Origin of the sequence: Cyanobium sp. ATX 6F1 (genome assembly GCF_024346315.1) — a bacterium.
In the GTDB taxonomy this organism is placed as follows: domain Bacteria; phylum Cyanobacteriota; class Cyanobacteriia; order PCC-6307; family Cyanobiaceae; genus ATX-6F1.
Genome location: NZ_JAGQCS010000002.1, coordinates 110,982 through 218,285 on the forward strand (window position 1 = coordinate 110,982; position 107,304 = coordinate 218,285).

Annotated in this window: 121 protein-coding genes, 1 tRNA gene and 1 pseudogene (2 of these 123 running past the window's edge); 68 read left to right on the plus strand and 55 right to left on the minus strand. The window is 66.6% G+C overall.

Features of this window, described 5'->3' with window-relative positions; translation table 11 throughout:
- The 4 genes in view from KBZ13_RS03280 to KBZ13_RS03295 are tightly spaced (at most 11 nt apart) and all read right to left on the minus strand, a layout consistent with a single transcriptional unit that may run on beyond the window.
- A protein-coding gene (locus KBZ13_RS03280; protein WP_255006203.1) for a fasciclin domain-containing protein crosses the window boundary here: on the minus strand, positions 1–290 show its 5' portion. The gene continues 112 nt to the left of window position 1, outside the view; the window shows 290 of its 402 coding nt (coding positions 1–290); the start codon lies at positions 288–290; its stop codon lies off the left edge, out of view.
- 11 nt (positions 291–301) lie between these two features.
- Positions 302–1,612 carry a CO2 hydration protein gene (locus tag KBZ13_RS03285; RefSeq protein ID WP_255006204.1) on the minus strand — a complete coding sequence of 437 codons (1,311 nt, stop codon included), beginning with the start codon at positions 1,610–1,612 and terminating at the stop codon, positions 302–304.
- Entirely contained in the window at positions 1,609–3,135 is a 1,527-nt protein-coding gene (locus KBZ13_RS03290; RefSeq protein ID WP_255006205.1) for an NADH-quinone oxidoreductase subunit M, read from the minus strand. Before KBZ13_RS03290 ends, KBZ13_RS03285 begins: the two co-directional genes overlap by 4 nt.
- Complete coding sequence (locus KBZ13_RS03295; RefSeq protein WP_255006206.1) at positions 3,135–5,036, minus strand: NAD(P)H-quinone oxidoreductase subunit F; 1,902 nt, start codon at positions 5,034–5,036, stop codon at positions 3,135–3,137. The genes KBZ13_RS03290 and KBZ13_RS03295 overlap by 1 nt, the downstream gene beginning before the upstream one ends.
- 166 nt (positions 5,037–5,202) lie before the next feature.
- Between KBZ13_RS03295 and KBZ13_RS03300 the strand changes: the two genes are divergently transcribed.
- Positions 5,203–6,402 carry a cation:proton antiporter gene (locus KBZ13_RS03300; RefSeq protein ID WP_255006207.1) on the plus strand — a complete coding sequence of 400 codons (1,200 nt, stop codon included), beginning with the start codon at positions 5,203–5,205 and terminating at the stop codon, positions 6,400–6,402.
- Here KBZ13_RS03300 and KBZ13_RS03305 read toward each other — a convergent pair.
- Both KBZ13_RS03305 and KBZ13_RS03310 read right to left on the minus strand, forming a co-directional pair.
- Positions 6,372–6,815 (minus strand): hypothetical protein, encoded by a 444-nt coding sequence (locus tag KBZ13_RS03305; protein WP_409995602.1) that lies wholly within the window; start codon positions 6,813–6,815, stop codon positions 6,372–6,374. The two genes, KBZ13_RS03300 and KBZ13_RS03305, sit on opposite strands and share 31 nt — an antisense overlap.
- 90 nt (positions 6,816–6,905) lie before the next feature.
- Positions 6,906–7,073: a hypothetical protein gene (locus tag KBZ13_RS03310; protein ID WP_255006209.1), complete on the minus strand. Its 168-nt coding sequence runs from the start codon at positions 7,071–7,073 to the stop codon at positions 6,906–6,908.
- A gap of 167 nt (positions 7,074–7,240) precedes the next feature.
- On the opposite strand from KBZ13_RS03310, the gene KBZ13_RS03315 reads away from it, so the two are divergent.
- Complete coding sequence (locus tag KBZ13_RS03315; RefSeq protein WP_255006211.1) at positions 7,241–8,029, plus strand: BMC domain-containing protein; 789 nt, start codon at positions 7,241–7,243, stop codon at positions 8,027–8,029.
- Here the strand turns inward: KBZ13_RS03315 and rdgB are convergent.
- Positions 8,019–8,651 (minus strand): RdgB/HAM1 family non-canonical purine NTP pyrophosphatase, encoded by a 633-nt coding sequence (gene rdgB, locus KBZ13_RS03320; protein ID WP_255006217.1) that lies wholly within the window; start codon positions 8,649–8,651, stop codon positions 8,019–8,021. The genes KBZ13_RS03315 and rdgB overlap by 11 nt on opposite strands.
- A gap of 262 nt (positions 8,652–8,913) precedes the next feature.
- On the opposite strand from rdgB, the gene KBZ13_RS03325 reads away from it, so the two are divergent.
- The 16 genes from KBZ13_RS03325 to cbbX all read left to right on the plus strand — a co-directional run bounded on the left by KBZ13_RS03325 (position 8,914) and on the right by cbbX (position 24,298).
- The gene (locus KBZ13_RS03325; protein ID WP_255006220.1) at positions 8,914–9,906 is read left to right on the plus strand and encodes a sodium-dependent bicarbonate transport family permease; all 993 of its coding nucleotides are present in this window, start codon (positions 8,914–8,916) and stop codon (positions 9,904–9,906) included.
- A 5-nt stretch (positions 9,907–9,911) separates the two neighbouring features.
- The gene (locus KBZ13_RS03330) at positions 9,912–10,193 is read left to right on the plus strand and encodes a P-II family nitrogen regulator (protein ID WP_255006223.1); all 282 of its coding nucleotides are present in this window, start codon (positions 9,912–9,914) and stop codon (positions 10,191–10,193) included.
- 218 nt (positions 10,194–10,411) lie between these two features.
- Positions 10,412–10,726: a BMC domain-containing protein gene (locus KBZ13_RS03335; RefSeq protein WP_255006227.1), complete on the plus strand. Its 315-nt coding sequence runs from the start codon at positions 10,412–10,414 to the stop codon at positions 10,724–10,726.
- A 72-nt stretch (positions 10,727–10,798) separates the two neighbouring features.
- On the plus strand, positions 10,799–12,214 hold the full coding sequence (locus KBZ13_RS03340) for a form I ribulose bisphosphate carboxylase large subunit (protein ID WP_255006229.1): 1,416 nt from the start codon (positions 10,799–10,801) through the stop codon (positions 12,212–12,214).
- Between the two features lie 98 nt (positions 12,215–12,312).
- The gene (locus KBZ13_RS03345; RefSeq protein WP_255006231.1) at positions 12,313–12,654 is read left to right on the plus strand and encodes a ribulose bisphosphate carboxylase small subunit; all 342 of its coding nucleotides are present in this window, start codon (positions 12,313–12,315) and stop codon (positions 12,652–12,654) included.
- Positions 12,655–12,799: 145 nt separating this feature from the next.
- Positions 12,800–15,172, plus strand: coding sequence for a CsoS2 family carboxysome shell protein (locus KBZ13_RS03350; protein WP_255006233.1), 2,373 nt, complete (start codon positions 12,800–12,802; stop codon positions 15,170–15,172).
- A 32-nt stretch (positions 15,173–15,204) separates the two neighbouring features.
- Positions 15,205–16,725, plus strand: coding sequence for a carboxysome shell carbonic anhydrase (locus tag KBZ13_RS03355; protein ID WP_255006243.1), 1,521 nt, complete (start codon positions 15,205–15,207; stop codon positions 16,723–16,725).
- Between the two features lies 1 nt (position 16,726).
- Positions 16,727–17,050, plus strand: coding sequence for a carboxysome peptide A (locus KBZ13_RS03360; protein ID WP_255006245.1), 324 nt, complete (start codon positions 16,727–16,729; stop codon positions 17,048–17,050).
- On the plus strand, positions 17,050–17,301 hold the full coding sequence (locus KBZ13_RS03365; RefSeq protein ID WP_255006247.1) for a carboxysome peptide B: 252 nt from the start codon (positions 17,050–17,052) through the stop codon (positions 17,299–17,301). The genes KBZ13_RS03360 and KBZ13_RS03365 overlap by 1 nt, the downstream gene beginning before the upstream one ends.
- 39 nt (positions 17,302–17,340) lie before the next feature.
- Positions 17,341–17,982, plus strand: coding sequence for a BMC domain-containing protein (locus KBZ13_RS15705; protein ID WP_315859594.1), 642 nt, complete (start codon positions 17,341–17,343; stop codon positions 17,980–17,982).
- Positions 17,983–17,987: 5 nt separating this feature from the next.
- A complete protein-coding gene (locus KBZ13_RS03375; RefSeq protein ID WP_255006249.1) occupies positions 17,988–18,455 on the plus strand; it encodes a ferritin-like domain-containing protein in 468 nt (155 codons plus the stop codon).
- Between the two features lie 28 nt (positions 18,456–18,483).
- Complete coding sequence (locus KBZ13_RS03380; protein WP_255006251.1) at positions 18,484–20,340, plus strand: NAD(P)H-quinone oxidoreductase subunit F; 1,857 nt, start codon at positions 18,484–18,486, stop codon at positions 20,338–20,340.
- 10 nt (positions 20,341–20,350) lie between these two features.
- Positions 20,351–21,892: an NADH-quinone oxidoreductase subunit M gene (locus KBZ13_RS03385; RefSeq protein ID WP_255006253.1), complete on the plus strand. Its 1,542-nt coding sequence runs from the start codon at positions 20,351–20,353 to the stop codon at positions 21,890–21,892.
- A complete protein-coding gene (locus KBZ13_RS03390; RefSeq protein WP_255006255.1) occupies positions 21,892–23,031 on the plus strand; it encodes a CO2 hydration protein in 1,140 nt (379 codons plus the stop codon). Before KBZ13_RS03385 ends, KBZ13_RS03390 begins: the two co-directional genes overlap by 1 nt.
- Before the next feature lie 51 nt (positions 23,032–23,082).
- Positions 23,083–23,340: a 4a-hydroxytetrahydrobiopterin dehydratase gene (locus KBZ13_RS03395; RefSeq protein ID WP_255006267.1), complete on the plus strand. Its 258-nt coding sequence runs from the start codon at positions 23,083–23,085 to the stop codon at positions 23,338–23,340.
- Complete coding sequence (gene cbbX / locus KBZ13_RS03400; RefSeq protein WP_255006269.1) at positions 23,324–24,298, plus strand: CbbX protein; 975 nt, start codon at positions 23,324–23,326, stop codon at positions 24,296–24,298. The genes KBZ13_RS03395 and cbbX overlap by 17 nt, the downstream gene beginning before the upstream one ends.
- A gap of 33 nt (positions 24,299–24,331) precedes the next feature.
- Here the strand turns inward: cbbX and dnaA are convergent, their stop codons facing one another.
- Positions 24,332–25,762, minus strand: a complete 1,431-nt coding sequence (dnaA, locus tag KBZ13_RS03405; RefSeq protein WP_255006279.1) for a chromosomal replication initiator protein DnaA — start codon at positions 25,760–25,762, stop codon at positions 24,332–24,334.
- Between the two features lie 95 nt (positions 25,763–25,857).
- On the opposite strand from dnaA, the gene KBZ13_RS03410 reads away from it, so the two are divergent.
- The 3 genes from KBZ13_RS03410 to KBZ13_RS03420 are packed head-to-tail and all read left to right on the plus strand — an operon-like array spanning position 25,858 to position 28,449.
- Positions 25,858–27,039 (plus strand): trypsin-like peptidase domain-containing protein, encoded by a 1,182-nt coding sequence (locus KBZ13_RS03410; protein ID WP_255006280.1) that lies wholly within the window; start codon positions 25,858–25,860, stop codon positions 27,037–27,039.
- Between the two features lies 1 nt (position 27,040).
- A complete protein-coding gene (locus KBZ13_RS03415; RefSeq protein WP_255006282.1) occupies positions 27,041–27,688 on the plus strand; it encodes a TIGR04282 family arsenosugar biosynthesis glycosyltransferase in 648 nt (215 codons plus the stop codon).
- Positions 27,676–28,449, plus strand: a complete 774-nt coding sequence (locus tag KBZ13_RS03420; protein ID WP_255006284.1) for a TIGR04283 family arsenosugar biosynthesis glycosyltransferase — start codon at positions 27,676–27,678, stop codon at positions 28,447–28,449. The genes KBZ13_RS03415 and KBZ13_RS03420 overlap by 13 nt, the downstream gene beginning before the upstream one ends.
- Before the next feature lie 10 nt (positions 28,450–28,459).
- Here the strand turns inward: KBZ13_RS03420 and KBZ13_RS03425 are convergent, their stop codons facing one another.
- Complete coding sequence (locus KBZ13_RS03425; protein ID WP_255006287.1) at positions 28,460–28,948, minus strand: GNAT family N-acetyltransferase; 489 nt, start codon at positions 28,946–28,948, stop codon at positions 28,460–28,462.
- A gap of 68 nt (positions 28,949–29,016) precedes the next feature.
- Here KBZ13_RS03425 and KBZ13_RS03430 point away from each other — a divergent pair, with 68 nt between their 5' ends.
- On the plus strand, positions 29,017–29,841 hold the full coding sequence (locus KBZ13_RS03430; RefSeq protein ID WP_255006289.1) for an alpha/beta fold hydrolase: 825 nt from the start codon (positions 29,017–29,019) through the stop codon (positions 29,839–29,841).
- On the opposite strand, the gene KBZ13_RS03435 is transcribed toward KBZ13_RS03430, so the two are convergent.
- A complete protein-coding gene (locus KBZ13_RS03435) occupies positions 29,793–31,592 on the minus strand; it encodes an ABC transporter ATP-binding protein (protein WP_255006291.1) in 1,800 nt (599 codons plus the stop codon). The genes KBZ13_RS03430 and KBZ13_RS03435 overlap by 49 nt on opposite strands.
- Positions 31,593–31,597: 5 nt before the next feature.
- On the minus strand, positions 31,598–32,248 hold the full coding sequence (gene hisG, locus KBZ13_RS03440) for an ATP phosphoribosyltransferase (RefSeq protein WP_255006296.1): 651 nt from the start codon (positions 32,246–32,248) through the stop codon (positions 31,598–31,600).
- Positions 32,249–32,325: 77 nt separating this feature from the next.
- Between hisG and gloB the strand changes: the two genes are divergently transcribed.
- The 4 genes from gloB to KBZ13_RS03460 all read left to right on the plus strand — a co-directional run bounded on the left by gloB (position 32,326) and on the right by KBZ13_RS03460 (position 35,420).
- Positions 32,326–33,084, plus strand: coding sequence for a hydroxyacylglutathione hydrolase (gene gloB, locus KBZ13_RS03445; RefSeq protein ID WP_255006305.1), 759 nt, complete (start codon positions 32,326–32,328; stop codon positions 33,082–33,084).
- 175 nt (positions 33,085–33,259) lie between these two features.
- Positions 33,260–34,219 carry an orange carotenoid-binding protein gene (locus tag KBZ13_RS03450; RefSeq protein ID WP_255006307.1) on the plus strand — a complete coding sequence of 320 codons (960 nt, stop codon included), beginning with the start codon at positions 33,260–33,262 and terminating at the stop codon, positions 34,217–34,219.
- Positions 34,220–34,227: 8 nt separating this feature from the next.
- Positions 34,228–35,079 (plus strand): fatty acid desaturase, encoded by an 852-nt coding sequence (locus tag KBZ13_RS03455; RefSeq protein ID WP_255006309.1) that lies wholly within the window; start codon positions 34,228–34,230, stop codon positions 35,077–35,079.
- A gap of 23 nt (positions 35,080–35,102) precedes the next feature.
- The gene (locus KBZ13_RS03460) at positions 35,103–35,420 is read left to right on the plus strand and encodes a hypothetical protein (protein ID WP_255006310.1); all 318 of its coding nucleotides are present in this window, start codon (positions 35,103–35,105) and stop codon (positions 35,418–35,420) included.
- Between the two features lie 41 nt (positions 35,421–35,461).
- On the opposite strand, the gene KBZ13_RS03465 is transcribed toward KBZ13_RS03460, so the two are convergent.
- The gene (locus tag KBZ13_RS03465; protein WP_255007115.1) at positions 35,462–36,547 is read right to left on the minus strand and encodes an ABC transporter ATP-binding protein; all 1,086 of its coding nucleotides are present in this window, start codon (positions 36,545–36,547) and stop codon (positions 35,462–35,464) included.
- A 98-nt stretch (positions 36,548–36,645) separates the two neighbouring features.
- On the opposite strand from KBZ13_RS03465, the gene KBZ13_RS03470 reads away from it, so the two are divergent.
- The gene (locus KBZ13_RS03470; RefSeq protein WP_255006317.1) at positions 36,646–37,047 is read left to right on the plus strand and encodes a Rid family detoxifying hydrolase; all 402 of its coding nucleotides are present in this window, start codon (positions 36,646–36,648) and stop codon (positions 37,045–37,047) included.
- A gap of 37 nt (positions 37,048–37,084) precedes the next feature.
- Here KBZ13_RS03470 and KBZ13_RS03475 read toward each other — a convergent pair whose 3' ends face one another.
- From KBZ13_RS03475 to KBZ13_RS03490, 4 genes are all read right to left on the minus strand, one after another.
- Positions 37,085–38,017, minus strand: coding sequence for a M48 family metallopeptidase (locus KBZ13_RS03475; protein WP_255006318.1), 933 nt, complete (start codon positions 38,015–38,017; stop codon positions 37,085–37,087).
- Positions 38,018–38,093: 76 nt separating this feature from the next.
- Positions 38,094–38,537: a methyltransferase family protein gene (locus tag KBZ13_RS03480; RefSeq protein WP_255006319.1), complete on the minus strand. Its 444-nt coding sequence runs from the start codon at positions 38,535–38,537 to the stop codon at positions 38,094–38,096.
- Between the two features lie 223 nt (positions 38,538–38,760).
- A complete protein-coding gene (locus KBZ13_RS03485; RefSeq protein WP_255006320.1) occupies positions 38,761–39,339 on the minus strand; it encodes a hypothetical protein in 579 nt (192 codons plus the stop codon).
- A 70-nt stretch (positions 39,340–39,409) separates the two neighbouring features.
- Positions 39,410–39,658 (minus strand): hypothetical protein, encoded by a 249-nt coding sequence (locus KBZ13_RS03490; RefSeq protein WP_255006321.1) that lies wholly within the window; start codon positions 39,656–39,658, stop codon positions 39,410–39,412.
- Between the two features lie 592 nt (positions 39,659–40,250).
- Here KBZ13_RS03490 and KBZ13_RS03495 point away from each other — a divergent pair.
- Positions 40,251–40,324 (plus strand) — tRNA-Pro (locus KBZ13_RS03495).
- Between the two features lie 107 nt (positions 40,325–40,431).
- Here KBZ13_RS03495 and KBZ13_RS03500 read toward each other — a convergent pair.
- From KBZ13_RS03500 to KBZ13_RS03525, 6 genes are all read right to left on the minus strand, one after another.
- Positions 40,432–40,608 carry a hypothetical protein gene (locus tag KBZ13_RS03500; protein ID WP_255006322.1) on the minus strand — a complete coding sequence of 59 codons (177 nt, stop codon included), beginning with the start codon at positions 40,606–40,608 and terminating at the stop codon, positions 40,432–40,434.
- Between the two features lie 16 nt (positions 40,609–40,624).
- Positions 40,625–41,821 carry a hypothetical protein gene (locus KBZ13_RS03505; protein WP_255006323.1) on the minus strand — a complete coding sequence of 399 codons (1,197 nt, stop codon included), beginning with the start codon at positions 41,819–41,821 and terminating at the stop codon, positions 40,625–40,627.
- 33 nt (positions 41,822–41,854) lie between these two features.
- Positions 41,855–42,730 (minus strand): hypothetical protein, encoded by an 876-nt coding sequence (locus tag KBZ13_RS03510; protein WP_255006324.1) that lies wholly within the window; start codon positions 42,728–42,730, stop codon positions 41,855–41,857.
- Positions 42,730–43,143, minus strand: coding sequence for a hypothetical protein (locus KBZ13_RS03515; protein ID WP_255006325.1), 414 nt, complete (start codon positions 43,141–43,143; stop codon positions 42,730–42,732). Before KBZ13_RS03515 ends, KBZ13_RS03510 begins: the two co-directional genes overlap by 1 nt.
- A gap of 8 nt (positions 43,144–43,151) precedes the next feature.
- Positions 43,152–44,411: a collagen-like protein gene (locus KBZ13_RS03520; protein WP_255006327.1), complete on the minus strand. Its 1,260-nt coding sequence runs from the start codon at positions 44,409–44,411 to the stop codon at positions 43,152–43,154.
- Positions 44,412–44,593: 182 nt separating this feature from the next.
- Positions 44,594–44,869 carry a prevent-host-death protein gene (locus tag KBZ13_RS03525; protein ID WP_255006329.1) on the minus strand — a complete coding sequence of 92 codons (276 nt, stop codon included), beginning with the start codon at positions 44,867–44,869 and terminating at the stop codon, positions 44,594–44,596.
- A gap of 241 nt (positions 44,870–45,110) precedes the next feature.
- Between KBZ13_RS03525 and KBZ13_RS03530 the strand changes: the two genes are divergently transcribed.
- The 4 genes from KBZ13_RS03530 to vapB all read left to right on the plus strand — a co-directional run bounded on the left by KBZ13_RS03530 (position 45,111) and on the right by vapB (position 47,205).
- Positions 45,111–45,497 carry an MbcA/ParS/Xre antitoxin family protein gene (locus KBZ13_RS03530; protein WP_255006331.1) on the plus strand — a complete coding sequence of 129 codons (387 nt, stop codon included), beginning with the start codon at positions 45,111–45,113 and terminating at the stop codon, positions 45,495–45,497.
- A gap of 5 nt (positions 45,498–45,502) precedes the next feature.
- On the plus strand, positions 45,503–46,252 hold the full coding sequence (locus tag KBZ13_RS03535; protein ID WP_255006333.1) for an RES family NAD+ phosphorylase: 750 nt from the start codon (positions 45,503–45,505) through the stop codon (positions 46,250–46,252).
- Positions 46,253–46,443: 191 nt separating this feature from the next.
- Positions 46,444–46,788 carry a hypothetical protein gene (locus KBZ13_RS03540; protein WP_255006334.1) on the plus strand — a complete coding sequence of 115 codons (345 nt, stop codon included), beginning with the start codon at positions 46,444–46,446 and terminating at the stop codon, positions 46,786–46,788.
- 180 nt (positions 46,789–46,968) lie between these two features.
- Complete coding sequence (vapB, locus tag KBZ13_RS03545) at positions 46,969–47,205, plus strand: type II toxin-antitoxin system VapB family antitoxin (RefSeq protein WP_255006336.1); 237 nt, start codon at positions 46,969–46,971, stop codon at positions 47,203–47,205.
- Positions 47,206–47,234: 29 nt separating this feature from the next.
- On the opposite strand, the gene KBZ13_RS03550 is transcribed toward vapB, so the two are convergent.
- Both KBZ13_RS03550 and KBZ13_RS03555 read right to left on the minus strand, forming a co-directional pair.
- Positions 47,235–47,579 (minus strand): type II toxin-antitoxin system PemK/MazF family toxin, encoded by a 345-nt coding sequence (locus KBZ13_RS03550; protein ID WP_255006338.1) that lies wholly within the window; start codon positions 47,577–47,579, stop codon positions 47,235–47,237.
- Positions 47,576–47,803, minus strand: coding sequence for a ribbon-helix-helix domain-containing protein (locus tag KBZ13_RS03555; protein ID WP_255006339.1), 228 nt, complete (start codon positions 47,801–47,803; stop codon positions 47,576–47,578). Before KBZ13_RS03555 ends, KBZ13_RS03550 begins: the two co-directional genes overlap by 4 nt.
- 220 nt (positions 47,804–48,023) lie before the next feature.
- On the opposite strand from KBZ13_RS03555, the gene KBZ13_RS03560 reads away from it, so the two are divergent.
- Positions 48,024–48,293 carry a type II toxin-antitoxin system ParD family antitoxin gene (locus KBZ13_RS03560; protein WP_255006341.1) on the plus strand — a complete coding sequence of 90 codons (270 nt, stop codon included), beginning with the start codon at positions 48,024–48,026 and terminating at the stop codon, positions 48,291–48,293.
- 9 nt (positions 48,294–48,302) lie between these two features.
- The gene (locus KBZ13_RS03565) at positions 48,303–48,602 is read left to right on the plus strand and encodes a type II toxin-antitoxin system RelE/ParE family toxin (protein WP_255006343.1); all 300 of its coding nucleotides are present in this window, start codon (positions 48,303–48,305) and stop codon (positions 48,600–48,602) included.
- Between the two features lie 45 nt (positions 48,603–48,647).
- Here KBZ13_RS03565 and KBZ13_RS03570 read toward each other — a convergent pair whose 3' ends face one another.
- The gene (locus KBZ13_RS03570; RefSeq protein WP_255006345.1) at positions 48,648–48,890 is read right to left on the minus strand and encodes a type II toxin-antitoxin system Phd/YefM family antitoxin; all 243 of its coding nucleotides are present in this window, start codon (positions 48,888–48,890) and stop codon (positions 48,648–48,650) included.
- An 83-nt stretch (positions 48,891–48,973) separates the two neighbouring features.
- On the opposite strand from KBZ13_RS03570, the gene KBZ13_RS03575 reads away from it, so the two are divergent.
- Entirely contained in the window at positions 48,974–49,534 is a 561-nt protein-coding gene (locus KBZ13_RS03575; protein WP_255006347.1) for a L,D-transpeptidase, read from the plus strand.
- Positions 49,535–49,867: 333 nt separating this feature from the next.
- Here KBZ13_RS03575 and KBZ13_RS03580 read toward each other — a convergent pair whose 3' ends face one another.
- Entirely contained in the window at positions 49,868–50,851 is a 984-nt protein-coding gene (locus KBZ13_RS03580) for a GGDEF domain-containing protein (protein WP_255006348.1), read from the minus strand.
- Between the two features lie 1,170 nt (positions 50,852–52,021).
- On the opposite strand from KBZ13_RS03580, the gene KBZ13_RS03585 reads away from it, so the two are divergent.
- Positions 52,022–52,180, plus strand: coding sequence for a hypothetical protein (locus KBZ13_RS03585; RefSeq protein WP_255006350.1), 159 nt, complete (start codon positions 52,022–52,024; stop codon positions 52,178–52,180).
- A gap of 151 nt (positions 52,181–52,331) precedes the next feature.
- A complete protein-coding gene (locus KBZ13_RS03590) occupies positions 52,332–52,730 on the plus strand; it encodes a hypothetical protein (RefSeq protein ID WP_255006352.1) in 399 nt (132 codons plus the stop codon).
- Between the two features lie 230 nt (positions 52,731–52,960).
- Here KBZ13_RS03590 and KBZ13_RS03595 read toward each other — a convergent pair whose 3' ends face one another.
- From KBZ13_RS03595 to KBZ13_RS03615, 5 genes are all read right to left on the minus strand, one after another.
- Positions 52,961–53,761, minus strand: a complete 801-nt coding sequence (locus KBZ13_RS03595; RefSeq protein WP_255006355.1) for a glycosyltransferase family 2 protein — start codon at positions 53,759–53,761, stop codon at positions 52,961–52,963.
- Positions 53,762–54,127: 366 nt separating this feature from the next.
- Positions 54,128–54,343, minus strand: coding sequence for a Nif11-like leader peptide family natural product precursor (locus KBZ13_RS03600; protein WP_255006357.1), 216 nt, complete (start codon positions 54,341–54,343; stop codon positions 54,128–54,130).
- An 81-nt stretch (positions 54,344–54,424) separates the two neighbouring features.
- Entirely contained in the window at positions 54,425–54,871 is a 447-nt protein-coding gene (locus tag KBZ13_RS03605; protein ID WP_255006369.1) for a TspO/MBR family protein, read from the minus strand.
- Between the two features lie 56 nt (positions 54,872–54,927).
- Entirely contained in the window at positions 54,928–55,470 is a 543-nt protein-coding gene (locus tag KBZ13_RS03610) for a thermonuclease family protein (protein ID WP_255006371.1), read from the minus strand.
- 6 nt (positions 55,471–55,476) lie between these two features.
- Positions 55,477–55,713 carry a hypothetical protein gene (locus KBZ13_RS03615; RefSeq protein ID WP_255006373.1) on the minus strand — a complete coding sequence of 79 codons (237 nt, stop codon included), beginning with the start codon at positions 55,711–55,713 and terminating at the stop codon, positions 55,477–55,479.
- A 112-nt stretch (positions 55,714–55,825) separates the two neighbouring features.
- Between KBZ13_RS03615 and KBZ13_RS03620 the strand changes: the two genes are divergently transcribed.
- On the plus strand, positions 55,826–56,263 hold the full coding sequence (locus tag KBZ13_RS03620; protein WP_255006375.1) for a VOC family protein: 438 nt from the start codon (positions 55,826–55,828) through the stop codon (positions 56,261–56,263).
- Between the two features lie 30 nt (positions 56,264–56,293).
- Here KBZ13_RS03620 and KBZ13_RS03625 read toward each other — a convergent pair whose 3' ends face one another.
- A complete protein-coding gene (locus KBZ13_RS03625; RefSeq protein ID WP_255006376.1) occupies positions 56,294–57,283 on the minus strand; it encodes a substrate-binding domain-containing protein in 990 nt (329 codons plus the stop codon).
- 107 nt (positions 57,284–57,390) lie between these two features.
- Between KBZ13_RS03625 and KBZ13_RS03630 the strand changes: the two genes are divergently transcribed.
- The 3 genes from KBZ13_RS03630 (at position 57,391) to KBZ13_RS03640 (ending at position 60,782) form a co-directional block, all read left to right on the plus strand.
- Entirely contained in the window at positions 57,391–59,109 is a 1,719-nt protein-coding gene (locus tag KBZ13_RS03630; RefSeq protein ID WP_255006378.1) for a VWA domain-containing protein, read from the plus strand.
- Complete coding sequence (locus tag KBZ13_RS03635) at positions 59,109–59,867, plus strand: hypothetical protein (RefSeq protein ID WP_255006380.1); 759 nt, start codon at positions 59,109–59,111, stop codon at positions 59,865–59,867. The genes KBZ13_RS03630 and KBZ13_RS03635 overlap by 1 nt, the downstream gene beginning before the upstream one ends.
- 195 nt (positions 59,868–60,062) lie before the next feature.
- Complete coding sequence (locus KBZ13_RS03640; RefSeq protein WP_255006382.1) at positions 60,063–60,782, plus strand: DUF305 domain-containing protein; 720 nt, start codon at positions 60,063–60,065, stop codon at positions 60,780–60,782.
- A 13-nt stretch (positions 60,783–60,795) separates the two neighbouring features.
- Here the strand turns inward: KBZ13_RS03640 and KBZ13_RS03645 are convergent, their stop codons facing one another.
- The 5 genes from KBZ13_RS03645 to KBZ13_RS03665 form a co-directional block, all read right to left on the minus strand.
- Positions 60,796–61,275, minus strand: coding sequence for a cupredoxin domain-containing protein (locus KBZ13_RS03645; protein WP_255006384.1), 480 nt, complete (start codon positions 61,273–61,275; stop codon positions 60,796–60,798).
- A complete protein-coding gene (locus KBZ13_RS03650; RefSeq protein WP_255006386.1) occupies positions 61,275–63,377 on the minus strand; it encodes a copper-translocating P-type ATPase in 2,103 nt (700 codons plus the stop codon). The genes KBZ13_RS03645 and KBZ13_RS03650 overlap by 1 nt, the downstream gene beginning before the upstream one ends.
- Positions 63,378–63,465: 88 nt before the next feature.
- Positions 63,466–63,780 (minus strand): hypothetical protein, encoded by a 315-nt coding sequence (locus KBZ13_RS03655; protein ID WP_255006388.1) that lies wholly within the window; start codon positions 63,778–63,780, stop codon positions 63,466–63,468.
- Complete coding sequence (locus tag KBZ13_RS03660; protein WP_255006390.1) at positions 63,780–64,025, minus strand: DUF3721 domain-containing protein; 246 nt, start codon at positions 64,023–64,025, stop codon at positions 63,780–63,782. The genes KBZ13_RS03655 and KBZ13_RS03660 overlap by 1 nt, the downstream gene beginning before the upstream one ends.
- Positions 64,026–64,041: 16 nt before the next feature.
- The gene (locus KBZ13_RS03665) at positions 64,042–64,278 is read right to left on the minus strand and encodes a DUF3721 domain-containing protein (protein ID WP_255006392.1); all 237 of its coding nucleotides are present in this window, start codon (positions 64,276–64,278) and stop codon (positions 64,042–64,044) included.
- A 55-nt stretch (positions 64,279–64,333) separates the two neighbouring features.
- Here KBZ13_RS03665 and KBZ13_RS03670 point away from each other — a divergent pair, with 55 nt between their 5' ends.
- Positions 64,334–64,750 carry a heavy metal-responsive transcriptional regulator gene (locus KBZ13_RS03670; protein WP_255006393.1) on the plus strand — a complete coding sequence of 139 codons (417 nt, stop codon included), beginning with the start codon at positions 64,334–64,336 and terminating at the stop codon, positions 64,748–64,750.
- Positions 64,751–64,854: 104 nt separating this feature from the next.
- Positions 64,855–65,547 (plus strand): DUF305 domain-containing protein, encoded by a 693-nt coding sequence (locus KBZ13_RS03675; RefSeq protein ID WP_255006395.1) that lies wholly within the window; start codon positions 64,855–64,857, stop codon positions 65,545–65,547.
- A 3-nt stretch (positions 65,548–65,550) separates the two neighbouring features.
- On the opposite strand, the gene KBZ13_RS03680 is transcribed toward KBZ13_RS03675, so the two are convergent.
- Both KBZ13_RS03680 and KBZ13_RS03685 read right to left on the minus strand, forming a co-directional pair.
- Positions 65,551–65,760: a hypothetical protein gene (locus KBZ13_RS03680; protein WP_255006397.1), complete on the minus strand. Its 210-nt coding sequence runs from the start codon at positions 65,758–65,760 to the stop codon at positions 65,551–65,553.
- A 358-nt stretch (positions 65,761–66,118) separates the two neighbouring features.
- A complete protein-coding gene (locus KBZ13_RS03685; protein WP_255006400.1) occupies positions 66,119–67,018 on the minus strand; it encodes a phycobilisome rod-core linker polypeptide in 900 nt (299 codons plus the stop codon).
- A gap of 538 nt (positions 67,019–67,556) precedes the next feature.
- Between KBZ13_RS03685 and KBZ13_RS03690 the strand changes: the two genes are divergently transcribed.
- Positions 67,557–67,898, plus strand: coding sequence for an RNA recognition motif domain-containing protein (locus KBZ13_RS03690; RefSeq protein WP_255006402.1), 342 nt, complete (start codon positions 67,557–67,559; stop codon positions 67,896–67,898).
- A 93-nt stretch (positions 67,899–67,991) separates the two neighbouring features.
- On the opposite strand, the gene KBZ13_RS03695 is transcribed toward KBZ13_RS03690, so the two are convergent.
- Positions 67,992–70,115, minus strand: coding sequence for a glycogen debranching N-terminal domain-containing protein (locus tag KBZ13_RS03695; protein ID WP_255006403.1), 2,124 nt, complete (start codon positions 70,113–70,115; stop codon positions 67,992–67,994).
- Entirely contained in the window at positions 70,105–71,205 is a 1,101-nt protein-coding gene (locus KBZ13_RS03700; RefSeq protein WP_255006405.1) for a glycosyltransferase family 4 protein, read from the minus strand. The genes KBZ13_RS03695 and KBZ13_RS03700 overlap by 11 nt, the downstream gene beginning before the upstream one ends.
- Positions 71,206–71,687: 482 nt before the next feature.
- Here KBZ13_RS03700 and KBZ13_RS03705 point away from each other — a divergent pair, with 482 nt between their 5' ends.
- The 3 genes from KBZ13_RS03705 to KBZ13_RS03715 all read left to right on the plus strand — a co-directional run bounded on the left by KBZ13_RS03705 (position 71,688) and on the right by KBZ13_RS03715 (position 74,021).
- Positions 71,688–72,203: an HNH endonuclease gene (locus tag KBZ13_RS03705; RefSeq protein ID WP_255006415.1), complete on the plus strand. Its 516-nt coding sequence runs from the start codon at positions 71,688–71,690 to the stop codon at positions 72,201–72,203.
- A gap of 78 nt (positions 72,204–72,281) precedes the next feature.
- A complete protein-coding gene (locus tag KBZ13_RS03710) occupies positions 72,282–73,382 on the plus strand; it encodes a magnesium and cobalt transport protein CorA (RefSeq protein ID WP_255006417.1) in 1,101 nt (366 codons plus the stop codon).
- A 363-nt stretch (positions 73,383–73,745) separates the two neighbouring features.
- Positions 73,746–74,021, plus strand: coding sequence for a hypothetical protein (locus tag KBZ13_RS03715; RefSeq protein WP_255006419.1), 276 nt, complete (start codon positions 73,746–73,748; stop codon positions 74,019–74,021).
- Between the two features lie 53 nt (positions 74,022–74,074).
- Here the strand turns inward: KBZ13_RS03715 and KBZ13_RS03720 are convergent, their stop codons facing one another.
- On the minus strand, positions 74,075–74,233 hold the full coding sequence (locus KBZ13_RS03720) for a hypothetical protein (RefSeq protein ID WP_255006421.1): 159 nt from the start codon (positions 74,231–74,233) through the stop codon (positions 74,075–74,077).
- A gap of 67 nt (positions 74,234–74,300) precedes the next feature.
- Here KBZ13_RS03720 and KBZ13_RS03725 point away from each other — a divergent pair, with 67 nt between their 5' ends.
- Together KBZ13_RS03725 and KBZ13_RS03730 are read left to right on the plus strand one after the other, a co-directional pair.
- Complete coding sequence (locus tag KBZ13_RS03725; protein ID WP_255006430.1) at positions 74,301–74,534, plus strand: hypothetical protein; 234 nt, start codon at positions 74,301–74,303, stop codon at positions 74,532–74,534.
- Positions 74,535–74,565: 31 nt separating this feature from the next.
- Entirely contained in the window at positions 74,566–75,036 is a 471-nt protein-coding gene (locus KBZ13_RS03730) for a universal stress protein (RefSeq protein ID WP_255006431.1), read from the plus strand.
- Here the strand turns inward: KBZ13_RS03730 and KBZ13_RS03735 are convergent.
- Positions 75,012–75,278, minus strand: a complete 267-nt coding sequence (locus KBZ13_RS03735; protein WP_255006433.1) for a hypothetical protein — start codon at positions 75,276–75,278, stop codon at positions 75,012–75,014. The genes KBZ13_RS03730 and KBZ13_RS03735 overlap by 25 nt on opposite strands.
- A gap of 47 nt (positions 75,279–75,325) precedes the next feature.
- Between KBZ13_RS03735 and KBZ13_RS03740 the strand changes: the two genes are divergently transcribed.
- The 4 genes from KBZ13_RS03740 to KBZ13_RS03755 all read left to right on the plus strand — a co-directional run bounded on the left by KBZ13_RS03740 (position 75,326) and on the right by KBZ13_RS03755 (position 81,024).
- Positions 75,326–76,210: a PfkB family carbohydrate kinase gene (locus KBZ13_RS03740; protein WP_255006435.1), complete on the plus strand. Its 885-nt coding sequence runs from the start codon at positions 75,326–75,328 to the stop codon at positions 76,208–76,210.
- Between the two features lie 86 nt (positions 76,211–76,296).
- Entirely contained in the window at positions 76,297–77,583 is a 1,287-nt protein-coding gene (locus KBZ13_RS03745) for an efflux RND transporter periplasmic adaptor subunit (RefSeq protein ID WP_255006436.1), read from the plus strand.
- Entirely contained in the window at positions 77,580–80,756 is a 3,177-nt protein-coding gene (locus KBZ13_RS03750) for an efflux RND transporter permease subunit (RefSeq protein ID WP_255006445.1), read from the plus strand. Before KBZ13_RS03745 ends, KBZ13_RS03750 begins: the two co-directional genes overlap by 4 nt.
- Positions 80,757–80,760: 4 nt before the next feature.
- Positions 80,761–81,024, plus strand: coding sequence for a cell division protein SepF (locus KBZ13_RS03755; RefSeq protein ID WP_409995603.1), 264 nt, complete (start codon positions 80,761–80,763; stop codon positions 81,022–81,024).
- Positions 81,025–81,064: 40 nt separating this feature from the next.
- Here the strand turns inward: KBZ13_RS03755 and KBZ13_RS03760 are convergent, their stop codons facing one another.
- Both KBZ13_RS03760 and KBZ13_RS03765 read right to left on the minus strand, forming a co-directional pair.
- Complete coding sequence (locus KBZ13_RS03760; protein WP_255006447.1) at positions 81,065–81,829, minus strand: SIMPL domain-containing protein; 765 nt, start codon at positions 81,827–81,829, stop codon at positions 81,065–81,067.
- Positions 81,830–81,859: 30 nt separating this feature from the next.
- A complete protein-coding gene (locus tag KBZ13_RS03765) occupies positions 81,860–82,414 on the minus strand; it encodes a rhomboid family intramembrane serine protease (protein ID WP_255006449.1) in 555 nt (184 codons plus the stop codon).
- Positions 82,415–82,492: 78 nt separating this feature from the next.
- Between KBZ13_RS03765 and KBZ13_RS03770 the strand changes: the two genes are divergently transcribed.
- The 4 genes from KBZ13_RS03770 to KBZ13_RS03785 are packed head-to-tail and all read left to right on the plus strand — an operon-like array spanning position 82,493 to position 86,874.
- Positions 82,493–83,035, plus strand: coding sequence for a hypothetical protein (locus KBZ13_RS03770; RefSeq protein ID WP_255006451.1), 543 nt, complete (start codon positions 82,493–82,495; stop codon positions 83,033–83,035).
- Entirely contained in the window at positions 83,016–84,290 is a 1,275-nt protein-coding gene (locus tag KBZ13_RS03775) for an HlyD family secretion protein (RefSeq protein WP_255006453.1), read from the plus strand. Before KBZ13_RS03770 ends, KBZ13_RS03775 begins: the two co-directional genes overlap by 20 nt.
- The gene (locus KBZ13_RS03780) at positions 84,287–86,491 is read left to right on the plus strand and encodes a glycosyltransferase (RefSeq protein ID WP_255006454.1); all 2,205 of its coding nucleotides are present in this window, start codon (positions 84,287–84,289) and stop codon (positions 86,489–86,491) included. The genes KBZ13_RS03775 and KBZ13_RS03780 overlap by 4 nt, the downstream gene beginning before the upstream one ends.
- 8 nt (positions 86,492–86,499) lie before the next feature.
- Positions 86,500–86,874, plus strand: a complete 375-nt coding sequence (locus KBZ13_RS03785) for a hypothetical protein (protein ID WP_255006456.1) — start codon at positions 86,500–86,502, stop codon at positions 86,872–86,874.
- A 17-nt stretch (positions 86,875–86,891) separates the two neighbouring features.
- Here the strand turns inward: KBZ13_RS03785 and KBZ13_RS03790 are convergent, their stop codons facing one another.
- Positions 86,892–88,904, minus strand: coding sequence for a putative bifunctional diguanylate cyclase/phosphodiesterase (locus KBZ13_RS03790; protein WP_255006457.1), 2,013 nt, complete (start codon positions 88,902–88,904; stop codon positions 86,892–86,894).
- A gap of 631 nt (positions 88,905–89,535) precedes the next feature.
- Between KBZ13_RS03790 and KBZ13_RS03795 the strand changes: the two genes are divergently transcribed.
- On the plus strand, positions 89,536–91,704 hold the full coding sequence (locus KBZ13_RS03795; RefSeq protein ID WP_255006460.1) for a glutamine synthetase III: 2,169 nt from the start codon (positions 89,536–89,538) through the stop codon (positions 91,702–91,704).
- Positions 91,705–91,747: 43 nt separating this feature from the next.
- A complete protein-coding gene (locus KBZ13_RS03800; protein ID WP_255006462.1) occupies positions 91,748–93,262 on the plus strand; it encodes a bifunctional orotidine-5'-phosphate decarboxylase/orotate phosphoribosyltransferase in 1,515 nt (504 codons plus the stop codon).
- Positions 93,263–93,268: 6 nt separating this feature from the next.
- Here KBZ13_RS03800 and KBZ13_RS03805 read toward each other — a convergent pair whose 3' ends face one another.
- The 4 genes from KBZ13_RS03805 to KBZ13_RS03820 form a co-directional block, all read right to left on the minus strand.
- The gene (locus KBZ13_RS03805; protein WP_255006464.1) at positions 93,269–95,683 is read right to left on the minus strand and encodes a glycogen/starch/alpha-glucan phosphorylase; all 2,415 of its coding nucleotides are present in this window, start codon (positions 95,681–95,683) and stop codon (positions 93,269–93,271) included.
- 73 nt (positions 95,684–95,756) lie between these two features.
- A complete protein-coding gene (locus KBZ13_RS03810) occupies positions 95,757–95,936 on the minus strand; it encodes a DUF924 domain-containing protein (RefSeq protein WP_255006466.1) in 180 nt (59 codons plus the stop codon).
- Between the two features lie 45 nt (positions 95,937–95,981).
- On the minus strand, positions 95,982–96,215 hold the full coding sequence (locus KBZ13_RS03815) for a hypothetical protein (RefSeq protein ID WP_255006468.1): 234 nt from the start codon (positions 96,213–96,215) through the stop codon (positions 95,982–95,984).
- A 310-nt stretch (positions 96,216–96,525) separates the two neighbouring features.
- Positions 96,526–97,314, minus strand: a complete 789-nt coding sequence (locus KBZ13_RS03820) for a sigma-70 family RNA polymerase sigma factor (RefSeq protein ID WP_255006471.1) — start codon at positions 97,312–97,314, stop codon at positions 96,526–96,528.
- A 176-nt stretch (positions 97,315–97,490) separates the two neighbouring features.
- Between KBZ13_RS03820 and KBZ13_RS03825 the strand changes: the two genes are divergently transcribed.
- Both KBZ13_RS03825 and KBZ13_RS03830 read left to right on the plus strand, forming a co-directional pair.
- The gene (locus KBZ13_RS03825; RefSeq protein ID WP_255006473.1) at positions 97,491–97,847 is read left to right on the plus strand and encodes a DUF3104 domain-containing protein; all 357 of its coding nucleotides are present in this window, start codon (positions 97,491–97,493) and stop codon (positions 97,845–97,847) included.
- 29 nt (positions 97,848–97,876) lie between these two features.
- Positions 97,877–98,041: a Nif11-like leader peptide family natural product precursor gene (locus KBZ13_RS03830; RefSeq protein WP_255006474.1), complete on the plus strand. Its 165-nt coding sequence runs from the start codon at positions 97,877–97,879 to the stop codon at positions 98,039–98,041.
- 18 nt (positions 98,042–98,059) lie between these two features.
- Here KBZ13_RS03830 and KBZ13_RS03835 read toward each other — a convergent pair whose 3' ends face one another.
- On the minus strand, positions 98,060–98,338 hold the full coding sequence (locus tag KBZ13_RS03835; protein WP_255006477.1) for a DUF427 domain-containing protein: 279 nt from the start codon (positions 98,336–98,338) through the stop codon (positions 98,060–98,062).
- Between KBZ13_RS03835 and KBZ13_RS03840 the strand changes: the two genes are divergently transcribed.
- The 3 genes from KBZ13_RS03840 to KBZ13_RS03850 are packed head-to-tail and all read left to right on the plus strand — an operon-like array spanning position 98,337 to position 101,261.
- Complete coding sequence (locus KBZ13_RS03840) at positions 98,337–99,215, plus strand: methyltransferase (protein ID WP_255006481.1); 879 nt, start codon at positions 98,337–98,339, stop codon at positions 99,213–99,215. The genes KBZ13_RS03835 and KBZ13_RS03840 overlap by 2 nt on opposite strands.
- Positions 99,208–100,791 (plus strand): NCS2 family permease, encoded by a 1,584-nt coding sequence (locus tag KBZ13_RS03845; protein ID WP_255006484.1) that lies wholly within the window; start codon positions 99,208–99,210, stop codon positions 100,789–100,791. The genes KBZ13_RS03840 and KBZ13_RS03845 overlap by 8 nt, the downstream gene beginning before the upstream one ends.
- Positions 100,791–101,261, plus strand: coding sequence for a cupin domain-containing protein (locus KBZ13_RS03850; protein WP_255006487.1), 471 nt, complete (start codon positions 100,791–100,793; stop codon positions 101,259–101,261). The genes KBZ13_RS03845 and KBZ13_RS03850 overlap by 1 nt, the downstream gene beginning before the upstream one ends.
- Before the next feature lie 34 nt (positions 101,262–101,295).
- On the opposite strand, the gene KBZ13_RS03855 is transcribed toward KBZ13_RS03850, so the two are convergent.
- Positions 101,296–101,952 carry a DUF2808 domain-containing protein gene (locus KBZ13_RS03855; protein ID WP_255007118.1) on the minus strand — a complete coding sequence of 219 codons (657 nt, stop codon included), beginning with the start codon at positions 101,950–101,952 and terminating at the stop codon, positions 101,296–101,298.
- A gap of 77 nt (positions 101,953–102,029) precedes the next feature.
- On the opposite strand from KBZ13_RS03855, the gene KBZ13_RS03860 reads away from it, so the two are divergent.
- Positions 102,030–102,230, plus strand: coding sequence for a hypothetical protein (locus tag KBZ13_RS03860; RefSeq protein WP_255007141.1), 201 nt, complete (start codon positions 102,030–102,032; stop codon positions 102,228–102,230).
- A gap of 9 nt (positions 102,231–102,239) precedes the next feature.
- On the opposite strand, the gene KBZ13_RS03865 is transcribed toward KBZ13_RS03860, so the two are convergent.
- Together KBZ13_RS03865 and KBZ13_RS03870 are read right to left on the minus strand one after the other, a co-directional pair.
- Positions 102,240–102,875 carry a DedA family protein gene (locus KBZ13_RS03865; protein WP_255006489.1) on the minus strand — a complete coding sequence of 212 codons (636 nt, stop codon included), beginning with the start codon at positions 102,873–102,875 and terminating at the stop codon, positions 102,240–102,242.
- A 12-nt stretch (positions 102,876–102,887) separates the two neighbouring features.
- Positions 102,888–104,096: a glutathione S-transferase family protein gene (locus KBZ13_RS03870; protein ID WP_255007119.1), complete on the minus strand. Its 1,209-nt coding sequence runs from the start codon at positions 104,094–104,096 to the stop codon at positions 102,888–102,890.
- 657 nt (positions 104,097–104,753) lie between these two features.
- On the opposite strand from KBZ13_RS03870, the pseudogene KBZ13_RS15775 reads away from it, so the two are divergent.
- From KBZ13_RS15775 to KBZ13_RS03880, 3 genes and pseudogenes are all read left to right on the plus strand, one after another.
- A pseudogene (locus KBZ13_RS15775) lies at positions 104,754–104,852 on the plus strand (sigma-70 factor domain-containing protein); the annotation flags it as partial.
- Between the two features lie 54 nt (positions 104,853–104,906).
- Positions 104,907–105,593: an RNA polymerase sigma factor RpoD/SigA gene (locus KBZ13_RS03875; protein WP_255006492.1), complete on the plus strand. Its 687-nt coding sequence runs from the start codon at positions 104,907–104,909 to the stop codon at positions 105,591–105,593.
- Positions 105,594–105,605: 12 nt separating this feature from the next.
- Positions 105,606–106,076, plus strand: coding sequence for a hypothetical protein (locus tag KBZ13_RS03880; RefSeq protein ID WP_255006494.1), 471 nt, complete (start codon positions 105,606–105,608; stop codon positions 106,074–106,076).
- On the opposite strand, the gene KBZ13_RS03885 is transcribed toward KBZ13_RS03880, so the two are convergent.
- Positions 106,018–107,304: the 3' portion of a cation-translocating P-type ATPase gene (locus tag KBZ13_RS03885; protein WP_255006496.1), read on the minus strand. It continues 1,167 nt past the right edge of the window; the window shows 1,287 of its 2,454 coding nt (coding positions 1,168–2,454); its start codon lies off the right edge, out of view; its stop codon occupies positions 106,018–106,020. The two genes, KBZ13_RS03880 and KBZ13_RS03885, sit on opposite strands and share 59 nt — an antisense overlap.

A 107,304-nucleotide genomic window follows, 5' to 3' on the forward strand; every position in this document is an offset into this window, starting at 1 on the left:
GGCACAGGTGCGCCCTCAAGGCTCTCCCACTCGGGCTGATCGATCAACTCCGCGCGCGTGTGCGCCCCAGAGAGAACGTGAAATTTCAAGATCCGAGCCAGTTGGGGCACGTTATCCACCAGCGTCTGCACCGTGCCCGGAGGCAGGGCGGCGAAGGCCTCGTCGACGGGGGCGAACACCGTGAAGGGACCGGGGCTCTCAAGGGCACCGGTGAGACCCGCCACTTCAACGGCGGTGAGCAGGGTGCCGAAGCAGCCGGCTCCCTTGGCGGTTTCGATGATGTTGGCCATGGGGGGATCTCCTAGCGGTAGTCCTGGGTCTGGATCTGGGGCAAGCGTGCCTCGGGCCGAATGAAACGGTCCATCTGAGCCTCGAAAAACTTCCGGTTCGCCATCAGGTGCTCCGGATCGGTGTCGTCGAGGGGGTAGAGCAGCGCACAGCGCAGGGCCTGGATCACCGCAGAGGTGACGTTGTACATGGAGCGCTGGAAGGTGACACCCAGCTGGATCAGGATGTCGGCCTCACCGCGCTTGTGCTGGTCGTAGAGCTCCGTGAGGTAGGGCGGCAGGAAATGCAGCATGTCCTGCATCAGCAGCGTGGGGGGGATGCCCGCCGAGCCCACGGGGAAGACATCGGCATAGAGGATGCCGTAGTGGAAGTCGGCCTGCACTTCGGGCACCTGGCCGGCCTGGGCGTTGTAGCTCTTGGTGCCCCGGAACGGCGCCGTGCGGTAGAAGACGGCCTCCACATAGGGAAGGGCCGCCTCATACAGCCAGGTGAACCCTTCAGATTTGGGAATGATCTCGAACATCTCCTCGCCGATGTACACATGGTGGTAAATCGGCCGGCCGGCCACGGCGAAGATGCCGTTGACGAGGAAGTCCATGGCGTCGGGCACCCCTTTGAATCCACCTTCGTCGTAGATGTCGCTCATCTCGAAGAAGACCGGGGCCATCACCTCCCAGAACAAGCCCAGGTTGGCGTAGTAACTCATTTTGCGAACCTGCTCCAGGAACATCTCCGGGAACAAGGCATGCAGCCCGAGCATCAGGGGATTGCCCTTGAAGTAGGCCTTGATCGCCCGGTCGGCGTTGGCCTTGTAGACGTCGGTTTCGAGGTAGTCGTAGAAGCGGCCACCCATGCCCTGGTGCCACAGCATGGCCTCCATGCAGGCCTCGGCGAACTCCATGTTGATGCGGTCGTGCCACAAATGGTGGAGAAGTTTGGACATCGGGCGGGTCTCGCCCTTGGCCATGAACTCCAGCAGCTCGGGGTGGGCCGTGGCTGGACCCCGCCAGATGCGCAGCTTGGAATCGTCGCCGGCGTAGGAGTTGGGCAGATCCAGATACTCCTGGGTGGGGAAGTACTTGAAGGCCGGCAGGGGATCAAGGAACACCCGCTCGGCGATGTAGAGCAGGTCGCGCCAGTAGAAGTCCATCGGCACGGCATAGGCCTTGTAGATGCCGATGATCTGCATCAGGTTTTCCGGCGTGTCCGGCAACATCGAACCGCCGGCCTCCAGCCGATGGATCACCTCGGCGTAGGGATGCTGCGAAGGAGGGATCAGGGGCGGACGGGTGGTGGTTTCGGCCGCGGCGGTAGGCGGAGTCATGAGACGGGGACCTCCAGGGGGAAGGTGAGGGTGGCCGAAGCCAGGAAGGTCTGGGCGGGGGAGGGAGGAATCTGCTGGGCCCGCAGGGCCAGGGCTGCCGTACTGCTTTCACTCCAGCCCACCAGGGAGGTGGGCCAGAGCCCGCCCACCACCACGAGCACGGTGAGCACCATGGCGGGAAGCCGTTCCTGCCAGGTGGTGCTCTGCCAGTCGGCCCGTTCGTTGTCGAGTCGACCGAAGCCCACCCGATTGAACAGGCGCACGGCATAGACGGCCGTGAAGCCCGAGGCCACCAGGCAGATCAGGGTGGCTCTGGGGAAGGCCGTCCAGCTTCCTTCGAACACCAGCAACTCCGCCGGGAAACCGGCCAGGCCGGGGATGCCGGCGGCGGCCATCAGGGCGAGCAGGAGCATGCCCAGGGTGAAGGGCAGGCCCCGGTAAGGATTGAGCAGGCCGGAGAGCTCCGGGATGGAGGTGGTGCCCGTGCGGCGCTCGATCAGCCCCACCGTGGCGAACAGCAGGGCCACGATCAGGCCGTGGGCCAGCACCTGGGCCACGGCCCCCTGCAGACTCATCGGGGTGGCGGCCGCCAGGGCCAACACCAGCAGGCCCATGTGACCGAGGGAGCTGTAGGCCATCAGCCGGCGCATGTCGCGCTGGGCGATGGCGTTGAGGGCGCCGTAGACGGCACTCACCGCTCCGGCGGCAGCGATCCAGGGGGACCAGGCCATCCAGGTATCGGGCAGGAAGCCCACCCCAAAGCGCAGCAGACCGTAGGCACCGAGCTTGGCCACGGCTCCGCCCAGCAGCATCACCACCGGCGTGGGGGCCTCGGCATAGGTGAGGGGCTGCCAGCCATGCAGCGGTACCACCGGCAGCTTCAGGCCGAAGCCGAGCAGCAACAGTCCGAGGATCACGGCGGAGGCCCGGGGGGTGATCTCCGCTCGCATCAGGTCGTCGTAGGCGAAGCTGAAGCCGTTGGCGTTGAACCAGCCCAGGGCGAGCACACCGGCCAGGAGACTCAGGCCCGACACCGCGCCATAGATCAGGTAGCGGATTGCCGCGCCGGCCCTCCGTTTTCCTCCCCAGATCGCCACCAGCAGAGTGGTGGGGATCAGCACGAGTTCGAAGGCCAGCACGAACAGCAGGGCGTTGCGGGCCAGGAAGGCGCCCACCACTCCGAGGTTGGTGGCCAGCATCAGCGGGAAGTAGAGCCGCGGACGGAGCTGGTCGGCGGGGGAGGCCAGAATGGCCAGGGCGGTGAGCAGGCCGCTCAGCACCACCAGAGGCAGGGAAAGGCCATCCAGACCAAGATCAAAGGAGAGCCCCAGCTTCGGCAGCCAGGCCAGGTGCAGATCCGCCGGGGGGTACCACCAGCAGAGCAGGGCCAGCACCAACTGAAGGCCCGGGGCCAGGGCGGCAAGGCTGCGCACCAGCACCGGACGATTCTCCGGCAGCAGCGGCAGCAGCACTCCCGCCAGCAGGGGCAAGGCGACGAGCAGGGGGAGAACCAGGGGTGCCATCAGCGGAGTGGAAGGAAGGGCACGGTGGGCTGGGAGACCAGCAGCCAGGCGGCCATCAGCAGCACGCCCAGCAGCAGGGTGAGGGCATAGGCCTGGGTGCGGCCGGATGTGGTGAAACTGAGTCGGCGGGCCCCCTCCATGGCGGCGCCACCGGTGGCGCCGCTGAATCCGTCCACCAGCCGCTCGTCGGTCCAGGCGCTGAGGCGGGAAAGGGCCACCACGGCGCCCACCACGGTGCGTTGGTAGAAGCGCTCGGTCTGCATGTCATGGGCCAGCCAGTCCTGCAGTCCGCCGAGGATGGTCGGAAGGTGGGCCAGGGGATGGGGACGTAGATAGAAGACCGCTGACAGTCCGCCACCTACCAGGGTGGAGAGCAGCAGGGGCCAGGCCATCGGACCCCAGCCAGGCAGGGGCGTGAGGGCATAGAGGCCGTTGCGCACCAGCAGCTGGGGCAGGTGCAGGGTCACCCCCATCAGCACGACGGTGGGCAGCACCATCAGCCAGAGGGCCTCGGGTGAGCGGGTGGTGAACGGCGATGGGCGGCCGGCCCAGATCAACCCGAACACCCTGATCAGGCCAGCACTGATCAGGGCATTGGTGAGCAACACCAGGCTGCCCAGGAGGATCGGGCGGTCGCTGGCGCTGGTCAGGGCCATCAGCTCGCGCAGGGCGGCGAAGCCTCCGAAGGGAGGCAGGGCGATCAGGCCGGCGGCACCGGTGAGGAAGGCGAGGCCGATCAGGGGCCGGCGGCTCCAGAGGCCACCGAGCTTGGTGAGGTCCTGGGTCACGTTGGTGATCACGATCGTGCCGATCGAGAGCAGCATCAGGGCCATCGGCAGGGGATACACCAACAAAAGGTGATCGGCCGTGTCGATGCCGCCCAGGCCCACCGCCATGAACAGCAGCCCCATCCAGCTGGTCACGAGGAAGGAAAGCGCGCGCTTGACATCGATCTGGGCCAGGGCGATCAGGGCCCCGACCACGGCACTGGTGCCGCCCACCACCACGAGCACTGTCTGCACGAGGGGGCTCAGGGCGATCAGGGGCTGGAGACGCAGCAGCACCCAGGCGCCACCGACCACCACCACGGAATTGCGCAGCACGGTGGAGGGCAGGGGGCTCTCCATCGCCTCATCGAGCCAGAGGTGCAGGGGGATCTGGGCACATTTGCCCATCGGCCCGGCGATCAGGGCCAGCAGGATCAGGGTGACGCCGGCAGGAAGTTCGTCGGGGTTCTGCCCCGCGGCCCAGGTGGCCAGGCCATGGAAATTCCAGGTGCCGGTCACCGGCAGGATGGCGATCAGCCCAGCCAGCAGGATCAGGTCGCCGATCCGCTTGGTGAGGAAGGCATCGCGGGCTCCTTTCACCACCAGGGGCTGGTTGTACCAGGTGCCCACGATCAGGTACGTGCCCAGCGTGAGCAGCTCGAGGATCACGTAGCTGAAGAACAGGGAATCGGTGAGCACCAGGGCGCAGAGGCCGGCCTCGAAGAAGCTGAGGCTGCCGAAGAAGCGCGGCCAGCCCCAATCCATCTCCATGTAGCCGATCGCGAAGATCTGAGTGAGCACGTGCAGGCCCGTGATCACCGTCATCGCGATCAGGGCGGGCTCAGTGATGATGCCCTCGAACCCGATCGAAAGGCCGGCGGTCGAAAGCCAGGTCCAGCCGAAGGTGAGGGGTTTGTAGAGGGCGCTCGGCCCCGCTGCCGCATTCGAGAGCAGACCCATCAGGGCGAGCACGCTGTGGACGAAGGCCACGCTCACCATCAGCAGGTTGAGGTAGCCGCAGGGGCGTGGCCCCGTGCGCCAGATCAGGCCGGGCGACCAGGCCGAAGAGGCCACGGCGGCCAGCAACGGGTAGAGGGGAATCAGCCAGGCCGTCTCAGTGAAAAAGACGGTCATCAAGGGAGCCAGCGAAGGTCACCGCATTCGGTGGTGCGAACACTAATTACGGCGTCGAGTGTTTGGGTGGGAAGGGGCAACGGCGTTGCCTATCGGTCAACCAAGTTCTGATTATCCCCCCGCCTGGTTAGGGTCCGGCGCGACCTTTGCGAACTGCCATCAGCCCATGGCCTCCCCCACGGTGCTGATCAGCCTTCTCGCCCTGCTGCTTGCGGTCGTGGTGGCCAGGCGTCTGCAGGGCCTGCTGGGCAGCGCCGCCCTGCCGGCGATCCTGCTGGAACTCACGGTCGGCTTCCTGCTGGGCAACACCGTGCTCTCCTACGAGCGCCTCAACGGGGTGTCGGGCATCGCGGAGCTGGGGGTGATCAGCCTGTTCTTTCTGGTCGGCCTGGAAACCAGAGGCGATCTGCTGGCCGATCACCGCACTGACATCCTGCGCACGGTGCTGATCAGCAGCCTGGCGCCGCTGCTGTTCTTCGTGCCGGTGAGGGCCCTCACCGGCGCCAGCACCGCCCAGGTGCTGCTGTTCCTGGCGGTGGTGGCCGCCACCGGCACTGGCGTGACCCTGCGCACCCTTCGCAGCCTGGGGGCGATGGCCACTCCCTCGGCGCGGCTGCTGGTGGGTGTTTCGGTGCTGGATGATCTTCCGGCGGTGGGCCTCCTGGCCCTGGCCACCTTCGTGGCGGGGCGATCCGGAGAAGGCACCAGCGGAGCAGGCGCGCTGGCCGCGAGCGGCCCCTTCGCCAGCGGCGGACTGGGCTGGATCGCCCTGGGCCTGGCGCTGGCCGGCCTCTGCTACGGGCTGGTGAAGGTCTTCGTGCAGCGCTGCGGCCCCAGGAGGCTGGGCCCGTTTGCCCTGGTGTTGCTGATGATCGCCAGCGCCGCAGCGGGGGAGACGTTCGGACTCACCGGCCTCCTTGGGGCCCTGTTCGGAGGGATGCTGCTGGCTCGGCTCAGCCCGCCCGATGCCGCCGTGGAGGACAACCTGGTGGTGTTCTCCGATGTGTTCGTGCCGCTCTACTTCGTGACCGTGGGCATGCGGGTGAAGCTGGAATCACTGCTGAGCCCGGCGGCCTGGCAACTGGCGGGCCTGCTGATCGCCATGGCCCTGATTAGCAAGCTTCTCTGTTGGTATGGGATCGGAAAAGCGGCCCGCTCCCAGGGCGTTGACCCCTGGACGGTGGTGTTCGGCCTGATCCCCCGCGGTCTGCCCGGCCTGGTGTTCGCCGGCGCTGCTCTCAAGGCCGGCTTGATCGATGACAACGCCTTTTCGGCGCTGGTGATCATGGTGACCAGCACCACCGTGCTGGGGCTGTTGCTTTTGAATCGCCGCGTTCAGAGTCTGCGGCGGAAGGCGTCGCCGTAGGAACTGCGCTCGGCGTCAGCGTTGCTGCGGCTCAGCTTCCAGACATTGCGGCTGAGGCGGCGGGCCACCAGGCCTGCCCGCTCCACAAAGCCCGATCCGGGCCTTGCCCCCAGCAGCAGGCTCACCTCGGCCGTGCTCAAGGGGGCGCCGGTACGAATGGCCAGGTCGGTGAGTTCCAGGCGTTGGCGCAGGGCCGCTGAATCCAGCTGGCCCCCATCGCCACCGTCATTCCAGACCAGGGGCGCCTCGCTGGCGTTGGCCCCCAGACGCTGCATCAACCCCAGACCGATGAAGGCGAGGGCCTGCTCTGGCTTGACGCCCTGGTCCACGGCCTGGGCAATCCAGTCGGAGAAAGTGATGCTCTCGGCCTCGGAGCGGAGTGGCTGGGTCGGGGTGGTGCGTTTCGTGGCCACGGCGGGTTCCACAGGGTGCCTGGGCGGAAGGTACCCGCTTCTGCCGGTGGCGCAAGGGGCCGCCCCCAGCCGGTCGAGAGCAACCTGGGGTCACCCCACCAGCTGGCGGCGCCGGGCCCGCCTCAGCCAGCTGGCCACGCTCTGGTCGCGGTCGGCGAACTTCTGCAGGTAGATGCGCTCAGCGAGGGAAACGGGGTGGTCGTTGCCGATGCGCTCGATGATCGCCTGCAGGCGCAGGCGGGTGGCGGACGTGAGCATGAAACAGACGCCGTAGATGAACCTTGATAGCGACGACCCCAGGCGCCGTCGTGTCGATGGGTACCTTTTGCTCGCCGGCGTCTGGGGTTCCCAACGGGGCGCAAGTTAAGATCGCCTCCAGCTCCTCGCCCATGGCCTGACGAGCGGCCATCCCAGCCCCCGGAGCCATGGATCGTCTCTCCAGCCTCGACGACCCCCTACGGAGGCGACGACCCGGTTCACTCAGCGGCGGCACGCCGATCACCGGCACCCAGATCGACATCGAGTCCAGCGGTCCGAGCTGCGTCACCATCACCACCGACAGCGAAGGCCACCGCCTCGCCAACAGCAGCGGTGCGGTGCAGTCGATCCAGCTGCGCACCTACGTCTTCATCGACTCCCTGCAGCCCCAACTGGCCGCCTACATGGGCACGGTGTCCCAAGGGTTCCTGCCGATCCCCGGTGACGCCTGCCTCTGGTTGGAGGTGTCCCCCGGCATGGCCGTGCACCGTGTCACCGACATCGCCCTCAAGGCCAGCACCGTGCGCCTGGGACAGATGGTGGTGGAGCGCGCCTTTGGCTCCCTGGCGCTTTACCACCGCGACCAGAGCAACGTCCGCCACTCCGGCCAGGTGGTGCTGGAGGCGATCGGCAGCAGCATCGATCGCCGCAACAACTGCCACGTCAGCTGGACGGAGATCATCCGGGCGATCACCCCCGACCATGCGGTGCTGATCAACCGTCAGAACCGCCGCGGTTCGATGATCCAGGCCGGGATGAGCATGTTCATCCTTGAGACCGAACCCGCCGGCTACGTGCTGATCGCCGCCAATGACGCCGAGAAGGCGGCCAACATCACCGTCGTCGACGTCAAGGCCGTCGGAGCCTTCGGCCGACTCATCCTCGCCGGCCGTGAAGGAGATGTGGAGGAGGCGGCAGCGGCGGCCATGCGCGCCGTGGCCCAGATCAACGCCTGAGCGGAACGTCCAATAACTCCAGGAGCGCTGGGGCCAGGGCCCGGGCAGCCTTGCCACGGCTGCCGAGCCGGTCCTTCTGGTAGCTGGACATCTGGGCATAGGTCAGCCCCGCCTCGCGCACCCGGAACAGCGGGTCGTAGCCACCGCCCTCACCCCGGGGCGCCGTGAGGATCTCGCCACGACAGACCCCCTGGGCCTCGAGCACCGTGGTGCCGGAGGGATCGGCCAGGGCCATGGCGCTGTTGAAGCTGGCGCTGCGGTAGGGGGTATCGCCCAGGTCCCGCAGCAACCGCGCCAGGCGTTCGGCATCGCTGGAGGCGTAGCGGGCGGAATAGAGCCCCGGGGCACCGCCCAGTGCATCCACCTCCAGGCCTGAGTCGTCCGCCAGGGCCCACTGGCCCGTGAGCCGGGCCACGGTTTCGGCCTTCAGCCGGGCGTTCTCCCCGTAGCTGGCACCGGTTTCCTCGATCTCCAGGCCCTCGGGCTGGGGGCGCACATCGAGCTGGAGGCCTTCAAGCATGGCGCCGATCTCCGCCACCTTGTGGGGGTTGCCGCTGGCGATCACCAGCACCGGCCGGGGGGCCGAGCGATCAGCGAACACACCCAAGGACAACCGAATCATGCAATAGCCATTCTCCGCCACGACCTCCCAGTTGAACGGCTGCAAGGGCCGAAGGAATGGCCGAGACCCACAGTCCGACCGTCCAGAGGCCGAGTCACTTGGAGCAGTCACGATGGGCGTTCCGTCGACCAGCCGAAGATCGACGGAATCGCCGATGGCGCCATGGAGCCCTCAGGGCCCTTGCTTTTCGCCACGGCCCTGGCCCGGATTCCAGCGCTGCCCGTAGGCTGCGCCAGACGCTGAAACCCTCGAGCGGGCTGCGATGGACACCAGCCTGGTTCTGCAGAATCTGCTCTCGCCGCCGGTTCTGTTCTTCTTTCTCGGTGTGCTGGCGGTGCTCCTGGGCTCAGACCTGGACATCCCCTCGCCGCTGCCCAAGCTCTTCTCTCTTTACCTGTTGCTGGCGATCGGCTTCAAGGGAGGCCTGGAACTTCAGCACAGTGGCCTGGCCGGCCAGGTGCTGCCCACGATCAGCGCGGCCGTGCTGATGTCGCTGGCGGTGCCGCTGCTGACCTTCCTGGTGCTGCGCACACGCCTGGACACCTTCAACGCCGCCGCGATTGCCGCCACCTACGGCTCGATCAGCGCCGTGACCTTCATCACCGCCCAGAGCTTCCTCGGGGTGCTGGGGGTGGGCTTCGACGGTTTCATGGTTGCCGCCCTGGCCCTGATGGAATCGCCGGCGATCATCATCGGCCTGCTGCTGGTGAAGCTGGCCGGGCCCCAGCAACGGCCTGGGGGCGGAGAGATGCCCTGGAGCTCCGTGCTCCGTGAGGCGTTCCTGAACAGCTCGGTCTTCCTGCTGGTGGGCAGCCTGGTGATCGGATTTTTGGTGGCTCAGTACAGCCCCAGCGGTGTGGCCAAGATGGAGCCCTTCACCGACAAGCTCTTCTACGGCGCCCTGAGCTTCTTTCTGCTCGACATGGGCATCGTTGCCGCCCAACGGCTGGCGGAGCTGCGCAAGGCGGGCGCCTTCCTGATCGGCTTCGCCCTGCTCTGCCCACCGGTCAATGCCCTGGTCGGGCTCGGCATCGCCCTGCTGCTGGGGCTGTCCCAGGGCAACGCCCTGCTCTTCATGGTCCTCTGTGCCAGCGCCTCCTACATCGCCGTGCCGGCGGCCATGCGCATGACGGTGCCGGAGGCCAACCCAAGCCTCTATATCTCCACCTCATTGGGGCTGACCTTCCCCTTCAACATCGTGGTAGGCATTCCTGCCTACATGGCGATCGTCCAACGCCTGATCCCCGCCACCTGATAGCCATGAAACGCATCGACCTGATCTTCAGCGAACGGGAACTCGACAAGATCTGCAGCGCCATCGACCGGGCCGGTGCCCCGGGCTACTCGGTGATGCGTCACGTCACCGGCCGTGGCCCCAATGGAGAGGTGTCGGAGGGCATGGACTTCAGCAGCCTCGGAGCCAACGCCCACGTGATCGTCTTCTGTGAGCACGACGTGCTCGACAAATTGCGCACCAGCGTGAGGCCGATCCTCAACTACTACGGCGGCGTGGCTTTCGTGGGCGACGCAGAAAGCTTCTGAGCTGTGGGACCCAAGGCCTTCCTGCAGGGCCTTCTTGGGGAAATGACCAGAGCGGCCCAACAGGAAAACCAACGTTTTGTGACGCACTGATCAGACGCACTTATTGATGCCAGCACGGACCGTGATGACTCGGCATACCAAAAATCCTTGACGGGGGGGTAAGCCGCCGACCATGGTGACGAACGAACATTCCACCCCCCCTCTTCCAGGAGTAGGCAATGGCTAACGAAATCATGGGCATCGCCCTCGGCATGATCGAAACCCGGGGGCTCGTCCCGGCCATCGAGGCGGCTGACGCCATGACCAAGGCTGCAGAAGTGCGCCTGATCGGCCGCGAATTCGTTGGCGGCGGCTACGTCACCGTGCTGGTGCGCGGTGAAACCGGCGCCGTCAACGCCGCCGTCCGCGCCGGCGCTGACGCTTGTGAGCGCGTTGGTGACGGCCTGGTGGCCGCCCACATCATCGCCCGCCCCCATCGCGAGGTGGAACCGGCTCTGGGGAGCAGCAGCAACTTTCTCGGTCAGAAGGACTGAGGACTGAGGCGAAGCTGACGAAGCGCCCATTCCTTTAATCCATTCCCAACCGACCCAACTGGAGATCTCCCTATGAGCAAGAAGTACGACGCAGGAGTCAAGGAGTACCGCGACACCTACTGGACTCCTGATTACATCCCCCTCGACACCGACCTGCTGGCCTGCTTCAAGGTCACCGGCCAGGAAGGTGTACCCAGGGAAGAAGTGGCCGCCGCCGTGGCCGCTGAATCTTCCACGGGCACTTGGTCCACCGTGTGGTCCGAGCTGCTCACCGACCTCGACTTCTACAAAGGTCGTTGCTACCGGATCGAAGAAGTCCCTGGCGACAAGGAGTCGTTCTACGCCTTCATCGCCTACCCGCTCGATCTGTTCGAGGAAGGCTCGATCACCAACGTGCTGACCTCCCTGGTCGGCAACGTGTTCGGCTTCAAGGCCCTGCGCCACCTGCGCCTGGAGGACATCCGCTTCCCGATGGCCTTCATCAAGACCTGCCCGGGTCCCCCGAACGGCATCTGCGTCGAACGTGACCGGATGAACAAGTATGGCCGTCCCCTGCTGGGCTGCACCATCAAGCCCAAGCTGGGCTTGTCGGGCAAGAACTACGGGCGGGTGGTCTACGAATGCCTCCGCGGTGGTCTCGACTTCACCAAGGACGACGAGAACATCAACTCCCAGCCGTTCCAGCGCTGGCAGAACCGCTTCGAGTTCGTGGCCGAAGCCGTGCAGCTCGCCCAGGAGGAAACCGGCGAGAAGAAGGGGCACTACCTCAACTGCACCGCCGCCACTCCCGAGGAGATGTATGAGCGGGCCGAGTTCGCCAAGGAACTCAATCAGCCGATCATCATGCACGACTACATCACTGGTGGCTTCACGGCCAACACCGGTCTGTCGAAGTGGTGCCGGAAGAACGGCATGCTGCTCCACATTCACCGTGCCATGCACGCGGTGATCGACCGTCACCCCAAGCACGGCATCCACTTCCGTGTGCTGGCCAAGTGTCTGCGCCTCTCCGGTGGTGACCAGCTCCACACCGGCACCGTGGTGGGCAAGCTCGAAGGTGACCGTCAGACCACGCTCGGCTTCATCGACCAGCTGCGTGAATCCTTCGTTCCCGAAGACCGCAGCCGCGGCAACTTCTTCGACCAGGACTGGGGTTCGATGCCCGGCGTCTTCGCCGTGGCTTCCGGTGGCATCCACGTGTGGCACATGCCCGCACTGGTGGCGATCTTCGGCGACGATTCCGTGCTGCAGTTCGGTGGTGGCACCCACGGCCACCCCTGGGGCTCCGCGGCTGGAGCTGCCGCCAACCGCGTGGCCCTCGAAGCCTGCGTCAAGGCCCGCAATGCCGGCCGTGAGATCGAGAAGGAAAGCCGCGACATCCTCATGGAAGCTGCGAAGCACAGCCCCGAACTGGCGATCGCCCTTGAAACCTGGAAGGAGATCAAGTTCGAGTTCGACACCGTCGACAAACTCGACGTCACCGCCTGATCGTCTGAGCTGAAGGAGAGAGGCCGGGTTCTCTGGCTCCTCTCCCTTGCCGCAGCGGCCCGGGTCGTTTCCCACCAACCTTCATTCCCACCATCCCCATGCCCTTCAAGAGCACCGTGGGTGACTACCAAACAGTCGCCACCCTGGAGACCTTCGGCTTCCTCCCGCCGATGTCCCAGGACGAGATCTACGACCAGATCGCCTACATCATTGCCCAGGGTTGGAGTCCCCTGGTCGAGCACGTTCACCCCAGCCGTTCGATGGCGACCTACTGGTCGTACTGGAAGCTCCCCTTCTTCGGTGAGAAAGATCTCGGTGTGATCGTCAACGAGCTCGAGTCCTGCCATCGGGCCTACCCCGACCACCACGTGCGTCTTGTGGGCTATGACGCCTACACCCAGAGTCAGGGTTCCTGCTTCGTGGTTTTCGAAGCACGCTGAACCCCAGTGGTCCCGGCTTCGGTCGGGACCACTGTTATTGATGACAATCGCGATCCCGTAGCCACGGTGTCGACATCCAGTCCAGGGGATCGCTGAAACGACCCCCGGAGTTGGAGCAACCACGACTTTTCTTCATCGGGCGGATATGGCAACTCAATCCAGTCGCGAAGCGGCCCTTGCTCGCCGGTTGGCGCTCTCCAACTCCGGCAAGAGCGCCGAAAAGCGTTTCTCCAGCAGCCCCGACCGGGTACGCAGTGGCTCGGAAACCCGGGCGAGCCGGACCCAGGCGGCCGCCGCGGTCGCTCCCCAACCCGCTGCCCAGGCCAGCCCTCCGCCCAACGCCGCTCCCCGGGCAAGGGCCTGGAGCGATGCCCCGAGAACCATCAAGCGCAGCCCGCTCTCCAACCCCAGCCGTGACCTGGCCCTGGCACGCCGAGAGGCCCTGAGCAAGAAAGGAAAACGCGCCGACAGGAGCCTTGATCGCACCCGCAGCGAGCAGGCCAGGGCCGCCAAGCCCCCTGCGGCTGCCCCTGTCCAGCAGAAGGCCAGCGCGCCCCAGGACAGCCTCTTCCAAGATCGCTCCGCGACGGTTCCAAGCCGCACCACCAGCCCCAGCCGTTCCTCGGGCAAGCGGGCCCTGTCCCAGCACAACCCCAGCCGAGCCCTTGTGCTGGCACGACGGGACGCTCTCTCGAAACATGGCAAGTCAGCCAACACCGGCACGGTGAGCGGCGGGGCCGCCATGCGTCAGGCCAATCCCGAGATGAACAGCCGGGAACTGTCCCACCGCATCCGCGACCTCAGGAGCAAGACCGGCGCCTCGGCGATCGCCCGCAACACCGGTGGCAGTTGCCGTCCCTGCGGCCCTCGCCGCGGCAAGAACCCCGAGGCAACGGCCGCCCCCGCCCAGGACGCCCCCTGGAAGGTGGGCGCGAGCGAAACCGGTCGCGGTCAGGTGGTGACCGGCACCCAGGCCAACCGCTCCGAGAAGACCACCGGCAACGAAGCCAGCACCTGCCGCACGATCACCGGTACCGAATACCTCGGCGCCGAAATCTTCCGCAGCTTCTGCCAGAGCGATCCAGCCCCCAACCAGCCCGCCAAGGTGCGCATCAGCGCCACCAGCCACGGCAACCGGGTCACCGGCAATGAGGTGGGGCGCTCGGAAAAGGTCACCGGCGATGAGCCCGGCACCTGCAAGACCGTCACCGGCACCGAATACCTCTCCCCCAACCAGGCCGCCACCTGGTGCGGCAGCAAGACCGCGAGCAACCCCTCCCCCCGGAAGGTGGGAGTGGCCCAGACCGTGGGAGGGCGCAAGGTCTCCGGCGTACTCGTCGGCCGATCCGAGCGGGTCACCGGTGATGAGCACGGAGCCGGGATTCAACCCACAGGCACCCAGTACGTCAGCAACGACTCGCTCGCCACGCCGGGCCAGGCCCCTGCCAAGGTTGGCGAGGCCCTGACCCTGAGAGGTACGGGTGTCACCGGCACCCTGGTCGGTCGCTCCGACAAGGTCACGGGGAATGAGCCCGGCACCTGCAAGCTCGTGACCGGCGACGAGTACATCGGCAGCCAGCAGTACGACCACTACTGCGGCAGCCAGCCCGCACCGGAAGCCGCCAAGGTGGGCTTCAGCATCACCAACAAGGCCCAGGTGGTCTCGGGTACCCGCACCGGACGTTCCGCCAGCGTCACCGGCGATGAAGCCGGCACCTGCAAGTCGGTCACCGGCACCCCCTACGCCGGCCTGGATCAGGCGGGCGACTGGTGCAGCAGTGACGATCTGCGCGCCATCCGCCAACGCACCCCGGCCCGTGCCGGCACCCCCGGGGCCCGCATGAGCGGCATCCAGCCGGGGATCGGTGGGGTCATGACCGGCGCAGCCAAGGGAGCCTGTGAAAGCATCACCGGCACCCCCTACATCGGTGGCGACCAGTTCGCCTCAGCCTGCGGCACAGCTGCGGCCGCCCTGGCCGCCCAGGAACCGGATTTCCCCCAACCACTGGACACCCCGGCCGCCTGGCAGCGATTCAGCGTGCAGTCCCCCGCCCAGGCGGCCCATCACAACCAGCAACGGAGCAGCTCCGTCACCGGCACCCGCTACGAAACCAGCGCGAAGATCACCGGCCCTTTTGATCTGGCCGGTGACACTGTCACCGGCACCGAACAGTTCCGCTTTGATCGTCGCCCCAGCACCATCGAGGCCAGCCCAAGCCACGCCCCGGTGAGCGTCGATGAGGATGTGCGCCCTGTGTCGCGCGTCACCGGTGAAGGCATCTCGGCCGGCTTGAAGATCACCGGCGACGACTGGGATCGCGGTGAACGGGTCACGGGTACCGAAGGGGTCTCCGCACGCCGTCGCAACCCCACCCGCATCGGTTCGATGGCGGCGATGGCGCCCCATCAGCGCAAGCGCAACGAGGATCTGCCCCGCCCCACCAGCCCGGTCACCGGATCCAGCGGCAACTACGACCAGGGTTCGTTGATCACCGTCTCCGGAGGCGCCCGAGGTTGATGCCACGTCGCCCTGCGACAGCCCCACGGCCCATGGCCCCCACGGCGCCCCGCCGCAGGCCCACGCCACTGGGGCCAGAGGCCCTCGCTCGAGAGTCGATCGTCGCCAAAGCGGTCAGCGACCCATCCTTCGCCGCCCCCGCCAGAGCCTGGCGGGGGAGCCTCCATCCGCTCAGCGACGGGCGGAGCAATGCCCTGCTGCAGTCCTACGAGGCACGGGTGCAGACCGCCTTTGAGCGCATCGTTCCAGTGCTCAAGGAGATCTCCGCCCTGCAGCACGAGAGCGATTTCGTCGCCCTGGCCCAGCGACTGGCCCAGGCGAGCCTCGGCTTTCCGTTGCCGGTCCAGATTCTGGAGAAGGCCTGGGTCAGCCAGCTGGACATGCGCACCCTGTTCGCCTGGTGCGTGTTCGAGACCTACCGCTCCGTGAGCGATGGTTTCTTCGCTGACGATCCCCTCCATGGCCGTGATGGCACGGCATTCAACGCCGAGCTGATCGCCGATGGCTTTCACCTGCTGGACATCACCCCCTGCTCCGACGGTCGCCTGGCCCACGCCATCGCCTACGTCCTGCGTCTGCCCTTCAGCTCCGTGCGGCGCCGTTCCCATGCCGGAGCGATGTTCGATGTGGAAAACACGGTGGACCGCTGGGTGAAGACCGAGCACCTGCGTTTCCGCGAAGCACGTCCCAATGGGGCCCACGAACCCACCCACTACCTGAAGGTGGTGCTCTATCACTTCAGTTCCCGCGACCCTCACCACGAGGGCTGTGCGGCCCACGGCAGCGACGACAGCGCCGCCGCCGCCTCGGGCCTGCGGCGCCTCAACGATTTCCGTGAGGCGGTCGAGAACAGTTTCTGCTGCGGGGCCTCGGTGGATCTGCTGCTGATCGGCCTGGACACCGACACCGATGCGATCCGGGTTCACGTGCCCAGCCTCGATGGCCACACCGATCTGACCAACTGGCTCGATGCCCGCAGCGTCTACGACGACACCGCAAAGCTCGGGGCCCAGGAGGGTCGTCAACGGATCCTCACGCTGGTGGAGCAGGCGGCAGCGGGTCCGAGTGATCCCGGCATGGTGCGGCTGATCGCCAGGTTGCTCGAGAACAACCTCTCCCAGATCGACTACGTGCGCCAGTACCACGGCGGCAGCTACGGCCAGGCGGGTCATGCCGAACGCTTCATCGGCGTGGGCATCGGTTTCAAGGAAATCCACCTGCGCAACCTCACCTACTTCGCCTACATGGACACCGTGGAGGAGGGGGCACCAGACCTGGATGTGGGGGTGAAGATCTTCCGCGGCCTCAACGTCTCGCGGGGGTTGCCGATCCCGGTGGTGATTCGCTTTGACTACCACGGCAGCGTGCCCGGGGCCCGGGATCGGGCCATCGGCCACTGCCAACGGGTGCGTTCCGCCATCGAGTCGCGCTACGAGACGCTCTGCCACGACGGGCTGCTGCACACCCTGTTGACGGTGCGCGACCGGGACCGTCACAGCCCGGCGGAGACCGTCGGCTCATCGATCTCCTTCGACGCCGAGGAGGTCCACTGACATGCTGATCTGCCAGGTTCTCAAACCGCTCGTCTCCACCAACCGCATCCCAGGCTTCGAGCACAAGCATCTGCAGGTGGTGCTCGATGGCAGCACCCAGAAAGTGGCGGTCGACGCCGTGGGCTGCATCCCCGGCGACTGGGTCATCTGCGTGGGCAGCTCGGCGGCCAGGGAGGCAGCCGGCAGCAAGTCGTACCCCAGTGATCTGACCATCGTCGGGATCATCGACCACTGGAATCCCGACGCCGGCAAAGCGGAGCCCAAGACCACCTCCACCGCTACCCCAACCTCCGTCGATGGGCCCGAGGGCGGGGGGGGGCGCTGATGGAAATCATGCAGGTCACCGGCTCGATCACGTGCACCCAGCGGGTCGACGGGCTTGGCCACATGAACCTGCGCGTCCTGCGCAACACCAAGGGCAAGGAAAGCGTGGCGGTGGACCAGGTGGGCGCCTCCCCCGGGAACTGGGTGTTCACCGCCAGTGGTTCCGCCGCCCGCTTTGCCTGCACCAATCCCGAGACCCTGACGGATCTCACCATCGCCGGCATCATCGACCACTGGACCCCGGACGGCTGAAGGCGTTTTCCCTGAATCATTCCCCACCGCTTCACCGTCATGGCCACCCCCCGCTCCCGCCCCAGCAGCTCCCGAAAAGCGATCACCCCCCCCGCCGGCGGCCCCAAAGCCCTGCCGGCGGCGGCCGAGCCAGCCCCTGCAAAAGCGGCTGCCGAGGCCAAGCCCGCTGTGCCCACCGTTGCCTTGGCCAAAGCCGTCCCCGTCGCAGCAGCGGCGGCAGCGGCCACCCCAGCGGCCCGGACCACCAGCGCCAAGGCCGCGCCCGCCCGCAGCACTCCTGCCCGGGCCTCCACCGCCCGCTCGGGCAGCGGCGCGGGCTCAGGCGGCAGCTCCACCCCCAACCGTCCCTCCTCCTCCCCCACCCCCCTTCCCATGGCTCCCTCCCATCAAGGCATCGCCCTCGGTCTGATCGAAACCCGCGGTCTGGTGCCTGCCATTGAGGCCGCCGACGCCATGACCAAGGCCGCCGAAGTCACCCTGGTGGCGCGAGAATTCGTGGGTGGTGGCTACGTCACCGTGATGGTGCGCGGTGAAACCGGTGCCGTGAACGCCGCCGTGCGGGCCGGGGCCGATGCCTGCGAGCGCGTGGGCGACGGCCTGGTGGCGGCCCACATCATTGCCCGGCCCCACAGTGAAGTCGAGCCCGTGCTCGTTCCTACCGACGCCATCCGCCGGCTTTGATCACGATGGTCGCCGTTCACGCCAGGGTCCTGGCCTTCCTCGGCCGGGCCCTCAGTCTCGAACTCAGCGCCGTCCAGCAATACATGACCCAATCCGCCCTGGCCGAGCGATGGGGCGACCAACAGGCGGCGGAGCGCTTCCGCCTCGAAACCGTGGAGGAACTTCGGCATGCGGAGCGCCTGGTGCAGCGCATGCTCTCCCTGGGGGTTGCCCCTGCCTCCTCCCAGCTGCGGCCGGTCACCACGGCAGGCGATCTGCTGGGACTGTTACGCCAGAACGCCCAGCTCGAGGCCGCCCAGGTGGATCACTACGCTGAAGCTGTGCGCTTCTGCCAGCTGATCGGCGATCACGACAACGGGGCCTTCTTCCGCGAGCTCTGGAACGACGAGCTGCAGCACGGAGAGGACCTGGCCCAGTGGCTCGGCGAACTCGGCGGCGGGCGAGCGGGCGCCATGGATCGCGCCACCTTCTGAACCCCATGCGGGTCACCTCCACCACCCCTTGCCCCCCTCCTTGCCCCTGCCGATCCAGCTGGTCTGGCTGATTCCCCTCTACGGATTCGGCGGCATGGCTCTGTCGCTGCCGTGGGCGGCGGGGTGGTTCAAGCGCAACGGCCCACGCCCTGCGGCGTATCTGAACCTGCTGGTCACGCTGCTGGCTGTGATGCACGGCAGCTGGATCCTGCGGCAGGTGTGGCAGTACGGCCCCCAGCACCTGGAGTTCACCTGGTTCCAGGTCGCCGACCTCAACCTGCGCATCGGCTTCGACCTCTCGCTCACCAACCTGGCGGCGCTCGAGCTGGTGACGGGCATGAGCCTGCTGGGCCAGGTGTACGCCCTCGGCTACCTCGATAAGGAATGGTCGCTGGCGCGTTTCTACGCGCTGGTGGGTTTCTTTGAGGGAGCTCTGGCAGGCGTGGTGCTGAGCAGCAGCCTGTTCATGAGCTATTTCCTGCTGGAGATGCTCACCCTTTCCACCTACCTGCTGGTGGGTTTCTGGTATGCCCAGCCGCTGGTGGTCACGGCCGCTCGCGACGCCTTCCTCACCAAGCGGGTGGGTGATGTGCTGCTGCTGATGGGGATGGTGGCGCTGTCGGCCTGGGCGGGCTCGACGGAGTTCCAGGATCTCTACGTCTGGGCCGCCGAGGCTGATGCCAGCGGTGCGCTCTCACCCCTGGCCGGCACGCTGCTGGGCCTGGGGCTGATCGCCGGGCCGATGGGCAAGTGCGCCCAGTTCCCGATGCACCTCTGGCTCGATGAGGCGATGGAGGGGCCGAACCCGGCCTCGATCCTGCGCAACTCGGTGGTCGTCACCGCCGGCGCCCTGGTGCTGATGAAGGTGATGCCGCTGCTGCGCTTCTCCCCCCTGGCCACCACCGTTCTGCTGGTGGTGGGCACGATCAGCGCCGTGGCCGGCGCCCTGGTGGCGATCGCCCAGGTGGACATCAAACGGGCCTTCTCCTACTCGACGACCTCCTATCTGGGCCTGGTGTTCATCGCCATTGCCCTGCAGCAGCCGGCGATCGCGCTGCTGCTGCTGTTCACCCACGGCCTGGCCAAGGCGCTGATCTTCATGAGCGTGGGCAGCATCATCGCCACCACCAGCTGCCAGGACCTCACCGAACTGGGCGGCCTCGGCTCCCGCATGCCCGCCACCACCACCGCCTACCTGGTGGGCAGCGCCGGCCTGGTGGGCCTGCTGCCCCTGGGCTGCTTCTGGTGCTTTGGCCTGCTGGTGCAGAGCTTCGCGCAGCAGCAGCCCTTCTTCGCGGCCGTGTGCCTGCTCACCAATGGCCTCACCGCCTTCAACCTCACCCGTGTGTACCGGCACGTGTTCCTTGGCCCGCCGATGCCCAAAACCAAGCGCGCCCCGGAGGTGAACTGGCTGATGGCGTTGCCGATGGTGAGCCTCACGGTGCTGGTGGCGCTGATTCCGGCGCTGATGGCCCGCTTCGATCCGCTGCCCGGCATCGGCGCCATCCCCTGGACGGTGGCCGCCGCGGTGGCCGCCAGCGGCCTGGTGGGGATGGCCGGCGGCGCGGTGGCGCCGCTGAACAAGTTCTGGTCGAGCTCGATGATCCAGCCACTGCGGGTCCTGCAGGACCTGCTCGCCTCCGACTTCTACACCGATCGCATCTACCGGGCCACGATCGTGGCGGCGGTGGCCGGCCTGGCCAGGCTCACCGACTGGCTCGACCGCAGCCTGGTCAACGGCCTGGTGAACGGCATCGGCCGCCTCACCCTGGCCAGCGCCGAGGGGTTCAAGCTGGGGGTGAGCGGCCAGCTGCAAACCTATGTGCTCACGGTGATGGTGGCGATCGTGTTGCTGCTCACCTCGCTCCAGTGGTGGCAGGGATGAGGTGCACCCCATGCTGAGCCTGCTGCTGCTGATTCCCTTCGGTGGGGCCCTGCTGCTGGCCCTCTGGCCAGGCAACCCGGCCAAGGGGCGCATGCGCACGATCACGCTGGTGGTGCTGGGCCTGCAGCTGGCCTGGAGCCTGGTAGTGCTGGCCCGGTTCGACCCCGGCAACAGCGCCATGCAACTGCAGGAGTCGCTCCCGTGGGTGGGCAGCCTGGGGCTCAGCTACAAGCTTGGCATCGATGGCCTGTCGCTGCCGTTGGTGCTGATCAACTCCGCCCTCACGCTGGTCTCGGCGATCTGCACCCGCGACATCGACAAGCGGCCGCGTTTCTATTTCGCCCTCCTGATGGTGATCAGTGGGGCCGTGAACGGTGCCTTTCTGGCCGAGAACCTGCTGCTCTTCTTCCTCTTCTATGAGCTGGAGCTGATTCCGCTCTGGGCCCTGATCAGCATCTGGGGTGGCACCAACCGCGCCTATGCCGCCACAAAGTTCCTGATCTTCACGGCGGTTTCAGGGATGCTGATCCTGGGCGCCTTCCTCGGTCTGGCTCTGTTCACCGGCACGGTGGATTTCAGCCTCACGCCGATCACCAGTGAACAATTGTCGATGGGCAGCCAGCTGCTGTTGCTGGGGGCGCTGCTGATCGGCTTCGGCATCAAGGTGCCGCTGTTTCCCTTCCACAACTGGTTGCCCGATGCCCACACCCAGGCGTCAACGCCGGTGTCGGTGCTGCTCGCCGGCGTGCTGCTGAAACTGGGCACCTATGGCCTGCTGCGCTTCTGCCTGGGGCTGTTCCCCGAGGCCTGGGCGCAACTGGCCCCGGCTCTGGCAATCTGGGCGGCGATCTCGGTGCTGTTCGGTTCGCTGGCGGCCATCGCCCAGAAGGACATGAAACGGATGGTGGCCTATAGCTCCGTGGGCCACATGGGCTACATCCTGCTGGCCGCCGCCGCGGCGACACCCGTCGCCATGCTCGGGGCGGTGTTCCAGATGGTGAGTCACGGCCTGATCTCGGCGCTACTTTTTTTACTCGTTGGGATCGTGTACCGCAAGACCGGCACCCGGGATCTGGCGGTGCTCCATGGGCTGCTCAACCCCGAGCGGGGTTTGCCCTTCACCGGCACCTTGATGATTCTGGGGGTGATGGCCAGCGCCGGGATGCCGGGGATGGCTGGATTCATCTCCGAGTTCATGGTGTTCCGCGGCAGCATCAGCGCCTTTCCCGTGGCCACCCTGCTCTCCATGGTGGGATCGGGTCTCACGGCTGTGTACTTCCTGTTGCTGGTCAACCGGGCCTTCTTCGGCCGTCTGGCCGTGACCGCGATCACCGATCCGGTGGTCCATGGCCGGCTGGATGTGAACCTCGCCGCGGTGGCCCCCCGCGAAACGATCCCCGCCATGGCCCTGGCGATCGGGGTGGTCGGCATCGGTCTGCTGCCGGCTGGGCTTGGACGGCTCAGTGAGGCCGCCACCACGGCCATGGCGCAGTTGCCGGCCCTGGCGGCTGCCCTCCACGGTGTCGCCCTGACGAGCGGAGGCCTGGGCTGATGCCGATCATCTCGGCCGATCTGGTCCACGCCGGCGGCATGCCCAGCGCCGAGGAGCTGCAGTCGAAACTGCTGGCCGGCGCCACGCTGCTGGCGGAGAGCGCCGATCACCTGATTGAAGTGGTGGATGTGCTCAAGAGCTACGGCGAGGTGCTGGATGCCTACAGCACCAACCTGATCTTCCAGGCCGAGCAGCAGTTCCTGCTGCCGTTTCCGTTGTTCAAATACCTCGATGGCGAGAGGAGCCCGGGGAAGATCTGGCGCCACCTCAACCACGACCGGATCAATTTCGAGTACGCCGAATACTGCATGAGGGCGATGCTCTGGCACGGCACCGGCGGCCTCGATGCCTATCTCGATTCGGAGGCCTTCGCCGCAGGCTGCGCCGCGATCATCCGCCGCAAGACCCGCCGCGATCCGCTGCTGGCGCTGCTGCATCCGCTGTTTCCGGGCTTTCTGATCGAGCTGATCCGCACCGCCGCCACCACCCACGCCCTGGGCCAGTTCTGGCGGGTGATGAGCGATCTGTTCCTCGATCTGGCCCGCGCCGAAACAGACGGCCGCGTGGCCTCGATCGACGCGGTGGTGGAGTTCATCAAGGACGGCCTGGTGGCCGCCGCCGCGAACCCGATCAGCTACGGGGTGGAGGTGGCCGGAGAACAGCTGTGGGTGCTGCCGCCCGAGGCTGGCCTCACCTTCCTGGTGGATGTGGCCGTGCCCTATGTGGAGGCGGTGTTCCTGCGGGGCCTGCCGTTCCTGGGCACCGTGAGTTTCAACGCCCAGGCCCAGCAGATCTCCCCGGATCAGGCCCAGTTCGCCTATGGCGCCCTCTACGCCGATCCACTTCCCACGATGGGGGCCGGCATCCCGCCCAGCCTGCTGATGCAGGACATGTACCGCCACCTGCCGGAGCGTTTGCACGCCTGGTACCTGGAGCGCACCCGGGGCGAGGGCGACGTGCGCGTCAAGATCTGCATGAGCTTCCAGAAGTCGATGTTCTGCGTCACCAACGCGGCCATTCGGGGCACCTTCCCCCATCCGCTTACAAGCACGGCGCCGGAAGCCCAAGCCGCCAACCGGGCCTACGCCGCCGCCTGGGCCGGCCGCCTGGCGGTGGCCCGCACGGATTGCCTGGCGTGACCGCTGGCCTTGGTTGAGGCAACGAACAGCCCCTCATTTAGTTTGTATCCCATGGACCAGCCCTGGACGCCACGCCCCAAACCCGAGCAGGCCGTGCGCCTGGAGCGGCGCGTGGAATTCGCCGATTACGCCAGCAACCGCGCTTTCCTCGATCGCCTCAACGACTTCTGCGAGCAGCAGGGCCGCTACCCGGACATCAGCTTCGGCCGCACCTACGTCAACATCACCCTGCGGGCGGATGGGGAGGGCGAAGCGCTCAGCGACGCCGACCATTCCTTCGCCGCCGCCATCGATGGTCTCCTCAGCTGACCCCGGATCTGATTCCGCCCCTCAGGCGCCCAGCAGTGATGAACTTGATGACGCCACGCCGGTCAACCTCAAGGCGGCCTACGAAGGCTCCCAGGTGCATGAGGTGCTGGAGCAACTCGACAAGGAACTGATCGGCCTCAGGCCCGTGAAGACCCGCATCCGTGAAATTGCTGCCCTGCTGGTGGTGGAGCGGGCCCGCAAACAGGTGGGGCTGGCCACAGGTGCCCCTAGCCTGCACATGTCGTTCACCGGGCGGCCGGGCACCGGCAAGACCACGGTGGCCGAGCGCATGAGCCAGATCCTGCACCGCCTGGGTTACCTGCGCAAAGGCCATGTGGTCACGGCCACCCGCGATGATCTGGTCGGCCAGTACATCGGGCATACGGCTCCCAAGACCCGGGAGATGCTCAAAAAGGCGATGGGCGGCGTGCTGTTCATCGACGAGGCCTATTACCTCTACCGCCCCGAAAACGAACGCGACTACGGCGCCGAGGCGATCGAGATCCTGCTGCAGGTGATGGAGAACAACCGCGACGATCTGGTGGTGATCTTCGCCGGTTACAAGGATCGCATGGATGTGTTCTACCAGAGCAATCCCGGGCTCTCCTCAAGGGTGGCCAACCACATCGACTTCCCCGACTACAGCGCTGAGGAGTTGTTATCAATTGCCAAGCTGATTCTGGCGGCCGAGAACTACCGCTTTAGCGACGAGGCCAACATCGCCTTTGCCGACTACATCCTGCGGCGGATGCAGCTGCCGTTCTTCGCCAATGCCCGCTCGATCCGCAACGCCATCGACCGGGCCCGCATGCGCCAGGCCAACCGTCTGTTCAACCACAGTGGCGGCGGATTGACCAAGCGCGATCTGATCACAATCGAAGCCAACGACATCATCTCCAGCCGGGTGTTCCAGGGGGAGGTGGAGGGCCTCGATCCGAGCCAGCCCCTCACCGGCTGATCGGTTGGGCGGGATTGTTGCCCGCCCAACCGATCACTTGCGCTTGCGCGAATCGATCTGGAGCAGGTCGCGCACCTGCTGCACCTGGCGGGCCACGGCCGGATCACTGGCGAGCTTTTTCTCCACCTGCTCGACGGCATACATCACCGTGCTGTGGTCCTTGCCGCCGAAGGCCTCACCGATGCGCGGCAGGCTCAAATTGGTGCCCTGGCGCATCAGATACATGCCCACCTGGCGCGCCTGGCTGACGGCCCGCTTGCGGCTGCTGCTCAGCATTTCATCGACCTTCACCCCATAGACCTCGGCCACCTTGTTGAGCACCTGCTGGGGGGTGACATCCACCTCGTTGCCGGCCGGGTCGAGCATCGGCGCCACCGATTCCACCGTCATCGGCAGCCCCGTGATCGAGGCGAAGGCCACGGCGCGGGTGAGGGCCCCCTCCAGCTCGCGAATGTTGGAGGTGAAGCGACCGGCGATGTACTGGATCAGATCCCGCGGCAGGGCCATGCGCTCCTGCTCGGCCTTCTTGTGCAGAATCGCCATGCGGGTCTCCAGATCCGGCGCCTGGATGTCGGCGATCAGGCCCATGGAGAACCGTGAGATCAGTCGCTCCTGCAGCCGCGGAATCTGGCTGGGGGGCCGATCGGAGGCAATCACGATCTGGCGGCCGGCCTCGTGCAGGGCGTTGAAGGTGTGAAAGAACTCCTCCTGGGTGTACTCCTTGCCCTCGATGAATTGAATGTCGTCGACCAAAATCAGATCGGCGGCCCGGTAACGGTCGCGGAACTTCTGCATGGCGTCCTTGCGGATCGCCTGGATCAGATCGTTGGTGAAGGCCTCGGTGGAGACGTAAAAGACCTTGGCGCCTGGATCGATCTCCAGGCGGTAATGGCCGATGGCCTGCATCAGGTGCGTCTTGCCCAGCCCCACCCCGCCGCAGACGAACAGGGGATTGAATTCACGGCCGGGTGCTTCGGCCACCGCCAGGGCAGCGGCGTGGGCCATGCGGCTGTTGGGGCCGACCACAAAGCGATTGAACACGTAGCGCCGGTTGAGGCCCGGGGCCGCCCGCCTCGCCGCCTCACCCGTGGCGGCCAGCAGCGCCGCCTCACGGCCTGCCTCGAAGGCGCTCTGGCCTGGGCCCGCCTGGGACATGGCGGCACCAACCCGCAACGGCACCGCGGCCACTGGGTCGGCCAGGTCGGCAGACTCCACGGCGGGCTCGGTCTCCACCTCCACCAGCACCGGCTCACCGGCCAGCTCGGAAGCCACCTCGCCGATCATCGACAGATAGTTCTTGCGCAGCCAGCCACTGGCGAAGCTGTTGGGCGCCAGCAGCTCCAGGCGGCCATTGGCAAAGGCGGCGCACCGGGCCGGGCGAATCCAGGTTTCGAAGGTGGGCTTGCTGAGATTCGCCTGGAGAGCCTGCTGAACCCGGTGCCACAGCTCCTGACCCTGCTGCACCGTTCGCTCACCACCGAGGGCTGAATATAGGCAGAGTGGCTGGCCACGGGCGCCTTGAATGAGGCGCCTGACGACCTGACCACAAGCCCGCCTGCATGACCCCTGAACACCGCCCCGCCCCCCGCCTTCCGCGCGCCTCTGCCCTGGTCACGGGGGTGGCCACAGGCACACTCGCCGGGCTGCTGCTGGGGGGCTGTGTGGCGGGATTTCCAGGCTTGCCCGGGTTTCCTGGCCTGCCGGGCGCGCGGCGGGGAGGTGACCCGGCCCAGGTGAGCGACGCGCCGCCGCCAGCGCCGCTGCAGGCGGGCAACAACTTCATCGTCAACGCCGTCGACAAGGTGGGGCCGGCGGTGGTGCGGATCGACACAGTCAAGCGCGTGCTCAACCCGCTCGGTGGCCTGTTCGGCGGTGGCCCCTCGATCCAGCAGCAGCAGGGTCAGGGCTCGGGCTTCATCACCCGCTCCGATGGGGTGCTGCTCACCAATGCCCACGTGGTGGAGGGGGCGGGCGACGTGACGGTCACCCTGCCGGATGGCCGCAGCTTCCACGGCAAGGTGCTGGGCAGCGATCCGGTCACCGATGTGGCGGTGGTGAAGGTGGTGGCCTCGAAGTTGCCCGTGGCCCCCCTGGGGGACTCCGACAAGGTGCGACCTGGGGAGTGGGCGATCGCCATCGGCAACCCCCTGGGCCTCGACAACACGGTGACCGCCGGGATCATCAGCGCCATCGGCCGCTCCAATGCGGTGGGCGAGGGCCAGCGGGTGCCCTATCTGCAGACCGATGCGGCCGTCAACCCCGGCAACAGCGGCGGTCCACTGATCAACGACCGGGGCCAGGTGATCGGCATCAACACCGCCATCCGCCAGGCCCCGGGCGCAGGTCTGAGCTTCGCGATCCCGATCCGTCTCGCCCGTCAGATCGCCGCCCAGATCCTCGAGCGCGGCCGTGCCTCCCACCCCTACATCGGCGTGCGCCTGCAGGCGCTCAACCCGCAGCTGGCGCGGGAAATCAACGCCACCTCGGCGGAATGCAAGCTGCCCGAGGTCTACGGGGTGGTGGTGGTGGAGGTGATGGGCGGAAGCCCCGCCGCCAAGGGCGGCCTCAAAAACTGTGACCTGATCGAGCAGGTGGGCAACGAGCGGGTCAAGAGCCCCTCCGAGGTGCAGGTGGCCGTGGACCAGGGCAAGGTGGGGGCTGCCTTACCCCTGAAGGTGCGCCGGGGGGAGCAACGGCTCGACCTGCAGCTCCAGCCCGCTGAACTTCCGCGCGAAGGCTGAATTGCGCTCTGGTGAGCCCTGGAGCGCCGGCGGCAGGGCGCTGCAGCTGGTGGTGATGGCCCGCTGGCCGGCGCCGGGGCGTTGCAAGCGGCGGCTGGCGGCGGGGATCGGCGCCCAGGCCGCCGCCCGGATCCAGTGGGCGCTCACCCGCCACACCATGGCCACGGCCCATTCGGTGGCGGCGGGGGCCGGCGCCCAGCTGGTGCTGGCGGTCGACGGGCTCGGCCCGAAGGCCGCCGAGCGCTGGGGCGACGAGCTGGGGGCCGATCGGGTACGCCTGCAGGGGCCCGGCGGGCTTGGGTTGCGCCTGCAGCGCCAGCTACGCCACAGCTTCCGGGAGGGGGCCCAGGCGGTGGCCCTGATCGGCACCGACCTGCCCGGCCTCGATCGCCATGGCCTGGGGGCCGCCCTGGCCGCCCTGGCGCATCAGCCACTGGTGCTGGGGCCCGCGCTCGATGGCGGCTACTGGCTGATCGGCCTGGGGGCCCACAGCCCGAGCGTGCCGCTGCTGGCCGGCATCCCCTGGGGCACGGGCCGGGTGCTGGAGCTCACCTGCCAGGCGGCGGCGGACCAGGGGCTGGAGCCCCTGCTCCTGGGGGAACTCAGCGACCTCGATCGACCCGGGGATCTCTCGCCATGGCTGGGCTGAACCGGGCGGCGTCCGTTCAGGTGGTGATCCCTGCCCTGAACGAAGCGCTGCGCTTGCCGCTGCTGCTGGCGGACCTGGCGGCCGCCCCAGATCTGCTCCGTCGCCCGCTCGTGGTGGATGGCGGCAGCGGCGATGGCACCCCGGCGATCGCGCGCCTGGCCGGGGCCCGGGTGATCAGCAGCCCCCCCGGTCGCGGGATCCAGCTGCAGCGCGGGGCCCAGCTCGCCCTGGCGGAGCTGGATCTGGAGGCCCGGGTGCACAGCGAACGGGAAGGGGAGAGCGGGGAGCGCAGCGCCAGGCAGGGGGGTTGCTGGCTGCTGCTGCTCCATGCCGACGGGCGCCTCGGCCCGCGCTGGCAGGAGGCGCTGCAGCGGGCCCTGGCCCAGCCCCCCGCACCCTGGTGTTTCCAGCTGCGCATCGAAGGGAGCGGTCTCGGCCTGCGGCTGGTGGAGGGGGCCGTGGCCCTGCGCACCCGCCTGCTCCATCGCCCCTACGGCGACCAGGGGTTGCTGATTCCAAGTGACCTCTACCGGCGGGTGGGGGGCTACCGGCCCTGGCCGCTGATGGAGGACCTGGATCTGGTGCAACGGCTCGCCGCCCAGGGGCCCGTGCGCTGCCTGGGGGCGGAGCTGCGGGTGGATGGGCGCCGCTGGCGGCGGCAGGGGGTGGCGCGCACCGCCTGGCGAAACTGGCAGCTGCGCCGGGCCTGGCGCGGCGGGGTGAGCCTGGAACGGCTGGCGCAGAGCTACTACGGCAGCTGAGCCTGGCTCGCTAGGGGGAATACCAGAAGGCGCAGCGGCGCTGCATCGGCTCCAGTTCCCAGCCCTGGTCGGCGTAGAACCCGACCACACCGGGATCGGCGAACAGGCTGACCCGCTCCACCTCCATGGCGCGCAACTGATCGAGCACGTAGACCATCAACTGCTTCCCCAGCCCTGCCCCCTGGTAGCGGGGGTGAACCGCCACATCCCAGACCGTGGCCTCGCTTACCCCATCGCCCGTGCAGCGGGCAAAGCCCACCAGGCGGGGCACCCGGGCGTCGTGGCGCCAGAGGCCCACCCGCAGGAGGCTGTGCTCCAGGGCCTTGCGCACCCGGCGCAGGGGCCGGCGGCTCCAGCCCACCGCATCGCAGAGTTGCTCGAGTTCCACCAGATCGATCTCCCGGTCCAGGCTGAGCACGAGGGTCACCTGGGTGTTGGCCACCGGGCAGAGACGGTGTCCTTCGCCGTAGTGGGGGATCAGGGCGGGGTGGGAATCCAAACGGTCGGGGATCAGCGGTGAAGTGATGCAAGGAGACGATCCTGCCCGATCGCGCTGGTTTTGCTGCAGTGTGGAGATCCACGCCCCAGGCACCCCTGAGCCCCACCCCCGCCCGTCCTGACCCGTCGGCGCCCCTGCTGGTCTGCCTGCACGGCTGGTTGCTCTCCGGGCGGCTGTGGGAGCCCCTGGAGCAGGCCCTGACCCCCCGCTGGCCGGTCTGGGCGCCCGATCTGCCGGGCTTCGGCCAGCGACCCCGGCCCCGGCAACTCCAGCCCACCCTGGCCAGCTATGGCCGCTGGGTGGCCGAGGCCAGCCGCGCCGAGGCCAACGGGCGCAAGATTGTTCTGGTGGGTCATTCCCTGGGCGGCAGCGTCGCCCTCCACGCCGCCGCTGCCCTGGGCGATCAGCTGCTGGCTCTGGTGCAGATCGCCGCCGGTGGCGGGGTCTACCAGCCGAGGCCGTTCGCGCGCCTGCGGCAGGGCGGATCCGCCTTCCTGCGGTTGCGCCCCCGCTGGCTGGCTGGCCTGCCCGGCACCGACGCCATCCGCAGCCCCCTGGTGGCCGATCTGCGGGCGGCCCGGGGGCTCCTGGCCTGCAGCACCAACCGCGGCGCCGTGCGCCAGCTGCCCGGGCTCACCGCCCGGCTGGGCGTGCCCAGTCTGTGGATCAGCGGCAGCCGAGATGGGGTGATGGAGCCCCGCTACGTGCGCCACCTGGCGGGCTATGCGCCCCTGCACTCGGTGGAGTTGCTCGAAGGGCTGGGCCATCTGCCCATGCGCCAGGATCCCCGCCAACTGGCCAGCCTGATCGAGCGCTGGCTGGAGTCTGTGCTGGACGAGCAAGCTCAGAGCCTGGCCAGTCCCCGCTCCTGGAGATCAGCCAACTGCGCGTAAAGCCCCCCGGCGGCCCGCAGCTGACGATGGGTGCCCTGCTCGATCAGGCGGCCACGCCGCAGGACCAGGATGCGATCGGCGGCTTCCACCGTGGCCAGCCGGTGGGCGATCACGATCGCGGTGCGCTGGGACAGCAGCGTGTCGAGGTCGTGCTGGAGGGTTGCCTCGGTGGAGGGATCCATGAAGGCCGTGGCCTCATCCATCACCAGCACCGAGGGGTTGCGGATCGCCACCCTTACGACTGAAAGCAACTGACGCTCGCCGGAGGAGAGGTTGCCTCCCCGCTCGCGCAGCTCCGTGGCCAGGCCGTCGGGCAGCCGTTCCAGCAGGCCCTCCAGCCCCAGTTCGTTGCAGAGCCGCAGCAGCTCGACGTCATCGATCGGCGCATCGAGGCGCAGGTTGTCGGCCACGCTGCCGCTGAACAGGAAGGTGTCCTGGAGCACCACCCCCAACCGCTGGCGCAGGGTGGCGATCGGCAGCTGGCGGATGTCGATGCCATCGAGCAGGATCCGCCCCCGCTGGGGTTCATAGAGCCGGCAGAGCAACCGGATCACCGTGGTCTTGCCCGAACCCGTGGGCCCTACCAGGGCCACGTGCTCACCGGCGGCGATGCGGAAGCTGAGGTCAGTGAGGATCGGATCGTCACTGCGGTAGGCGAACGAGACGTTCTCGAACACCACCTCCCCGGCGCTGGCGCGCTCGGCGCCTGAACGCACGGCGGCGGCACTGAGCTGGCCCACAGGAAGTTCAGCGATCTCGATCGGCTCCTCCATCAGCTCGTCGATGCGCTGGATCGCCGTGAGCCCCCCCTGGATCTGGGTGAAGCGTTCGGCCAACTGGCGCAGCGGGTCAAACAGCCGCTGGGAAAAAAGAATGAAGGTGGTGAGCGTGCCCAGGCCCATGGCCCCGCGATCCACCAGCAGGCCACCAAGGGCGAGCACCACGGCGATTGCCGCCAGGGCCACCCATTCGATCAGGGCCGAGATGGCGCTGTCATAAAAAATCGTGCCGTCCACCGCCTTGCGATAGAGCTGGGCGGTGCTGGCGAAGCGGTGACTGTTGGTGGCCTCGCGGCGGAACATCTGCACCACCTCCAGCCCCTGGAGGTTCTCCTGGAAGTCGGCGTTGAGCTGGCCGAGCTCCTCCCGCACCCGGTAGTTGGCCTTGCGGTAGCGGCCCTGCAGCCAGACGATCGCGAAGGTGACCGGCACCTGGATCGCCAGCAGCAAGGCCCCCAGGCGGTGCTCGATCGAGATCATCGTGAAGGCAATCACCAGCAGGGTCACCAGGTCGGCGAGCACGCCGATGGCGCCGCTGCCGAACACCTCCGCCAGGGCATCCACATCGCTGGTGAGCCGGGTGAGCAGCTTGCCCACCGGGGTGCGGTCGTGGAAGCGCAGCGAGAGGGCCAGGGCATGGGCGAACAGGTCATCGCGGATGCGGGCCGTAAGTCGCTGGCCTACCACCTGGATGTTGTAGGTCTGCACGCCCTGCAGGGCGAGGCGCACCATCACCGCCAGGAGCAGCAGCCCCACGAGGGTACGCAGGGCCTGGGGCACGCTCTGACCCGCCAGCCAGGCCATGGTGGGTTCATGGCGCAGGGCCGAGATCGCCTGACCCACCAGCAGGGGCTGGACGGCGGCCGCCAGGGCCACCGGAATCAGCAGCACCAGGGAAAGGGTGAGGCGGCGGCGCTCACGGCCGATGTAGGGGAGCAGCAGACGCAGCCGTTGGCGATCGCGGGAGGCCATCAGCGCTACGGGCCAGAAGGGGGGGAGCCCGCCGCGGCGACCCGGTCCACCAGGGCCTGCAGCGGACCAGCATCGAGCCGCAGGGCCAGGGGGTGCCCGATCAGCCGCGCCGTGCTGTGAAACAGCTCATCGATCGCCACCAATCCGTTCTCCTGAAGGGTGCGGCCCGTGGCCACCAGATCGACGATGGCCTCGGACATCCCCGTGATCGGTCCCAGCTCCACCGAGCCGGTGAGATGGATGAGCTCCACCGGCAGGTCGAGGTCGGCGAAGAAGGCCTCCGCGCAACGGGTGAACTTGCTGGCGACGCGGCAGTGGGGTGGCAGATCAGCCGCCCGGCTGTAGCCACTCGTGGCCTTGACCGCCACGGCCATGCGACAGCCACCGAAGCCCAGATCCACCAGCTGGGCCACGGGCAACGGATGCTCCTTGAGCACGTCGTAGCCCACCACGCCCAGCTGGGCCTGGCCATAGGCCACGTAGACGGCCACATCGGCGTTACGCACCAGCAGGGCGCGGGCACGGCCGCAGGTGCTGGGCACCCGCAGCTGGCGGTTGTCGGCATCGAGCAGGGCGCTGAAATCAAGACCGGCGGCGGCGAAACGCCGCACCGAATCCTTGAGAAGGGCGCCTTTGGCCAGGGCGACGGTGATCATGGTGTTGCACCGCAGCGTGGACTTTAACGATGGCCGCGACAACGCCCCCCCGCGAGACCCTGCCAGAAGCCGCAGGCATGGCTGCCGCCGACACCGTGGACCTGATCCCCGTTCTCGACGACAACTACGTGTTCGTCTGGCACGGGGGATCGGGCTCGAAGGCGGTGGTGGTGGATCCTGCCGTTGCCGAACCCGTGATCGCCTGGCTGGAGCAACGCCAGCTGGAACTGGTGGCCATCCTCCAGACTCACCACCACAGCGACCACATCGGCGGCACCCCGGGCCTGCTGGCCCGCTGGCCCGGCGCCGAGGTGTTCGCCGCCGGCGCGGACCGCGCCCGCATTCCCATCCAGACCCGCTCGGTGGCGGGCGGCGAGCGGTTCACGCTTCTGGGCCGCCCGGTGCAGGTGCTGGATGTGCCGGGCCACACCAGGGCCCACATCGCCTACTACCTGCCAGCTGTTCCAGGAACGGCGGCCCGGGGGGAGCTGTTCTGCGGCGACACCCTGTTCGTGGGGGGCTGCGGGCGCCTGTTTGAGGGCAGCCCGGCCCAGATGCAGCAGTCGTTGCAATCCCTGGCGGCCCTGCCGGCGGACACCCGGGTGTGGTGCGCCCACGAGTACACCGAAGGAAATTTCGCCTGGGCCGCGGCCGAACGGCCCCACGATCCGGCGCTGGGCGAGCGGCTGGAGGAGGTGCGGAAGCTGCGGGCCGCCGGGCGCTTCACGGTGCCCAGCAGCATCGGAGCGGAGCTGGCCACCAACCTCTTCCTGCGCGCCGCCGATGCCGCTGAGCTGGGGGCCCTGCGGGAGAGCAAGAACAACTGGCGCGGTTAGGGCCGAGGGGGCCCGGCAGGCCTCTGGCCACTCGGTGAGTGGATGCTTGCGCGGTTAAGATCTCAATAAGGCGGGATCCGAGCAAATCATAAGTTTTCAGACATCTAATCAGCTTCAATTACATCGAAGCTACTCTGTTAGAGTAGGTACATCTTTCATCCACTAACTGGGAGCCATGTCTTTCACCATCGATGCCGCCCGCAGCATTTTCCCGCAGACCCGCACGGCCGACATCGTTCCCAGTACCCTCGCGCGCTTCGACCAGCTCACGGTTGAAGATCAGCTTGCCCTGATCTGGTTTGCCTACAAGGAAATGGGCAAAACGATCACCGTGGCAGCCCTGGGGGCCGCAAGAATGCAGTTCGCCGAGCGCACCCTCAGCGAGCTTCGCGGGATGAGCTTTGCCGAGCAGACCAAGGTGATGTTTGACCTCGCCAATCACATCAACACGCCCATCAACCGAACCTACGCGCTCTGGTCCAACAACATCAAGCTGGGCTTCTGGTATGAGCTAGGGGTGTGGATGGAGCAGGGAATCGTTGCGCCCATTCCCGTGGGCTACCAGCTCTCCGCCAACGCCGCCGCCGTTCTCAGCACCATCAAGGGAATGGAGGCTGGTCAGCAGATCACGGTTCTTCGGAACATGGTTGTGGACATGGGTTATGACCCCAAGAAGATGGAGGGTGCCGAAACGATCAGCGAGCCACTCGTGAGCCCCACCGCTGCTTCCGAGCGCACTCAGGTTTCGATCGAGAATGTGGATAATCCCACCGTGATCGAATACATGAATCTTCTGAACGCCAATGACTTCGACAACCTGATCGAGCTGTTTCTTCCCGATGGAGCGCTTCAGCCGCCGTTCCAGAAGCCGATCATCGGCAGGGAGGCGGTGCTCAAGTTCTTCAAGCAGGATTGCCAGAATCTGGTGCTGGTTCCCACCAAGGGCGTCAGCGAGCCCGCCGATGGCGGCTTCACGCAGATCAAGGTCACGGGGAAAGTCCAGACGCCCTGGTTCGGAGCGGGTGTGGGCATGGATGTGGCCTGGAGATTCCTGCTGAATCCGGAGAACAAGATTTTCTTCGTGGCGATCGATCTGCTCGCTTCCCCCAAGGAACTGCTCAATCTGATCCGCTGATTGCACGCATGCCCTGTTCGAGCGCAACGCCGAGCCGAAGCGATCGATCGGGGCCCCTTCACCGGCAACAGAGCCCAGGCGGAGCCCTGTGTTCAGCGGGTGGGCCAGCTTCCACGGACCTGACCGGAGTCGTCCTGGCGGCTTTGATCATCGCCGGCTGGATCCTCAGTCTTGGCGGATGTCTGATCGAAGCCGAACACCTCCCGGCCATCGGGGTCGTGATCGCCCTGCTGTGTCGCACCTTTCTGCACACAGGCCTGTTCATCGTTGCCCATGATGCGATGCACGGCAGCCTCTTCCCAGGCAACAGGCGACTCAACCACGGAATCGGGCGGGTCGCCCTTGGGCTCTATGGCTGCCTCGACTACGACCTCTGCCTCACCAACCATCAGCGCCATCACGCCTCACCGGCAAGCCGCCAAGATCCCGACTATCACGATGGCCTTCGCTCCCATCCACTGAGCTGGTACATCAGATTCATGGGTGGGTATCTTTCCCCCCTGCAGATGACCCTCCTGGTCGGGCTCTGGGCGGGGGGCTGGATGACCCTCCGATCAACGGGCAGCGGATTGATCGCCTCCATCCTGCTGTTCTGGACCTTGCCCCTGCTGTTGAGCTCGGTTCAGCTCTTCCTGTTCGGAACCTACCTGCCCCACAGGGGAAGCTTGGGGACCACCTTGAAGACCCACGAGGTTCGGAGCTGGGCGCTTCCACCGCTGCTGTCGCTGCTGAGCTGTTATCACTTCGGCTATCACTGGGAGCACCATCGCTATCCACAGGTTCCCTGGCACCTGTTGCCACGGGTCCATGCAATCGAAACCTGCTCGCGTAAACGCCACGCGCAGCGCTACGATGACTGATTGACCTTGAAGGCAGGTAGATCGTGGAGGATGACTGGAGCGATGATGAGCAGGAAACCGCCAGAGTGGCCTTTGCCTTGGCCTACGAACGGGATCTGGCCGATCTGACGCGGAGCGTGCAGGAGTTGAGCAGCTCCATCGTCACTCTCGATCAGGTCTGGGGACTCCACGATTATCTCAGCACCAGGAGATATGAATTCGATGGAAAGTATGATTTCAAGCCATCTTCCCTGCTGTTCACATTCGCAGGCATGGTGAAAGATGGCCTGCTAGAGATCAGCGAACTGGAGGGTCTCGATCACAATAAGCTTGCCAAGATCACCGCTCTCTCGAGGATGTAGCTCCCAGCCGAACGAGCACCACGAAATGTACGCCCTTGGCGTTACGGCACAGCCGCCGATTCTGCCACGGGCCTGACGGCCACTCGCTCGGGAAACAACAGACCCAACGGCTCGCTTTTGAGCCGCAGCCGGCACCGCTGCCCCCGCTCCAGTTCGCTTTCCAGGGGTAGCCGCAGGCGCAGGCGCAGCGTGCCCACCTCCACCTGGTAGAGCCATTCGCGGCCCAGGAATTCCCGGCCCACCACCAGGGCTTCACCTGCGGGGTCGGCCGCCAGATCAAAGCCGCTGGGGCGAATCAGCACCTCCAGGGGCTCACCGGCCCTCGCCCGTTCGGCCCTGGGCTCGCCATCGGGCTCGAACACCCCAACGGCGGTGTGGATCCGCGTTCCCTCGCGCCGGGCCGGCACGAGGTTGCCCTGGAGGGCGAAGCCGCCCACGAAGGCGGTGGCGGGGTGCTCCACCAGCTCCCGGGGGCTGGCGCACTGCTGCAGCACTCCGGCCTGGAGCACGGCCACCCGGTCACAGATCGCCAGCGCCTCCTCCGGATCGTGGGTGACGATCAGGCCGCTGGCGCCGCAGCGGCTGAGCACCCCGGGCAGTTCGCCGCGCAGGCGCGTGCGCACCTCCACGTCCAGGTTCGAGAACGGTTCATCCAGCAGCACCAGGGACGGGGCCGGCGCCAGGGCCCGGGCGAGGGCCAGGCGCTGGCGCTGGCCGCCGGAGAGCTCATGGGGGTAACGGCGCTCGAGCCCCCTGAGCCCCAGCAACTCCAGCAGCCAGGCGGCACGGCTGCGGTCCTGATGGGGACGCAGGCCAAAGCAGGTGTTGCGCCAGGCATCGAGGTGGGGGAACAGGGCGTAGTCCTGGAAAACCATGCCCACACCGCGCCGCTCCGGCTCCAGCCAGCGGTGCGGTCCTGCCACTTCACGGCCCTCGATCCAGACGCTGCCGCGCTCTGGGCGCTCGAAGCCGGCGATCAGGCGCAAGAGCGTGGATTTGCCGCAACCGGAGGGGCCCAGCAGGCCCACCAGTTCGCCGGGCCGCAGCTGAAAATCGATCGCCGACAGGGTCCAGTCAGCGCCAGAGGCGCTGCTGCCGTAGCGGTGCCACAGATCCCGCAACTCCAGCTGGGGCGTGGCCGGAGTGCCTGGGGGCGTCGATGGTGGGGAATCGGTGCCGACGATGGGCGTCCGGCCATAAGCTCAGCGCCCCATCTTCACCCCCCATGGTTGCCGCCCCCGACCTCGAAGCGATCACCACGGCCCAGGCACCGGCCCCGGTGGGTCCCTACAACCAGGCGGTCAAGGCCGGGGGGTTGCTGTTCTGCTCCGGTCAGATCGCCCTCGATCCGCTCACCGGAGCGCTGGTTGGCGACGGCGATGTGGAAGCGGAAACGCGTCAGGTGCTGGCCAACCTGGCAGCGGTGCTGGCAGCGGCGGGCGCCTCGCCCCAGCAGGTGGTGCGCACCACCGTGTTCCTGGCGGATCTGGGGGACTTCGCCAAGGTGAACGCCCTCTACGCCGGCAGCTTTGGCGCGGGGGTGTCTCCGGCGCGGGCCTGCGTGCAGGTGGCCGCCCTGCCCAAGGGGGCGCGGGTGGAGATCGACGCCATCGCCGTGCTGGGCTGATGGGCCGCCCACGGCGCCAGAACCCATCGCAGCCCAGCTAGGGCAACGGGCCAGGCTCCGGCAGGGTGCGCACGGTGAGCAACTGATCGCCCGGATCCCAGCTCCAGCGCGGGGCTGTGGCCGTGCGCTCGCCACGGTTGGCCTGGGCCTTGCGCCAGGCGGCCAGATCCCGCTGCAAGGGGCCCTGGAGATAGGCCCTGGCGGCCGAAAGCCGGCGGCTGTAGCCGGGATGGGTTTCCAGGGGTGCCTCGGGGGCGTAGTCGGCGTCGAGCTGGGCACCGTTCTGCAGCTGCTGGACGCAGATCACCGGATCGTGGCCGGCGATGGCGGTCATCAGCATGGCGTTGCGATCGGCCGCCAGTTCCTGCTGCCGGGAGAGGCGGGCCAGGGCCCTGTGGCGCTGCTGCTCCGGCAGGTCCTTCCAGAGGCCATTGGCCGCCCGGGAGCTGAGGAACGCATGGCGGCGCAGGAAGTGGGTGAGTTCGTGGGCGACGACGCAGCGCAGGGCACCGGGGTCGTCTTCGTGGACCAGGAAGAACGATCGATCGAAGCTGATCAGACCGTGGGCGTAGGTGCGGGCACTGGCGGTGCCCAGCAGATAGGAGAGACGGTTGATCTGGCGATGGACCGGGGTTTCGGCCTCAGCGGGGGAGAGGTGGGCCCAGTGCTCGCAGGCGTCACCGCTCTCCTTCTCCTGCTTACTGGCCTTGCACAGGCCTGCCTTCTGGGCCCAGTAGGGGGCCGTCTCCCCGGCCTCAAGCGCGAAGCGGATGGGGGTCGTGCGGATGGCATTGGCGCGCAGCAGCTGATCAGTGACCGCCTGCAGCTGGCTCAGCTCCCGGGGCGGCTTCGGTTCCCCGCAGCCCGCCAGGGCCAAGGCACAGCCCAGGGCCACCAGCAGGACCCCACGGCGGTGGCTGGGGCCCGCCTTGAGCGGGGGGCCGACAGAAGCGGGTGACTGCGAATCCACAAGCTGTTCAACGGTCCATTGATTCTCCCCGCAACCAGGGCGATCCGTGCCGTGGACTGCCTGCAGCGGCCTCCGATCACGATCGGGGCGGTGAAGGGGATGCGCCTCTGACGGCCCTTAGGGGCCAAAGGAGGCCGGTGTGGAGACTCCAATGACGGTGGGCCTCGGGGAAGCGCTCCGCCAGGTGTCGATCTTCCACCCGTGCCTGGAGCCCCAGCGCCACCAGACAGAGGCCATAGATGCCGAAGGCCAACCAAGTGCCCGCGAGCAGCGCAAAGCCCAGATCCATCAGCGCATCGCCCAGGTACATCGGATGGCGCACCACGGAAAACAGGCCGCCACGGGTGAGCAGCGCCTCAGGGTGATCGAATCGACCCCGCCGCCGTTTGAGCAGCCCGTAATGCGTAAAGACCGTCCCTCCACCGATGAGCACCAGGATCTGGGCTGCGGGGATCGGAACGACTACGGCCGGCGGCACGTCCAGCAGGAACCGGGCAACACCACAGGCGATCAAGGCCATGGCCCCCAGCACCTTCAGCTTCCACCAGAGGGTGCCATGGTGGCAATGATCCAGCGGGGTCCCACCAGGAACCAGCGGAGGTTCCACTGCAGAGGTCCCATCCCAGGGATCCGACTCAGCCGAAACGTTCATGGACAAGCGAAGGGAGGGAGCGGCCCCAGAGCGACCTGATCGAGCGAGCGTCCGTGAACTCCGTGGCTCAGACCAATCAACCTGGCGATGCTCAACGTATCGGCGCCATCAGGTGCTGATAGGGAGTTCCAGGCCACATCACATAGGGCTTCGATGGATCTGGTTTGGGGCTACTGGGATAGGAAGCGTAGAAGCTGGGATCGGCACCGACCACCATGATGTGTGGGCCGGTCTTGATCCAGTGATTCGACGCCGTGGGTTTCTGGGCATGGGGATCGGTGTTACTGGCGTCGGTCCCGCCTGCGAGCATGTACATCAAGCCCACCTTCCCTCGAGCTGGTGCGGTCTGACTCACCCATGCCTGGACCCAGTCCAATGAAGGGCGATCCATGCACATCGGATCGGGCCCTGGCGTTGCGGGGTTGTCGGGCATGCAGGTGAAGCCGTTGGTACCCGCTCGAAGGGTCCGCATCTCACCCCCTTTCTTCATCACAACAATCGTGGCTCCCTTGGCAACGGCAAGCGGTGCCGCCGACATGGCACTCATGATCAAAGCCTTGTCCTGTTTTGATCCAACGTCTGCTGCTTTCCCAACAGCATGCTGAGTCGGCAGCAGAAGGGTTGCGACGAACAGAAGAAAAAGTCCGGTGATCCTGGCGAACTTATTCATGGGGAAGACCTGCAGATGATCCGCCAAGAGCCTCAGAATCCAAGCCGCTGAAGGGTGAACTGAATCGCAATCAGCCCGGCCAAGTGGGGAGGCCACCGCTGAGCAAGGTGCCGCGATGGCGCCAGAGCACTTCGGGCTTGATGCTGATCCCATGGGCCCCGGCGAGTTCAGCGGCCTCCTCGGTGGAATGGCTATGCCGAAGGGAGTTGGCAAAATCCCGGTTGCTGTGAGCCAACTCCCTGATCCGGTGCAGGGCATCCTGCGGATTGGTGAAGGCGTGCTCGGCGGTAGCGGAAGCAGAAGTGGAAACAGATGGCATGTGCGTGTTCATGGTGTACCTCTCCATCTACCACCAACGCTAGTGGGGTTCACTGGGACGGATCAGCCTTGGGTACGGACAATGAGTATTCATGCCCTCATAATTTTTATTTCCTCCGTCCGGATGGGTGACTCAACCAAGGATCAATCACAAAGAACCGTTGAGGTGAGAAGCCAGAGCGATGCGCTGGGCTGGCATCAAGGCTGGAACGAAATGTTCTTCGCAGACGAAGGCCTCTTGAAGCGAAGGGTGCTCCCGTCAGAGTTGCCAACCTGACGCTGGGTCATTCCATGGAGGCGACGCTGTAAGCCTCGCTCTGCCATCGGGCTCTCGCCCCAAGCAGCGTTGAGCCGGAGCAGCGGCTGCTCCGTATCGACCAGGACAGCCAGCACCGGGACACCTCCGTGGGCGATCTCCACTGGCTCGATGACGCGCAGCATGTCCTGGCTGCACCGCCACGCACCCCAAAGAAGCCCTGATTGGTGCCCGCGAAATCGGAGGGACCCCACTCCACCGCCCCAGAGCCTCGACTGCAGCTGATCTCAAGCCAGGCCAAGGGGAGTGGGGCATCTGGGCCCTATGGTGGGCTGATCGGGGCGTGGCGCAGCTTGGTAGCGCGGGTGCTTTGGGAGCACTAGGTCGCAGGTTCGAATCCTGTCGCCCCGACTGCAGTCATAACAAGGGCTCTCGGACATTCCGGGGGCCCTTCTTTATCGCCATTTCCGGCAGCGTGAGCGCAAAATGAGCGCAAACTCACCGCAGGTCCTCTCGGTTCAGATCGGCTCCTCGATCACCTCCCAGCCCTGCTGCCGGTACCAACGCGCGATCTGGTTCGCCATCCCAGGCGGCACATCGAACACCCGGTGATCGGGGGCCGGCGCCTCGGCGTTCTTCCCCCTTGAGTCCAGCCAACGGCGCTCACAGCGAATCCGAATCAGTCCGCATGTCACCGCAGGGCCGCAGCTCTCAACCGTTGCCACGGGGCCACAGCACCCCAGTGGTAGGCCTACCGCCACCACCGCCCCCGCCACTGCCCTGCAGTTGCTTGGCATAGAAGGGGTGCTGGCGCACTCCAGCGGCGCCGATCGCCACCATGCTCCAGTCCGTCAGGAAGTCCGGTGCAGCAGCCGGCCCCATCGCCAGGGGCTGCAACGGTGCCATCGGGCAAAAGCTCAACCGATCGGGCATCGTCGCCCACGGCAGCGAGCCCACCGTGCTCCAGCCCGCCAACGCCGCAGGCGTCCCGGTTGGCTGCAGGAACCAGAGATCGGTGGCACCGCTGTACGCCGCCGCCAGCTGGTAGAAGGTACCGCCACCGGCAGGAGAGGCGGCCCGGCCCAGGCGGCGCGGATCACTGATCTGGTTGCTGCCCAGCCAGAGACAATCCGGCAGCGCAACCCGTGGCTGGATGGTGCCAGGAGCGAACACACCGCTGGTGGTGGTCGCATACAACCCGCAGCCACGAATGAGTTGCTGTTCGCTGCCCGTTGGTGGCGGCGGAATCACAGACGACGCCACCATCGTGTTGTTGTTCCAGATGTAGCTGTTCTGCGAGTAGAACATGCCGACATAGGCGTTGGAGCGGTTGAAGAACACATTCCAGCCTGATGTTGCCGGTGACCTGAACAGAACCATCGTGTGGTTCTGCGTGTAGGTGTCCGCGCCGATCGGTGCGATCGAGTAGCAGAAGAACTCACGGCCTGGCGCCGTGTCCATCAGCACCAGCAGCATGGCGCCGTAATCAATCGCCGGCGATCCATCCGGCGCGTAATGGGACAGGCCCGCGTTGACGCTGAACAAGGTCGTCGCGAAGGTGCCGTAGCCGCCGTTGCTGCTGTCGTTGGTGTAGGCGCTCTCGAGGCCCAGTCTCAACAGAGCTGAGCTGGACGAGGCGCTATAGCCCTGGACTTTGCTGGTGTTGTAGAAGCTCAAGAGCACCGGATTGAGCGGATGGCCCAGGCGCCACACATACCCGTAGCTCGTTGCACCCGTTGCGGAGTTGTGATCCTTGACGATGGCCAGCGGGCAGTTGTTGCCGGCGTTGCCGTTCACCGCCGCCGCGAAGGCCGAGAAGGCCTCCGTCAGCTTCTGGCCTGGGTTGGCGGGCAGTGCGCTGGTCCAGTTCCAGGAGGCCCATTGCAGGGCTGAAGTGGCAAGGGCCATGGGGAAGAACTGCGCTGGGAGCTGGTAGTGGGTTCAGGTGGTGGGATTAACGACCCGCACCGCCAGGCGCGAGGGGCCGAGTTGCAGCCATTCGCTGCCGTCAGCCGCCTTGAAATAGCCGAGGTTGGAGAAGGTGCGGTTGTAGATCGCCAGGTCCTCCGGCAACACCACCGGATCCCACCACTGCACCGGCGGCAGTGGCACCACGTAGCCCACACCAGGCGTGATCGGGATCCACTGCGCTGGCCGGCTGAGCACAAACGGCGGGCCACTGCTGAACCATTCCTGGCGGAAGCCCCCAGACAGCAGCAGCTGCGGCAGGTTGCGGCTCCAGGCCACCGTGTTGATCACAGCGGCCATGTCGGTGTTCGAGAGGTGCCAGTCGCCGGTGGTGACGTCCTTGGCGATCAGCAGCGGCAGGGCCTGACGGTTGGAGAAGCTGTGCTGAGAGAGGCTAAAAGCAAAGAACTCCTGGCCCGGTTTCAGGCTCCAGGCCGTCGCCGCCCCAATCGGGCAGGGCTGATTCAGCGTGGCCAGCGTGTTCGTTGTGCCCCGGCCACCAGAGAGCAGCCCGTGGCTGCCGAGGCCGCCAGCGGGGTTATGGCCCAAGGCCAGCCCCACATGCGTGCTCACCGCCGCCGTGGTCGTGTTCATCACCCACTGGCTCATCAGCTCCACCGGCGAGCCGAGGTTCTGAGCCGTGAGCCGTGCCCGGATCGTCCAGCCGAGGAACCCGGGCGCCCCCGCGCTGTTGGTGAGCAGGGTCAGCAGCTGGCCGAGGTTCTGAGAATTGGCCGCACTGGTCCAGGTGGCCAGCTCCATGTCCACCTGCGCCGCCATCACGCTCAGCGCACCCAAGGCGTTTGGCTCGTCACCACGGCGCGAAAGATCGCGGATCGTTGCCGCCATCAGGACGGCACCGTGTCGTGCTCGATCAGGGCCCGCACCGTCACCGTCGCCGCATGGGCCACGTTCAGCGCAGTCCTGATCCGAGCGAAGAGCCGCGCCCGCAGCGGCGACTCGCCGTTGGAGTAGGTGGAGCCCGGTGCGGGCAGCAGCCACGGGATCACGCCATCGAAGCTCAGATCCAGCAGCACCCCCGCCGAGAGCGGCGGATCCTCCACGATCGGCCGCGCCGTATCAGCGTTCCGCGCTTGCGCGCTCGCATAGAAGGTGATCCAGGCGGCGATGTCACAGCCCACCGCCAGGAAACGGCCATCAGTGCCCAGCTCCACGAAGGTCAGATCCAGCACCGACGGGGCGGTGACAGTCGCCGTGACCCGCTGCTCCTCCACGCGCCGAGGCGTGTCGATCCTCGCCACCCAACCCATCAGGGCACCACAGGGATCTTGCGGATGGCGCGGGTGGTCTGGCTGAAGGTCTTGCTGATCGGCCCCCAGGAGCCGTAATACCAGTCCTGGCAGATCGCCGTGGTGGCTTGATCCTCAGTCGAGGTCCACATGTTCCCCTCGAAGAACGCCTGAGCACCACCGATCTGAAACAGCGGGAACGCACTCTGCGGCGGGATCGACAGGCTGTAGTTCGCCGTGGTCACCGGCACCGCGTAAGCATTGGCGCCGAACCCTCCAGTGTTGCCGTCGGTGTTGTCGGGTTTGAACTTGCGGTACAGGATCTCCAGCTCGTAGAGCGCCGGCACATACCAGTCGCTATAGCCGCCGATCGTGAGCGCCCGCGCCCACTGGGCAGCAGGGTGGCCGGCATCGTTGGCAGCGTTGCTGTTGGCAAGGCCATCGAACGTGCTGCTCGCCCCGGCCGTGGCCGTGTTGGCGGTTTTGAGCACCTTGAGAGCCTGACCGGTGGCCTTGGGCGCAATGATCAGCGCATGGGTGGCCACCCCATTCGCCGTAGCCGAGATCAGCCCGCCGTAGTAGCCGCCCTCGAGGGCGCCGCCGATCGCCGGCAGGTTGGCCACTGGAGTGCCAGCCGTGACCGTCAGCTTGTAGACGGTCCCCGAGACCGTGTCGAGGTACATGTCCCCGTCGATCTGGCCGGGGATGTTGGCCGGCGGCGGCCCGCTGCCCACAAACCAGCCCGTGCCACGGGTGCCCACCGCGCCAGCGGCGCCAGCCGCGCCGGCCGGGCCCTGGAGGCCCGCTGCTCCAGCCGCGCCAGCCGGGCCCTGGGGTCCAACGGCGCCAGCCGGTCCCTGCGGGCCGGCGGCTCCAGCGGGCCCCGTCGCACCAGCCGGGCCCTGGATTGCGCCTGCATTGACCCAGACGTTGCCGGTGGCGTCCCAGGAGTAGAGGGTGTCGCCCTCGTCCTGAACGATGTAGGCGTCACCCTGCTGCCGGTTCGAGGTCGGCAGCGCCGAGTAGGTGGCAACCGTGCCCTTGAGGTTGATGCCAGTGCCGGCCGCGCCTTGCGGGCCGGCCGGGCCGGACGGGCCGACTGCGCCTGCCGTTCCAGCCGGCCCCTGCGGGCCGGTGCTGCCGGCTGCACCGGCGGTGCCGGGTGTGCCCTGCGGGCCTGATGGCCCTTGCGGGCCGGCTGACCCGGGTGCGCCGGCCGCTCCAGCTGGACCAGGGCTGCCCTGCGGGCCAAGCAGCGAGCCAGTTGAACTCCAGGGCATCGAGGGCGGGCCGAATCACGTCACCAGCTATTGCCATGGGCAAGCCTGGAGGGTGGTGAGTCAGTCGCGGGGATCGCTGATTCGAGAGCCGATTCGTCCACGAGCTGAACGGTCCACATCAATCACTGAAACGCCTCAGGTCAAGATGCTGGCGTCGAGCACCAGGCGCTTGCGCACCTTGCTCACGCCTTCTTCCTGGCGCCCCGGGTCTGCCGCTGACGCCACCCCTTGAAGTCAGTGGCCAAGTCTTCTTCAGAGAGGCCGAGGCGCAGAAGCTCAGCCTGCATCTGACGGCTGGCCTCGATCAGCTGCTCCCGTTCGCTGAGATCAGGGTGCTGCGGCAGTGGAACGTAGAGGCCGATCGTGCGGCCGTGGCGGGTCACCTCGATCGGCGTCGAGGTTTCCAGATGAGAGGAGAGCTGTGCCCTGAGCTCCCGGATGCCCACACGGCTCGCCATCGCCAACCTCCAATTCAATGTGTACATACTCTGGAGGCTGATCGGCTTTCCTCCGTGTTCGCGGCGGTGCAAGGGAGATGGCAGGCCCAGCCGCTTGGCCTGGCTCTGCCAGTGACCAGAAGCAGCGCTCAGCTTCTGCCGTTTCGGGCTGATCTGGGTGGCCTTGGGCGGTGAAGCAGAAGCATGATGCCTGTCGATTTTGACTCAAGAGGGCTAGGTTTGATGCAAATGCATCAGATCTATGCCCCTTGTTGATCGCTCGCCACCAGTCGCCGCCTCAGCGGATCCGCTCACCGACGCCCAGCTTCTGCTCCAGGCGGTGGTGCGGGCTGCGGAAGAACTGGATCTGAGCCGCTTCGCCCTGGCGCGGGTGCTGGGACGTGACCGTTCGCTCTTTGGCCGTGGCAAAGGGATTGACCCGCTCTCCAAGACCGGCGAGCTGGCGCTGTTAGTGGTGCGTCTTTATCGCAGCCTGGCGGTGCTGGTGGGCAACGACCCTGCTCAGATGCGCCACTGGTTTCATACCGCCAACCGCCACACCGGCGGCGTCCCGGCCGAGCAGGTGCAGCGCACCGAGGCGCTGGTGGAGATCGTGCAGTACCTCGATGCCATGCGCGCCAGGATCTGAGCGCGATGGATCTGCTCGCCATCGCCCAGGCCGCCGCGGTTGTGCCCTTGAAGGGAACGGTGCTGCGGCTGGTGCAGCCGCAGGGCATCGACACGCTTGGCCCCCTGGTGGATGACCTCGAGCAGCTGGCGCGTCTGGAGGCCCTGGTGGAAACCAGCAAGCCCCCGTTGCCCTCCTTCTCACAGCGCACTCCCAGTCATCCACTGCTCACCACCCCGTTCCGCTATCCCCCCCTGCCCCATGGTTCGCGCTTTGGAGGGCGGGAGCACAGGGGGATGTTTTATGGCTCCCGCAGCCGCTCTGGATCGCTGGTGGAAGGGGCTTACTACGCCCTGCTGTTCTGGGAGGGCCAAGTGGAATCCCCCGCTGAACCGATTCGCCGCCGCCAAGCCCTGTTCTCGGTGGAGATCGACACCAGCCGCGGACTGCAGCTGCAGAAGCTTGCCGTCGCCGGCGCCCAGGCCGCACTGCGCGACCCGCGTCACTACGGAGCCAGCCAACGGCTGGGGGACTGGATGCGTGAGGCCGCCATCGAGGCGTTTGAGTACCTCAGCGCCCGCTCCAGAGAGCCGTTGGTCCAGGTGGGGGTGTTCACCCCGGCGGCCCTCGGCTCCCCGCCCTTTGATCAGGTGGAGATCACCTGCGAGATCTGCGCTGATCACGCCTCCTTCTTGAGCCATGACGATGGGCGGATCCATCGCTATGCCAGGGAGTTGTTTCTGGTCGATGGGGAGCTGCCGCAGGCGGCCAACTGAACCCGGCGCTCAAGCCGGTCCTGTTTAGGCCAGGAGGCCGTATGAAGGTAATCGGCCATACCCCAATGTCACCGTCAATGGCCGCGACGTGAAACCCCTGGCCCAAAAGGGTTGGGGCTCAGGGGATCCGCAGTGTCCACGGCGGGGCAAGGGCGGCGCGAGTCGCTGACGCGACCCTTGCCCTCGCCGTGGTGGCCCTGCGTGTCCATCGACCACTCGGCATGTCCATCCATCTTCTGCTGATCTCCCGCGAGGAGCGTCCGAGCCACGCCTTCTCGCGCATCCGCCTGGTCATCGCGCCCACGCCAGATCTCGATCACACCCTGCTGAGTTGCGTGGTCGGGTGTCCGCCAGAGGAGCTGGAATTCACGCGAGTGGGCCCTGTTGAAGTGGCCCATGGCGGCCAGTGGGCCAAGAAACGCCAGCTCGATTCCCTGCACTGGCCGTTCCTCGATCAGCCCGCATCGATGGCACCCTCGCCGTCGCCCTGCAGCGGGGCTCATCCGGGGCCGGAAAGGCGCTACTCGATCTGCTGATCGAGGCCGGAGTCAAAACCACCGGGGAAGTTCCGCGCTGGCTGCTGCGCAATCGGGAGATCGTGCTGCGCATCCTGGCCTCCTGATCCAGCTCCCGCCAGGCTGCGGCCGGGCTTCTCTTGCTGACTCCTGCGGGACAAGCCACCCAGAGACAGACTCGCTGGAGATCCAGCCGGTTCGATGCGCTCTGTCACCAAGTTGTTCATGAGCCACCGCAGCCAGGCCGTCCGCCTCCCGGCCCATCTGCGGTTTCCCGACTCCGTCCAGGAGGTGGAGGTCCGTGCCTGCGGCCAGGAGCGGATCATTGCGCCGCTCGGCCGCAGCTGGGACAGCTTCTTCCTGGGTGGTCCGACAGTGACAGGCGACTTTCTGGCGGAGCGGGCTGCTCAGCATCAAGGCGAACGGGAGTTGTTCTGATTCGTCGATGGCCTCAAGTGGCGGCCACCTCAGGGGAGTTCCAGCCAGCCCCGTAGGGCCAGATCCAGGTCAATCAGCAGCTGGGGCTCCAGTTGCCCCACCACCTTGCCGAGGGAGCTGATCGGCACGCTGAACAGCTTGTCGACCATCAGCTGGGATGGCTTTTGCAGGCCGTTGCGTGCTGTTGGCTGCACGGGAAGCCGGACGAGGGGCGCCTCCACCAGGGTGCTGGTGAGCGGGCAGAGGGTGACGCTGGGATGGGCCTGCAGCCAGCGGTCGGCCTGGACCACCACCGCTGGTCTGGGTTCGCCGGAGTACACCCCCGGACTGGCCACGGTCACAACGGTGCCGCGGCGGAGCTCAGGCAGGCTCACGCGGTCCAGTCGCTCCAGTCGGGCATCTGTTCGCTCCAGTGCTGTTGAGGTTCCCGTTCGGCCAGCCGCTCGGACTGCCGGCGGGCTTCCTCGCCATCGCCATGGCGCATCAGGTATTGGGCAATGGCGTCTCGCACGCAGGCGCTGCGGCTCTTGCCGAGCTGCCGGGCCAGCTGATCGAGCTGCCGCTCGAGTTCCGGCTCCACCCGCACCCCGATCGCCATGATCCCCTGCTGTTGAACGATTTGTTCTACAGCGTAGGGGGGATGGCGGCTCCCGGGCCAGCAGGTTTCGATCGATCCGCAGCTGCTGGCGCTGCTGACCAGACAGGGCGTCTCCCGTCGTCGGCCCGGAGGCGTTGCTCGCCGTGGCAAAGATTGACAGTCTTTGCCAGGATCCTTAGGCTCGAAATCTTGAGAGTGGTCCCTGGACGTCGTCATGACCATGAATGTCAGCCTCTCGCCTCAGCTCGAAGCCATGGTGAAGTCCAAGGTCGCCTCTGGCCTCTACACCTCCGCCAGCGAGGTCGTCCGCGAAGCCCTCAGGCTCATGGAGCAACAGGACCAGCTGCATTCTCTCAAGCTCCAGCAACTGCGACACGACATCCAGGAAGGCTTCAGTAGCGGGAAGCCGACCTCCTGGAATGCGGAGGAGATCAAGCAGGACGGACGCAGGCGCAAGGCGTCCCGCAGCACCGTCGCCCAGGGCGCGTGATCCGTCCAGGTGATTGTTCTCCAACCCCGCGCCAGGGCTGATCTAGCTGAAATCTGGGAGTTCATCGCCGAGGACAGCGACGCCCATGCCGATGCGTTCATCGATGTGATCGACCAGAAGTTTCAGGTGCTGGCGCAACAGCCCGGCATCGGCCGACGAAGGGACGAGCTTGCCGATGGTCTGCGCAGCTTTCCGGTGGGCAGTTACGTCATCTTCTATCTCAACGTTCCCGATGGGGTGCAGATCGTGCGGGTTCTGCATGGGGCCCGTGACCTGGAAACCACCTTCTGTGAGACAGCACCGGAATGAATGACGGAGGAACCATTCCTGCAGGGACTTTGAACGGCTCCTGGATCACCAGCCTGGCAGCTCGTGCAGGTCCGCCACTGGTGTGGCCAACCCATCGAGGATCGACTCGCGCATCCCCGGGATCGAAACCAGGTGCAGGGTTTCCTGGATGGCATTCCAGTCGGCCTCCGAGAGCAGCACGGCATTGCCGCGCTTGCCGGTGATCTGCACCGGCTCGTGTGTGTCGCCGACCTCATCGATGAGGGCATACAGCCGCTTGCGGGCTTCTGTCGCGGAAATGCTGGCCACCAGAGCAGAGCGTCAGGCACGTATGTCGAACCGTACCGCTGGCGGACCTGGCAATGGGTTGGACCCGAGACCCCCTTGCCGCCATGGCCACCCCAATGACCCCAGAGCGGTTCCAGGACCGCTGGGAAGCCTTCAAGGATGAGCCCCAGCAGGTGTCCGGGGTCTGGGGCCTCTACGACGCGATCAAGCAAGCCGACACAGGCGGTGTGATTCTCAGTGAGCAAGCCCCCTGGGCGCTCAAGTTCAGCGAGAAGCCACCGGCTCCCCCAACTCCCAGCGGAGGTCTCGATCCCCGTGGTGATGAAGAGGCCGGACTCGCCGGACCCAAGATCGCCGCACCGGTCAAACCAGGCGATTCCTATCTGCTCGTTAACGACCGGGACCAGGACATGGAGGCCTACGACCACTCCGGTGCCTTCCTGTGGAAGGTGCCGTGTCTGGCGCGGGGCCAGGGGGCTGACAACGACTGGAAACACACCAACACCGACACCCCGCCGGGGCTGTATCGGCTCGGCCAGCTCTATCCCGACTACGAGCAAAACCCCAGCCCGGCCTGCAGCGATACCGCCATGTCCTACGGCTGGTACAGCTTCGATCTGATGGAGCTGGAAAACCAGGAGGTCAAGGTCTTCCAGGAGCCCTGAGCCCGTGGAGCAGCGGCCGATCAACCGCGAGCTGTCCGGCGACAATCAGGTTGACGGCGGCTAAGGGGCTCGACGCTAGACAGTCGACACCGGGGACATCCTCTGGGAGGGCTGCCTGTGTCGCTCCGCTGTGCTGCTCCATCCGAGCGTGGAGCTCTGGGACTGGCTGGCGGCCGGACTGCCCTGGCAGGGAGCTGCCGGGGTACCAGCCGCCGATGTGAGTGGCCCCGTGGCCGCTGCTGCTGACGGGGCTTGGGTCGGTGGGGACAGTGGGCGACAATCTCGACCCGTTCGCCATCAAGCCGCTGAATCCATGTTGACAGGTGCTTTGCTCTAAACCAGGACGATTTGGTGCTCCAAACCACTGTTCTTAGCTTCCAACAAGGCCCGCTCTGCGCGATCCAACAACTCCTTGAACTTTCGGTCAGTCGGTGTCAGCTCGGCCAATCCACTGCTGGCTTGGGCGCCCAAATGGCTGACGCTGAAGATCCAGGGCAGGCGAGTGATGGCATACCGAATAATCTCAGACCGCTCTAATGCTTCGTCCTGTTCGCAGTCAACCATCAGGATTGCAAATTCATCAGCATGAATGCGTCCGATCAGATCATTCTGACGCTGGTTTGAGAGGAAAACCTCTGCCACATCACACAACAGCTCGTCTCCAATCTGATGGCCCCAACTGTTGTTTATTCTGGCAAAGTGATCGATATCGATCAATAGCAAGGCCATTGGCTTGCCGCTTTCGAGTGAACGGTTCAACTCTCGCTGCCCCAGCTCCATGAAACTCATCTTGTTGGCGAGTCCCGTGAGCGGGCACAGCATCGCCTGACGACGAAGATCCATTTCGCGAACCACCAAGTCGGCAAGATCTTGCAGGACACTCACCTGGTCTGCGCTGAAGGTGCGCGGCACCCGGTCAATCACGCAAAGTGTGCCGAGGTTGTGCCCATCAGAGGACTCCAAAGGTGCGCCGGCATAAAAGCGAATACCAGGCTCTCCGATCACCAAAGGGTTGTTGCAGAAACGGAGATCGCTTCTCGCATCATTCACCACCAACGGCTCACTACCAACGATGGCATGGGCACAGAAAGCCATCTCACGCGGGGTTTCAGTCGCATCTAGACCATGACGCGCAAGGAACCACTGGCGTTGATGATCGATCAGAGAAATTAGTGCAATGGGCGCATCCAGAACTGTGGAAGCCAGTCGAACCAAGCGGTCAAAGTTCTGGTCGCTCGGCTGATCAAGCACCCCGTAGCGCTCAAGATCACGCTGACGGTATGGCTCGTCTCGAGGCAGCGGATAATCAGGGTACAACTGGTTTCGCCCCAACAATTCTCACCCTAGATCGACCGCACGAGCACTTCGCAGCTGTATCCCCCGTGTCTTGATTCTTAGCAGTGCCAGGCCAACACGTTGCACTGGCTGAACAAGAGGTGCGCACTCCCCCAGAGCTCGAGAGTCAACGCCTACCAAGCGCCCCCAGCCCCATGACTCGCCTTGCACGTATTCGCCCTACACCAAACTGCAGTGAACGACTCCACCTGATGGACCTGAGCCGTTATCGACGTGTGCAGTAAGGGGCCGACGAGGGCCCGCACGGCTTAGCGCCCATGGGATCTGGGGTACCTCGAAGCCCACCCTGATGGACTGGGACTTCAGACGTTGGCACGCGGGATGGGGGCTGCTGATGGCAGCAGGTGAAGCCCAGTGCCATTGCGGTCGAGCGGGAATAGCCATGACTGACCGTTCTTCGATCGACCTTGCGAACCGCTGCCCTGACTTTGATCGCACTCATCTGTGCGACCTCGGTGACGATGCCTGCCTCAGCGAAGGTGCTCGCTGAAGGCGCTTGACAGTGCTGGAGGCTTCTACTGGCAAAAGCTAAAGAAGGCGGATAAGTCGATCCAGTACACCTGCCGCAAAAGGGTGAATCAGCGATCCAGAAGGACGCGAAGTACAACTGTGCCAAGGCCGCCAAACCCTGAGCCGGGGGAACGCCAGCTACCTGCGCTTGTGGTTCCGAGTAACTGTTGTCCTTCAATCCTTGTGCTATTCGATTCTGAACTGGCTGAGATAGGCGTTCCTCCAAACGTTCCAAACTGTTGGTTGCCCGTGACGAAGCGCTCAACCCATGTCTCTGGCAAGGAGCATGCTTCAGTGCGTAGCCCGTCTGAAGACGGCCTCTAACTGGACATCTCCGAACCTTTACCTATCCTTGCCGCAAGTCCAACCTGATCCGTGCCGATGGCACAACGAGCGTCCGGACGTTTGATTCCTCGGCGATACCTGCGTTATCCAGTCCCATCCAGGCTGCACGTGGTCGCTCAATTCAATCTGCTTCCCAATCATGTGCATCTGGGCCGTCTCAGGGACATCAGCGTGATCGGAGCCTGTCTGGCCCTGGCGGGGCGGCAGCGAATCCCCACCCACTCCGAGGGTCTGGTGGTGATCCACAGTCCAGAAGCCGAGGGATAACAACTCAGCATGCTCGCCCAGGTCTGCTGGTCAGCGCCGACCAATGACCTGACCCTTCTCGGTGTGGAGTTCACGGAGGGGCCACTGGCGGCGGGCAGCTTCCTCGATACCTTCATCACCGGTGCCTGGGTGAATGGCCAGCAGGAGAGCCATGAGGAGTCGACTTGAGGATCGACTGCCCCTGGCTGAGTGGTGCCACCAGGTTGTTCATGCCTTCTGCCGGCTGGTTGAGCTGATCGGACATCACCTTTAGCGCTCCTGGATGGGCATGGACCCGCCGCCGTGGTGCCAGGGTGGAGTTTGATGCGAGGCAGTCCCCATGGCCGATGCGCCCTATCTCGTCTGCCTCGCGCTCGTCGAGCAGGAAGGCCGCCGGCTGCTCCCCTTGGCCGGCAAATCCCAGAAGAACGCCACCGCAGCTGGCGACGCCCCTGGCGCCGAAGCCAGAAGCCTTGTCCTGGAACTCCTGATCAGGCTGTGGCAGCGCAGCGATCAAGGGGCGATCGCCCGGGCCTGCGCAGAGGACAGCCTGTTGCTGCTGGAACTTCCCCTGGAGTGGATGAGCAGTGAACTGCCGTCCCTGAAAGCGGCCTGGATCAACGGCGGGTCCACGGAGTCCCTGCTGAACAGCCTTCAGGAACAAATGCTTCAGGGATGGCGCATTTCCATCGCAAAGTATGAGGAACCCCGCTTCAGCGCCTGGCCGCAGAAGATCTAGCCAAGACCGTTGTTGGTGGCCATGTCTGAACATCTGCTCAACACCCCAAGGCCTTGACGACCTCATCGATTGGAGCGCTCAACCAAGCAGCGCAGACTCCGCTGTGGGCTGCGTCAATCGCGCGGACGGACAAGACGCGAGGAATGATCTTCATCCCTGTGCCAGGCGCATCAGCGGAACCTGCCATCGCATGGATCCAGCAATTCCATCCCTGGCAGGTCTGCGCAGAATCACACAACAGCCAGACCGCTCATGATGGTCTGCTGACCTTGCTCAATCTGGCGCACATCCATGGAGGCAAGAGCAGCCCATGGCGCACTGTCAATCTGGGCCTGGGAGAGAATTCGCTCACCCCGTTCCCAGGCGCTTCTGCGTGAGAGAAGTTCCAAGTCGTCAAACCAGGTCGTTTTTGTCATCTGCCCACCATGGAGCCGAATGTGATAAACATGGGCTTCAATCACAATGCCTGGTGCCATGCAGGTCACCGCCATCATCATGCCAATATCTTCACCTTGAGGTAACCCCATCCAACCGCCGGCTCGCTTCAGGAGGTTGGCTTCCACGAGCAAGGTTGTTGGACCCAATGGGATGCTGGCCTTCGGTGTTGGCCAGGCACGCCAGATATCCCCAGGGGAACTGGGGCCTGCGGGGACAATTCTAGGATCTGTCTTGTAATCGTCCGTACAATACCCAGCGGACCAAAGTACCCCATGCCGACCCCGGATCGCATCCAATCGTTGGTCAATCGAGTGTGGATAGAGCCAGTCATCATCATCGGCACTGGTGATCCACTCACCCCGTGCCATGACCAAGCCTAGATTGCGCGCCGCGGCTTGGCCGATTGGACGTTCCGTCGCAACAACCGTGGCGCCCTCGCAAATCCCAGCAGGGAGTTTGTCCCGACTGGCGCCATCAATGACGATGACATGTTCAACCGAGCCATCATTGTTCTTCAGGCTCTGATTCAACTCCACCAACATGCTGAGTCGATCTGGCAGCAGCCTGGTTGGAGTGATCACACTGACAGTCATCCAGTCACCTGAGATGCACTGCTTTGTGTTGAATGCAAATACCGTTTGCCTTGCTTATCTCTGGACTTCACGGTTGACCCTTTCATCTGTTTCAGCAAACGTTCACAGGCGCAAATAGGATGAATGAGCTCGCCTGTATTAAAGAGTGCATAAATAGACTAGCCGTACGCTGGCAGCCACGGGATCTCATCAAGAGATCCCCTCTCTATCTCGAGTTCCATGCTCCCTTGCCTGCTTGATTCGCAGGTATTGCCATAGAATCCCAGCCAGGCAAACGTAGCGTTTCCGTGCCGGTTCACAGGATCAATGGGCAACGCATCGGCACAGATCCGATCGAAGATCTTCCTTGGGGCTCCACGGGAAGTTTCAGCTGTATTCGCCTGGGACATCCTGCTTGATGATCGTCACCCGCCCAATCTTCTGGCCTGAGGCGCGCAGCAGTTCATCGCCGGAGAACTGGTAACCCAAGGGGGCCGCGATCTGAGCCACATCGTCCGCGGTTGAGGCGGCCATCACCTGCTGGCGCAGGGCTGGATCGTCCTGCACAAGGGCCAGGAAGTCCTTCAGCTGCTGGTGGGCCATGGCCCCTCGCCCGATCAAGTGGTTCAAGCATCGCGCAGCACAGGGACTCCTCCGGTCCTGCATCAGCTGCAGCGCTCAGGCTCACCGGTTCAGACGCTGCATGCGCCAGGTCACGAAGGTACCGATCGGGCTCCAGAGCAGATAGGGAACCAGCAGCCACCAACCTGGCCCGCTCACATCAGCTACCGCAATCGTGAGCGCCACACCCCAAGCCCAGCCGGCCGCCGCCAGCAGCGTTCCGTTGCGCAGGCTGCGGGTTCTGACGATCACCAGGGTGTAGCTCTGCACCAGCACGAGCAGCAGCAGGTAGCCAACCATCAACGGGGCGCTGCCACTGGCGTTCCAGCTCAGCAGGGCCGAGGCATAAAAACAGCCATAGATGCCGATCCAGATCAGCGGGATGAAGCGCTCAAAGGTCAGCCAGGCCGGCCGCCTGAGCCGGATGAACCACTGGAATTCATCGCGGCTGGGGTTGAGGCTGAAGGCCACACCCCCCATCACCACCAGGATCAGCAGGGCCGCCAGCACCGTTCAAGCGAAATCAAGACCCTCAGCCTGACGCACCCGGGGGCCCGTGGGTGTGCTCATGGCAGCCCGACATCAGAGATCTCCCTGCTGAAGCGGCCCCAGCGCACCTCCCAGGGCCGGGGAATGCCGCCGGGACGCTCCCACACCCCGAAGCGGTGTCGGCTCGCCCGGAACTCCGCCTCGAGGTAGTCCTGCTGGTTGCAGGCCGCGAGGTACCTCCGGTAGGTAAAGGCCTGGCCGTCCTCCACCATCGCCAGGCCCAGATTGACCTCAGCGATCACCTCGGCCACGGTGCGGCCGTAGCGATCAACCGTCTGGGGAAGCAGGCGCACGCGGCTGCCGATCCGCAGCCGCGTGCGCAGGTATTGGCGAGAGCGCTCGCCGTAGGGATGCTGGGAGAGTTCGGGCGCATCAATGCAGGCCAGGCGCACGCTGATCGGCCGGCCGCCTTGGAGTACGCGGAGGCTGTCTCCATCACCGATCGAGAGCACGGTGGCGGGCACCTGCTCCTGAGCCTGCAGAGGCCATGACCCGCCCGGGCCCAGGACCGGGGCCAGGGCCAGCGCAGCGAGCAGGGTGGGCAGACGAGGCAGCGCCAAGGGGGCTCAGGCCAGGGCGCTCTTGCGGCGTTGCAGGGCAGCCAGGAGCGCCACCACACCAAGCGCCCCGCCGGCGGCCAGGAACACCAGGGTCTGGAGCAGCAGGAGGAACAATCCCAGGGCCGAGGCGGCCTTGATCTGGATCCTGGACTTGAGCAACAGGGTGAGCAGCACCAGAACGGTGGCCTTCAGGCCGGCCACCTGGGCCGCGACCAGCGGGCAGAAGGGAGAGGGCAACACCATGTCGTCGGAGCTTTAGGCCCATGCTGGCGGGCGAGGGCGCTGCCTGCGGTTTCAAGCGGGTTTAGGCGCAAAAGCCTCAAAGGGCGCTCCAGGGCGCTGCCAGCAAGCCTGGGTGGCGATCACCCATCCTGGAGATCCGACCACCGCAGCACGCTTGATCGATTCAGGGCCCCCAGGTGCAGCGCTTGTGCTGGCGGCCGACGATCCCGCCGCACTCGCCGGCTTCTACGGCGAGCTGCTGCTGGTGAAAGCGCTGCCGGGCTGGGGCCCTGGCCACTGGCGGCTGCCCTGGCCGCCGGGCGGCTGGCTGGAGATCTACGCCCCCTCGCGCTCGCGCCCCCAGCCCAGGCAACCCGGCCGCCTATCCCTTTGCCTGCAACGAACCGCCAGCCAAGACGATGCCCTCTCGGTGCTCACGGCCTGGATCGCAGCCGCGATCGCAGCCGGCGCCAGCGGGGCGGAACCACCCCGGCTTGAAGCCTTCGGCGCCGAGGCCTGGCTGCGGGACCCCGAGGGCAACCGGCTGCTGCTGCTGGTGCGGGTGCCCTGAGCGCCCCCTGGCCGCCGCCGACTGATTGCCTCAGCCCGCCTGCTGCCAGAGCCGCAGCAGCTCATCGCGTTGGGCCGGCGTCGGTGGCGGCAGGCGCTTCGCCCGTTCGCCCAGGGCGCTGCCTCCCCGGCCGTTCGCCCGGCGAAAGCCGCGGGAAGCCAGCAGATCCTGGCCTTCCGCGCCGCCCAGGTAGGCCACAAAGCGTGCCCCATCGGCCTGGCGCCCCTGGCCCGCACCGCGCAGCACCGCCGCCGCCAGCACCGTCTCGATCGTGGGATCGGGCACCAGCACCTGGTAGCCACCGGGGCGCACTCGGGCGGCCTCCGGCTGCCGGGCCAGGGCCGAGGCCTCGTAGACCATCGCCAGATCCCCCTCGTTGGGTCCGCCGCTGATGAACTCCTTGAGCAGGATGTCGGTGGAGCGGGCCGGCCGGTACAGGGCCCTCCGCAGGCTTTCGACGCAGCCGGGCCTCGCCTCGCCCTCGCACCAGAGCGCCAAAGTCAGCTGGCCGGAATTGGAGCGCAGCGGATCGGTGGCGCGCAGGTCGAAACTGCCCCAGGCTGGCGGAGCCCCGAGGGCCTTCCACTGGCCGGCGGCGACGGCCTGGCGCAGGCGGCTCCAGCTGAAGCGGCCAGCGGGGAACAGCCGCTGGGCCCGCTGGGGCCAGACCACGGCCACCAGCAGGGTGCGGGCCACGGTTCGAGGAACCTCTGCAAACGGGCTGGCTTCCCCGCGAGCCTGCGCCGCCTCGGCCAACGCCGTCAGGTGGTCGCGGCTGGCGGGGATCAGCACCCGGGCCCGCTCCGGCCCGCCATCGAGCCAGCGGTTCACCATCTCCTGGGACCCCTGCACCTGCCATTCCAGGTCGATGTCGCTGTGTTGGCGCTCGAAGGCGGGCTCCAGCGCCTCCATGGCCGGCGCCAGTTCGGAGCCGATCGCCACCAGCAGGGGGCGCCTGAGCCCCGGCAGGGGTGCGGCCGCCAGCACCACGGCCACGGCGGCGAACGACAGCGAGATCATGCGCCTGCGCCGGAGGGTCGCCTGCACAGCCACGGTCACAAGGTCGAACCAGTCTGACCGCTGGAGCGCGAATCGCCCCACAATGGGTCTGTCGATGGGCAACCTCCATGGCCCGGCCCCTGCCGCAGGCCCTCTGCGCCTCCCTGCTGCTGAGCCTGGCGGGTTGCTCCTTCTGGTCTCCTCCCCCCCTGGAGTTGGAGATGCTGGTGGGCAGCGCCCTCAAGGGCTTCTGCCAGAGCGCAGCGGCGGCGATCGCCAAGGACCCACCCCAGCTCCCCGACCGCACCCCCGTGCTGCTGCGCTGCCGTTCCGCCGGCAGTGGCGATGTGGTGCAGCAGATCGAAGACCAGGCCCGGGGCGTGCTCCAGGGCGGCGGCGCGGCGGATGATCCGCGTATTCCCACCCTGCTCTCGGTGGACGGGGAGATCTACCTGGAGCTGCTGCGTCACCGGCTGCAGCGGCTGGCCCCGACCCGGGAGCTGATCCCCTTGCCCGCCGACGCCCCCGCTTTGGCGTCGAGCCCGATGGTGTTGATGACCACGCCTGAGCTGGCGAAGGGTCTGAACCGCCCTGACCCCTTCACCGCCCTGGCCCGCAGCAGCGACCACCACCAGCTCGACCCCAGCGGCCCCTTCCAGCCGATCCGCTTTGTGCACACCGCCCCGACCCGCTCCAACTCCGGCCTGCAGACGGTGGTGGCGATGGTGGCCGAGGCGTCCGGCAAGCGGCCTGAACAGCTCACGGTTGCCGATGTGCGTGCCCACGCCGATCAGTTGGCGGCGATCGAGCGCCATGTCACCCGTTACGGCAGCTCCACCGATGAACTCGCCCGGGCGATGCAGCGCAACGGGGTGTTCTGGGCCTCGGTGGGGGCGGTGTACGAATCCTCGGTGGTGGGGGTGAACAGCCGCCGCGGCCCCGACCAGGAGGCGATGAAGGCCGTCTACCCGCGTGCCATCTATGCCAGCACGATGCGGGTGATCCTGCCCAATGCCCCTTGGGTGTCGGCGAAGGAAAAACAGGCGGCCCTGTTGCTGATCGAACGGCTCCAACAACCGGCGATCCAGCAGTTGGCGGCCGCCGAGGGCCTCAGGCCCGCCAATCCCGCCGTGCCCGCCAGCCGCGTCACCCCCGCCCTGGGCGCCGATCCGGGCGCCGTCTACGACTCCCTGCGGGCACCGAAACCAGAGGTGGTCGAGGCGATCATCCAGGTGTGGCGGGATCTGGCCAAGAAGCCGTCGCGGGTGGCCCTGGTGGTGGACAGCTCCGGCTCGATGAAGGGGGAAAAACTGGCGGCCGCCCAGCGCAGCCTGCAGGCCTACCTGGCCCAGATCGGCCCCCGGGACACGGTTGGACTGTTTGATTTCGATGCCAGCCTGCGCCCTCCAGTAGTGGTGCGCGGGGGCGCAGCCGCCTCCGGCAGCGGTGCTGCGGGCAGCGTTACTGCAGGCAGTGGGTCACAGGGCAGCCAGTTCGTGAGCTCTCTGCAGGCCGAAGGTGGCACCCGCCTCTACGACGCCGTGAATCAGGGACGCGACTGGCTGCTGAGTAGCCGTAAGCCCGGTGAAATCCTGGCGGTGGTGGTGCTCACCGATGGCCAGGACAACGGCTCAACTCTGCCCCTGGAGAACCTGATCAGCGCGCTCAAACAAAGTGGCTTCGGCGCCGATGAACGCATCGCCGTGTTCACGATCGGCTACGGCAACACAGGTGATTTCGATGGCGACGTGCTCAAGCGCATCGCCCTGGGCAACGGCGGTGAATTTGCCACCGGCACGCCCGAAAGCATCCGCAAACGGATGGAAGACCTGCAGTTGGCCTTCTGATGGCACGCCTGCCGGCCTGGATCGATCCCCTCGATGAACCCCTGGCGGTCGCCGCCGCTGGCCTGCTGCTGGTGGCCGTGGTGAGGCTCGGCTGGCTGGCCCTGGGGCCGGGGTTGCTGCTGGGCCTGGGGGCCGCCCTGCTGCTGGCGGCCCTGGGCCGATCCCTGCGGCGGCGCCCCAGCCAGGGCCAGCGGCTGCACGATCGTCGGGTGGAGGCCGGCATCGATGCGGCCCTGCTGCGGGCCAGCGAGCTGGCGGCCCAGGCAGAGACCCTCAGGCTGCAGGCGATCGAGCGCTTCACCGCGACGGTTCAACTCGAGGGACTGGGCCGCGTGCAACTCTGCTGCGAGCGCCTCGCGGCCCTGCCCCAGAGGTTGGAGAGCCGCCGCCCGCTGCTCCAGTCCGGTGGCGGCGTGCTGCTCTCCACAGATGATCTCTCCCTGCGCCTGCGCAGCGAGCAACAGGCCTTGACGCGTGACGCCGACGGGCCCCTGCGCCAGGAACGCCGGCGCCTCGTGGATCAACTCAGCCGCAACCTCAGCGCCGCCCACCAGGGGATGGACGAGCGCGAGGCCCGGCTGCTGGCCCTTGCCACCCGCCTGGAGGCGATCGACGGGGGGCTGCAACAGCTTCAGCGCCAGATCGATCGCGAGTGGAACTCCGAGGAAGCGAGCGGCGCGGCCCTGACTGCGGCGATCGATCCACTCGACGAGGCCCTCGATCAGATCGAGCGGCTCCTGGAGGCGGGAAGGGCCTGATCCTCCTGCAGGAAGGCGCATCGGCCCCTCATGCACGCCCAGGGGCACGTCGACAACGAAGCCCTGGAATCGGACGCCCGAGGGGTCTCTGAATCCATGGCCCCTGCGCAGGGGCGACGTTCGCGTCCCCCCTTGACTCTCCACCTGACAGGAGACCATACGGTGGACATCTCCACCTGTTCACTCCCTTTACCCATGGCTGGACCAGTGTTCCGATTCGGGGTCTCCGCACTCACCCTTGCGGCGCTGCTCTCCTCCCCGGCCCTGGCCCAGATGGATCCCCACGCGGGCCATCGCGGCATGGAGGTCATGCCCGGCATGGCTGCACCGACCGGTGCGGATCCTGCCCATGCCGGCCACGCCCATGACGTGGGCCCAGCGGGCTCCACCTACGACCTGCGCTTCATCGACGGCATGGTGCAGCACCACACCGGGGCGCTGCGCATGAGCGAATTCGTCTTCGACATCGGAGCGCCCGGTGTCGGGGCCCTGGGCAAGACGATCTGGCGGGATCAGGCGGGCGAGATCCGCGCCATGGGCCTATGGCGCAAGGCCTGGTACCCCCAGGCGCCGGTCTATCCGGTGGCCCTGGCCAGCGGCGGCGATCCCAACAGCCTCTCGGGGCTCACCCGCATGGGCCAGGCCCAGATCGACGGCATGCGAATGATGGGTGAGCTTCCCACCAAAGAGAACCGGGTGGTGTGGTTCCTCGAGGGGATGCTCGATCACCACGGCGGGGCGCTGATCATGGCCCACGACGCCTTGGCCAAAAGCACCCATCCAACGATCCGTCGTTTTGCGCGCGGTGTGATCGTGGCCCAGCGGGCGGAGATCATGGAGCTGCGCCGGATGTTGGCGGTGGAGGGATTACGCAAACCGGAGTACCACAAGTACGACGCTCTGTTTGCGCTCTGACGCGCTCAGAACGTCACTCCAGCTCGAGCACACCGCGCACCATGTTCATGCCGCAATGAAAGGGATAGATCCCCGGCGGGGAAGCCGGCAGCTCCAGGATGGTGGTGGCATCAAGGGGCAGATCGAGGGTTTTGTGGAAGTCGGGGAAGATCACCTGGGCCACACAGCCGCTGGGATCGAGGCGGTGAAAAGAGAGCCTGAGCGGGCGGCCGGCCATCGCCTTGATCCGGGCGGGGGCATAGCCGCCATCCACCGTGATCGTGATCTCCTGGAGGCCCTGCTCCCCCACCCGAGCCGCCACGCCGGCTCCATGGCGCCCCAGAAACCACCAGAGCTCCCAGACGATCAAAGCCAGGCCGACCACGACCACCAGCAGCTTGAGGCCCAGGGGCTGCTCGACCGTGCGCCAGAGGGGTTCGGCCGCAGCGCGGGCGGCACCATGGGCCCCGCCATGGGTGGCGGCACCCCCCGCCATCAGGGCAGCAAGCACCATCACGACGCCGCCACGGGGAGGGGAGTGGGCCTGAAACGGCGCAAGCGCAGGGCATTGCTCACCACCGACACAGAGCTGAACGCCATGGCGCCGCCGGCGATCATCGGGCTCAGCAGCCAGCCGGTGAACGGAAACAGCAGCCCTGCGGCGATCGGGATGCCGGCCACGTTGTAGGCGAAGGCGAAGACCAGGTTCTGGCGGATGTTGGCCATCGTGTGGCGGCTGAGCTCGATCGCCGCCGGCACCCCGGCCAGGTGGCCGGAGATCAGGGTGATGTCGCTGGCGGCGATCGCCACATCGGTGCCGGTGCCCATGGCGAGGCCCACGTCGGCCTGGGCCAGGGCGGGGGCGTCGTTGATGCCATCGCCCACCATCGCCACCGGGCCCTCCCCCTGCTCCTGCAACCGGCGGATCACCGCAGCCTTATCGGCGGGACGCACCTCGGCGATCACCCGCTCGATCCCCACCTGGGCGGCCACCACTTCGGCGGTGACGCGGGCATCACCGCTGAGCATCACCACCGACAGCCCCAGGCGCCTGAGGGCGGCCACGGCAGCGGGGGCATCGACCTTGGGGGGGTCGGCGACGCCGAAGCAAGCCTCGATCCGGTTGTCCACCACCACGGCCGCCACGCTGCAGGCGGCGGCCTCGAGCCGTTGGACCAGCGGCAGAAGTGTGGCGGTGTCGAGGCCCAGCTCGGTGAGCCAGCGGGGGGTCCCCACCAGCACCTGCTGACCGGCCACAGCGCCCCGCACACCCCGTCCGGCGATGGCCTCGAAGCCCTCCACGCCGGGGAGGTCCGGATCCTGGATCTTGGAACGGGCATAGGTCACGATCGCCTCGGCCAGGGGGTGTTCCGAGCGGCTTTCCAAGGCCGCCGTCAGCGCCAGCACGCTGCCGGCGGGCAGCACACCGTCGCTCAGCCGTTCGAAATCGGTCACCTGCGGCTGGCCGAGGGTGAGGGTGCCGGTCTTGTCGAGCACGATCGTGCGCAGACCGCCGGCTGTTTCCAGCGCTTCGGCACTGCGAAAGATCAGCCCGCTCTCGGCCCCTTTGCCGGAGGCCACCATGATCGACGTCGGCGTGGCCAGGCCCAGGGCACAGGGGCAGGCGATCACCAGCACACTTACCAGGAACAGCATCGCCAGCACCGGGTTGCCGCTGACCAGGAACCAGCCCACGAAGGCGGCAATGGCGATGGCGATCACCACCGGCACGAACCAGCCCACCACCTGATCCGCCAGCTTCTGCACCCGGGTGCGGGAGCTCTGGGCCTGACGCACCAGCTCCACGATCTGGGCGAGCACCGTGTCGGCTCCCACGCGGCTGACGCGGAAGCTGAAGCTGCCACTGCGGTTCATCGAGGCGCCGATCACCGTGTCGCCGGGCCCCTTTTCAACCGCGGTGGGTTCACCGGTGAGCATCGATTCCTCCACCCAGGAGCGGCCCTCCACCACCACCCCATCCACAGGCAGCTTCTCGCCGGGGCGCACCTGCACCCGATCGCCCACCACCACCTGCGCCACCGGGATCTCCTGGGCCACACCGTCGCGCAGCACACGGGCCGTGGGGGGCTGCAGCTTCAGCAGCCGCCGGATCGCCTCTGATGTCTGGCCCCGGGCCCGGGCCTCCAGCAGGCGGCCCAGCAAAATCAGGCTGATGATCACCGCGGCCGTTTCGTAATAGACGTCCGCTGGCAACCCCTCCGCCGTGAGCAGCTGCGGAGCGACGGTGGCCACCAGCGACGCAAGCCAGGCAATGCCGGTGCCGGCGGCCACCAGGGTGTTCATGTCGGCGCTGTGCTGCCGAAAAGCCGAGAAGGCGCCGCTGAAGAACTCCCGCCCGCACCAGAACAGCACCGGTGTGGAGAGCAGCAGTTGGGCCCAGGGGCTGGTGAACCAGTCCGGCAGAAAGGGGAGATGCATCCCGCCGAGCATGTGGGGCAGGCTGGAGAGCACCACCAGGCCGGTCAGCACAGCCGCCACGGAGAGCTTGCGGCGCAGGAGCGTGAGTTCGTGGGCCAGCTCCCGCTCCAGGTCCGGGGTCGAGGTGCCGCTGCTGTCGCCATGGCAGCAGGACGGGGCTGGGACTGGGGCGCTCATGGGGGGGCAGACATCAGGGGCCGGACCATCACCCGAAGGCATGACTTCAACCTATGGGGCTCGCAGCGGCATTCGAGGGCTGCTGGCGTTAGCTCGCGGCTGGGGTTGTCCTGCGGCGGCCGCTGAGCCACAGGCCGACACCGGTGATGGCAACGATCAACGTCAGAATCCCCATGATGGCGGAGTAATAGGGCTGCAGATTGATGATCCCGAAGTTGCCGGTATGGATTTTCATGAGCCAGAAGGCCTCGATGTTGTGGGCCAGCAGCAGGCCGTAGATCGAGCCTGAAAGGGCAGTGATGATCAGCGGCAGCGCGGCGATCGGCACCAGGGCGCGATGAAGGCGCCGCCGAACGTGTCGCCGTAGGTGTCGCTGGCGCAAGGTGCTGCTTGGGCCGGTCATCAGTTCTTCTGCAGGGTCTCATGGAGAGCCCGTTCGTTGGCGCAGGGCATCCAGAGCGAACCCATGGCGAACACGCCCTTGCATTTGAGCTCAGCGGCCCGCTTCTCGGCCTCGGCTTTGGTCTTGAACATGCCCTGCATGTGGGCCCCTGCGCCTGGCGGCATCAAGACCGCCAGGACGCCAGCCAGCACCAGGATCAGGGCAGCATGACCACCACGGTGGGGGCTCAAAGGAAGGGTTTTCATGGGGGGAGCCAACGGCTCACTTTTCCTTCGACACGGCCTTCTGGTAGGCCTCGAAGCTGGCGCAGGGCATCCACTCACGGCCCATGGCGAAGCTGCCGCTGCACCTGAGCTCCCTGGCGTGCGTCTCAGCAGTGGACCTGGTGGGGAACATGTCATTGGCCTGGGCCTGAGCGCCGTTGGCACCGAGCAGCACCAGAGCCGCCACCGACAGGTTCCAGAAACGAGGCAGCTTTGGGGGCAGCAAGGGACGCATGCATCAGCGAATCCGACCACCTTAGATTCTCCTCTCAGGTGGAGAGTCAACCCCCGTGATCATCGCGTCCCCGCCTCAGGGCCTCAAGATCGGTGTGCTGGCGGCCCGCAGTGGCCTGCCCGTCAAGACGCTTCGCTACTACGAAGAGCTCGGCCTGCTGCCTGCCGTGGGCCGAAGCCCCGGTGGTTACCGGCTCTTCAGTGAGGAAAGCCTGAGGCGCCTGGCCTTCATCCGCCGCCTCAAGGCCCTGGGTCTGAGCCTGGAGGAGATTCAGGAGTGCCTCGCACCCCACGACGCCGGGCTACTGCCTTGCCACGACATCCAGCAGCAACTCAGCCGCCAGATCGGGCGCATCGACGAACGCATCAAGGAGCTGGGCCTGCTGCGGGTGGAGCTGCAAACGCTGCTCGGGAACTGGCAGAGCGATCCGCTTCAGGATGACGCGGTGATCTGCCCCAACCTTCAGGTGTGACCAACCTGCGCGTTGTCACAGCCGCCCAGGCTGAACGGCGCGCTTCACATTCTCCAAGCGTGACCAGCCTGGAAGCAGAAACTCAAAGGAAACGAGAGGCTCAGATGGCCAGCAATCACAAGCACCCCAAAGCCTGGGGAGCGACAGTCCTGGCCCTGGCCGCCGCAGGGGCGTTCAGCGCGGGCCTGGTCACAGGCTTCCCATCGCTGTCGCAGGGCTGGAGTGGTGGTTCAGGGAGGACAGGCGATGGCGGAGCCATGGGTGGCGGCGGTCCGATGGGGATGGCCTACTCCGATCGGCCATTCATCGTGATGATGATTCCCCACCACGAGGGGGCAATCGCCATGGCCGACCTCGCCCTCACCCGTGCCCGCAGGCCCGAGATCAAGGCCCTCGCGAGGAGCATCCAGGCGAGTCAGACGAGGGAGAACGCCCAGATGCGCGCCTGGTACAGGCAATGGTTCGGAAAGGACGTTCCCTCCTGGGGGCCCGGTTCGCTCTGGGGCTGGCAGGGCGGGATGGGCCCCATGGGCATGGGGATGGGGATGGGCGGTGGCCGCATGGGCCACGGGGGGACGAATCTGGCCGCGCTGCGCAGGGCCACGGATTTCGATCGGGCCTTCATCGAGCAGATGATTCCCCACCATCAGATGGGAGTGATGATGGCGTCGATGGCCCAGATCAATGCCCAGCACCCGGAGCTCAGAGAGCTCCAGCAGGGGATGGTGAAGGTGCAGAGCGATGAGATCAGGCAGATGGAGCAGTGGTACCGCTCCTGGTACGCCGGCCAACCCTGAGGCTCAGCAGGCCACGGATTGTTCAGAGTTCACCCCAGCAGGCTTCGCCGGGGTCACCTGGCTCAGGGGAACGCAAAAAGGAGGCGAACCATTGCGGGCCAGGGGCCAGCGGCGCACCCAGCAGGACTCTGAGGCGTCGTCGAGGCTGACCACCTGATAAGTGCCATCGGACTTGCCGCTGACCTGAACGAAAGAACCTGATTCGAGGGTCATGGTTACGTAGGCGAGGGGACAACCGGCACGAGAGCCTCCAGACGACGAAACCCCTTGGGGCGCCTGGAGAGCAGATCGATGTATGAAGAAACTAGTGCAACCGTAACGGTTGATTGCGGCCGTGCCAGCGGGAATCCGAACCCTGTGATGGCTCCCACACGTTGAGGTGATTCCGGGGCCGTTGCAGCGGCACGCCTGGGAACCTTTCTCTAGTGGTGGCTCAGGTTGAACGCCTCAGTCGCGCACGCCCTTCGCTTCGGCGGGTTCAGCTCCCGCTCAGTGAAGGGCCCGCCTTGGCCGGCCTGCGGCTCCAGGGGCGCACCAGCGCCACGGAAGCCCAGGCCCTGGTGCTCCGGGTTCAGCCCACGCTGACCTGGGTGATGCGGCCGCCGAGCCGGTTCGCCCGCTGCATCGCCTCGTTGAAGCGCGCGAACGGCACCCGCCAGACCACATCGGCGCAGCGCTCGGCGTCGAGGTTGACGATGCCCCTCACGTGCAGGGTCACGGTGCGGCCGGAGGCTCCCTGGAGACCATGGATCTTGTGGGCCTGGCCGGGGCCCCGGGCCGTGTGGGCACCGGCGACGCTGGCGTCGCTTGCCGCAGCTCCGGTGCTGACCACGGAGCGGAACGGCCCCTCACTGGCGCTCGGGCTCACCACCGGCACGGCCCGGTTCTGGTGCAGGGCGCCGCCCAAGCGGAAACGGGTGCCGGCGACATCCCCCTTGACCGAGGCGGCGGCACCGCGGGCGAGCTGCATCAGCCAGGAAAACTGGCGGCCCTCCAGTCCCGCGGAATAGTCCCAGCCGTGGATGTAGGGAACCACGTCCATGCCGAAACGCTCCTGGTACTCAGGGCTGTCGATGTAGGAGTCGATCTCGGCATCCACTCCCTGCTCCTGCAGGATCGTGAAGTGGTGGAGCATCTCGTCGCGGTTGTGGGGAGCGCGGCCCAGCAGGTGTTTGTGGTTGAGCTCGATGAAGCGGTAGGGATTGCAATTGTCAAAGAAGCGGCTGCGGTAGAGACCGCTCCTGGCCACGGCCCGCACCAGTTCACGCACGTTGAAAAAGCCGTTGCGGTAGAGGGATTCGACTCCTTCGAGCCGCTCGTTCTGCATCACGTATTGCTGACCGAGCACCTGCTGGTAGACGGCCCGGATCGTGAGGCTCTTGTCGTTGTCGGAATCGGTGATCCAGCCTTCCTTGTTGCGGTCGTTGGCGAAGCGTTCGATACCCAGATAGGGGGCTCTGATCAGGGTCATCGGAGGAGGGGCGAAGGACGAGGGGTGGGGCGAAGGGAGGCGCCAGGCAGGACCGTAGGCCGATCGATGGGGGATCACTGACAACCGTCACCCGGGGCCATGGTTTTCAAACAAGCAGCACAAGATTTCACATTTGTTCATGGGGCGCTCTCTCCGGCCAGTTACTCCAGCCCTTGCAAGCCCGAAGGGGTAAAAGGCTCACCGCCCCACGCCCCATGGCCACCAGGTCACGCCAGGGGCAGCGCAGCAGAGCCGCTGCAGCCCTGCAAAGCCAATGCCCCACGGGCTTCAGGAGCAACGCCAGCAGCATCCCAGGGTCTACTTCGTCCCCAGCGGCGGGAGGAACGGTGGCGATGCGGAACGCCTGGGGGGCCGCTGAGTTATCGCCGATCGCAAGGAAGTCGGCACCGCCGGCGGAGGACCGAACCCTCGGGGCCACCCGCGGCCCTAGGGTGTGAATGGTTCCAAGATTTCTCTACGAAGTGGGCTCAACCTCTCTTCAGGGCCGTCGAGGAATCGATTCATAGTTCCTGAGTTCATGACGATTTACGTGGGCAACCTTTCCTTCGATGCCGAAGTGGAAGACCTCCAACAGCTTTTCGCTACTTACGGTCAAGTCAAACAGTGCAGCCTGCCCCTCGATCGGGAAACCGGTCGCAAGCGCGGCTTCGCCTTCGTCGACATGGCTGTCGAGGCTGAAGAGGCCAAGGCCATCGACGACCTTCAAAACGTTGAATGGATGGGTCGCAACATCCGGGTCAACAAAGCTGAGCCACGCACCGGCGGCGGCGGCGGCGGCGGTAATCGTGGCGGTGGCGGCGGTTATGGCGGCGGCGGCGGCGGCGGTTACGGCGGCGGTGGCGGCGGCGGCCGCTACTGATTCACCGGGGACACAAGCGCCTGTCCCTTCGCCGCGTTCTGCGGCAGATAACCCCGGAGAGCTTCGCTCCCCGGGGTTTTTTATGGCCCGAGCTCACTTCGAGATCATCACATCCACCCCTGGAGTGCGCCGCCGCACCAGCACGCCGGTGTCGTGCTCGCTGCGGTGCAGGTGCAGATCGATCTCCTCCTCCCCCAGCCGCAGACCGGAGATCTCCATGCGGTCAATGCCCCTGGGCAGCACGGGGTTGCGGAAGAGCACCTGCACCCGGCCCGTGGTCGCCTCGCGGCCGATGCCCATCCCGGTGATCGCCTCCAGCAGACCGAACACCGAGCCGCTGGCCCAGGCCTGGGGACTGCAGGCCACCGGATAGTGGGTGGGCTCCTCCCCCTCCTGGCGGGGGAAACCGCAGAACAGTTCCGGCAGGCGGTACTGGGGCATGGCACAGGCCGTATCGAACAGGCCGGTGAAGATCCGCATCGCTTCACTGCTGTGGCCATAACGGGCCAGCCCCAGGCCGATCAAGGCGTTGTCGTGGGGCCAGACGGAACCGTTGTGATAGCTCATCGGGTTGTACCGGACCTCCCGTTCATCGAGGGTGCGTACGCCCCAACCGTTGAAGCTGGTGGGCGCCAACAACTGCCGGGCGATCGCCGCCGCCGCCGGCCGGCTGGCGATGCCGGTCCAGAGGCAGTGGCCCGCATTCGAGGTCCGCACCACACAGGGCTCCCCCGCCCCGTCGATCGCCAGGGCATAGGTGCCGATCGCATCGCTCCAGAAGGCCGCGTGGAAGCGACGGCGCAGGTCGCGCGCCTCCTCCTGCAACCTCTCCGCCGCCTCAGGATGGCCGCAGCGCTGCTCAATCGCCGCCAACGCCCGCCGGGCCCCGTAGGCATAGGCCTGCACCTCACAGAGGGCGATCGAACCCTCCGCCAGCCGGCCATCGGCATGGTGGACCGCATCGTCGCTGTCCTTCCAGCCCTGGTTGCGCAAGCCCCCCTGGGCGGCGCAGAGGTAACGCAGGAATCCATCCGGGCTCTGGGCCTCGGCGTTGCGGATCCAGGCCATGGCGCTGTCGAGGGCCGGGCGCAGGCTGTTGATGAAATCCCTGTCGTCGCTGCGCAGGAGGTAGTCGCCCGCCAGGAGCAAAAACAGGGGCGTGGCATCGACGCTGCCGTAGTAGCGGCCGAACGGCACCTCCCCCAGGGCCGCCATTTCCCCCAGGCGCGCCTCATGCAGGATCTTGCCCGGCTCGGCGTCGGAGGCGGAGTCGCAGTGACGCGCCTGCTGTTCGGCCAGGAATCCGAGCACTCCCCGGGCCAGGCGGGGCTCCACCAACAGCATCTGGCGGGCGGTGATCAGGCCATCACGTCCGAAGGGACAACTGAACCAGGGCACACCGGCATAGGGATAGAGGCCGTGGTCGAGTTGGGTGGAAAGCAGATGGACGTCGGAGGTGGAGCGGTCGATCCAGGCGTTGAAAGCGGGGTTGTCGGTGCTGATCGAGGCGTTGAGCAGACGGTTGAGCCGAAACCGCTCCACCGTGGCCTCCAGGGCCGCATCGAAGGCTTCCTGGGGGGAAGACCCGGAATCCGCTTGCGGATGGAAATCCAGCATCAGGGCCAGCTTGCGGGTGCAGCGGGGCTCCAGGTCGAAGGCGAAACGCAGCTCCGTTTCGGATACATCCAGCACCTCCGCCTCCAGCCGCAGGGCCGTGCTTCGGTCGGTCCCGTCGAGGCCCCGGTAGACCACCTCCAGGCTGTCGGCGGTGCAGCTGTAAACCCGGGTGCCGCGGTTGTCCCGGTGGATGCCGCGCACCTCGAAGATGTCGAGAAAATCGGCATTCACCAGCAGCACCAGTGGAATCGTGACGCTGGAGGCGGCGTAGCTGGTGAAGCTCAGTTGCTGCAGCAGACCCGTGGGAGTGAGCACGGTGCTGCGCTCCAGGTGCACCGTGCCCGCTGGCAGCGAGCCGGGCGCGAAGCCGTCGTTGCTGAGATGGCTGATGTGCAGCCCCATTTCCTCCCGTTCGGTGGAGGAGAGCACGGAGGGGGGACAGCCCCAGAGCAGCAGTTCCAGCTGGCTCACATGGCGCATGCCCCGGTGAAACACCCCGGAGTCGGGATGGGCCCCTGGGCTGATCTCGCCCCGGCGATCGAGCATGGCGAAGGTCTCGCCATCCTTGAGCACGAACGGGGGGAGCTGATCAAGCCGCATGGCACACCTGGTTGCGGTCGGCTCCATCACCGCCCAACCTGGCCTGCTCCGGGGGCGCGTTCGACTCCCCCATCAAGCGCCCGTAGAGCTGCTCGTAGGCGATCGCCTGACGTTCGACGCTGAAACGGCGCTCGAAATCGGCGCGGATGGCCGGGCGCGAGAGCTCCTTGATGCGGCCCACCGCCGCCACCGCCGCCGCGATCGATTCCACCAGCACCCCGTTGAGGCCATCGATGATCACCTCGGGGGTGGAGCCGTTGCGCCAGGCGATCACAGGGGTACCACAGGCGTTGGCCTCGATCATCACCAGTCCGAAGGGCTCCTGCCAGTCGATCGGGAACAGCAGCGCCAGGGCATGGCCGAGCAGCTCCTGCTTGCCGGCGTCGTCGACTTCACCGATGAACTCCACGGCGGGATGGCGCTCCAGCAACGGCTCGATCACGGTGTGAAAGTAGTCGCGGTCCGCCGCATCGACCTTGGCCGCCACCTTGAGCGGCAACCCCGCCGCCGCCGCGATCTCGATGGCGCGATCAAGCCGCTTCTCCGGCGAGATGCGCCCGACGAAGGCCAGATAGGGCGACGGCGTGGGCTCGAAGCGGTAGAGATCCGCGGGCAGACCGTGGTGAATCGTGCCGAGCCAGCGGGCCTGGGGCAACGGCCGGCGCTGGGACTCGGAAATCGACACCAACGGCACCTGATCAAAGTGGCGGTGCAGCTCGGCCATCGAGGCGGCCGACATCGGGCCGTGGATGGTGGTGAGATGGGGCACGTTCAGGCGCGCCGTCAGGGGGTAATGGCCGTGGCCGGTGTGGAAATGCAGCACATCGAAGCGGTGCAGCTGCTCGGCCACGCAATCGAGCTGGATCAACGCCGGCACGCTGCGATCACCCTGGTAGCCCGCCTGCCGCAGGGCCCGGGGCACGCAGGGATAGAGCTCGGCGCTGGTGGTGGAATCACCGCTGGCGAACAGCACCACCTCATGGCCGCGGCGCACCAGTTCCTCGGTGAGGTAGTGCACCACCCGCTCGGTGCCCCCGTAGCGCAGGGGCGGCACACATTCATCGAGCGGCGAGATCTGGGCGATGCGCATCGTTGAGGCTCCAAGACAGAACGATCACCGCGCTCCTGCCCCGCCACCAGCCATGGCAACAGCAGGCAGGGGAATCAGAACCGCGGGCGACCAGGTGACAGCTGATCACCAGGCAACGGCGATCGACCGCAGAAAAGCTGACCACCCCACAACGGCCCTGGGATGGAAGATCTTTTGTTCCACAAGGCTAGGGAGGTGATCCGGAGCCGACGTGCGGCAGATCGGCAGCACACGTTTCTCCGCCAGGGCCACACCACTGACGCAAGCGGAGGGACGTGCAACCAGCGCAACCCACAGCGATCGCACGCCCAGGAGCTGTGAGCGGTCTGGAGCTCGCCATGCCCATGCCGCTCGTCTACCCCCGCTTCCCCCCACCTGCTGGAGCGTCCAGCGCGACCTGGAACGGCGGGGCCGCAGGGTGCTGTTGCCGGTGGGCGGCCCCCTCCGGCGCCTTCTACTATCACGGGGGCGCTCCCTGGGGCATGGCGAATCACAAACGGCTGCCGCCGCCGGAATTTCTGCGTCAGCAGCTCAACTACGACCCCCGCACCGGCCACTGCAGCTGGAAGGGCGGCATGGCCCCCAGCGGACAGAGCCGCCAGGGCGAGCGGGCCGGCAGCAAGGGCCATGACGGTCGCTGGCAGGTGTCGATCGAGGGTCAGCGCTACGCCCTGACACGCATCATCTGGTGCCTGCACCACGGGGTGGATCCAATCGGGCGGGAGATCACACCCATCAACGGCAACCGCGACGACCACCGCATCAACAACCTGAGGGCCACCCCCCAGGGCCAACCGCGGCGCCCCCGCCGAGTCACCCCAAGCGACCTGAGCACGGGCTTCAAGGGGGTCACCCAGGATCGCAGCACCGGCCGCTTTCGCGCCCGCATCCTGATCGATGGCACCCGCCAGTCCCTGGGGGAATTCGACAACAAATACGACGCCTTCCTGGCCTACGTGAGCGTCGCCAAGGCCCAACTGCGGCGAACCCTCCCCTGAGCCCATGTCGCCCCTGATGCAGGCGAAGGTGACCCCGCTGGCCTGAGATGGCCATCAGCCGGATGAACTCCCTCCCCCTTGCTGCGACCCACCCCCGGCGCCCTCCGCTCCTATCGACTGGAGGAACGTCCTGCCGCCATCCCCACCCAGCTCTATGTCCACGGCGGTCGTCAGCCCAGCCGCTTCAGTGTTGTGGTGTTCGAGAGCGAAGGCCCCAGGCTCCACTCCCTGCGGAACCCCGAAGAGCTCTCAGCCCTGAAGACTCGAGGAGTGCCCCTGTGGCTGCGGGTGATGGGTCTGAGCGACCCACGGCCGATCACGGCCATGCTGCAGGCGCTGGAGGTGCCGGCAATGTTGCTGCCGCCGCTGCTGGAGGTGCCCCAACGGCCTCGGGTGGATTCCCTCGGCGAAGCGCTGCTGGTGGTGCTGCACCGCTTCAGCTTTGCCCATGACCCCGCCCATCTGCTCAGCTCCCAGGTGGGGGCCCTGCTGCTGCCGGGACTGCTGGTGAGCTTTGAAGAAGCGCCCGTGGGGGAGGCGTTCCCGGCGCTCACCGACTGGCTGGAGTCCCAGGTGGGGGCCACGGACTTGCGCGACCTCGACGACATCCTCCACTTCCTGGTGGATGAGATCCTCGATGAACTGTTCCCGATGCTGGAGCTGATCGCCAACCGGCTCTGCGATCTGGAGGAGGCGGCCCTGCGGGACCCCAGACCGAAACTGCTGAAGCGCACTTTCCAGCACCGCTCCAACCTGCTCACGATCCGCGGCCAGATCTGGCCCCTGCGCCACCAGATCCGCGTGCTGCTGCGTCAGCGCCAGGAGCTGCTGGGACGGGAGGCCACCGCCGGCTTCCAGGACATGGGCGAACTGGTGGATCTGCTGTTCGAGAACTGCGAACTGCTGCGCAACCAATGCGATGCCATCACCCAGTCCTATGCGGCGAGCGTGGGCAACCGCATGAACCAGGTGATGAAGACGCTCACGATCCTCACCAGCATCTTTGCGCCGCTCACCTTCATCGGCGGGGTCTATGGCATGAACTTCGAGCACATGCCCGAACTGCACTGGCGCTATGGCTATGCCTACGCCATGGCTCTGATGGCCCTGGTGGCCCTGATCCAGGTGTACTGGCTCTGGCGGCGCCAGTGGTTCGAAGACTGGACCACCCCCCGCTGAGGGACCATCACCGCATCGGCGCTGCAGATGAGCCGTGCTCGGTGGATCATCTCTCGATGAGTTGAAAGGCTTTTACTTCTGTTTGCTGGCGATGCCGTCAGGCCCGAAGGAGCTGATTAGGTTTGGAAAGACGTTCCCTAATCGATGGCCATGGTCAAGGGTCTCGCCGTTGGCCTCCTGGTCGGCACCAGCTGAGCGCTGGGCTCACGCCCCCCGCCTCAACCCACGACCTGGGCCACGACAGCCACAGAAACAGCCTGCGCTGAATCCCCCCTGCGCAGATGAGGCGCAACCCAGGAGCGTGGTGGGGGGCCTGCCGATTGATCAGCCTGTCCATGATCTCCATGCCGATGCTGCCCGCCCATGGCGACGTCAAAACGAAGAGAGCTCTCCCAGCTCACTGAGCGCGACTTCAGCCTCTACCGGGCCATCTGCCGGGAACTGGAGGAACTGCAGCACACGATCAACGACCAGACGGTGGTGTTCTCCGATTTCGAGGAAATTTCCGTGGCCATGATGGATCGCCGCTTCCTCGTTGAATGGCTCAGGGAACTGAACTTTCCCACTGTCATGGCCTACGTCGACTGCGGTCTCGACGAGGCCGAGGAGGACCTGATCCTGCTCGATCCCCCCGATTGAGCCATGCAAAGTTGGCTTGCCGATCAGGAACCACCGGGTCGGCGGGGTTCGCCCTAGCGAGCCGGGCACGGTTTCTGGTTCTGCTGGGCTGGCGGGGCCGGCAGGGGCAAGCCCGAATCCCTCACGATCACGGACCAATCAGGCTTGAGCCAGCCCTTCTGCAAGGCCAGGAAAGCCCCCACGATCAGCAGGATCAACAGGATCTTGCTCATGGCTCCGCTGGCCCACGGGCGCTGAATCTGGCATGCGGATAACCTGAGCCCGACCTTGACTCAGGTCATGTTCATCAGGCGCTTCTCCAAGACGGTCAGCAAGGGCTCCGCCGCCGCCCGGCTGCGGCAGGTGAACCGGGAGGACGCGTTGCAGCAGTTTGAGCTCTCCGCCCTGGTTCAGTCCTACCTGGCCCGGGAACCGCTCTACCTGGGCCGCGGCAACTTCTGGGACTGGGACGTGGACGGCATTCCCAACTGGCTGGTCCCCAGGTTTCAGGACCTGAACCTGCTGGAGGGTTGAACCTAGCCTGGGCTCCACAGCGAGAGCGCCCATGTTCCGCCACCTGCTCGTGCCCACCGACGGCTCCAACCTCTCGCAACAGACCATTGAGCGGGCCGTGAATTTTGCCCGTGAGGGCTCGTCGCGCCTCACCTTCCTCTACGTGCAACCTGAACTGTTCGGCCCCGACAACCTGGCGTTCTTCGGCGACGCCCTGGTGGTCAACCCAGGCTGGAACGAGGAGATGGCGCGCTCCAACGTGGCCTACGCCCAGCACGTGCTCCACCAGGCCCAGGAGCAGGCCACGGCGGCGGGGGTCAGCAGTGAAGGGGTCACCCTTGTGAGCAGCGTGATCTACGAAGCGATCATTGATACGGCCAAACGCCACTCCTGCGATCTGATCTTCATGGCGTCCCATGGGCGGCGGGGGTTGGCGGGCTTCCTGCTGGGCAGCGAAACCCAGCGGGTGCTCACCCACGGCACCCTTCCCGTGCTCGTCTACCGGGCTCCCGAAGCGTCGTGAGTCCAGGGTTCGGCCGGCACCCGGCCCAGCTCCAGCCGGTGGGAGCGGGCCCGCTGACGCTGCTCGAAGGCCTGCAACTCCAGCTGCCTGCCGGGGTGGTCAGGATCGTCGATCAAGCTGCGCCAATGGGCGGTGGTGCTGGCGTGGATCCGCTCCACCGCCCGCTGGGCCTCCGGCGTGGGCGCGGAGCGGCCCCGATGCTGGTCACTGGAGCGATGGGGGGAGCGATGGCGGTGTCCCACGGCGGCCTCCGGTTGAGCTACCTCCGTTCTATTCACCCCCGGGGCCATTGAAACCACTCATTAAGGAGTTGCGACTGGCGGTGCTGGGCCACGTGGAGTGGGTCAGCTTCGTGCGGGTGCCGGCCCTGCCGCGATCGGGTGATATCCAGCACGCCAGCGATCTGTTCGAGCAGGCGGCCGGCGGTGGGGCCGTGGTGGCCGCCCAGATGGCCCGTCTGGCGGGCGGCGCCCGCTTCTACACCGCCCTCGGCCGCGATCCCCTCGGCGAGCGTTGCGCCGCCGAACTCAAGGCCCTGGGCCTGACTCTGCACATCGCCTGGCGGGACGCCCCCACCCGCCGGGCGATCACCTTCATCGAACCGGGGGGCGAGCGCACGATCACCGTCTTCGGCGAGCGGCTCAGCCCCTGCGCCAGTGACGATCTGCCCTGGGAGCAGCTCGAGCGTTGCGACGGTGTGTTCGCGACCGCTGGCGACGTCGAAGCGCTGCGACGGGCCCGTGGGGCGCGGGTGCTGGCGGCCACACCGCGGCTGGGGCTGCCCCTGATCCGTGCCGCCGGCATCTGCCTCGATGCCCTGGTGGGCAGCGCCAGCGATCCCGGTGAGGCCTATGCCCCCGGCGACCTGGAGCCTGCGCCAGGGGTCTACGTGGGAACGGAAGGGGCCCGGGGCGGTTTCACCCGGCCCGGGGGACGCTTCAGGGCGCCGCAGCCAAGCGCCGTGGCGCTGGAGGGCGGCGACGGGGACAGCTACGGGGCCGGCGATTCCTTCGCCGGTGGCTTGACCACGGCGTTGGCGGCCGGCTGGAGCCTGGAGGATGCCCTGGCCCTGGGCGCCCGCTGCGGCGCCGCCTGCATCGCGGGGCGCGGCGCCTACGCCGGCCAGATCGATGGGGCGGCGGCCGGGCAGCTGCACGGACGAACTCAGGCCTGAGCCAAGGACAGACCTGGTCACAGCTTGATCGCTTCCGGTGGTAGCCAGCACACGCAAGCCCCATATCCGGCTTCTACGGTGGCCCGGTGACGGATTCAGTCCCCTTGACTCGGCCCCTGCGCGAGCGCTGGCAGCGGATGCCACGACCCACCCGCTGGCTGCTGGTCGCCGGTGGGCTCGCCCTGGGCCTCGTGCTGGTTCGAGGGCTGCTGCCGAAGGAGAGCGAGCAACGCAAACGCCCCCCTGTCCTGGTGGAAACCGCCCAGGTGCGCAGCGGCCAGCTCGATGTGGTCTTCCCGCTCACCGGCGAGGTCAAGGCGGTGGCCTCCGCCGCCATTCGCCCCGAGCTGTCGGGCATGCTGAAGAAGGTGCATTTCCGCGAGGGCCAGCAGGTGAGCGCCGGCCAGTTGCTGCTCAGCCTTGATCCCGCCGAGTTTCAGGCCGCCCTGAACCAGGCCCGTGCCAACAGCCAGAAGGCCGAGGCGGGGGTGCTCCAGGCCAGGGCCGAAGCCACGCGCACGGCCACGCAGGCACGCACCGCCCGGGTGCGGGCCGAGCGCTACCGCAACCTGGGACGCCAGGGCGCCGTGAGCAGCGACCAGCAGGATCAGTTTGTGAGTGAGGCCGACAGCGCCGAGGCCACCGCTTTGAGCAGCCGCAGCGCCGTGAGCAGCGCCCTGGCCAATCTGGCGGCGACCCGGGCCGCCGAGGCCACGGCGCGGTTGCAGCTCCAGCGCACCCAGATCCGCTCGCCGATCAGCGGCCGCGCCGGCCAACTGCGCGTCACCGTGGGCAACTACGTGCGCGAACAGGACAACACACCGCTGCTGCTGGTCAACAGCTTCTCGCCCATCGACGTGGTCTTCGCCGTGCCCCAGCGGCTGCTGGGCCAGCTGCGGCCGGGCCTGCCGGTGCAGCTGGAGGCCAGCGGCCCCGGCGCGGCACCGATCCGCGGACGGCTGAGCTCGATCGACAACGCGGTCGATGCCACCACGGGCACCACGCGGATCAAGAGCCGCTTCGCCAATGACGACCAGAGGCTGGTGCCGGGTCAGTTCGTCAAGGGACGGCTGCAGCTGGAGCGGCTCGAGAACGTGCTGCTGGTGCCGCAGACGGCGGTGCAGATCGGCCAGAAGGGCAGCTACGTCTACCTGGCCAGCGGCAAGCCCAAGGCCGGCAAGGCCGAGGTCAGGCCGATCCGCACCGGGCCCGCCGCCGATGGTGATGTGGTGGTGCTCGGCGGACTGAGCCTTGGTGATCGTGTGGTCACCAAGGGGCAGTTCGCCCTCAGCCCCGGAGCGAGCCTCTCCGAGCGTCCGGCCCGCCCGGGGGGGCCGCGCCAACCGAGTCGCGAGGGAGGCACCAAGCCATGAGCCTCGCGAACCAGATGATCCGGCGGCCGGTCACCGCCACGCTGATCGCCGTGGCCCTGGTGATCTTCGGCCTGATCGGCTACGGCCAGTTGCCGATCAACGATCTGCCCACGATCGATTTCCCCACCCTGCAGGTGAGCGCCTCCCTGCCGGGGGCCAGTCCGGAGACCATGGCCACCGCGGTCGCCACCCCCCTGGAGCAGCAGTTCTCCACCGTGGCCGGCATCAGCACGATCACCTCCAGCAGCAGCCAGTCCAGCACCCAGATCACGCTCCAGTTCAACCTCGAGCGCAACATCGACGCCGCCGCCCAGGACGTGCAGACGGCGATCGCCCAGGCCAGCCGGCAGCTGCCCCCCGATCTGCCCTCACCCCCCTCCCTGCGCAAGGTGAACCCGGCCGAGCAGCCGGTGTTCTACCTGGTGCTCAGCTCGGAGGTGCTGCCGCTGGCGGAGGTGAACCGGGCCGCGGAGGTGCAACTGGCCCAACGGCTCTCGATGCTCGACGGGGTCTCCCAGGTGCAGGTGTTCGGGGCCCAGAAGTATGCCGTGCGTGTGCGCCTCGACCCCCAGGCCCTTGGCGCCAAGGGAATCGGCATCGACGAAGCCCTCAATGCCGTGCGCGGCGGGAACTCCAATCTGCCCACGGGCAACCTCTACGGACCCAAGCAGACCTACTCCGTCGAAGACAATGGCCGCCTCGATGACGCCGCCGGTTACCGCCAGCTGATCGTCGCCTACCGGGACGGTTCACCCGTGCGCCTCTCCGATGTGGCCGAGGTATTCGATTCGGTGGCCAATGAGCGCCTCGCCAGCAAGTACAACGGCACCCGGTCGATCGTGCTGGCGATCCAGCGTCAACCGGGCAGCAACACGGTGGCGATCACCGCCAAGATCCGCGCGCTGATCCCGGAGCTGAAGGCCTCGATTCCCGCCGCCATCAACCTGGATGTGCTGTTTGATCGCTCCGAGGCGATCAAGGAATCGATCACCGATGTGGAGCACACCCTGCTGCTCACCATCGCCCTGGTGATCGTGGTGGTCTACCTGTTCCTCGGCTCGCCGATGACCACCACGTTGCCTGCCCTGGCGATCGTGATTTCGCTGGTGGCCACCTTCGGGGTGATCTGGCTGTTGGGGTATTCGCTCAACAACATCTCGCTGATGGCGCTCACCTTGAGCGTGGGCTTCGTGGTCGACGACGCGATCGTGATGGTGGAGAACATCGTGCGCCGCCAGGAGCAAGGGGAGCGGCGCTGGACGGCGGCGCTGCTGGGCTCCGAGGAAATCACCACCACCGTGATCTCCACCACCGTGGCCCTGGTGGCGGTGTTCATCCCGATTCTGTTCATGGGGGGCCTGCTCGGACGCCTGTTCCGGGAGTTCGCCGTGACCCTGAGCGTGGCGGTGATGTTCTCGAGCGTCGTCGCCCTGACACTCACGCCGATGATGGCGGCCCGCTTTTTGCCCGAAACCGGCGCCAGGCCGAGCGGGCTGCTGGAGAACAACCAGCTGTTGCGCTGGTTCAACCGATCCTTCGATCGCCTCAGCAACCTTTACGCCAGCACCCTGGGCACCGCCCTGCGCCGGCCCCGGGCCGTGCATCTGTTTTCCGTGGCCCTGCTGGTGCTCACGGTGCTGTTCTTTCAGATGGTGCCGAAAGGGTTCATTCCTGATGTGGACACCGGCCAGCTCACCGTCAACACCCAGGCCTCCGAGGGCATCTCGTTTCCGGAGATGGCGGCCCTCCAGGACAAGCTGGCGAGCAAGCTGCTGGCCAACCCCAACATCGACGGGGTGAACAGCACCATCGGCTCCGGCGGCCCCAACGCCTCCTCCAACAGTGGCCGCCTGTTCCTGCGCCTCAAGCCCCGCTCGGTGCGCCCCCTGGGGGCCGCGGAGCTGAGCCGGAGCCTGCGGCGCACGGTCAACAGCATCCCCGGCCTGCGGGGCTTCGTGCGCCAGCCGGCGGCGATCAGCATCGGCGGCGGCCAGAGCCGCGCCCGCTATCAGTTCACGCTCCAGGCGATCGATCTGGCCCAGCTGCTGGAGGTGGCGCCCGGTTTCGAGCGCCAGTTGCGCGCCATGGGCGACCTCACTGATGTCAACAGTGACCTGCTGCTGAACAACCCCAAGCTCAAGGTGAACATCGACCGCGACCGGGCGGCGGCCCTGGGCCTGAACGTGGCCACCCTTCAGAGCACCTTGCGGGACGCCTACGGCGAAGGTCAGATCTCAACGATCTACAAATCTGACGGCCAGTACGCCGTGATCAGTGGCGTCAAGTTGGTGGATCAGAATTCACCGGCCGATCTGGATCTGCTCTCGATCCGCAACAGCGCCGGCAAGCTCGTTCCCCTCGGTGCGGTGGCCAGCCTGGAGCGCGGCAGCGGCATCGTCTCGATCAACCACAATGCGCAGCTGCCCTCGGTCACCTTTTCGTTCAACGTGCGCCCGGGGGTGTCGCTCGATCGGGCCACCGCAGCAATCAGCGATCTGGCGCGCGAGAGCTTGCCGGCGGGGGTGAGCACCAGCTTCCAGGGGGACGCCAAGGTGTTCGGCGAATCCTTCGCCAACCTGGGCTGGCTGGCCATTCTGGCGATCCTGGTGATCTACGTGGTGCTCGGGATCCTCTATGAGGATTTCATCCATCCACTCACGATCCTCACCAGCCTGCCCTCGGCGGCGGTGGGGGGCCTGGCCACCTTGATCCTGTTTGGCTCGGAGCTGAACATCTACAGCTACATCGGCCTGATTCTTCTGATCGGCATCGTCAAGAAAAACGGCATCATGATGATCGATTTCGCCGTCGTGGCCTCGCGCACGGGGCTGACGCCCATCGAAGCGATCTACCAGGCTTCACTGACACGCTTCCGGCCGATTATGATGACTACTGTGTCATCGGTGATCGGCGTCATGCCGATTGCCCTGGGCCTCGGTGCCGGGGCCGAGGCCCGCCGCCCCCTGGGCCTGGTGGTGCTGGGGGGCCTGGTGGTCTCCCAGATCGTGACGCTTTACATCACTCCGGTGTTCTATGTGAGCGCCGAAGGCTTCGCGGCGCGGCTGGGGCTGCGACCACAGATCGCTGTGGATGGAGCCGCAGCCGACCAGGGGGCGCTCCATCAAGGAACTCCTGGGCCGAGTGGCGAGAAGGAGCCGGTCGCGCCAGCCTGAGGTCATGACCCGCTTTGCCGAGGGGGGCCACGAGGTGGTCCTGATGCAGCCCCGCCGCTTCGAGGAGGTCTCCGAAGCGGTCATGGCCGTGCGCGAGCGCAAGACGGTGCTGCTCAACCTTTCCGCCATGGAGCCCTCGGAAGCCCAGCGGGCCGCCGACTTCGTCGCCGGGGGCGTGTTCGCCATCGATGGCCACCAGGAGCAGCTCGATGATCTGATCTTCCTGTTCGCCCCCAGCGGTGTGGGAATCGAGCGCGATCCGTTCTGAGCGCTCGGCTGCATCACGCCGCCCAGACGCAGCCAACAAATCACTCCACGCGGAACGTGACGGCCATCACGGCGGTGATGTCCTTGTCGATCGTGCGGGTGTCGTAGGAGCCCGTATCGCCGGTTTCGGTGGAATTGGGGGCGGTGATCTGGAACGAGCCCGTGTCGGCGTTCACGATCGCCCCGATCCTGGCGCCGGCTTCCGCGGCGATGGCCTTGGCCCGCGCCCGGGCATCACGGGTGGCCTTGGCGAGCATGTCCACGCGCTTTTCCGCCAGCCGCCCGTAGGTGTAGGCGGGGTCGTTGATCGTCAGCGGCACCCCCTCGCCGATCAACTGGGCCGCGGCACGGGCCACCTGGGCCACCTTCTCCACCCGGGCGCTGGCCACCTGGATCGGCTGACGGCTGGTCCAGACGCTGGAGCGCAGCTCACCGGTGCGCGGGTCGCGGACGTCGTCGCGGTCGGACTTGACGGCCCCCAGCTGCACCTCGGCCTCCGTCAACCCCTGGGCGCGCAGGAAGGCGGTGGTGCTGGCCACAGCCGGCAGCAGCGCCTTGTAGGAGTCCCCTTGACTGGCACCCCCCTGGCGCACCTCCAGGGTCCAATCCACCGCGTCGCTGCGGATGCGCTCGGTGCTGGCGCCGGTGACGGTGATGCTGTCGTTGGCCTGGCGGAAGCCCTTGATCAGCACCGAACTGGACACCACCAGCCCCAGGCTCAGCACCGCCATGGCGCTGACCAGGGAAGGGGTGCGCCCCAGGGCCCGCCAACCACGCTCAAGCCAGCCAGGGGCCGAATCCGCCATCGCCCATCAAGGAGGGGTAGAGATTCCAACTTAGGTCGACTCCTTGTGCACGGCGAAGGCCGCCAGCACGCCTCCGGCGAAGCCCGAAAGGTGGCCGATCCAGCTCACCCCCGGTGGGCTGAGGAAGGGCAACAGGCTGGGAAGCAAGGCCCCATAGCTGAGCAAGGCAAACACCGAGAGCAGCAACGAGCCCACCCGTTTCTCCAGCCAGCCGACCAGCAGCAGATAGCCCAGCAGCCCATAGACCACCCCCGAGAGCCCATGGCTGCCGTAGGGCCAGAACAGCCAGACGGGAATCGCCATCAGGTAGACCCCCAGCCAGACCGCCAGGTAGTCGCGGCGGCCCTGGAGCAGCACCAGCCAGGAGAGGGGAAGGAACCAAAGCGAATTACTGACCAGGTGGGCGAAGCCGGCGTGGCTGAAGGGGGCGGTGAGCACACCGAGGAACGAGCCGCCGGGCTCCATGGGCAGGTTCCACTGGCCGCCGAAGACCAGCTGATCAATCAGTTCCTGGCCCCAGGGAACCGCCAGCACCAGGATCGGCAGCCAGAAGCCGCCACGCACTCTGGTGGTCAAAGGAGTCATGGCCGTTGGTGACACCGTGTCAATCATCTCAACCCCCGGGCGGCGGCGGAGCTGGGGTGCCGCGCCCAGAATGGGGCCATGGGAGTTTCGTTGTCCGATCAGGAGCGCCGCAGCCGGCGGCTGGGCAGTGGCCTCACCGCGGCCGATCTCCTGGGCGTCTGGCGCCTGGAGCAGGTGTGGCCCAGGCGCAGCGCTGAGCCATCGCCACTCAATGGCGCCCTGCTGAGGGGCCTGGGGGCCCAGCTGGAGATCCGCGCGGCGGACCCGCTGGGGGCACCTGAGGGTGCCGCACTGCGGGTGTTCAATTCGGTGCGGCTGGGGGCCCTGCAACTTCGGTTCGAAGGACCCGCCCGATTGCAGGGCCGGCGCCCCCTGCTCGTGTTCCGCTTCGAGCATCTGGAGCTGCTGGTGGGCTCCTGGCGCGCCCTGGAGCGGACCCTTGCCGCCAGCGAACCGTTCGACACAGCCGCGGTGGGCAAGCTTCCCTTCTTTGCCCTGATCGGCCTGGAGGCCAACGGCACGATCCTCAGCGCCCGGGGGCGCGGCGGTGGGTTGGCCCAGTGGCGACGCTCGCTAATCTTGATTCAAGGCAGTGTTCAGGATGACCCCCCAGATCCCTGAGCGGCCCCAGGACGCCAAAGCAGACATCAACGGAGTCAGCGACGACGACAGGAGCGGCTCCAGACAGGCGGAAGAACCGATCCGGCGCAGTCGAGCCGCCAACGTATTCATCCTCATCCTGGCTGGCGGCCTGGCTGTGACGGCTGTGGCGGTTCTCGCCAACTTCCTCACGGCCCGTTCTCGGGATGCGGTGGTGGAGGCCACTCCGATCGACATCAAGACGCCCATCAGCGGCATCCTGGTGGAGCTCAGGGCCAAGGCCGGCAGTGCCGTCAGTGCTGGCCAGTCCCTGGGCCGGGTGGAGGACCCCCGCGCCAGCGGCCTGGAGCTGCGCAACCTCAAGACTTCCCTGCTCACGGCTGGAAGTGACCTGGAGGAGCTCGACGAGGAGGTGGCCAAGCAACGTCTGCTGGTGGAGACCATCCGGAACGACGCTGACCAGCAACAGGCACTGGAGATCGAGCGCAGCAGCCGGGAGCTGCAACGCCTGGAAGCGGAGGTGCGCCGTTCCAGGGAGGAGGTGGCCTTCATCGATCGGGATCTCAAGCGTCAGCAGACCCTGTTTCGCGCCGGAGCAGTGGCGGAAACGGTGGTGGACCGGGCCAGCACCGACCTCGCCCGTGAGCGGGAGCAACTGGCGGCTCTCGAGGAACGCCTGGCCGGTCAGAAAAGCGTGGTGGCGGCCGCCCGCAAGAACCTCACCTTGACCACCACCCGCAGCAACTTCGATCCCGCCGTGCGGCTGCAGGAAGCCAAGCTCAAGCTGCAGCGACTCGAAGGCCGGCGCCGCACCCAGGCCAAGCGGGTGGAGGGGTTGACCAAGCAGCTGGAGACCGCCGGGGTCGCCCGCGGGCTGCAATCGGAAAGCACCCTGGTGAGCCCACGCCAGGCCGTGGTCTGGAGGCTGCTGGCCAACCAGGGGGACACGCTGCGGGCCGAGGCGCCCGTGCTGCAGCTGATCGATTGCAAGGACCGCTTTATCACCACCTTCGTCAAGGAAAGTGATCTCAACCGCGTGCGCATCGGCGGCCCGGCCCGCATTGACCTGGTGGGGGACTCCCTCGACCTGCGCGGTGAGGTGGCCACGATCCGCTCCGGCCTGGGCCGGGTGTCCCTGAAAGATGACACCAACCCGATCCCGATCAACCTGGCCCGCGAAAGCCAGGTCCGCGTGCGGATCCTCAACGACATCCCCGCTCCCCCCCTGAAGTTCTGCTACGTGGGTTTCACGGCGCGGGTGAGCTTCGAGCGATGAGCCCCCAGCGGCCCGGCCCGCTCAGCTTGCGTACTCCCACCATCTCCCTTTGGGTCTGGTGGCTGCTGCTGGCCTCGATCCTGCTGCTGATCGGCGCCCTGCTGCTCGTGAACCTGCAGCCTGGCTGGCTGGGATCCCTGCAGCTCAACCCGCTCAGCAACCGCACCCTGCCCGAGCAGTGGCAGGTCAAGGACCTCTGGCTCGACGCCGTGCTGCCCGTGGTTCTCGCCCTGGGGATGGCCCTGGGGGTGAACCTGCTGCCGCGGCGGCGCTGGAGCCATGCGCTGGTGCTCACCGTGCTGTCGCTGATGGGCCTGCGCTACTTCATCTGGCGCAGCACCACGATCAACACGGCCCATCCCATCAGCCTGGCCTTCAGCCTGACGCTGTTTCTCTGCGAAGCCGTCTACCTGATCACCAGCGCTGTGCAGTTCATTCCCTCGATCGTCTACGAACCGCTGCAACGGCGGCGGGAGGCGAACCGGCTGGCTGGCTGGACCAAGGAGCATCAGCCCAAGGTGGACATCTGGATTCCCACCTACAACGAATCAGAGCGACTGGTCCAGCGGTGCGTGCTCGCCAGCAAGAACATTCGCTACGCCAACAAGACGATCACGATCCTCGATGATGGTCACCGCCCCGCCCTTGCCGCCCTTGCCGAGCGCCTTGGGGTGGATTACCTCAGTCGCCCAGACAACAGCCACCGCAAGGCCGGCAACCTGAATTACGCCCTGGCCCACACCTCCGCCGAGCTGATCGCCGTCTTCGACTGCGACTTTGTTCCCTTTCGGAACTTCTTTGAGCGCACCGTCGGTTTCTTCCAGGATTCCGGCGTCGCCTTGGTGCAGACACCCCAGCACTACTTCAACTCCGATTTCCACAACCGCAACCTCGGGCTGGAATCGGTGATGCCCGATGACATGGATTATTTCTTTCATTACCTGCAGGTCATTCGAGACAACTTCAACGCCGTGATCTGTTGCGGCACCTCCTACGTAGCGCGCCGCACCGCGATCGAATCGCTGGGAGGATACGTGACAAGTTGCATCATTGAAGATCACCAGACCGGCACCAAGCTGCTCACCCGGGGCTGGCGGATGGTGTATCTCGATGAAATCCTCAGCCTCGGGGAAGTTCCCCGCAGCTTCCGGGACTATCTCGACCAGCGCCTGCGCTGGATGCAGGGTAACTTCCAGATCTACTACTCGGGCAAGGAATTGCCGATCTGGAGCAAGCTGAACCTCGGCCAGAAGAGTTTCTATTTCAATCTGCTGATCAGTCTTTTCACACCATTCTTTCGACTGGTTTATCTGCTATTTCCCCTCGTCAGCCTGGTGTTGGGGTTCACGCTGATCGCCGCCCCGCCGATCGAATACCTGGCCTATGGGCTGCCTTTCGTGATCCTGATGTACACGCTCACCACCTGGCTGACCAATCACCATCACTTCCAGTTCTGGAACGAGGTCTACGAGTCGCTGTTCTGCTTTCCGGCCGTGGGGCGCATCCTCCAAATCCTGGTCAGCCCCTTCCGGATCCTGGGCAGCTTGGTCACCAACAAGGATGTGAGCAGCGGCGGCGGCCAGCTGGATCTGGGCCTGGCCTGGCCATTCATCGCTCACCTCACGGTGCTGGTGGTGAGCCTGGTGCTGTTCTACGGGCTGCCCTTGGTGGGCCCCAGCTGGAGCCGGCAGTCTTTCGAGGGGGAAGGGCTGATGCTCGCCTGGAACCTCTACAACGCCTGGGTGGTGCTCACCTGTTTACTGGCCTGCGTCGATCGGCCCGTGGAACGCCAGAGCGATCGTTTTCCGCTCCAACGCATCGCCAGCCTGCGGATCGGTGGCCATGAGCTCTGGGGCACCACCACTGACGTCTCCGAATCAGGGGCCTCCTTGGTGCTGAACCAGGAGGCGTTCCGCGTCCAGCAGGGCCTCAGCGGCCAGCTGACATTGGTGGAAGAGCACATCGAACTGCCGGTACGGACCCTTCCTGATGAGCATGGAGATGGCGCCCATCGTCTGCGACTGGCGTTCGCCCCCCTTAGCGAGCCAGAGCTGAGCGCCCTGATTGCCCTGCTTTACGACGGCACCGCCTGGTACCAGAAGCCACGGCGCATGGGCACGGTGGATGCCCTGCTTACGCTCCTGGCGAGCACCTGGAAGATCGTGCCGCGTCCGCCGCAGGGCAAGATGGATTTTCACTGAGGAGCCCCATGGCGCGGCTGATTCTGGTTCTCAAATCCCCCGAACCGGCGTTGGCCCGGGAGCTGATCCCCCAGCTGATGCCGGTGCTCGAGGAGATCGAGGCCAGCATCGATCAACAGGCTCCAGCCCACCTCAGCGCCCTGTTCCGATCCGCCCCCGAGGGGATGACCTTGCAACTCTTCGCCGATGTCCAGCCCCAGGCCAGCGGCCCTGAACTGGATGTGGTGATCATGAGTCGGGAGCCCATGGGCAAAGGCGCCCCCGTCACCCAGCGGGCCTTCGAACGCCTGATCGCCCTGGTGAGCCAGAAAGCACCGGGTCTGCAGATCACCTTCCGCTCGGACCGGGACGGTCCCCTGCCCCGCCTGCCGTCCGCGGCCTGAGCAAAGCCAGGTAGGGATCAGCCCCAGCTTGCGGGCCCCAGGCGGGAGGGCCTGGCGAACAGAAAGCCCTGCCCTCGGTCGCAGCCGAGCTTCTTCAGCAAGCTCTTCTGCAGCTCTGTTTCGATCCCTTCGGCCACCACGGTGAACTCAAGTTCCTGGGCCACCTGGATGAAAGCGCGGATGATCGCGGTCTTGCGTGGATCGAGACCCAGTTCGGCGGTGAAGGTCTGGTCGATCTTGATCGCATCCACAGGAAATTGTGTCAACCAGGAAAGGCTGGAGTAACCGGTGCCGAAGTCGTCGAGGTGAACCTTGACCCCGGCCTCCCGCAGCAAGCCCAGCTCGTCGAAGGTCACCTTGGGATGGTTGATCAGCACGGTTTCGGTGACCTCGAGCGCCACCCAACTGGGATCCACACCGCTCAGCTCCGCCTGTTTGAGTAGATAGCTCCCCAGGCCCGGCACCCGCAGCTGGGAGGGACTGACGTTGATGGACATCGAATAGTGGTGCCCACTGTCTCGCCAGGCCCTCAGCTCGGCGAAGGCGTGACGGATCACCCATTCCCCCAGGGGCACCACCAGACCGGTGACCTCCGCCTGGGGGATGAAGTCGTTGGGGGGGATCAGGCGACCATCGCCTCCCTGCAGGCGCACCAGGGCCTCGGCGCCGTGGATCGAGCCATCGGCGAGGTCGACGATCGGCTGGTATTCCAGCACCAGCCCGTCACCTTCGATCGCCTCGTGCAATTGACGACGCACCGAGATCGACAACTTCAGCTGCTCGTCGACGGAGCGGTCGTAGATCGCCACTCCGGCTCCCTTTGCCTCCTTGGCCTGATACATGGCCAGATCGGCACGCCGCAGCATTTCATCCACCGACTCGGAGGTCTCCGTCGTCATGGCGATGCCGATGCTCATCGACGGCCGGTAGGACTGGCCTTCAATCAACCAGGGGGCCCCTAGCCGTTCCTTGAGCCGCAGGGCCAATTGCACGGCGTCGGCCACCTCCACCAGGTTCTCGGCAACGGCGACGAACTCATCGCCACCGAGCCGGGCCAGGGTGTCCTCGGGGCGCAGGGCCTCCCGAAGTCGGGAGGCGATTTCCACCAGCAACTGGTCACCCACATGGTGGCCGTGCATGTCGTTGATCTCCTTGAAGCGGTTCAAATCGCAGAACAGCACGGCCATCTGGCCCTCGCGCCGGTTCAGGCGCTGCAGGGCCTCTTTGAGCCGGGAGTGGAGGGCTAAACGGTTGGGCAGACCGGTCACCGGATCACGCAGAGCCTGCTCGGCCAGGGCCTCCTGGTTGGAGCGCCGTTCTGAGATGTTGCGCTGCACCGAAACCCACTGGGTCACGGCGCCGGTCTCATCGATCAAGGGCACCAGGTCGATTTCCACCCAGTAGGTGCTGCCGTCCTTGGTGATGTTCGGGAGCTCCATGCTCACCCGCTCGCCCCTCTGCAAGGCGCCGCGCAGGCGGCTGCGATTGGCCGGATCACTTTCAGCGCCCAGCAACAGGCGGGGACTTCGGCCGAGCACCTCGTTGAGTTCGTACCCTGTCTGGGCCAGGAAAGCGGAATTCACATAGAGAATCACCGGCCCTGGGAAATCCAGGTATTCCGCCGTGGTCACCACCACTGAATCGGTGACCGCCTCCAGCACGCTCTCCACCAGCGACTGGCGCGGCCCGGGCGTCTCGGGTTCATGGAGTCCAGCCAGCACGCCCACACCAACGCCGTTGTCGGTGCGAAATGTGCGCACGGTGATCGGGGCACCGGCCCAGCTCAGCATGGCGTCGACGGGTCCTCGGTTCTCCCAGTCGCTCCGTCGCCCGATCAGCTCGGCCAGCTCAGGCCAGAACGAGACCAACGGCTGGCCCGTGGCCTCATCGGCGCTGACCCCAAGGCGCTGCCGGGCAATCGAATTGACGTGCAGCACGACTCCCTGGCTGTCCACCAGAAGCAGCCCGTCCCTGGGCAACAGAAGAAAGGACTCGGGACGGAGGCAGATGGGGTTGGTGGTCAGAGTCACTCCCTCCGGGCTGTGGATCACCAGGTGTGGACCGAAGATACGAAGGTTGGCGGGGAAAAGCGATGGCCCTCAGTCAGGCCTCACTCGATTCCTGGTCGACTGTGTAAGATGAATCAACCGGTGGAAGCTCCACAAACTCACCGGCTGTTCCACCCGAAAACCAACGGTGGATCTTTCCTCTGAACCTTCCCTTCCCTAGGGCGTTCAGTTCCAGCGCGTACGCGATCCATCCCCAGGCTTCAGGGGATGCCGTCCTTGAGATCGGTCATAAGGCTCCACCCGAGCATTCGAACCCTGACCAAGCAGTGGAGCCCCCAGGAACGGGGTCCTGCGTTCCATCCCATCCCTTTTGACCCTCCCTCGGAGGCTTGTTTCACCATGTCCCATGCATCCCCGCCACGGCTCCTTCGGGCTGTCGGCGCCCCCAACCCACGCCCCCCGGCCACCTGGACGAGCGACCTGCTGCCCCTGGCACCGACTGAGCGGACCCGGAGGTCGGCTAGCGCGAACCCGGAGCTCCCCCTGAGCTGGATCGAGCTGTTGGGCCAGCGCTGAAGCCAACTTTTGTATCAACGGCGTCTCCGAGAGCCCACACCTGCTCATTGGCTGGGTGCAGACAAATTCGCAACCAATGCCCAGCCCCCAACGCCTCGCCGCCATCCAACGAACCCAGGAGCGCCCGGCAGCGATCACCGCTCCCACAGCGCCCCTCCAGGAGCTTTGGGCCAGCGATGTGTTCAGCCTGTCGCAGATGAAGTCGTCCTTGCCCAAGGACATCTTCAAGTCGGTGCAGAACACCATCAAGTCGGGCGGCAAGCTTGATGTCTCCGTGGCCAACGTGGTGGCCCAGGCGATGAAGGACTGGGCCGTGGGCCGCGGCGCGCTCTACTACGCCCACGTTTTTTATCCGCTCACCAACTCCACGGCCGAGAAGCACGACGGCTTCATCTCCACCCAGAGCGATGGCTCCGTCATCTGTGAGTTCACCGGCAAGGTGCTGGTGCAGGGCGAACCGGACGGCTCCTCCTTCCCCAACGGCGGCATCCGCTCCACCTTCGAAGCCCGCGGCTACACCGCCTGGGACATCACCAGCCCCGCCTTCTTGATGGAGACGCCCAACGGCGTCACCCTCTGCATCCCCACGGTGTTCGTCTCGTGGACCGGCGAGGCACTCGACAAGAAGACGCCGCTGCTGCGCTCCAACGCGGCGATGAACAAGCAGGCCCAGCGCCTGCTGAAGCTGCTCGGCAACACCGAAGTGGCGCCGGTGAACTCCAGCTGCGGCGCCGAGCAGGAGTACTTCCTGGTCGACAGTGCGTTCGTGAGCCTGCGCCCCGACCTGCTGCTGACCGGCCGCACCCTGTTCGGCACCCCGTCGGCGAAAGGCCAGCAGTTCGACGACCACTACTTCGGCGCCATCCCCCAGCGGGTGCAGGTGTTCATGCAGGACGTGGAACAGCAGATGTACAAGCTGGGCATTCCCGCCAAGACCCGTCACAACGAGGTGGCCCCCGGTCAGTTTGAGCTTGCCCCCTTCTTTGAGGCGGCCAACGTGGCCACCGACCACCAGCAGTTGACGATGACGCTGCTGAAGAACACGGCGCGCAAGCACGGGATGAACTGCCTGCTGCATGAGAAGCCCTTTGAAGGAATCAATGGCTCCGGTAAGCACGTCAACTGGTCCGTGGGGAACGCCACCCAGGGAAATCTGCTCGATCCCGGCAGCAGCCCTGAGGAGAACATGCAGTTCCTGCTGTTCTGCGGGGCGGTGATCCGCGGGGTTCATCTCTATGGCCCGCTGTTGCGTGCGGTGGTGGCCACCGCCGGCAACGATCACCGCCTCGGTGCCAACGAAGCCCCTCCGGCGATCATCTCGGTGTACCTCGGCAGCCAGCTCGAGGAGGTGTACACGATGATCAAGAACGGCAACCTCGGCAGCACCGACCACGGCGGCATGATGCAGCTCGGCGTCGACACCCTGCCCGAATTCCCCAAGGATCCGGGCGATCGCAACCGCACCTCCCCGTTTGCCTTCACCGGCAACCGCTTTGAATTCCGCGCCGTTGGCTCCAACCAATCGGTGGCCGGTCCGCTGGTGGCAATGAACACGATGATGGCCGATTCACTGGAATACGTTTCCAATGAACTGGAGGCCAAAATGAACGCCGGCGCCTCCCTGCAGGATGCGGCCACGGCTGTGCTCAAGGTGATCATGGAGGAGCACGGCAATGTCGTGTTCGGCGGCGACGGTTACTCCAGCGAGTGGCACCAGATGGCCGTCAACGAGCGCGGTCTGGAGAATCTGCCCACCACGGCCGATGCCGTATTGGTGTTGGAGCGCGACAACATCAAGGATTTGTTCGCCCGCACCGGAGTCCTCACTCCTGTGGAGCTGCACAGCCGCTTCGAGGTCTACGCCGAGCAGTACGTGCTCGCCGTGGAGGTGGAGGCGAAACTCGCCCTTCAGATCGCCCGCACACAGGTGTACCCAGCGGTGATGGAGTACCTGGGCCAGTTGGCCAATTCGCTGCGCTACCAGGAGAATCTGGGCCTTCCCCCCGATCGCGCCATGGCCGGCCGCATTGCCAGCCTCAACCAGGATCTGCTCGCCAACTGCACGGCCCTGGAAGCCGCGATTCCCAGCCCCCCCCATGGCGAAACCGCCCACATGCGCCATTGCGCCGACACCCTGCTGCCACTGATGCACAAGATCCGCGAGGCCGTCGATGGCCTCGAAGCCCTGGTGGACGATGCCGTTTGGCCCCTGCCCAGCTACCAGGAGATGCTGTTCATCCGCTGAGTGCGCCAGGCTCTGCCAACACCCTCGCAGGACCTGAGCGTCGATGAGCTGTTTCGTCACCCTCACCGACGCCATCGCCAGCCGACAGTCGCTGCTGATCACGGGGCTGGATCCCAACCCCGAGATGCTTCAGAGCTGGGCCCGCTCCCATCCCGGGGGCGGGTCCTTTCTGTCCCAGGCGCGCCGCTGGATCAAGGCGGTGATCGAGGCCACCTCCGACCACGTCTGCGCCTACAAGCCCAGCCTCGGCTTCTACCAGTCGCTGGGGCCGATCGGTCTGGAGCTGCTCCATGAGGTGCGCTCCCTGGTGCCCGGCGACCTGCCCCTGATCCTCGATGCCAAGCACGGCGATCTGAATTCCTCCTCCGCCCTGGCCCAGTACCTCTTCCGCGACCTGGGAGTGGACGCGGTCACTCTCTCCCCCCTGGCCGGCCAGGACATCGCCGCCCCCTTTCTGCTCTACGGGGACAAGGCGGTGGTGCTCACCTGTCACAGCTCCAATCCCGGCGCCCGGGTGGTGCAGCACCACCCGGATGAAAGCAACCCGCTCTACCTGGCGATCGTGCGCGAATGTCAGCGCTGGGCCACGCCCGAGCAACTGCTGCTGGAGGTGGGCACCAGCGATCCGGAGGTCCTCGAGCGGGTGCGCAGGGAGGCGCCTGAGCGCTTCTTGATCCTGCGCAGCCTCTGGGGCAAGGAGGAGCGGCTCGAAGCCATGCTCGAGGCTGGTCTGAGCGCCTCAGCCGACGGACTGCTGTTGCCGGTGCCCCAGAACCTGCTGGTGGAAGACGACATCGCGGCGCTGACCAAGGGTCTCAAGCTCCAGATCGAAGCCATGCGGCAACAGGTGGCGGACTCGAGGGTGGAGAACGGCGACAGCTGCGCCCTCTGGCTGCCACCGCCATCCACCCCGGAAGCGCCAACCAAGGGCCAAAAAGGAGTCACAGATGGAGCTTCGCCCAATGCCGCTGAAGACGATTCCCTCCACGGGCTGATCCTGGATCTGTTCGATCTGGGCTGCCTGCTGTTCGGCCGCTACGTCCAGGCCTCAGGAGCGGTGTTCCCCTACTACATCGACCTGCGGCGGATCATCTCCGACCCCAACCTCTTCCACCGGGTGCTGCATGCCTACGCCGAGCGCCTGGAGGGGCTCCGCTTCGATCGCATTGCCGGCATTCCCTATGGCGCCCTGCCCACGGCCACGGGCCTCTCCCTGCTGCTGCACCGGCCCCTGATCTACCCGCGCAAGGAGGTGAAGGCCCATGGAGCCCGGCGGCTGATCGAGGGGGATTTCAGCGAGGGGGAGACCGCGGTGGTGGTCGACGACATCTTGATCAGTGGCGGCAGCGTGCTCGAAGGCATCGTCAAGCTGGAGAGCTCAGGTCTGAAGGTGAGCGATGTGGTGGTGTTCATCGACCACGGCAGTGGTGCCCGCCGCCGTCTGGCCGAAGCCGGCTACCGCAGCCATGCGGTGCTGACCATCGGCCAGATCACCGAGGTTCTCCAGAAGGCCGGCCGGCTGGATGCCCAGCAAGCGGCCCTGCTGCCCTCAGCCTGACGACGCTCAGGCCCCGGGGACCACGGCGCAGGCATTGATCGGCACCGGCTCCACGTTCCAGATCCGGCTGGCGTACTCGGCGATCGAGCGGTCGCTGCTGAAGAACCCGCAACGGGCGCAGTTGAGCAACGAACTGCGACTCCAGCCCAGGGGATCGCCCCAGGCCTGGTCCACCGCATTCTGAGCACGGCGGTAATCGGCCGTGTCGGCCATCACCTTGAAGGGATCGCTGCTGCACAGGTTCGCCAGCAGTGGATGGAACAACTCCCGGTCGCCCTCGCTGAAGTGGCCGGAGCCAATCAGATCGATCGCCTCTTTCAGCAGCGGGTCGTTCTCCAGCCAGGGCATCGGGTGGTAACCGATGCGGTCGAGCTCAGTGACCTGCTCGGCGGTGTGGCCGAACAGGAAGAAGTGCTCTGGCCCCACCCGCTCGCGGATCTCCACATTGGCGCCATCGAGCGTGCCGATCGTGAGCGCGCCATTGAGGGACATCTTCATGTTGCCGGTGCCGGAGGCCTCCTTGCCGGCGGTGGAGATCTGCTCGGAGAGATCCACAGCGGGGTAGACCTTCTGGCCGAGGCTGACGCTGAAGTTGGGCAGGAAGACCACCCGCAGGCGCCCGTCCATGGCCGGATCGACGTTGACGATCTGGGCGATGCCACCGATCAGACGAATAATCAGTTTGGCCATCGCGTAACCAGGTGCCGCCTTGCCACCGAAGATGAAGGTGCGTGGGGGCAGCGCTTCGCCGTTGCGCAGCCGCAGGTAACGCTCCACGATCTGCAGGGCCGCCAGGTGCTGGCGCTTGTATTCGTGGATTCGTTTGACCTGCACGTCGAACAGGGAGGCCGGGTCGACCAGCACACCAAGCTCCTGATGGATGGTGGCGGCAAGCCGCTGCTTGGCCTGCTCACGCACGCCCCGCCAGCGATCGAGGAAGCCGCTGTCGCCCACGAACGGCTCGAGCTTATGGAGTTCCTCCAGGTCGCGGCGCCAGGCGCTGCCGATCGACTCATCCAGCAGGGTCGCCAGGGCGGGGTTGGCCACGGCCATCCAGCGCCGGGGTGTGACCCCGTTGGTGACGTTGATGAAGCGCTCGGGCCACAGATCGGCGAACTCGGGGAACAGCTCGCTGCGCACCAGCGCGCTGTGAAGCTCCGCCACCCCGTTGACTTTCTGGCTGCCCACCACGGCCAGGTTGGCCATGCGCACCCGCCGATCGGGGCCATCGGAGATCAGGGAAAGGCGGGAGAGCCGCTCGGAATCGCCGGGATAGCGGAGGCGCACCAGGCGCAGGAAGCGGGCATTGATTTCATAGATGATCTCCAGCTGGCGCGGCAACAGCCAGGCGAACAGCTCGACCCCCCAGGTCTCGAGCGCCTCGGGCAACAGGGTGTGGTTCGTGTAATTGATGCTGGCGGTGGTGATCGACCAGGCGGTGTCCCAGTCGATGCCGTGTTCGTCGATCAGCAGCCGCATCAGCTCAGCCACGGCGATCGCCGGATGGGTGTCGTTGAGCTGAACGGCGAACTTGCGGTGGAAATCGGTGACCGCCAGACCCTGGCCCTTGAGGATGCGGAACATGTCCTGCAGGGAGCAGGAGACAAAAAAGATCTGCTGACTGAGCCGCAGCCGCTTGCCCTGCTCCAGCTCATCGTTGGGATAGAGAACCTTGGAAAGGGTTTCCGATTCGATCTTCTGGAGCACGGCGCGGGTGTAGTCGCCGGCGTTGAAGGAAGCGAAATCGAAGGATTCGGGGGCCTGGGCCGACCACAGCCGCAGGGTGTTGGCGGTGTGGACGCCGTAACCCAGGATCGGGGTGTCGTAGGCCACCCCCTGAACCACCTGACCGCCGATGGTCACCGGGAAGCTCCACTCCGGACGGATCACCTCCCAGGGGTTGCCACCATGCAGCCAGGGATCGGTGCTCTCGTGCTGGGCCCCGTTGATGATCTGCTGGCGGAAGATGCCGAATTCGTAGCGGATGCCGTAGCCGATGGCCGGCAGCTCCAGGCTGGCCATCGATTCTTGATAACAGGCCGCCAGCCGCCCCAGACCACCGTTCCCCAGACCTGGCTCGGGCTCCTCCGCCAGCAGGGAGGCGTAGTCGAGGCCCAGCTCCAAGCAGGCTTCCTGGGCGGCCTCGCGCAGGCCCAGGTTCACCAGGTTGTTCTCCAGGTGAGGGCCGAGCAGGTATTCGGCCGAGAGGTAGGCCACCGTGCGCACGCCCTGGCGCGTGTAGGCCTCGGCGGTGTCCACCCAGCTCTGCAGCAGCTGGTCGCGCACCGCCAGGGACAGGGCGCGGTAGTGGTCGTGGTGGGTGGCCAGCGACGGTGACTTGGCTTGGCTGTAGAAGAGATGACGACGCATCGCCCGGGCCAGGTCATGCCCCTCGGAAGAAACGGTGCGGGTGGCGGTCATGGAGAGATATGAATCCTTGTGCCTGTCCTGACGCGGCAAGGGGGCTGGCGCTGTATCGAACATCACCAATTCGCTATCGCTTCAGAAGCGGGAACCAGGCTCCAGCAGGAAGGCCGCTTCCTCCGGCGTGGAGACCCGCCCCAGCGAAGGCGGTGCTGTCTTCATCCACGTACACGGCGAACAGCGCACAGGCCTGCTCCTGCACCATCAATGGCTCGCTGTGCATCAGCGGCATCAACCAGAAGCGCCACACGTCCGCTGCTCGGAGTCGCCAGGAGCCTCGATCCTCAACAGGGCCTCAAGCCAGGTTCGGGTCAGGCACCAGAGTGAGCCGTTCCACCGCCCGCAGGGGCCAACCGCGTAGCTCGACGAAGGCCTGCAGACGCCTGGCCGCCACCTCGGCATTCACCACCCGCAGGGTCTTGGCGGGATCGGCGGTGAACACCCCCTGGTCGGTGAGCCAGCGCTTGCGCCGCCCCAGCCCCGGCCGGGTGGGCTTGAGGGCAACACACCACTGGAGGGCCTTCACCATCGAGCTCTTCCATGCTGTCAACTGGATCACATCTAGATGAATCCCCGGGCAATCCGTGATGGATCGGGCCCGCCCGGTGCCAGCGTTTACATTCTCGCTCCAGGAGCCAGGGCCGGAGCCGCTGCTGGCGCTGCCGTGCCGCTGGGCATGTTGCGATTCTTGGCTCTGGCGTCAGAGCCTCCGGAGCCACCCTTAGAAAAGAATCACCGACGTCCGCTCCACCCCGTCGGACCCGAGCACCCTCACCCCCATGGTGCTCCGGAAACGCCCCTGGCCCGAAGGCCGGGGGCGTTTCTGTTGGAACCTGCCCTCAGCGCCCCAGCTCGGAGAGCCGCTTGCGGGCCTTGTGCACACGTACGTTCACCGCCTGCCGGCTGATGCCCAGGTCGGAGGCCACCTGGGCGGGGGTGCGCTCCTGCAGCTCCCTGAGCAGGGCCAGCTCTTGGGGGGCGTGGGCTGCCATCTGCTGCAGGATCAACTCATGGTCGAGACGATCGAGAGGATCGTTGCTGGGGGCGGCCACCAGTTCCCCCAGGGTGGTCTCCCCATCGCCGATGCGACCGTCGAGGCGGGCCTGGAAGCGCACGGCCGCAGCCGCCGTCACCCGCGCCTGCATGCTCGGCGCCAGTTCATCGAAGCGCACCCAGCCCGCACTGACCTGGGCCAGGGCCGAACCCACCTGCCCCGGCAGCCGCACGGCACCGCCTTCATGGTCGAGCAGGCGGCCCATGGCCTGCTGAATCCAGGGCACCAGATAGGTGCTCAGCTTGTAGCCCCGGGAGGGGTCGAACTTCTCGCAGCCCCGGTTCAGGCCGAGGGTGCCCTCCTGCAGCAGGTCTTCGTGGGGCAGGCCGCGGGCGTTGGCACGGCGCAGGTAGCGCTTGCTCACGCTCACCACCAGGCGCAGGTTCGCCGCCACCATGCGCTCCTTGGCCCGCTTGCCCCGGCGGGCCACCTGGGGCGCCGCCTCGGCGGGGCCCCCTTCCCAGTCCTGCCACTCCCGCACCATCGCCCCGAGGTGAAGCTCCTCGGCGGGGGTGAGCAGGGGAATGCGCACGGCCTGCTGCAACCAGAAGCCCACGGTGTCGGGATGCGTCACGTGCAGGGTCAGACCTCATCAAGACCGGCCCAGGACCGGCGACAACTTGCCGCGGGCCAAGGCCCCGGTCCTCGCCATGATGCACCGGATCCAGGGCAGAACACCGACAGATCCAAGTGTCTGCGGAATCGCAACGGCTCCAACTCCAGCGCATCAGTACAAAGGCACTAGCCTCGATGGGTTCCACCGTTGCCGCCGCCGGCCTGCCCATGGCCCCCAGTCCGAGCCGAACCCACCCCAGCGACCAGATCGCCCTGGGCCCACTGGGCAGCGCCGGGGAGGCGGCGGCGCCCCTGCGCCAGGCCCAACCGCTGCGCTTCCTCGAGGTGCGTCTCGGCGACACGGTGGTGGTGGCCCCCCCCAGCGGCCCCTGGTGGATCGGCCGGGTGATCCACCGGGAGGGCGGAGCCCGCTGCGACGCCAACGCCTTCTTCCAGGTGGCCTGCGTGGACACCGGCGTGATCCGCACCCTCAACGCCGATGCGGTGGCGGAGATCCTCACCCCGGCGGCCGCAGCGGCGCCGATCGATTAGCACTGGAGTGGCCCCAGCACCGTTGACCCATGTCCAAAGCCCAGCTCGGAGCCTTCTTCACCAAAGTGGACCTGGATCCCGCCCTTCAGCAACAGGTGCACGACGCCAAGAGCCCCGGGGCGATCGTGGCGATCGCCAAGGCGCTCGGCCATCCGTTCACGGAGGCCACCTTGGCGCGCCATCAGCGCGGTTGAGATCTGTCCAGATCCAGCTCAGTTGACCTGAACCCCCTTCCAGAAGGCCACGCGCCCCTTGATCGAGGCGGCGGCCTGGTGGGGTTCGGGGTAGAACCAGGCCGCATTGGCGTTGACCTCACCGTTCACGACGACGTCGTAGTAGTGGGCGACGCCTTTCCAGGGGCAGGTGGTGCGGTGGGCCGAGGCACGCAAATAGTCGGTGTGCAGGGCGTCTGTGGGGAAGTAGGCATTGCCCTCGACGGTCACGATGTCCTCACTGGCGGCGATCACCGCCCCCTGCCAACGCGCTTCCATGACCACAAACCTGGGAGGCCCCATCCTGGCGCGCTGGACCGCGCCGGTGCCGCCCTTGCGGGTTGAGCACAATCAGCGCAGGTTCGTGATCGCGATGGTCCAGCACAACAGCCATGACGGCAGCCTGGAGTTGTTCGAGCGCAACTGGCGGACCTACCGGGCCGTGGTCGACCACGATCTGATGGAGCATCGGGCGCTCAGCGATGTCCTCAAGGCCATGGTGGAGGCCCTGGTGCGACCGGGCTGGGCCTGGGCTGACCTGGGCTGCGGCGATCTGGCCCTGCTGGCGCCGCTGCTGCGCGCCCTGCCCCTGGGCCGCTTCGAGGCGGTGGATGCCGCCGCCGCCGTGCTGCCCCTGGCGGCGGCGAACCTGGAGGCCTCCGCAGCCGGTCCGGTACCCTTCCCCTGCCGCTGGAGCCACCGGGATCTGCTGGCCTGGGCGGAGCAGCCGGAACCCGCCTCCCGTTTCGAGCTGATCACCTGCAGCTACGCCCTCCATCACCTGCCAGACGAAGGCAAGCAACGGGCACTGGCCGCCCTGGCCGGGCGCCTGGCCCCCGATGGGGCCCTGCTGATCGCGGATGTGTTCCGCCGCGACGGCGAATCCCGCGCGGCCTACATCGAGCGCTACGGCCAACGGGTGCGGGAAAGCTGGGGGGTCTTGGAAGTGGCGGACCGCCAGCGGGTGCTCGATCACCTCAGCGCCCACGACGAGCCGGCCGAGCGGGACGCCTTCGTGGCCTGCGCCCGCGGCGCGGGCTGGGCCAGCCGCTGGATCTGGACCGGCCGCCACGGGGCGGAAGCGCTGCTGCTGCTCTGGCCTGCCTCTGCCAACGATCCGAGTGTGGGCCTTGACCTGGAGGGGTTCGATGGCTGAGTGCCGCCCCCGCTGGCTGGTGCCGGGCGACCTGGACGGGCTGCTGGGCCTGGGGCTCGACAACCTGATCCAGATCCTGCTGATCGTGGCCCTCTGCCGGGGCGTGCTCGGCTACCCCGACGGCCTGATCTTCGGCACGATCCTGCCCGCGACGGGCCTCAGCCTGCTGGTGGGCAACGGCGCCTACGCCTGGCAGGCCTACCGGCTGGGCCAGAGAGAACAGCGCGACGACCGCACCGCCCTGCCCTACGGCATCAACACCGTCAGCCTGTTCGCCTACGTGTTCCTGGTGATGCTGCCAGTGAAGCTGGCGGCCCTGGGCCAGGGGCTCCCGGCGGAGCAGGCGGTGCAGCTCTCCTGGCGGGCCGGGCTGGTGGCCTGCCTGGGCTCGGGGCTGATCGAGGCCGGCGGCGCCTTCTGCCTGGGCGCCCTGCGCCGCTGGCTGCCCCGGGCGGCGCTGCTCTCCACCCTGGCCGGGATCGCCCTGGGCTACATCGCCCTGGGCTTCCTGCTGCGCACCTACGCCAACCCGGTGGTGGGTCTGGCGGTGCTGGCGGTGATCCTGGTCACCTACTACGGCCAGGTGAAGCTGCCCCTGCCGGGGGGGCTGGTGGCGGTGCTGCTGGGCATCGCCCTGGCCATTCCCACGGGCCTGCTGCGCATCGATCCCGCCAGCTGGCAGGCCAATGCCGCCCAGGTGGGCCTGCACCTGCCGCCCCTGCAGCTGGGGGCCCTCTGGGCCGGCCGCGACCAGCTCGTTCCCTGGCTCGGGGTGATTGTGCCCATGGGCCTGTTCAACGTGCTGGGCTCGCTGCAGAACCTGGAGAGCGCCGAGGCGGCCGGCGATCGCTACCCGCTCAGGAGTTCTCTGCTGATCAACGGTGTCGGCACCGTGGTGGCCGCCGCTTTGGGCTCCTGCTTCCCCACCACGATCTACATCGGTCATCCGGGCTGGAAGGCGATGGGGGCGCGGATCGGCTACTCCTGGCTCAACGGCCTGCTGATCGGTCTGGGTTGTCTGCTGGGGGTGTTCGGCCTGGTGGGCCAGCTGGTGCCGATCGAAGCGGGCATGGCGATCGTGCTCTACATCGCTCTGGTGATCACGGCCCAGAGCTTCCAGGCCACCCCCGCCGCCCACGCCCCGGCCGTGGTGCTGGGGCTGCTGCCGGGGCTGGCGGGCTGGGGAGCCCTGCTCCTGAAAGCGGGCCTGCGCGCCGGCGGGGCGGGCAGCCCAGGCCATCCCTTCGGGCCGGAGCTGCTGCTGCCCCTGCGGCAGGCGGATGTCTGGGCGGCCGGGGCCTTCGCCCTCGAGCAAGGCCAGATCGTGGCGGCGATGCTGCTGGCGGCGATGCTCGTCTACGTGATCGAGCGCCGCTTCAGCGCCGCCGCCCTCTGCGCCGCCCTGGCCGCGGCCGCTTCCTGGCTGGGGTTGATCCACGCCTGGCGGTTCACCCCCGCCGACACGGTGCTGGATCTGGGTTGGGGCACCGGGGGCCCCTGGGCCCTGGGTTATCTGGTGATGGCCCTGGTGTTCGCCGCCGCAGCCCTGCTGGATCGCCGGCGATCCCCCAGGTGATGAACGAACTGATCGCCCGTCTGGGCCTGGCGCCCCACCCGGAGGGGGGCTTTTACAGAGAGATCCACCGCTCCGAGCTGCGGGTGAGGCGCGCCGATGGGGCCATGCGCTCGGCGCTGACCCTGATCGACTATCTGCTGCCGGCAGACGTCTGCAGCCGCTGGCACCGGGTTCAGCAGGCGGAGGAAAGCTGGCACCACGCCGGCGGCAGCCCGCTACGGCTGTGGCGTCTGGCGCCGGAGGGGGGCGAGGTCGAGGCCCTGTGGCTGGGGCCCCTGGATCCATCTCGCCCCCAGCAGAGGCCGGTGCAGCGCATTCCCCCCGGCTGGTGGCAGGCGGCCCGGAGTGACGGCGCCTGGAGCCTGATCAACTGCTGCGTGGCGCCGGGCTTCGAGTTCAGCGATTTCGATCTGATGAAGGACCAGCCCCCCGAGCGCCATCCGGCAGGAGCGCTTCAGGAGCTTCTCTAGCGCTGGCGGTGGCGGGCTCGGCCGCTGCCGGCGATCAGAAACTCACGGATTGAAGGATCGACAAGGTCACGAAGCCCACGGGGCTGGCCACGGGGTCGGGTCCGGCCGGGAAGGCCGTCACCTGGAACATGTAGGAGTCGGGCTGGGAGGGGTTGCGGTAGGGCCGCAACGCCACGGTGAGGGTGGAGCCGGGGGGCACGGGCTCGGGAAAGTCGATGCGGAACAGGCGCTGGTTGTCATCGAAACGCACCACCACGGGCACCTTGGCGCCCTCCCGGCGAGGCAAGCCGAGGAAGGCGCGGCTGGCCCGCTCATCGAAGCTGAAACTGCGATCGACGCCCCGGGTCTGCAGGATCTGCAGCGCCCCCAGGGAGGCATCGGCCTTCTCGGGCAGATCGATGGTGATGTAGTACTCACCACCGCTCTGATCTGCATACCAGTAGTAGTTACGCAGGCGGACCTTCCAGGGGGGCGAAAGGAAGTAGGTCTGGCCGCGCAGCTCAAGCGCGCGAGCCGGCGGGGACGGCAGAAACAGTGCTGCGGCCAATGTTCCGTGGGGAAGCGCCAGCGCCAGGGCCCCTGACAGCAGCGCCCGCAGAGCCGCTGAAGGGCTGACGGCGGCAGCGGACAGGTTGATCGCGGGGCCCTCGCTTGTCTCCCGCCCAGGGTGCCTGTCCATCACCGTCTCCACCTGGCTCAAGCTTTTCAAGCCTAGGAAGGGCTTGCGAACGCCCCGGCTAAACTGCTCGATCCGTGATCCGGTCACCCGTGAGCAGCACAGATTCCGCCCGGGTGATCTCCCCTGAGCTCGATGCCATCGATCTGATGCTGAGGGATCTCCAGACCCGCCACGATGAGATCCGTCACCGGGCGGCCTTCCGCGGCTGCACCCATGAGCTGCTGGTGCTGCAGGAGGAGCTGGTGGAGTACCTGCACAGCAAGAGAAGCTCCCTGCAGGCGTCCGTCTGAGGGGCCCGTTCAGCCTTCGCTCTCACCATCGAGCAGCCGCGACTGAACACGCGAGATCAGCTTGGGCACCAGGGCCACCACCACGACGATCAGCAGGGCCCCGAGGCCGAACTGCACCACCCCGGTGACCATTCGCTCGATCGGGATCCAACGGCCCCCCAGCCAGGCCAGGCTCACCATCGTCGAGGCCCAGATCAGGGCGCCGAAGAAGTTGCAGACGAAGAATCGCTGGTACGGCATGCCCACGGCACCGGCCATGGGGCCCGCCACCACCCGCAACACGGCCACGAAACGGCCCAGAAACACCGATTTACCCGCGTGACGCAGGAACTGCACGCGGCGCCGCTCCATCTGCTCCGGGCTCTGGCGCAGGAAGCTGCCCACCTTGAGGATCAAGCCCCAGCCGGCCCGGCGGCCCACCCAGTAGCCGATGTTGTCGCCGAGCACGGCCCCGGCGGTGGCCGATCCCATCACCCCAAACACATTCAGCTGACCGCTGCCCGCCGCGTAGCCCCCGAGCAGGGTGATCGTCTCCCCGGGCAGGGGCACCCCGGCGTTCTCCAGCAACATGGCGGTGAACACGACTAAATAGCCCCAGCGACTCAGCAGCTCCTGGAGTTGGTCGAGGCTCAGGTCCATGGGCATCACGATGAACCCTCAGACGGGTGCGTTCCGAAAGGGCCTGGGATCCTGATCATGGCGGTGCCGGGTGGGAATCGGGCCAGCTTCCTGATCACCGTCCAGGGCAGCGGTACTCTCCAGCACCTGGCGCAGTCGCCGGGCCGCATGCAGCCCCATGTCCCGGGGCACACTGATGCGCTCGCGCAGGTGGCGCAGGCCGGCGGCGGAGCCGGCGGGGGGCACGCAGAGGGCCTGCGGCGCCAGCAGGTTGCTCAGAGCGCAGCGCAGGGCCGGCTCAAAACCGTCGTCCCGGAAGGGGTTCACCTGCACGATCGCGAGGCGGTGCTTCAGCACCCGGACCAGGGCTTCCCGGGCCGCCTCCGGGGGCTCCTCCAGGCTGGTCTCACTGGGCGCCAAGCCATCGGCCAGCCGCTGCCAGCAGAGCCGTTGGCCGGCCTCTCCGCTGGGATGGCACGCACCCATCTGGGGAGGCAGATCGTGGACATGGGTGTGGAAATCGCTCTGGGTGCCGAGGTAGGTGGAGCGCCGCTCCAGGGCCCTGAACCAGGCGTCGATGGCGGGGTTGGCCTGCCGCAGGTCGTAGCCCTTGTAGGCGTAGAGGCTGGCGCTGGCGCGTTCCATGAACGGAACGAAGATCCCGTCGGCCGCTGAAAACACCGGCAGGAAGAAGGGACCTTCCGTGGCCTCCAACGCCTCGCTCACCGCACTCGCCATGCGCTCGAACTGCTGCTGGGCCAGCTGCCCGTCGGCCGCGGTGGCGTGGGGAGAGCAAAGCCAATGGCACCAGGCGCGAAAGAAGCGCCGCTCCAGCCGCCGCACGTCCTTCACCGCGGCATCCTCCAGTGACACCCCGAGGGGTCCGAAGGCGGCCTCCAAGGCCAGCAGAATCGCATCGCTTTCGGTGATCAGGCGACCATCGAGCTCCAGGGCGGGAAGCATCCCCGAGGGCACCCGCTGGCTGTACCAGCTCTCCTTCTCGCCGTAGCAGCGCATCGAGACCTTCTGGACCCGGTAGGGGATGCGCTTCTCCTCCAGCCACAGCCAGACCTTCTGGCAGTAGGGGCACCAGGCGTGGTTGTCGCGGTAGAGGGTGACACGCACATCGGCCTCGGAGGCACCGAACAGCCGCAGGCGCGCCTGGGAAGAAGTAGGACCGTTGACGCGCTCGGGCTCGCTGGGCGCCAGGGCCTCCAGCTCCTCCCAACTCAGGGGCGTCCGGGCCAGGGCCACGGGGGCACCCAGCGCAGGGGCCCCAGGAAGAGGCGTTTCAGGAACAGGCGTTTCAGGAACAGAAATTTCAGGAACAGCCATGGCGAACTCGGCAAGCTGTGCACCGTTCTAATCAGCGCAGCACTGGGGCCGTTCGATCAGGCGCCCAGGCGCAGGGATGCAAGTTGAGAACGTTTTGCAAGACATTCAGCAGGCCGCCTGGGGGTTCGCTGGGCAAAAGATGAGGAGTTCTGCGGATGTCAAGGTGCGAAGACCCATCCACAAGATCGGCTATTCCATCTTACTTGGAATCAGCCATGGCCAGCTCAAGAACATCATCTTGAGCCCCTACCCTCAGTCTGTGTTGAACAGCACACGAAAGGGCCCCAGGGCGGAGCTTACGCGCGAAAGATTCGCCGGGAATCGGATAACGGGATGTCCCGAAAAAGGCAGTCCATTACAGACTTGATACGTTCAACGCGACGGCGGGCGTCCTTCGATCAACGACAACAAGGTCCTGATCGATCCACAGGCCCAGACAACCCTGCAGGGCCGAAAAGAATTTTTGCAAAGTTTTATGTGTTTGCGCTGCGGCAGATCTGCCCCATCTGAGCCAATGTCATACAAATTCCCCCGATCCATCTGATAATCGAAGCGTCGAAGCAGGTGCGTATGTCATCAGATACTTTTGGCGATTATCTCCATTCCATCGGCCGTATCCCCCTCCTGACCCCGGCGGAAGAACTGCATCTGGGAACCATTGTCCAACGCTGGCAGCAAGCCACCGGTGAGTGCCGCGATCTGGAACGACGGGGTCGCCGGGCCATGGCCCGGATGGTGACGGCCAACCTGCGGCTCGTGGTCGCCGTCGTCAAGCGCCACCAGCGCCGCATGGCCCACCTGAACCAGGAGCCAATGGACCTGGTCCAGGCCGGCAACATCGGCCTGCTGCGGGCGGTCGAGAAGTTCGATCCCTGCCGCGGCTACAAGTTCTCCACCTACGCCTACTGGTGGATCCGCCAGGCCGTGAGCCGCTACCTGCAGGAGCAGGGTGGCGCGATCCGCTTGCCCGTGAACGTGATCGATCTGGCCAGTCGGGCCGAGTCGTTGATGGCGGCCTCCGACCGCAAGCTCAGCTTCAGGGAGCTGGCGACGCAGCTGGGGGAAACCGAGGCCCGGCTCCAGTTCGCGCTCCACGCCAGCCGCCGCAGCCACACGATTTCACTTGATCAGCAGACCGGCAGCGACGGTGAGATGACCCTGCTGGATCTGGTGGCGGATCCCAAGCAACTGGAACCCCAGGACGACTACCACTGGATGCTTGATCACCTGCGGCAGCTGGACGACCGTGAAGTCAACGTGCTGAAGCTTCGTTACGGCCAGGATCAGCAGCAGTCGTTCGCCAAGGTGGCCCAGCTCAGCGGCCACACCAAAGATCAGGTGCAGCGGATCGAACGCCACGCCCTCGGCAAACTGCGCCGCCAGCTGACGCCTGTCCTGCATCCGGCCTGAGCCCTCTCGCCCGTGGAATCGCCAGGCGCCCCTCCCGCCATCGACCATGCGCTGCGGCTGCGCAGCCTCTGGATCAGCTGGTTCCTGGCCATGCTGTTCCACACCGATCTGGGCTTGATGCCCCTGTTCCACGGCCAGTCCGTGGAGATCGAAAGCCATGTGGCCAGCGCCAACCTGCCGGCGCTGTTCGCGGCGATGCTGGCCTACATGCTGGTGCCCCTGGCGGCGCTGGTGCTGATCGCCTACGGCGCCAGCAGCCCCCCGGGCCAAAAGCGGTGGCGGCGCTGGCGGGCCTTGCACTTCGGCCTGAGCGTGCTCTACACGCTCACCAACCTCGGGCACATGTTGGCGGACATCCTGATCCCCGATGCCCGCGCCGATCAGATCGTGCTCATGGGAGTGATGGTGGTGATCGGCCTGCTGATCAACCATGAGGCCTGGCTCTGGTGGCAGCCGAGGCGGTGGAGATCAGGGCCAGGCTGAGGGCGGCCACCGCCGATCCCGTGGCCATCAGGCCCCAGTTGAAGGGGGCCAGCACCAGCAGCTGGCGCAGGGGCGCCCAGCCCAGGACCAGCGCCCAGAGAAGCAGGCCGGAGCCCGCCACCGCCGCTGTGACCAGGCGGTCCCCGCCCTCAGCGCCATCGGGCGAGGGGCCCGTGGACGCGGGAAGGCGTACCCGGTTGATCCACACCAGGCCGCCACTGGAGAGCAGCAGCACCGAGATCACCAGGCTGCGGCGCTCCAGCAGGTCTCCCCCCAGGGGCCAGCCCAGGGCCAGGGCCAGCACCACCACCAGCAACAGACCGCCCTGGATCAGGGCCAGGCGCCAGGCCGCCGCTCCGAACAGGGGGGCCTGCAGGGAGCGGGGCGGCCGGCGCATCTGCGCAGGATCCCCTGGCTGGGCCTCGAAGGCCCCGGTGCAGGCCGGCTCGATCACCAGATGCAGCAGGGCGATGTGCACCGGCAACAGCAGCAGGGGCTGGCCCGGCACCAGCAACGGAATCAGCCCCAGGGCGGCGATGGGCAGGTGCACCGCCAGGGTGTAGGCCAAGGCGCGGCCCAGGTTGGCGTAGACCCGCCGTCCCATGGCCAGGGCCTCCACCAGGTCGGCGAAGGCATCGTTGAGCAGCACCAGATCGGAGGCCTCCCGCGCCACGGCGGTGCCGCGCCGGCCCATGGCCACACCGATGTCGGCGGCCCGCAGGGCGGGGCCGTCATTGACCCCGTCGCCGCCCATGGCCACCACCTCGCCGGCGGCCTGCAGCGCCTGCACCAGGGCCAGCTTCTGCTCAGGCCGCACCCGGGCGAACACGTTCACCTCCTTCGCCGCCGCCGCCAGTTCAGAGGGGGCGAGCTGGTCCAGCTGATCACCGCAGAGCACCGCGCCGGCCCCCAGGCCTGCCTGCTCGGCGATCGCCCGGGCCGTGGTGGGCCCGTCGCCGGTGATCATCACCACCCGCACCCCGGCCGCCTGGGCCCGGGCCACGGCGGCGGGCACATCGGCGCGCAGGGGATCGGCCAGGCCGATCAGCCCCAGCGGCTCGAACAGGTAGTCGTGGAGAAGCTCCGGGGGCAGATCCCCCGCCTTGAGGCCATCGGGATGCAGGTGTTGCGGGAGCCCCTGCAAGCCGCGGGCCACCGCCAGCACCCGCAGACCCCCGGCGGCGAGCCGATCGGCCTCCCGCAGGAACGCCTCAGCCACAGGCCCTGC

Bases quoted from the DNA above. Each gene is read 5' to 3' on its own strand.
- KBZ13_RS03285 (WP_255006204.1), bottom strand. From the start codon at position 1,612: ATGACTCCGCCTACCGCCGCGGCCGAAACCACCACCCGTCCGCCCCTG.
- KBZ13_RS03290 (WP_255006205.1), bottom strand. From the start codon at position 3,135: ATGGCACCCCTGGTTCTCCCCCTGCTCGTCGCCTTGCCCCTGCTGGCG.
- KBZ13_RS03295 (WP_255006206.1), bottom strand. From the start codon at position 5,036: ATGACCGTCTTTTTCACTGAGACGGCCTGGCTGATTCCCCTCTACCCG.
- KBZ13_RS03300 (WP_255006207.1), top strand. From the start codon at position 5,203: ATGGCCTCCCCCACGGTGCTGATCAGCCTTCTCGCCCTGCTGCTTGCG.
- KBZ13_RS03310 (WP_255006209.1), bottom strand. From the start codon at position 7,073: ATGCTCACGTCCGCCACCCGCCTGCGCCTGCAGGCGATCATCGAGCGC.
- KBZ13_RS03315 (WP_255006211.1), top strand. From the start codon at position 7,241: ATGGATCGTCTCTCCAGCCTCGACGACCCCCTACGGAGGCGACGACCC.
- rdgB (WP_255006217.1), bottom strand. From the start codon at position 8,651: ATGATTCGGTTGTCCTTGGGTGTGTTCGCTGATCGCTCGGCCCCCCGG.
- KBZ13_RS03325 (WP_255006220.1), top strand. From the start codon at position 8,914: ATGGACACCAGCCTGGTTCTGCAGAATCTGCTCTCGCCGCCGGTTCTG.
- KBZ13_RS03330 (WP_255006223.1), top strand. From the start codon at position 9,912: ATGAAACGCATCGACCTGATCTTCAGCGAACGGGAACTCGACAAGATC.
- KBZ13_RS03335 (WP_255006227.1), top strand. From the start codon at position 10,412: ATGGCTAACGAAATCATGGGCATCGCCCTCGGCATGATCGAAACCCGG.
- KBZ13_RS03340 (WP_255006229.1), top strand. From the start codon at position 10,799: ATGAGCAAGAAGTACGACGCAGGAGTCAAGGAGTACCGCGACACCTAC.
- KBZ13_RS03345 (WP_255006231.1), top strand. From the start codon at position 12,313: ATGCCCTTCAAGAGCACCGTGGGTGACTACCAAACAGTCGCCACCCTG.
- KBZ13_RS03350 (WP_255006233.1), top strand. From the start codon at position 12,800: ATGGCAACTCAATCCAGTCGCGAAGCGGCCCTTGCTCGCCGGTTGGCG.
- KBZ13_RS03355 (WP_255006243.1), top strand. From the start codon at position 15,205: ATGGCCCCCACGGCGCCCCGCCGCAGGCCCACGCCACTGGGGCCAGAG.
- KBZ13_RS03360 (WP_255006245.1), top strand. From the start codon at position 16,727: ATGCTGATCTGCCAGGTTCTCAAACCGCTCGTCTCCACCAACCGCATC.
- KBZ13_RS03365 (WP_255006247.1), top strand. From the start codon at position 17,050: ATGGAAATCATGCAGGTCACCGGCTCGATCACGTGCACCCAGCGGGTC.
- KBZ13_RS15705 (WP_315859594.1), top strand. From the start codon at position 17,341: ATGGCCACCCCCCGCTCCCGCCCCAGCAGCTCCCGAAAAGCGATCACC.
- KBZ13_RS03375 (WP_255006249.1), top strand. From the start codon at position 17,988: ATGGTCGCCGTTCACGCCAGGGTCCTGGCCTTCCTCGGCCGGGCCCTC.
- KBZ13_RS03385 (WP_255006253.1), top strand. From the start codon at position 20,351: ATGCTGAGCCTGCTGCTGCTGATTCCCTTCGGTGGGGCCCTGCTGCTG.
- KBZ13_RS03390 (WP_255006255.1), top strand. From the start codon at position 21,892: ATGCCGATCATCTCGGCCGATCTGGTCCACGCCGGCGGCATGCCCAGC.
- KBZ13_RS03395 (WP_255006267.1), top strand. From the start codon at position 23,083: ATGGACCAGCCCTGGACGCCACGCCCCAAACCCGAGCAGGCCGTGCGC.
- cbbX (WP_255006269.1), top strand. From the start codon at position 23,324: ATGGTCTCCTCAGCTGACCCCGGATCTGATTCCGCCCCTCAGGCGCCC.
- KBZ13_RS03410 (WP_255006280.1), top strand. From the start codon at position 25,858: ATGACCCCTGAACACCGCCCCGCCCCCCGCCTTCCGCGCGCCTCTGCC.
- KBZ13_RS03420 (WP_255006284.1), top strand. From the start codon at position 27,676: ATGGCTGGGCTGAACCGGGCGGCGTCCGTTCAGGTGGTGATCCCTGCC.
- KBZ13_RS03435 (WP_255006291.1), bottom strand. From the start codon at position 31,592: ATGGCCTCCCGCGATCGCCAACGGCTGCGTCTGCTGCTCCCCTACATC.
- hisG (WP_255006296.1), bottom strand. From the start codon at position 32,248: ATGATCACCGTCGCCCTGGCCAAAGGCGCCCTTCTCAAGGATTCGGTG.
- gloB (WP_255006305.1), top strand. From the start codon at position 32,326: ATGGCTGCCGCCGACACCGTGGACCTGATCCCCGTTCTCGACGACAAC.
- KBZ13_RS03450 (WP_255006307.1), top strand. From the start codon at position 33,260: ATGTCTTTCACCATCGATGCCGCCCGCAGCATTTTCCCGCAGACCCGC.
- KBZ13_RS03455 (WP_255006309.1), top strand. From the start codon at position 34,228: ATGCCCTGTTCGAGCGCAACGCCGAGCCGAAGCGATCGATCGGGGCCC.
- KBZ13_RS03470 (WP_255006317.1), top strand. From the start codon at position 36,646: ATGGTTGCCGCCCCCGACCTCGAAGCGATCACCACGGCCCAGGCACCG.
- KBZ13_RS03480 (WP_255006319.1), bottom strand. From the start codon at position 38,537: ATGGCCTTGATCGCCTGTGGTGTTGCCCGGTTCCTGCTGGACGTGCCG.
- KBZ13_RS03485 (WP_255006320.1), bottom strand. From the start codon at position 39,339: ATGAATAAGTTCGCCAGGATCACCGGACTTTTTCTTCTGTTCGTCGCA.
- KBZ13_RS03490 (WP_255006321.1), bottom strand. From the start codon at position 39,658: ATGCCATCTGTTTCCACTTCTGCTTCCGCTACCGCCGAGCACGCCTTC.
- KBZ13_RS03505 (WP_255006323.1), bottom strand. From the start codon at position 41,821: ATGGCCCTTGCCACTTCAGCCCTGCAATGGGCCTCCTGGAACTGGACC.
- KBZ13_RS03510 (WP_255006324.1), bottom strand. From the start codon at position 42,730: ATGGCGGCAACGATCCGCGATCTTTCGCGCCGTGGTGACGAGCCAAAC.
- KBZ13_RS03520 (WP_255006327.1), bottom strand. From the start codon at position 44,411: ATGCCCTGGAGTTCAACTGGCTCGCTGCTTGGCCCGCAGGGCAGCCCT.
- KBZ13_RS03525 (WP_255006329.1), bottom strand. From the start codon at position 44,869: ATGGCGAGCCGTGTGGGCATCCGGGAGCTCAGGGCACAGCTCTCCTCT.
- KBZ13_RS03530 (WP_255006331.1), top strand. From the start codon at position 45,111: ATGCCCCTTGTTGATCGCTCGCCACCAGTCGCCGCCTCAGCGGATCCG.
- KBZ13_RS03535 (WP_255006333.1), top strand. From the start codon at position 45,503: ATGGATCTGCTCGCCATCGCCCAGGCCGCCGCGGTTGTGCCCTTGAAG.
- vapB (WP_255006336.1), top strand. From the start codon at position 46,969: ATGCGCTCTGTCACCAAGTTGTTCATGAGCCACCGCAGCCAGGCCGTC.
- KBZ13_RS03555 (WP_255006339.1), bottom strand. From the start codon at position 47,803: ATGGCGATCGGGGTGCGGGTGGAGCCGGAACTCGAGCGGCAGCTCGAT.
- KBZ13_RS03560 (WP_255006341.1), top strand. From the start codon at position 48,024: ATGAATGTCAGCCTCTCGCCTCAGCTCGAAGCCATGGTGAAGTCCAAG.
- KBZ13_RS03575 (WP_255006347.1), top strand. From the start codon at position 48,974: ATGGCCACCCCAATGACCCCAGAGCGGTTCCAGGACCGCTGGGAAGCC.
- KBZ13_RS03585 (WP_255006350.1), top strand. From the start codon at position 52,022: ATGCTCGCCCAGGTCTGCTGGTCAGCGCCGACCAATGACCTGACCCTT.
- KBZ13_RS03590 (WP_255006352.1), top strand. From the start codon at position 52,332: ATGGCCGATGCGCCCTATCTCGTCTGCCTCGCGCTCGTCGAGCAGGAA.
- KBZ13_RS03595 (WP_255006355.1), bottom strand. From the start codon at position 53,761: ATGACTGTCAGTGTGATCACTCCAACCAGGCTGCTGCCAGATCGACTC.
- KBZ13_RS03600 (WP_255006357.1), bottom strand. From the start codon at position 54,343: ATGGCCCACCAGCAGCTGAAGGACTTCCTGGCCCTTGTGCAGGACGAT.
- KBZ13_RS03615 (WP_255006373.1), bottom strand. From the start codon at position 55,713: ATGGTGTTGCCCTCTCCCTTCTGCCCGCTGGTCGCGGCCCAGGTGGCC.
- KBZ13_RS03625 (WP_255006376.1), bottom strand. From the start codon at position 57,283: ATGATCTCGCTGTCGTTCGCCGCCGTGGCCGTGGTGCTGGCGGCCGCA.
- KBZ13_RS03630 (WP_255006378.1), top strand. From the start codon at position 57,391: ATGGCCCGGCCCCTGCCGCAGGCCCTCTGCGCCTCCCTGCTGCTGAGC.
- KBZ13_RS03635 (WP_255006380.1), top strand. From the start codon at position 59,109: ATGGCACGCCTGCCGGCCTGGATCGATCCCCTCGATGAACCCCTGGCG.
- KBZ13_RS03640 (WP_255006382.1), top strand. From the start codon at position 60,063: ATGGCTGGACCAGTGTTCCGATTCGGGGTCTCCGCACTCACCCTTGCG.
- KBZ13_RS03645 (WP_255006384.1), bottom strand. From the start codon at position 61,275: ATGGTGCTTGCTGCCCTGATGGCGGGGGGTGCCGCCACCCATGGCGGG.
- KBZ13_RS03650 (WP_255006386.1), bottom strand. From the start codon at position 63,377: ATGAGCGCCCCAGTCCCAGCCCCGTCCTGCTGCCATGGCGACAGCAGC.
- KBZ13_RS03655 (WP_255006388.1), bottom strand. From the start codon at position 63,780: ATGACCGGCCCAAGCAGCACCTTGCGCCAGCGACACCTACGGCGACAC.
- KBZ13_RS03660 (WP_255006390.1), bottom strand. From the start codon at position 64,025: ATGAAAACCCTTCCTTTGAGCCCCCACCGTGGTGGTCATGCTGCCCTG.
- KBZ13_RS03665 (WP_255006392.1), bottom strand. From the start codon at position 64,278: ATGCGTCCCTTGCTGCCCCCAAAGCTGCCTCGTTTCTGGAACCTGTCG.
- KBZ13_RS03675 (WP_255006395.1), top strand. From the start codon at position 64,855: ATGGCCAGCAATCACAAGCACCCCAAAGCCTGGGGAGCGACAGTCCTG.
- KBZ13_RS03680 (WP_255006397.1), bottom strand. From the start codon at position 65,760: ATGACCCTCGAATCAGGTTCTTTCGTTCAGGTCAGCGGCAAGTCCGAT.
- KBZ13_RS03685 (WP_255006400.1), bottom strand. From the start codon at position 67,018: ATGACCCTGATCAGAGCCCCCTATCTGGGTATCGAACGCTTCGCCAAC.
- KBZ13_RS03690 (WP_255006402.1), top strand. From the start codon at position 67,557: ATGACGATTTACGTGGGCAACCTTTCCTTCGATGCCGAAGTGGAAGAC.
- KBZ13_RS03695 (WP_255006403.1), bottom strand. From the start codon at position 70,115: ATGCGGCTTGATCAGCTCCCCCCGTTCGTGCTCAAGGATGGCGAGACC.
- KBZ13_RS03700 (WP_255006405.1), bottom strand. From the start codon at position 71,205: ATGCGCATCGCCCAGATCTCGCCGCTCGATGAATGTGTGCCGCCCCTG.
- KBZ13_RS03705 (WP_255006415.1), top strand. From the start codon at position 71,688: ATGGCGAATCACAAACGGCTGCCGCCGCCGGAATTTCTGCGTCAGCAG.
- KBZ13_RS03715 (WP_255006419.1), top strand. From the start codon at position 73,746: ATGGCGACGTCAAAACGAAGAGAGCTCTCCCAGCTCACTGAGCGCGAC.
- KBZ13_RS03720 (WP_255006421.1), bottom strand. From the start codon at position 74,233: ATGAGCAAGATCCTGTTGATCCTGCTGATCGTGGGGGCTTTCCTGGCC.
- KBZ13_RS03725 (WP_255006430.1), top strand. From the start codon at position 74,301: ATGTTCATCAGGCGCTTCTCCAAGACGGTCAGCAAGGGCTCCGCCGCC.
- KBZ13_RS03730 (WP_255006431.1), top strand. From the start codon at position 74,566: ATGTTCCGCCACCTGCTCGTGCCCACCGACGGCTCCAACCTCTCGCAA.
- KBZ13_RS03750 (WP_255006445.1), top strand. From the start codon at position 77,580: ATGAGCCTCGCGAACCAGATGATCCGGCGGCCGGTCACCGCCACGCTG.
- KBZ13_RS03755 (WP_409995603.1), top strand. From the start codon at position 80,761: ATGACCCGCTTTGCCGAGGGGGGCCACGAGGTGGTCCTGATGCAGCCC.
- KBZ13_RS03760 (WP_255006447.1), bottom strand. From the start codon at position 81,829: ATGGCGGATTCGGCCCCTGGCTGGCTTGAGCGTGGTTGGCGGGCCCTG.
- KBZ13_RS03765 (WP_255006449.1), bottom strand. From the start codon at position 82,414: ATGACTCCTTTGACCACCAGAGTGCGTGGCGGCTTCTGGCTGCCGATC.
- KBZ13_RS03770 (WP_255006451.1), top strand. From the start codon at position 82,493: ATGGGAGTTTCGTTGTCCGATCAGGAGCGCCGCAGCCGGCGGCTGGGC.
- KBZ13_RS03775 (WP_255006453.1), top strand. From the start codon at position 83,016: ATGACCCCCCAGATCCCTGAGCGGCCCCAGGACGCCAAAGCAGACATC.
- KBZ13_RS03780 (WP_255006454.1), top strand. From the start codon at position 84,287: ATGAGCCCCCAGCGGCCCGGCCCGCTCAGCTTGCGTACTCCCACCATC.
- KBZ13_RS03785 (WP_255006456.1), top strand. From the start codon at position 86,500: ATGGCGCGGCTGATTCTGGTTCTCAAATCCCCCGAACCGGCGTTGGCC.
- KBZ13_RS03795 (WP_255006460.1), top strand. From the start codon at position 89,536: ATGCCCAGCCCCCAACGCCTCGCCGCCATCCAACGAACCCAGGAGCGC.
- KBZ13_RS03800 (WP_255006462.1), top strand. From the start codon at position 91,748: ATGAGCTGTTTCGTCACCCTCACCGACGCCATCGCCAGCCGACAGTCG.
- KBZ13_RS03805 (WP_255006464.1), bottom strand. From the start codon at position 95,683: ATGACCGCCACCCGCACCGTTTCTTCCGAGGGGCATGACCTGGCCCGG.
- KBZ13_RS03815 (WP_255006468.1), bottom strand. From the start codon at position 96,215: ATGGTGAAGGCCCTCCAGTGGTGTGTTGCCCTCAAGCCCACCCGGCCG.
- KBZ13_RS03825 (WP_255006473.1), top strand. From the start codon at position 97,491: ATGGGTTCCACCGTTGCCGCCGCCGGCCTGCCCATGGCCCCCAGTCCG.
- KBZ13_RS03830 (WP_255006474.1), top strand. From the start codon at position 97,877: ATGTCCAAAGCCCAGCTCGGAGCCTTCTTCACCAAAGTGGACCTGGAT.
- KBZ13_RS03840 (WP_255006481.1), top strand. From the start codon at position 98,337: ATGACCACAAACCTGGGAGGCCCCATCCTGGCGCGCTGGACCGCGCCG.
- KBZ13_RS03835 (WP_255006477.1), bottom strand. From the start codon at position 98,338: ATGGAAGCGCGTTGGCAGGGGGCGGTGATCGCCGCCAGTGAGGACATC.
- KBZ13_RS03845 (WP_255006484.1), top strand. From the start codon at position 99,208: ATGGCTGAGTGCCGCCCCCGCTGGCTGGTGCCGGGCGACCTGGACGGG.
- KBZ13_RS03850 (WP_255006487.1), top strand. From the start codon at position 100,791: ATGAACGAACTGATCGCCCGTCTGGGCCTGGCGCCCCACCCGGAGGGG.
- KBZ13_RS03865 (WP_255006489.1), bottom strand. From the start codon at position 102,875: ATGCCCATGGACCTGAGCCTCGACCAACTCCAGGAGCTGCTGAGTCGC.
- KBZ13_RS03875 (WP_255006492.1), top strand. From the start codon at position 104,907: ATGGCCCGGATGGTGACGGCCAACCTGCGGCTCGTGGTCGCCGTCGTC.